This is a genomic window from Pseudomonas sp. WS 5146, assembly GCF_012985495.1.
GTDB classification, from domain to species: Bacteria; Pseudomonadota; Gammaproteobacteria; order Pseudomonadales; family Pseudomonadaceae; genus Aquipseudomonas; species Aquipseudomonas edaphica.
In genome coordinates, this window is record NZ_JAAQWL010000003.1 from 56095 (window position 1) to 171437 (window position 115343).

Sequence of the window (115343 nt, forward strand, 5' to 3'; positions counted from 1 at the left end):
GGCCCAGCGGCTGGCAAGTCGAGGAAGTAGTGCCCGACGACGAAGCGCCGGTAAAACCTCAGGCGGTGTCCCGCCAACGCGCAATCAAGAATGATGAAAACGGCAACACCTTGATGGTCATGGAGTTGACCGGTACACCGATTGAGGCGGGCCATAAAGTTAATCTTCAAGGCGTACTGCTGGAAATGCGCAAATCCATCCAGAAGGATTTTGCCGGCAGCGGTTATCAAAGCGTGTGCACCAAAATGCACACCAGCACATTGAGCCGTCTTGAAGCGCTGGAAACTACTTGCGTGATTACCGAGAACGGTCGGCACATATTGTCACAAACATTGGTCGGCGCAGTTGATAGCGATAAAGCCTATGTCTTTTCCTTCGCCGGTCAGGCCGAGGCCTATGAAGCCAGTAAGGCTGAAGTCAGTTCAGTGCGTGATAGCCTTAAACTTTGAACGGGTTATCTCACTCGTTTTTGAACAAAGTGAACACTTGATTAAGTTCGTTTTCGAAGCAAAAAAAAACCCCGCATCAGCGGGGTTTTTGCAGCGTCTTTTGATCAGCCGCGCAACCAGGAATCTACTGTGGCAGCGCCATACTGTTCTTTCCAGGCTTTCAGGCCGCGGTGGTTGCCGCCTTTGGTTTCGATCAGTTCGCCGGTGTGTGGGTTGTGGTAAACCTTGACCACACGTGCGCGGCGCTGTTTTGGTGCGGCGGCAGCAGCGCTGGCTTTGCCAGGGTTAGGATCAAGGATCGAGATGATGTCGCGCAGGCTTTTGCCGTAGTGCTTCATCAGCCCTTGCAGCTTTTCTTCGAATTCGATTTCTTTTTTCAGGCCGGCGTCGTTCTTCAAGGATTCCAGCTGAGCCAGCTGTTCTTGAAGGGCTTTTTCTGCTGCGCGAAATTCGGCGAGTCTGGACAAAATCTGTACTCCAATAGTGTAGTTGGCTGATATCAACTGCAGATAAAGCGTGTAAGCCAGGAGCTTTAAGGTAACTCAAAGAAAGAGGCCTTTCTGCGAGTTCAGCACAGGCAGGAAAAATTGTAGTAGTTAATGCCGCGCGAGTAAATCACGGCGTTACCTAAATAAGATTATTTCATCCAGCGCACTAGATGGCTATTCAATGGCTGCTCAGCGACTTAATGAATTCCTCACAGGGCAACGGCCGGCCGAACAGGTAGCCCTGCAGGAAATCCACACCTTGGGCCGCCAGGTATTCGCATTGCTCTGCTGTTTCCACGCCCTCGGCGACAATACCCAGGTCCAGCTTGCCGCTGAGTTCTATGATGCTGTCCAGAATATGCCGTGAGAGTGCATCGGCGCCAATCATGGCGACAAAACTTTGATCGATTTTCAAGTAGTCGACGTTGAAGTTGCGTAAGTAACCCAGGCTGGAGTGGCCGGTTCCGAAGTCATCAATCGCGATCATCACCCCCAGTTGATGCAGGGCGTCGAACAGGCGGGCGGTGGTGTCGGTAGGCTGAATCAGTTCACGTTCGGTCAACTCCAGTACCAGCGTCACCTGGCCGGGGGCGAACGCAGCGAGAAACTCCCGGCAGTCCTGCACCAGGTCGAGGTCCTGGCAGTGACTGGCGGTGATGTTCACGCCGATATGGAAGCCCGGGGTGAAGCGCCCGGCATGCGGGGCCAGTTGCGCAGCGGTCTGGCGTAGCAACGAGCGGGTCATCGGCACGATCAGGCCAGAATGTTCGGCCAACGGTATAAACAGGTCAGGGCGAACCAAGCCTTCCTTCGGGTGCCGCCAGCGCATCAATACTTCACAGCCGGCCCATTCGCGGGTGTCGCCACGCACCACTGGCTGGAAATACGGAATGAATTCATTGGCCCCCAATGCCCGCTGCAACTCATGGGTCGGCGCGGACGAGCGCTTTTGCAGCCAGTGCGCCAACACGCCCGCCAGCACACCAAAGAACACCAGCAGACTGAACAGCGCCGGGTAGCGCGCCTCCATGTACCGCCAGACCTCACCGACAGGCATGCCGGCATCGACGCTGTACGGGTAACGCTCGGAGTTCAGGTGCTGATGGGCCACTGCAAACTGCGGCATTGCAGTGGTGTGCACCTTGCCGTCAGCGTCCAGCCAGTTGGCTCCCACTTGCAGGATCAGGTGTGCGTAGCGGCTGATCAGGCGCAAGGCGTTGGTCAGGTGATAGCCGTCAACCGAGGCAAACGCGGCTTTATCGCCATCGACCAGGCGGTAAACCAACAACGCGGTATCGGGCGTTACCGGGTTGCCGTTCATCAACCACAGCGTGCCCGCTACGTAATCGTCCGGGTTGACCGGTGACTGGTAGCTGCCGCCGAACAACGAGCTGCAATAGATGTTTTTTTGCCAGGACAAGGTCGTTGCCCGCACAAAGGGGCGCCGCGTGACCTGTTCGCGCAGTGCCAGTTGCGCGCCGTTGTCGCACGGTTGGCCGGCCAGCGGCAGCAATGCCTGGGCGGCGAGGGCGGTGTTGTCGAGCATTAAATCGAATTGGCGCACAGCCTCCAGCGCGGTTTGGGCGGTGCTTTGCTCAAGGGTGCGTTCGGCTTGCCAATGAAGAATCACAACCCCCAATAAAACGGGTACCAGGCCGCAGACACTGCTGATGAGCGCGCGTGCAGTTCGGCTTCGGGGGCCTTTGGCAGTGAGGGGCATAGAGGCAGCCAATAACAGAATAAAAAGACGGGTGTGTGCCGATGATAGTTGGCATTGCGCAGTGCCGCTCACTTGTTTGGCGCGAATTGACCTAGCCGTTCGGTCAGTTGTTGCGATTGTCTCAACTTGGCAAGATAAACATCGTTGCAAAAAGTAAGAGACTTCGGAGCACCGACCCTTCCAGCCTCTCTCTCAGCCGTTTCAGCCCACTTCTGGCGGGACGGTCGACCCTCGTCTTTCAATTGTTGAAATTCGTTTCGTAACCCGTTAACGCTACTTGATAAGGAATTACCTGCAATGAACAACATCCGATTGGCCGCTGCTTTCCTGGCTGCTACCGGCGTCGCCGCGCTGCCTGCTTTTGCCGCAGACGGTACCATCAGCCTGACCGGTGAAATCACCGGCACCACCTGCAGTATCAGTGGCGGGGCAGGCTCCGCGCCTGGCGCCAGCCCGAACTTCGCCGTTGTGCTCAACAAGGTCCAGGCCAGCGCGCTCAAGGCAAAAGGCCAGACGGCCGGCACCACCCCATTTGTTGTGCGTGTGGGTGCGTGCCCCAAGGATACGACGGTGGCGGTGTTGTTCGAGAGCAGCAGCCCGGCGATCAACCCGGCTACCGGCAACTTGAAGAATCAAGCGCCGGCCAAACCAGTGCCTGCCAGCCTGGTTGAGGTGCAGATTGTCGACGGCACTACCCAAAAGCCTATGGACCTGCGCCTGGCACTCAATTCGAGCAGCGCAAAAGTCCCCGACAACGGTGAGGTGTCGCTGCCGTTCGCCGCGCAGTACTTCGCCACCGGCGCCGCAACCCCAGGCCCGGTAAGTACGCAGGTGCTGTATTCCGTCACGTTTCCCTGATCAAGGCCCGGAGCCTGGCGGTTCGCCAGGCACTGGACAGCGCCTTGGAGGACCGCCCCATGCTTGCCCGACTCATGTTCGCAATTGCCTTGCTGCTCGCCATTTCGATGGTTAGCGGATGGCCATCCGTTGCCCATGCCGGTGTAGTGATCGATGGCACGCGGCACATTTACCCGCAACAGCGTCGCGAAATCACCTTGCGCCTGACCAACGACGACGAACGGGCTCCGCGCCTGGTCCAGGTATGGCTGGATCAGGGTGACCCGGCGTCAGACCCTTCTAACAGCGAGGTGCCTTTCAGCCTTTCGCCGCCGGTGTTTCGCCTGAACCCGCAGAAAAGCCAGGCCGTGCGCCTGGTCTACACCCAAGAGCCACTGCCGGCTGATCGGGAATCGTTGTTTTGGCTGAATGCGCTGGAGATCCCGCCCAAGGTCAACACCGAGGCCGATGCAGAGGTTGGCCCGGCGAATCACCTGCAATTCGCCTTTCGTATCCGTACCAAAGTGTTTTTTCGCCCCGCCGATCTGCCTGGCAGCCCGAACGAAGCGCACACGCAATTACGCTGGTCCTTGCGCCGCAGTACCCAGGGGACGCTGCTGGACGTGCACAACCCATCGGCCTATCACGTGACATTCAACGAGGTGGCGTTGGCCATGGGCCCGCAGCAAGACGCGCCGCTGCTGCCGGCGGAAGAGGGCATGGTGCCGCCAGGCGGCAACCTGACCCTGAGGGTGCACAAGGCCGTGCGGCCCATCCCTGCGGATGCCCGGGTGCATTTCAAATACATCAATGACTACGGCACGTTTTCCGCGCCGCAGCGTGCTCCTCTGAAGTTCTGACTATGCCTGCCTTGTTGCCATTCACGTTTTGCCAAGGCGCTGCCTGGCTGTTTTCCCACCCTCGGCTGGTGCTGTTGTTCGGCCTGCTGAGCACGCTTGTGTTATCGGCCGAGGCTGCCCCGTTGTTGTTTGACCTGGAGGCCTTTACCAGCGGTGTGTCCAGCCCGGCGGATCTCTCACGCTTCAATACCAGCAATGTGTTGACGCCAGGGGTTTATCGCGTTGACGTGATACTCAACGGCCAATCGCTGGGCCGTCGCCCGATCACCTTCGTAAACCTGGACAAACAGGACGCTGCGCAACCCTGTGTGAGCGCGCAACAACTGGCCGAACTCGGAGTAGTACTGCGCAAGTTCGAGGCAGGCGCCGAGGGGGATTGTCGCGATTTCGCCGCATGGATGCCCATGGCCAGCAGCCATGTCGATGTCGAGTCCCTGACCCTGGATGTCAGCATCCCGCAGGTCTACATCAATGGCTCCGCACGCGACTACATTGACCCCGCCCAATGGGACGCGGGCGTTGATGCCGCACTGCTCAATTACACCTACAGCGCCGCTGCGGTGACATCAGGTGCGGGTGAAGACCGCAGTTATCTTGGCCTCGACGGCGGGGTCAACCTGGGTGACTGGCGGTTGCGCCACCAGGGCGGGCAAGCCTGGGCTTCGCGAAGCAGCCACTTGCCTTATCAAGCCACGGCCACCTACTTGCAACGCGCCGTTTCAGCCTGGCAGTCGCAACTGACCGTAGGTGACAGTTTCAGCAGCGGTCAGATCCTTGATGGCGTGCGCGTGCGTGGCGTTACGCTGGCCACGGATAACCGTATGCTTGCGCCGTCGCAACAAGGCTATGCGCCTCAGGTGCGCGGCGTTGCCGACAGCAATGCCACGGTGACGGTGCGCCAGAACGGCTACACCCTTTACGAAACCACTGTGGCGCCTGGGCCTTTTGTGATCGATGATCTCTACCCCACGGGCTACGGAGGCGACCTCGACGTCAGTGTCACCGAGGTAGACGGGCGACGCAGCACCTTTGTCGTGCCTTATTCGGTGGCCCCGCAACTGTTGCGTTACCGCGCCACACACTACAGCGCAACGGTGGGCCGGGTGCAGCAGCATGGTGTGAGTGATGCCAACGCTTCAGTGTTTCAAGGCACGCTGCAACATGGGCTAGTCGATAACCTCACCGTTTATGGCGGCGCCACGCTTTCCCAGGGCTATAGCCAAGGCAAGGCGGGCCTGGCGATGAGTACGCCTGTTGGTGCATTCGCCTTGGACACTACCCACTCGCGCACACAGGTGCAGGGGCAAGCCCTGGCCCACGGACAAAGCCTTGGCCTGGCCTACAACAAGAATGTGCCGTTTTCGGGAACGCATTTTGCACTCGGCGCCTATCGCTTCTCGACCGATGGCTACCTGAACCTGCCGGACGCATTGAATGTGCGCGACCTGGGCCGTCATGGTGGGAACCTGGACAGCTATGCCCGGCAAAAGAGCCGCCTGGACCTGACGATCAGCCAGCAGCTGGGGGAGGGCACCCTGAGTTTGTATGGCAGCTCCACTGACTACTGGGCCGGGCAGCAAGGGCGCCAGACGTCGTTCACCGCCAGTTATGGGGCCAGTTGGAAGTCGCTGAGTTGGAACCTCTCGGCGCAGCGTTCGAGAGTCAGCGAGCTGTATCGGGCGAGCGACCGCGAACGCGGTGAGGATATTTTCTTCGGCCGCTCGACGCGAACCGAACGCGTTGAGAATCACTGGGTGCTGAGCCTCTCCATGCCATTGGGCGAGGGCACGCGCGCACCGACCCTGAGCAGTTCACTGTCGCGGGATGCAGGTGAGTCGCGCGGCAGTCAGCAACAAGTCGGCATCAATGGTTTGTTGGGGGATACGGCGCACACCCATTACGGGTTGGTCGGCAGTCGCGGCACCGGCGATCACGGCGGCTCAAGCTTCAACGCTTACGCGGGCTATCGCAGTAACGCAGCCAACCTGCGCGGCGGTTATGGCCAGCGCCAGGGCAATGCGCAAGTGTCCATGAGCGTCGACGGCGGCCTGATCGCCCACAGCGATGGCGTCACCCTGGCGCAAAACCTCGGTGAAGCTTCGGCGCTGGTGTATGCGCCGGATGCCCAGGGAGCGCAGCTCGGCGGTTCCGGGGTGCGTATCGACAAGCAGGGTTATGGGGTCATGCCTTCTTTGCGGGCGTACCAGCCCAACGCCGTGGACATCGACCCGCAAGGCATGCCCATGGACGTGGAATTAAAGGAGTCGAACCGCTCCGTGGTACCGACCCTGGGCGCAATATCGCTGGTCAAATTCGAGACCGTCAGCGGCCGGGCGGTAGTGATCAAAGCCACCCACCCGAACGGCAGACCCCTGCCGTTCGCAGCCCAGGTATTTGACGAGCAGGGCAACGAAGTCGGGGTGGTTGGCCAGGCGGGCAAGGCTTTTGTACGCGGGGTTGCCGACCACGGCAGGCTGACCGTGCAGTGGGCTGAGGCGGCGGGCGAGCGGTGTTTCATTCGTTACCATCTACCTGCCCGTGAACCCGGTCGCCGCCAGGAAAATACAGATCAATTGGTCAGCCAGTGTCGCTACGAGGAGAACACCTGATGAATCACACGATGAACGGTGTTCAACGCTTCACGGTCAGGTTTTCCGGCGTCGTCGCACTGCTGAGCGGCTGGGCTTTCGCAACGCCTGCCCAAGCGCACTTTGGTAATGCTGGCGATTGTTCGCCCCAGGCAAACCTGAATGTCTCGATTGCGCCCATCACCTTGCAGGGCCACGTACAGATCGGGCAGGCCCTGGGCGCGGTAAACGGCTATGACTTCGACAGCCGCAATGCTTATGTGATGCGCTGTCAATACAAGGATTGGCCTATCGAGCAACCCGTGACAGCGAACATAAGCGTAGTCAATTCGCCGGCTACGGGTATCACGTTCAGTGCGTCCGGGTTCTCGATGCCGGTCTACGCCACCAACCTGCCCGGAGTGGGATTCGCGGTGATGGCCAGGGACCCCGGCCAGCCTTTTCACCCACTCCATCACGGCACCACGGCGTTATTAACCGTCAAACACAACAAGCCCAATGGGTGGGGGCTCCAGGGGCGGATCTACCTGGTGGCTACCGGCCCTGTCTCGGCCGGCACGATCACTGCGCGCACGTTTGCCAACTACACGCTGACCAATGTCACGACCTCAGGCCCGGGCTACGCTTCGGTAAGCCTGAGCAACGCGGTCATAGCGCCGCCGCTGCGGCCTACCTGCCATGTCTCGACACCCTCGGTTGTCATGCCGATGGGGCCTGTGGCCAGCCGTGATTTCAGGGGTGTAGGCAGCTACGCTGCAAGCGTGAGCCATAACATCAGGCTGGACTGTGCCGGGGGAACCGGTGGCAGCCTGGATATCTGGGTCACGGTGACCGACCAGACTAACCCCGCAAATCGCGGCAATCAGTTGTCGCTGACGCGCACTTCGACAGCCAAGGGTGTGGCAATACAGCTGTTGAGTGGCCCCTCAGTGCTCAACTATGGCGCCGACTCTTCGGCCGTCGACAACCTGAACCAATGGCGGGTGACAAGCACGAGCAACGGCACCATCACGATCCCCTTGACTGCTCGTTATGTGCAAACCGAAAAAATGATCCGACCCGGTACGGCCAACGGGTTGGCTTCGTTCACCATGAGTTATCGGTGAGTGCCGGTGTGTTGCAGCCCTTGCGCGAGTGTGAGGAACGCAAGGGCAGCAGGTGAGGCCTGGCGCCGGTCCAACACCGCCAGGCCGATCCGGCGCGGCACCGGCGGTGATAATGGCCGTGCCACATAACGACTGTCGACACGTTCGGGCAACGATGCCTGCGCCACGATGCTCAGCCCGTCGCCACGGCTGACGGCTTCCAGCGTACTGAGCAATTGGGCACAGCGATACCGCACGTTGGGCCGCAAACGCGCGTCGCTGAACAAGCGCATCACCAGCTCCGATGAGCCGGCTTCGGTGAGAATGAACGGATCGTCACACAGCGCTTGCAAAGGTACTGATGTGCTGGCAACCAGCGCATGGGTGGCCGGCAACAACACGACAAGCTGATCCTCGAACAATGCCACGGTGTCGAAACGCTCACTGTCCGTTGGCGTGTCGGCGAGCACCACAAAACCCACGTCGACACGCCGCTCGTCCAGCCACTGGATGACTTGCCGGTCTGGCCCCTCGTCCACATGCACTTCAATGCCCGGGTAGGCCTGCCGAAAATGGCTGAGGATTGTTGGCAACAAGCGCACCGACGCAGTGGGGCCGAAGGAGCCGATGCGCAAGGTGCCGCGCTTCATGCCACGGGCGTCGGCGGCTTCCTGCTGTAAGGTCGCGGCCAGGCCGAGCATGGCACGGGCGCGCCCGAGTAATTGCGCGCCGATATCGCTCAGCTCCACCAACGTCTGGTGGCGCCGAAACAATTCCACACCCAGCTCCTGCTCCAAGGCCTTGACCGCATGGGACACCGCCGACTGGCTGATGCCCAGGCGGTGCGCCGCACTGGTGAAACCTTGCAGCTCGGCCACCAGTGAAAAAATTTCCAGTTGGGTCAAGGTCATGAGTAAAGGCTCATTTTACGATTACTGAACATTAGTCGAAAAATATGCCAACCCTGCCACCTGTCGAGCAACTGCTAATGCATCATTCGTCTGATCGCCTCACCTACCTGAAGCTCGCCGCTGTGACCATGATCTGGGGTGGCACCTTTGTCGCCGGGCGCTACCTGGCCCATCAAGTAGACCCGCTGCTGGCCGCCAGCCTGCGGTTTATCCTGGCCAGCCTGGCGCTGCTGCTGTTTATGCTGTGTGCACGCATCCCGCTGGCGCGGCCACGTCCCCGGCAACTGCTACGTCTGGCAGTGCTGGGTTTTTTCGGGATCTTTTTCTACAACCTGTGTTTTTTCTACGGCCTGCAGTACATCAATGCCTCGCGCGCTTCATTGATCGTGGCGTTGAATCCGGCCGTGATCGGCCTGGCTTCCTGGTGGTTGTTCAAAGAGCGCCTCGGCGCTGCCAAGGTGCTGGGCATGGCGTTGTGCCTGGCTGGCGCTGCGGCGGTGATCGTCAGTCGTAACCCGCAACTGCTGCAAGGTGCATCGAGTACCTGGCAGGGCGACGTGCTGGTGTTTGGCTGTGTGCTGGGGTGGGGGATTTACTCGTTGTTTTCCCGCGCGTTGAATCAAAGCCTGGGGCCATTGCAAACCGTCACGTGGTCAGTATTGCTCGGCACCCTGATGCTGACACTGGCCACCGCGCTCACCAGACGCTTCACCGTACAAGGGGTCGTCAGCCTGCACTGGCCGCAGGTTGTGAGCCTGTTGTATTTGGGTGTGCTCGGCTCCGCGCTGGCGTACATCGGCTATTACGATGGCATCCGGCGTATCGGCGCGACCCGCGCGGGCGTGTTCATCGCGCTTAACCCGCTGACGGCGGTGATCTGCGGCGCGCTGCTGCTCGGCGAACAACTGACGTTACCCATGGCGCTGGGTGGCGCGGTGATCCTGTTGGGCATCTATCTGTGCAACAAACCCCTTGCGCAGCCCAGGGCAATAGGGATTTGATGAGAGTGCGGACAAATACTGTTACGCTGTGTAGAATCGATTTACGCATACAAGAATATGGACTTGCGCTCACGCAAGCCTCGGCCGTCAGAGACTGATGTAATCATGAAGCTACTCGGCTCCCCCCTGATCTTTGGTGACTTCCTCGCCCGCAGCGTGCGGGGTCTCTCGTGCGCGCCACCCTGCAACCTCATCCTTGCCTGTATTTGACTGCTTGCTACTTACAAGAATGATGAGGTGCCGAAATGGCCGACCAATACGAAAACCCGATGGGCCTGATGGGCTTTGAATTTATTGAATTCGCATCGCCGACTCCAGGCACCCTGGAGCCGATCTTCGAGATCATGGGCTTCACCAAAGTCGCGACCCACCGCTCCAAGAATGTGCACCTGTATCGCCAGGGCGAGATCAATCTGATCCTCAACAACCAGCCCGACAGCCTGGCGTCGTACTTTGCCGCCGAACACGGCCCGTCGGTGTGTGGCATGGCGTTCCGCGTCAAAGACTCGCAGCAAGCCTACAACCGCGCGCTGGAACTGGGCGCCCAGCCGATTCATATCGAAACCGGCCCGATGGAACTCAACCTGCCAGCCATTAAAGGCATTGGCGGTGCGCCGCTGTACCTGATCGACCGTTTCGGTGAAGGTAGCTCGATTTATGACATCGACTTCGTGTACCTCGAAGGTGTCGACCGCAATCCGGTAGGAGCAGGCCTCAAGGTCATCGACCACCTGACCCACAACGTGTATCGCGGCCGCATGGTCTACTGGGCCAACTTCTACGAGAAACTGTTCAACTTCCGTGAAGCACGCTACTTCGATATCAAGGGTGAATACACCGGCCTCACGTCCAAGGCCATGAGTGCCCCGGACGGCATGATCCGCATCCCGCTGAACGAGGAATCGTCCAAAGGCGCCGGCCAGATCGAAGAGTTCCTGATGCAGTTCAACGGCGAGGGCATCCAGCACGTGGCGTTCCTCACCGAAGACCTGGTCAAGACCTGGGATGCGCTGAAGAAGATCGGCATGCGCTTCATGACTGCGCCGCCGGACACCTACTACGAAATGCTCGAAGGCCGCCTGCCAAACCACGGCGAGCCGGTGGACCAACTGCAGGCGCGCGGTATTCTGCTGGACGGCTCCTCGATCGAGGGCGACAAACGTCTGCTGCTACAGATTTTCTCGGAAACCCTGATGGGGCCGGTGTTCTTCGAATTCATCCAGCGCAAAGGCGACGATGGGTTTGGCGAGGGCAACTTCAAGGCACTGTTCGAGTCGATCGAGCGTGACCAGGTGCGTCGTGGTGTACTGACCACCGACTAAGCACAAAAAAGCCCGGCCGAGGTTAACCCCCGGCCGGGCTTTTTATTGCCTGCGCATCAGGCTTTGCGCTGACGCAGCAGATGCTTGAAACCTTCATACACCAGCACCATCACCGCCAGCCAGATCGGGATATACGTCAGCCACTGGCCGCCCTTGATGCCTTCGCCCAGCAACAAGGCCACGAACAGTAGCAACACAGGCTCCACATAGCTGAGCAAGCCGAACAGGCTGAAGGCCAATAAGCGGCTGGCGATGATGTAGCTCACCAGCGCCGAGGCACTGATCAAACCCAGCATTGGAATCAACGCATAGAGCTTGGGGTGCAGCTCGAGCACGGCAAAACCTTGTTCGCCATGCTGCACAAACCACCAGGCCACCGGCAGCATCAGCGCCATGTCCAGCCACAAGCCACCCAGGTGATCGGTGCTCAGGTATTTGCGTACCACGAAGTAGATCGGGTACCCAATGATTACCACCAGCGTGGCCCAGGAAAAACCACCGGCCTGGTACAACTCATTAAGCACCCCGAGCGCGGCAAAAAATACCGCGATCTGCTGCAAGCGCGACAAGCGTTCGCCGTAGACCAGGCGCCCGGTCAGCACCATGGTCAGTGGCAGCAGGAAATACCCCACCGACACATCCAGGCTGCGCCCGTTCAACGGTGCCCACATAAACAGCCATAACTGTACGCCCAGCAGGGCGGACGACAGCACCACGCCGCCGATCAGCCGCGGCCTGGCCGCCAGCATTCGCAGCAACTCCCACACGCGCCGCCATTCACCGCTGACGATCATGAACACCGTCATGCACGGCACGGTCAGCAGCATGCGCCAACCAAAAATCTCCAGGCCGCTCAAGGGCGTGAGCAGCGAGGTGAAGTAATACATCACGGCAAACAACACCGAGGCCAAGACCGATAAAACAACACCTTTAGACACACTGTCCTCGCGAAAGCTGATTTTTACAGAAGAAGGGGAACTTAGGTGGGGAATATAGGGTTCGTGACACTCTTTGTCACGCCGATTACAACATTTTAATGGAACACCTTCCTACCCCCGTGCCACACAAGTATGACTTTTCGCGGCTAGCATGACTGCGCTTGGTTTTGCATGGAAAGTTTTGCATGGCTTATTAATGCTCTGCAAAAAACATCAACTAATGGAAATAAGTTAGTAAGTGCGACTTTGGTGGGCGTCATCATTGCGTGATGATAACCATGGCTCTGGCAAGGAGTGGTTCAGAGGGTTGCAGACTAAGACATTAGATAATGAGGTCCACTCTATGCATGGCATTTCCCCCTATTATGGCTCTTCACCTGCTACCTTCAACGGTTTGCCCGGCATTATAGGCAGGTTCGGCGAAAGCGTTGCGTTTCCGAAAGGTGACACACCGTCCTGGAAAAAACTTGAAACCTATAAGACTTTTTTCGAGTCGGTCGCCAGAGATAACAACAGCGGCGTACTCACGGCGGACGGTAAGGAATTACTGGACGCGGTTGCCTCTCCAGATACTTCTAAACAACCTCGCGTCAGTGCTTATTGCTTCAACGTGGGTCCTTATTCGGCCAGGGACAGTTTTATTGTCAAACGCGAACCGATCGTGCAGGGCGCCGTGAATTTTGTATTGTGGATGCCGGAGAAGGACTTTAAATCAAGTTATGAGTTTAACAGTTATCAGGCAATCGACGATTTTCTGAAAAGTTTACCGAAAAAGACTGACGCCTTTAACGCGTTTCTTGCCCATTTTGTCGACAAGACAGCGACTTCCCCTGTCAGAACAGCAGTACAGGCGCGTGCATCCGCAACGCAAGGCAGCGCACCCAATATGCTGATAGGACCAGGCCAGCAGATCGTAGGGAATGTGTTTGAGCACTTGGATCGAACCAGTGAAAACCCTACGACAATCAGGTTTGTCAACGGGCTTGTCAATCAGCAATTGGAATCGGTCGATCACGGCAGGCCGACCTTTAGCGGCGTGCGGCCCAATGGAGAGAAAGTGGTCTATCGGTACGACTTTCACGGCAACTTGCTGGGTTCGGGTGACAAGGGGAATTTTTACTTCCTTAAAAATGGCGCCCATAGTCAATTGCCACTGGTTCCCATCACATTGCCACAACTGCGAGAACTCGTCTTCAGGGGCAATGGTGATCTGAACTCTGTGGTCAACGCCTTCGCCAATTTTCTAGAAAGTCCATTTTCCGGGGTCTCAACGCTCCTGCAAGCGCTTGGAGTCGACAAAGCAACTGCCGATACCGTCGAACGCGGCCTGGATAACCCCGTCAATGCCGTGTTGCTTTTCTTGAATAAGAACAACGATATCGGCAGGGTATTCGGTCTGCCAAAAAGTGAAATGAACGCGATACTTACCAACTTTGCGACTGCCGCTCAGGGGTTTGTGCCTGGCTATGGTACTTACAGATCTGTCGCCGCCGTGCTGGCGAAGATATTAAAACAACAACCTGTGACACAAGAAGAGGCCAGGGAAGCCGCCCATGGGTTAGGTGTAAAAGCGGATATAAAACTATAACTCGGCAACCAACAAACCCGCCCACACTGGCGACGGTGGGCGGGGTATGACTACCGACTAATACGCCCTGACACAAAATGGCTCACGTCATTAAACCCCGGCGTAGACGAATGCCCTGGCGTCACCAGCGAGTCAATAAACGCCTCATCTTCTGCCGTGATCTTCACCGCCAGCGCCCCGGTATACGCATCCCACTGCGCCTCGGTACGCGGCCCGACAATCGCCGAACTGACCGCGGAGTTGTTCAGCACCCAGGCAATTGCAAACTCGACCATTCCCACACTCCGTCCTTGGGTGTATTGCTGAATCTGCTGGGCAATGCGCAATGACTCCACCCGCCATTCGGTTTCCAGGATACGCTTGTCCTGGCGCGCCGCACGGCTGCCGGCTTCGGGCGTCACGTCGGGGGCGTATTTGCCACTGAGTACGCCACGGGCCAGTGGGCTATAAGGCACCACACCCAAGCCATAGGCGGCTGCAGCGGTAAGTTGCTCGACCTCGGCCTGGCGGTTGACGATGTTGTACAGCGGCTGGCTGATGATCGGCTGGTCGACCCCCAGACGCTCGGCCACGCGAATCACTTCGGCGATACGCCAACCACGGTAGTTGGACAGGCCCCAATAGCGGATCTTGCCTTGGCGGATCAGGTCGCCAATCGCCGACACGGTGACTTCCAGCGGCGTGTCGTGGTCCTCGCGGTGCAGGTAATAAATGTCCAGGTAGTCGGTGTCCAGGCGCTTCAGGCTGGCTTCCAGTGCATTGAACATGCGCTTGCGGCTCAAGCCGCTGCGGTTGGGCAGGCCGTCCACCGGGCCAAAGCCGACTTTGGTGGCCAGCACCCAATCCGAACGGTGGCGGGCAATGGCCTCGCCGACGATTTCCTCGGAGCGCCCACCGGTGTAGACGTCGGCCGTGTCAATGAAATTGATGCCCTGGTCCCAGGCCTTGTCGATGATGCGCAGCGAGTCTTCCGTGTTGGTCTGCTCGCCAAACATCATGGTGCCCAGGGTTAGTGCGCTGACCTTCAACCCGGACTGGCCCAATGTGCGGTAAATCATGCAAAGCTCCTCATGGCAGGGAAACGTTACCCATGCAATACCAGACTCGACGGCTCTGGAACAAGCCCTGCGCGCGTTTCTTCATACACTCAGCAAGGTCTGGCAGCGCTGCTGTAAAAAACCATGCAGCACTTTCACCCGTTCCGACACTTGCAGGCGATGTGGGCACATCAGGTTGAACGGCGTGGGCTCGCCTTGCCAGTCGGGCAGCAGCGGCACCAACCGCCCAGCCTTGATATCGCCGGCAATATCCAGGTTGGCCTTATAGGCGATGCCGTGGCCCGCCAGCGCCCAGCGCCGCACGATTTCACCGTCATCGCTCAGGTAGTCACCCGACACCTCGACCTCCTGCAGCAAGGCGCCTTGGCGAAAGTACCAGGTGCTGTTTGCCTGCCCACGGCGCATGTAGCGCAATGTACTGTGCTGCGCCAGGTCGGCCGGCGTGCGCGGTGTGCCATGGCGCGCCAGGTAGTCGGGGCTGGCGCAGGGGATACGATGGTGGCCGGGTACCACGGGCAGCGCCACCAGGCTGGAATCCCTCGGCACACCAAAGCGCAGGGCAATGTCGACGGTGTCGCGGAACAGATCCGCGTTACTGTCGTTGAGCAGTAGCTGCAGGCGGATCGTCGGGTGCGCAAGCTTGAACTCATCCAGCCAGCCGAGCAGTACATTGCGGCCGAAGTCCGAAGGTGCTGCCAGTTGCAATAACCCACTCAAGCTCTGGCCTTGTTGCTTGATCGCCTGCTCGCCTTCGGCCAGCGCTTCGAGGGCTACGCGCACGCTGTCGAGGTAGCGCCGGCCTTCTTCGGTCAGGCGCATGCTACGCGTCGAGCGGGCGAGCAAGCGGATGCCCAGCCGGGTTTCCAGGCGCTTGAGCGCAATACTTGCCGCCGCCGGGGTGAGGTTGAGGCTGCGCGCCGCCGCCGACAGGCTGCCGGTGTCGGCGGTGCGCACGAACACTTCAAGGTCCAGGGTCGAGCTCATTTGTAAAAATCCTTTAAAGATCTTGTCGTTTTACCGGGATTTTTCGCCGATTGCCAAGCTGAGAAGATCAACGCTCACTTTTTTAGCCAGGTAGTAACCCCATGACATCTTCCCTCAGCGGTAAAACCGTTATCGTGATCGGCGGCAGCAGCGGCATCGGTGCCGCCGTGGCCAAGGCCGCCAGCGCCCGTGGCGCACACGTGGTGCTGGCCGGGCGGCGTTTGACGTCGGGTGTCGAAAACGCTGTGCGCAGCGAACCGGTCGACGTCACCGACAGCGCCTCCTTGCAACGTTTGTTCGAGACGGTCGGGCGTTTTGACCACTTGGTGTTTACCTCCGGCCCGTCAGTGCGGGCAAAACCGCTGGTCGAGACCGATCTGGACGAGGCCCAGGACAATTTCAGCGTGAAACTCTGGGGTGCATTGCGTGCGATTCAGCAAGCGCTGCCATTTTTGGCAGAGCACGGCAGCATCAGCCTGACCTCGGGCCAACTGGGCCGTAAGTTGATGGCGGGGCAGTTCATCAAGACGGGTATCAATGCTGCGACTGAAGCGCTGGGCAAGCAGCTCGCAAAAGAGTTGGCACCACGGCGCGTCAACGTGATCAGCCCAGGTGTGATCGACACGCCGGCGTATGCGGGGCTGGCAGACGAGCAACGCCTGGCGATGTTCGCCAAGGCCGGCACCGCGTTGCCAGTGGGGCGAGTCGGGCAGGCGGATGAAGTGGCGGCGGGTTATGTGCTGGCCATGGAAAATGGCTTTGTCACCGGCGCGGTAATTGATATCGACGGCGGAGGCCTGCTGTAAACACTGAGCAAAAGTGTAGGGCTGGTTCGCAAAGGGCGCAGGCAGTGCAAAAAGGTATGGCGGCACAGGCCGCCATGCCAGCCTAGCCGCAAGTCAACGCGTTGAGGCTCGGGTTTCCAGGGAGAACCTGAACGTCGCGCCATGCCCAGGGCGCTCCACCAGTTCGATACTGCGCCCATGCAGTTGCAGAATGCGGTGCACGATGCGCAAGCCCAGGCCGCCATCGCGGCGCGCGCCGCCGATGGTGAAGGCGCGCAGGAACAAGCCTTCGCGCAATTGGGCATCGATTCCGGGGCCGCTGTCGCTGACCATGACTGCTACGGCACCGGCCTCGGGCGCCAGGATCACCTCGACTTCTCCATTCACCGGTGTATGGCGCAACGCGTTGTCCAGCAGGTTGGTGAGCACCCGTTCGATCAGGCCCAGGTCGGCCATCACCGTCGGCACCTGGGGCGGCAGGGTGGCGATGAGGGTGATGGCACGGGCTTCAGCGGTCAGTTCGAATTTCTGAAAGATATCTTGCACCAGGTCCGGCAGCGAGAAGCCTTCTATCACCGGCTGCACAAAACCGTGCTCCAGGCGCACCAGTTCCAGCAGGGACTGGGCCAGGCCGCCGACTTTACGGCTCTGGTCCAGCGCAATGCCCAGGTAGCGCCGGCGTTCTTCGGGGCTCAGGCTCGCATCCTTGAGCGACAGGGTTTCCAGGTAGCCATGCAACGACGCCAATGGCGTGCGCAGGTCGTGGGAAATATTGGCGACCATCTCCCGACGTTCCTGGTCTTGATGGGTGATGGCGCGCCATTGCTCGCCCAAACGGTTTTCCATCTGCACGAAGGCGTGGTCGAGCACGGCGATTTCATCGCCGCTGTTGAGTTCGGGAACAGCCGTTTCGGCGGCTTTCGGCGCGCCGTTAATGTCGAACTGGCCGACCTTGTCGGTCAGTTGGCGCAGTGGCCGGGTGATCCAGGCAAAGGCGATCAGGCCCGCCATCAGGCAGAGCAGGGCGACCAGGCCGATGGACCACAGGGCGATCTTCAAGGCCATGCCGGTGGCGTCCTTGGCGTCGTACACATCATGGGCTTCGCCCAGCAGCACCACATACAGAAAGCCGGTTTGCTGGCCGTTGGCCTTGAGCGGCGCAGCACTGAATACTTTGCGCCCGTCGACGCTGCGCGGGTCATCGCCAAGGATCGGCAGCATGGCCCCGCTGAGAAAGCGCCGAACCGGCGCGAGGTCCACATGGTCACGCAGCAAATGCCCGCTGGGTGCGGCGTTACCCACCACACGGCCGTCAATATCGAGCAGGTACACCTCGACACTCGGGTTAACCAGCATCAGTTGGTTGAACAGGTTGCGCACGGCATCGGGCTTGAGGCCGTCGGCGTCCATCAGTTGGGTATCGCGGGCAATGTGCGCCGCCAAGTCGCGGGACAGGCCTTGCACCACTTCCAGTTCATGCATGTGGTTGGAACGCACCTGCAGCCAGGCCGACGTGCCGCTGCAGATCACCAGCAACACGGCAAACACCACCGACAGGCGTTGGGTCAGGGTCAACTTCATGCGGCGCTCTCGGCGAATTTGTAGCCACGGCCCCACACCGTGAGGATGCGCGCCGGGTTGGCCGGGTCGACCTCGACCTTGGCGCGCAGCCGGTTGATATGGGTGTTCACGGTGTGCTCGTAGCCCTCGTGGCTGTAGCCCCACACGGCGTTGAGCAGGTCCATGCGCGAGAAGACTTTACCCGGCTGACGGGCAAAGAAGTACAGCAGGTCAAATTCGCGCGGCGTGAGGTCCAGGCGCTGGCCTTGCAGGGTGGCGTCACGGGTCAGCGGGTTGATGAACAACGCGCCCAGCTCAAGGCTGCCGGCGTCCATCTTCAGGTTGCGCGCCATCGCGTCCACCCGGCGCAACAGTGCCTTGACCCGCGCCACCAACTCCGGCATCGAGAACGGCTTGGCCAAATAGTCGTCAGCACCCAACTCCAGGCCAAGGATGCGGTGCAGTTCGCTGGAACGCGCGCTGGTGATGATGATCGGTGTGTAGCGCGCCATGGCACGGGCACGGCGGCAGATCTCCAGGCCGTCGACGCCGGGCAGCATCAGGTCGAGGATCAGTGCATCCCAGCCACCTTGTTCGAGCAGGCCCAGGCCCTCGGTGCCATCGGCGCTGTGCACCACCTCGAACTGCTCGTCGCGCAGGTGCAGGCAGATCAAGTCGGCAATATGGGCATCGTCCTCGACCACCAGGACGCGTTTGGGCTGATCCATATAAGAAAACCTTCGCTTGTAGTCCGCGCATTGTGCGGCTTTTGCCACAGTGTAGTTATCACGAATTGTTTAACTCTGCGTGAGGATTTCGCGACCGCCCAAGGCTCAGGATGGCGACATTGTTGCTGCGGATGGGTTTTATGTGGCGAGCGGGCTTGCCCCGCGTTGGGCTGCGTAGCGGCCCCAAAAAAGCGGGAGCGCTGCGCACTCCAACGCGGGGCAAGCCCGCTCGCCACAACAAGCACGCTCGCCATGAATGCCTATGGGTTGAGGAGAATCGTATGTACTCACGTCGACAAATGCTGCTGGCCGGTGGTGGCCTGGGTGTCGCCGTCCTGGCCGGTGGCCTGCTGAAACAGCTCAACATGGTCACCGAAGTCGAAGCGGCCGAGGCCTTTGAGGTCAGCCATACCGAGGCTCAGTGGCGCAGCCTGCTGACGGCTGAGCAATTTGACGTGCTGCGCGAGGAGGGCACCGAACGCCCCTACAGCAGCACACTCAATGATGAACACCGTGCTGGCACCTTTGCCTGTGCCGGTTGCGCATTGCCGCTGTTCTCCTCGACCACCAAGTTTGACAGCCACACCGGCTGGCCAAGCTTCTGGCAGCCGCTGGACAACGCGGTCGCCAGCCACGTCGACACTTCGTATGGCGTGGTACGCAAGGAAATTCATTGTCGCCGTTGCGGTGGCCACCAAGGGCACGTTTTTGACGATGGCCCGGCGCCCACAGGCCTGCGCTACTGCATGAATGGCGTCGCCATGACGTTCACGGCGGCTTAAGCCGATGTCCATTTTTAATTCGTATAAGGGTCGATTCCATGTGGCTGCTGGTTCTCGCGTATCTGGGCGGCGTGCTGACAATTGTCAGCCCGTGCATCCTGCCTGTTCTGCCTTTTGTCTTCGCTCGCACCGGGCAGCCGTTTATGCGCAGTGGCTTGCCGCTGTTAGCGGGGATGGCGGTGACGTTCGCCCTGGTGGCCTCACTGGCTGCGGTGGGCGGCGGCTGGGTGGTGCAAGTCAATCAATACGGGCGTTGGCTCGCGTTGCTGTGCGTTGCCCTGTTCGGGCTCACGCTGTTGCTGCCGAAACTCTCGGAGCGACTGACGCGGCCATTGGTGGCCGCCGGCAGTCGCTTGTCGGAGGCCGCCGGGGCCGATGCCAAACCGCGTCCGGGCGCGTCGTTCCTGATCGGCGTGGCCACCGGTTTGCTCTGGGCGCCTTGCGCCGGGCCAATCCTGGGGCTGGTGCTGACCGGCGCCGCGCTGCAAGGGGCCAGCATCGGCACTACCTTGCTCTTGCTGGCCTACGCCGCCGGGGCTGCCACCTCCCTGGCCTTGGCTCTGCTGGTCGGCGGTAAAGTCTTTGGCTTGATGAAAAAATCCCTGGGCGCCGGCGAATGGCTGCGCCGTGGCCTGGGTGCGCTGATGCTGGCCGGTGTGGCCGCCATCGCCTTGGGCCTGGACACGGGCGTGTTGTCGCGCTTGTCGACCGCCTCAACCGGTGGCCTTGAACAAAGCCTGGTCGACACACTGAGCGCCAAACCTGCACAGAAGAGCGGGGCGATGATGGCCGGTGGCGCCATGATGGCGGCGGCCAACCACAGCGACACACTGCCTATCGAAGGCACGCTGCCGCCGCTGGAGGGCGCGGTGCAATGGCTCAACAGCCCGCCGCTGACCGCCGAAGCACTCAAGGGCAAAGTGGTACTGGTGGATTTCTGGACCTACTCCTGCATCAACTGCCTGCGCACCTTGCCTTACGTCAAAGCCTGGGCCGAGAAATACAAAGACCAGGGTTTGGTGGTGATTGGCGTACACGCCCCGGAATTTGCCTTTGAACGCGACGTGAACAACGTCACCAAGGCCATGAAAGACCTGGGCATCACCTACCCGGTGGCGATCGACAACAACTACAAGATCTGGCGCGCCTTCAACAACCAATACTGGCCGGCGCATTACTTTGCCGATGCCAAGGGCCAGATTCGTTATCACCACTTCGGTGAAGGCGACTACGCCGAGTCGGAGCGGGTGATTCAGCAACTGCTGCGTGAGGCCGGCGCGACCAACGTCGCCGGTGGTTTGATCGAGGCCGATGCCAAGGGTGTGCAGCAAGCGCCGGACATGAACGAGGTGCAATCGCCGGAAACCTACCTGGGCTTCCAGCGTGCGGAAAACTTCGTCACCACCGGCGCGTTGGGCACCGACAAAGTGGTGAATTACCCGGCGGCCGGCCACCTGGCCCTGAACAACTGGACCCTGGAAGGCCAATGGAATGTCGGCGGCCAACAAGCCACCCTCGACCAGGCCGGTGGGCGTGTGGTTTACCGCTTTCATGCCCGTGACCTGCACCTGGTGCTGGGGCCTGGTGCCGACGGCAAGCCGGTGCGCTTCAAGGTGACGATTGATGGCCAGGCGCCAGGCGATGCTCATGGCACCGATGTGGCGCCGGATGGCAGCGGTACGGTGACCGAGCAGCGCCTTTACCAACTGGTGCGTCAGAGCGGCGCCGTGCAGGACCGCACCTTCAGCATCGAATTTCTCGACCCGCATGTGTCGGCGTATGCCTTCACCTTCGGTTGAAGTGAAAACCTGATCCATGTGGGAGCTGGCTTGTCGGGTCGCCGCATCGCTGCGATAGCGGTGTACCTGCCGACGATGATGTTGGATCTGCCGGTGCCATCGCAGGCAAGCCAGCTCCCACACTTGACCGCGTACTGGAGTGAGTTCTATGAAGCTTCTCAAGTTTTTACCCGCACTGGCCTTCGCCGCTTTCGTCGGCCAAAGCTCGGCGTTCTCCTTCGGTGGCGCCGAAGAGGCTGTGATGATCGCGCCGCCGGCCATGGACCTGCCGGCCGAGCCCGGCAACCTGCAAACCGCGGTGTTCGCCGGGGGGTGCTTCTGGGGTGTCCAAGGCGTGTTCCAGCATGTGCAAGGCGTGAAAAACGCCGTTTCCGGCTATGACGGCGGCGCTGCAAACACGGCCCAGTACGAGTCGGTCAGCGACGGTGATACCGGCCACGCCGAATCGGTGTCGGTGACTTACGACCCGAGCAAAGTCAGCTACGGCAAGCTGTTGCAGATCTACTTCTCGGTGGCCCACAACCCCACTGAACTGAACCGCCAGGGTCCGGACAGCGGCACCCAGTACCGTTCGGAAATCTTTGCGCAAAATGCCGAACAGCAAAAAGTCGCACAGGCCTATATCGCCCAGTTGGACGCCGCCAAAGCGTTCGACAAGCCGATCGTGACCAAGGTCGAGATGGGCAAGACGTTCTACCCGGCGGAGTCCTATCACCAGGATTTTCTGACCGAGAACCCGTCTTACCCGTACATCGTGATCAATGATTTGCCCAAGGTGGCGCAGCTCAAGAAACTGTTCCCCGACCAATACCGTGCCGAGCCGGTATTAGTCAAAAACCAATAACCACCCGGACTGATCGTTCCCACGCTCTGCGTGGGAATGCAGCCCAGGACGCTCCGCGTCCCAAGACGTGACGCAGAGCGTCACAAGAGGCATTCCCACGCGGAGCGTGGGAACGATCGTCTTCAGGATTTGGCCTTGGCCAGGTACGGCGCCAGCCGGCGGCCCATTTCCTCACCCAGCGCCTGCAACCCACTCAACGGGCGCACCATCACGTCAAACTCGACGATCTGCCCCTGTTCATTGAAGCGAATCATATCGATACCCTTGAGCTGTTTTTCACCCACGCGCGCGCTGAACTCCAGCACCACGTTAAGCCCATCGGCACTCGCCAGTTCACGGTGATAGGCGAAGTCTTGGAACACCTTGATCACCGTGTTGAGGATCATCGACACCACCGGCGCGCCGGGGTAGGGCGTATGGGCCATGGGCGAGCGGAACACCGCGTCAGGCGCGAGCAGTTCGGGCAGGGCGTTGAGGTCGCGAGTAGCCAGCATGGTGTGCCAGCGTTGCAGGCTGTGGGCGGCGGCGGGGTTCAGGTGGAGTTCGGACATGGGCTGTACCTGTTCTTATGTTGGGAAGGTCGTTCACCTGCCCAACATAAGAGCGGCACTCAAGCAGGGTCAATCACCCGAATTGACAGATAAGTAACCCGAATGCACTCACACCACTTCCAGGTACGAGCTGTGAATCGCCCGCGCCAGTTCGCGCACCGTGTCGATAAAGTCCGTGAGCCGGCTGTGCAAGCCGTCCTCCAGGATTTCATCGATGCCGGTATAACGCAGCCGCGCTTCGAACTCGGCCGCCAGGCGTTGAGCCTCGCGCCCGTAACTGCCGGGCAGGTCGGCGAGGATATGGCTCAACTCCTCGATGCACGCGTGCAGTGAGCGCGGTACATCACTGCGCAACAGCAGCAACTCCGAGACCGAGCGCGCATTCAGCGCATTCGGGTACAGCTCGGTGTAAGCCTCAAATGACGACAACGCACGGAGCAGGGCGCTCCACTGGTAATAGCCGCGTGCCGAAAGGTCGCTGACCTCTTCGGATTCTTCGCCGAACATTTCATAACGCGCGTCCAGCAGACGCAACGTGTTGTCCGCACGCTCGACAAAGGTGCCCAGGCGAATAAACCGGTAGGCGTCATTGCGCATGATGGTGCCGGAGGTGGCCCCGCGAAACAGGTGCGAGCGCTGTTTGACCCAGTCACAAAAGTGGCTGATGCCATGGCGCGCCAGGCCGCCGGCGGCGATGCTGCGCATTTCCAGCCAGGTGGCGTTGAGGTTTTCCCACATGTCGGCGGTAATGCGCCCGCGCACGGCGTGGGCATTGCCACGGGCGGCGCGCAGGCAGTTGTAGATGCTGGCCGGGTTTTCTTCGTCGAGGGCGAAGAAGTGCAGCATGCGTTCGGCGTCCAGTTGTTTATGGCGTTCGAGGTAGCTGTCCAGTGTGCCGCTGCTGAGCAGCGACATGGCCAATTCATCCAGCCCGTCACTGCGCCCGGCCTGGGGCATCAACGACAGCGAATAACTGACTTCCAGCATGCGCGCCAGGTTCTCGGCACGTTCCAGGTAACGGGACATCCAGTACAGATCTGCGGCGGTTCTACTCAACATACTCAGCCCTCCACCACCCAGGTGTCCTTGGTTCCGCCGCCTTGCGACGAGTTGACGATCAACGAGCCTTCCTTCAACGCTACACGGGTCAGCCCGCCAGGCACCAGGCGGGTTTCCTTGCCCGAGAGCACAAACGGGCGCAGGTCGATGTGCCGTGGCGCGATGCCGTTTTCGACGAAGGTGGGGCAGGTGGACAGGCTCAGCGTCGGCTGGGCGATGTAGGCGTGAGGGCGCGCCTTGATGCGTTGGCGGAAGTCTTCGATTTCGGCAGCCGTTGAAGCCGGGCCAACCAGCATGCCGTAGCCGCCGGAGCCTTGGGTTTCCTTGACCACCAGTTCCGACAAATGCGCCAGCACATGGGACAGTTCATCCGGTTTGCGGCACTGGAAGGTCGGTACGTTTTGCAGCACCGGCTCTTCGTCCAGATAGAAGCGGATCATTTCCGGCACGTAAGGGTAGATGGACTTGTCATCGGCTACGCCGGTGCCGATGGCGTTGGCCAGCACCACATTGCCGGCGCAGTAAGCGGCGACCAGGCCGGGCACGCCAAGCATGGAGTCCGGGTTGAAGGCATGGGGGTCAAGGAATGCGTCGTCGATACGCCGGTAGATCACGTCCACTGGTTTAGGGCCGTCGGTGGTGCGCATGAACACTTTCAGGTCGTGCACGAACAGATCGGCGCCTTCCACCAGCTCCACGCCCATTTCCCGGGCCAGGAACGCATGCTCGAAGAACGCGCTGTTAAAACGCCCCGGCGTCAGCACCACCACATTGGGGTTGTCGAGCCGGCTCGAGCTTTTCAGGGTCTTGAGCAGCAGGTTGGGGTAGTGGTCCACCGGCGCGATGCGCTGCTTGGCGAACACTTCCGGGAACAGGCGCATCATCATCTTGCGGTCTTCGAGCATGTAGCTCACGCCGCTGGGGGTGCGCAGGTTGTCTTCAAGCACGTAGTAGGTGCCGTCGCCGTCGCGTACCAGGTCCACGCCGGAAATATGTGAGTAGATGTCACGGTGCAGGTCCAGCCCGACCATCGCCTTTTGATAACCCTCGTTGCCCAGCACCTGGTCCGCCGGGATGATCCCGGCCTTGATGATGCGCTGGTCGTGATAGATATCGGCAAGGAACATGTTCAACGCATTGACGCGTTGGATGCAGCCGCGTTCGATCATGGCCCATTCACTGGCGGGGATGCTGCGCGGGATGATATCGAAGGGGATCAAGCGCTCGGTGTCTTGTTCGTCGCCGTAGAGGGTGAAGGTGATCCCGGCGCGGTGGAAGAGCAAATCGGCTTCGCGACGCCGTTGGGCCAACAGTTCCGGCGGCGTATTGGCCAGCCAGAGGGAGAAGTCCTGATAGTGCGCACGGCAGGCGCCGTTTGCGTCATTCATTTCATCAAAGAAAGATCGAGCCATTCCAGTACCTTGTCAGTGCCCAGGGTTGCCTTGGGTGGCACTGCCGCTTAAAAAAACGCATATTTTTATGAGCCTGTGGCTGAGGGTGCCAACGGGCCTGGTCCTTACTTTCTTATGGGGTCGGCTCTGGGTCGGGGGGTAACGAATGCTCCTGTATCCGGGCAGATGAATGCATTAAGCAATGCTTGTGCCGGAACGGTGTTCAAGGCAGTTATTCCCCTGTGGCGAGCGAGCTTTTGTGGCGAGCGAGCTTGCTCGCGCTGGAGTGCGCAGCGCTCCCGCTTTTATTGGGACCGCTACGCAGCCCAACGCGAGCAAGCTCGCTCGCCACAAAAGCGTGGTGCCACTAAACGCCGCTCACTACAAGGGTGCAGCGAATGCGCCAAATTGGTGCATGAACAAACTTGAACTTCATCCAGCCCCGATTCTTCTAACAAGGCTCGTCACCTTGTGGAGCACCACCGTGCCCAGAATCATCTCTCCCAACACACCGGCAGCCGCCCTGGACGATCACAACGAGCACAATGCCAAGATTTTCGGCTCACCCAAAGACCGCCTCGATTTCTATCGCCGCGAGATCCAGTACGAAACCACCATTCTGGCCAACCGTACCGACGCCTATCTCTCGGCACAGTCGTTCCTGGTGATCGCCTTTGTCTCCGGCATGGGTAACCTGAACCCGGAGTGGGGCAAGTTTTTTACCTTGGTTGTGCCCGCGTTTCTGGCCTTCCTCGGCATTCTGAGCTCATTGAATGCCTGGCCAGGTATTCGCGCCGCCTACGAAATTATCGACCACTGGCACTACAAGCAGAGCGAGCTGCTGCGCAGTGAGCCGGTGATGGGCATGGCCTACGATGATTCGCCGCTGTTCTGCGAGACCGAATCGTCCCACAAGGGCTATCGCAAGTCGCTGCTGTTCTCCATGCGTGCACCGTGGCTGTTTATGGTGTTCTGGGTGCTGCTGGGTGCCTATGCGTTCTATATCCAGGTGGATAACCCGGTCTCTTAAGCAATTTGAACTTCGTGGCGCTGCGCACACCCTTAACTCTACGCAGGCTGCGTTTTACTCAAGAGGTGACCTATGAACACCAGCAACGACCCCCAAACCGGCAACCGTAACGCCCCGGCCATCGATGGCGGCGAGCCGGCGCCCGGCACCGCTGCCGATGCGCCAAAAGACCCGAAACCTGCCAGCGACCCCAAAGCCCGGGAAAACGACTACAGTCCAGACTTCAAGCCCACGCGCGAGCCCAAGCCTGAAACCGATGCCGATATCGACACCCAAGGTGGTTAGAGGAGAAGGTCATGTCCCAGGAACTCGATGACGATGAAGAACTCAATGACCCGGGCAATGAAGACCCAGGTTCATTGATGGATGATGCAGAAGTACCGCTCAACGACCTCGATGATGCAGCGGATGTAGGCAACACCGAAAGTCAGGATTGAGCGTTCGCCTTGGCTCGTCGTTCATACCACGCCAGCTTTGGCTGAGTGCTCAGGTCATGAACGACGGCCCAGCAACTCGGTGCAGGTTGCTTCAATGTGTTTCGATCAGGTACTGATCCAGGAATGGTCAGCCCCAACTTTCACATTGAACGTGTAGCGAAGCGGGAAGTAATGCTCCTTGGTCTTCAGGATCTGGTAGGGCGCTGTGACTGGCGCCACCACGCCGTGACGTGCATAGGCCTCACTCACGCTTTGTTGAATGTTGACAACCGGACCCTGCGCCACGAGTTTGCCATCGACTAATGTTGCTTCTTTAGAGAGGCCATCCAAGCCTAAGTCGTACATGTCGGGTCTTTTCATTTTAAGCGTGTCATTAAACATATTCGGCCCTACGGTATCGAAAATTTTTGCCTCATACTCCTTGAATTCCGGGGTGAATTGCAGCCTGCCCTCGGGGCCTCGAGTGATAGTCGGTCGATTATTCGCAAAGTAGGGTTTGTTAGTCGCAAACCGTTTATTCATTTCCCTGATCATCTCGTCAAGCACCGGGTTGCCGGGTCGAGTAGCAAAGTTACTGGTGTTATAGAACGTTTTGTAATCGGCCACTTGGTGCGTCACTGGTAAACCGAGCAGCACATCGTCGGCGCCTGCTGCTACATCGACGGCACCGACGTTGCTTTGGATAAGATCATCGGTGTCCAGGTAAAAACCACCGTGTTTATTCATTATCGGGTAGCGGGCTACATCCGAAGCTGCCGCCAGATTCTTCCCTTGCCCTTGTCGGAAGTAGTTGTACATTTCGCCGGTCTTCAACTGCTTGAATGCGGCATCTTCATTAAGGTTGAGCACCGTCACGCCGGGAATTTTCTCCTTCAACTTGCTTTCTATTTGTTTGAACACAGCGGGGCTGTCGGCGTCCACGTGCAGGACTGTTTTATAGCCTGAAGCTCGGGTGGCGTTTTTGGTCATGTTGTCGACCAAGTGGGTGGGAATCTCCTGGCCCGCCCAGAAATAGTTCAACGTTTTGGGCACGGGAGCCAGTTGTTTGGGGATTCTGGGAATCGACGAAATATCCACAAAGTTATAGTGATGGGCGCTGGCTTTTTTAGCCTTTCTGGACGCTTCAAGTGTTCCCCGTTGCCAGTGGCCTTTGGTAGTTCGCCAGTAATACTGCTGGCCTTGCTCGTGGGTGCCTCTCCATGCGCCGGCCGTGCTGTCGAACGCAACTTCCTGATCGACGTTTTTGTAAGTAATCCTGAATGGATTGCCTGAGGTTTCCACGCGTTTAATATCGTCCATCGGCACTACGTAGGTTCCATCTCCCAGCCTGAAAGGCGTCGGTGTGCCACCTGCGCCGGCCAGCAAACGTTCGGATCGGGATAAAGGTGCCCACCCTGTAGGGCCAAGATCCTGAACGGGTATATCGGGGCTCGTGCCGTTCGGATGGCGGATGACGCGCCGGCCGTCTTTGACTTGGGACTCAAAGAGCCTGCCATCAACCTTCACATATTCGCGTTTACTGCGGCCCACAAACACGTTGTTCTGCAACCCCGTGGTCGATAACCCGTCTGCGGCGATGTAGCGGGCTTCATAACTGTGCAGATCATCCAGTGAGCGTACTTCTCCATTGGCAGCAACGCGGTTAGGTTTAAAGTCTCTCAAGGGCAGGCCCATGGCGCGTTGCTTCAATGCATCGTATTCATGCCAATTACCCAGAAACATCACAGCCTGGCGCTCGACTGTTTCTTGGCCCACCTGGATTGTCCCGGTTGCTGCCAGGCCGTGTTGCTTGCTGATGTTCTGGATTGCGTCGTCACTGGAGATTGCTCGCAAACTATTCGAGTCGCCCGGTTTTGGCACGTCTGGGACGAAGTTCTCCAGCGGCTTGCCGTAGGCCTGCTTCGTGCGCGGATCCAAGGCGTACCACTTATGGGTTGCCTCATCGAACTTAGCCAGGGCTTTTGTGTTGCGAGCGCTGTTGGCGGCACTGAATGCGCCTTCAGCGATATCGGCCCTTTTGGCCACCTCCAACAGGTTGACATGGCGGTACGAACCGCGCAGGTAATTGACACCTTTATAGGCTTTGCCGGCTACAAACTTTACGCCCCTTATAGCGCTACGCGCGAGGTCATCAATACCGCCCAACGGATTGAGCGCGCCCACTGCTGCCCGCCCGACAATCTTGAACCCCAGGGCAGCTTTTGACAGCACGGAAGCACCGACAAATGAAGCTCTCGCGGCCTTGGCAGCGGAGCCGACGCCGACCACGAAACCAAAAATGTCGAACGCCAGGTCGAGAACACCGTCGGCAGTCTTGCCCTCGTTGAAATTTTTAATGGCCGACCTGAACGGAATAAAGCCCAGCAGCACCTCGCGAATGGCTTCGGTGGTGCTGTGTTCCGTCTGAAAGGTCGTTGTTCCCCTGGAATATGCGCCCAACTCAGGCAGCTTCATATCCTCAATCAATGCGTCGGCCAGGTATTGGGTTCTGGCACTGGCAACGCTATCAGGTATACCCGTGGCGCCTTTGCGTTCGTCTGTTATTCCCGCGGGGTGCTCACCCCTGGGCGTTATCTGGTCTGCTATGTAACGTGGTCCAGTAGAGGCAAGGCTGGCGGGCGGGAGTGATTCATAAAACAGGCTCGGCCGCGGGGTGATAGTGCCCTCCAGCCGGTTGATTGCGTACTGCCTGGTCTGAGGTTTACCGTTGACGGTACGCAGGGTCTCGACCAGTACCACGCCTGTTTCAACACGCTTGTCATAACTGGAGCCTTGAATGCGGTCGTAGCGAATTTCTTTGTGTACGACGATTTCGCCGAACGCCAGATTTTGCCGGTCTTCCAGTTGCAATTTCGAAATCATGACCTTGAACTGCGCCGACGTGGCCTTTTTGACGGCGTCAGAGAACGTGCGAAAGTCCTCATTGAACTGCTTGATGGGATCCGGCAGGGTTTTGAGGATTGGCAGCAGATCGCCGATATTGATTTCGTCTGATGATGAAACCCATACCGCAGGCTTTCTGTTGTCGGAATCTGGTGGTGGGGATCTAAGCGCCCTGCGATCAATGAGCAGGTCCAACATTGAGTAGGGGCCGGGGTATACGTTGGTAGAGGGCTGCGACGTAATGCACTTTTTCTCAAACAGCGCTGGGTCCATCCCGGGGCATGCTTTTTTCAAAAGCTCGACCGCAATGGCTTTGGTGGTCGGCGTCTCGAGGAGCGGCAGTGAGGCGGCTTCGCTCATTTCGCTGATATGCCGGTTGAACGCCTCACGCACCTCGGACAGGGCTGTCTGCGTGGTCGGATAGCCCATGCCGTTGGGTACGCCCCAGGCTTTGATCGCCTCGTTCTGGGCGGCATATTCGATCTGGCGTTCCTCGTTCGAGATAGGTGCAATATTGGCCGCGAGCATGATTTGCGCGTAGTCCATGTTGGCTGTCGCGCCTCGCGCTTTCGCTTCCACGCGCGCTACCGCCGTGGTGAAGCTGACCCAGCTGTGCGAACCCATCGTCACTTCCTGCGGGATACCCTTGACCAAAAACTGCGGTGCGCGACTGGCGAGCATGAGGTGGGCCTGCACGGCTGCTGTTTGCGCGCTGGAAGCAAGGTCGTTGGCAAGCAGATGCTCCTCCAGCTCCTTGACCACCCTCGAAGCCGATTTATGGCTGTTGTGGGCTGAAACCAGGGGGTAGCCCTCAATACGTGTTTCACCGTGGGCTTGGTCGTATTTCCCCACGCCCAAGGCCGCCAGCAGCCAGTCGGTGACACTGCCTTTGACTGAGCGAGCCTCGAATGTGGCTTCAATTGCCTTGCCCAGTGCGGTGCCTCTGTCTGAACTTATCAAGCTGCTGATCAACTGCCGTGGATTCAGCTGTTCCTGCGCGGAGATCGATCTGCCGTTGAGCAGATAATCCAGGACATGCTTGAAGGGTCTTAATGTGACGTCGCCGAATTTTCCTTCGGTAATACCCATCTTTAATTGGGTCTGGTTGTCACGTGCAAGTGGTTCGGGCCATGTCAGCGCGCCGCCCAAGTCGCCATGGGGGGCGGCCTTGGGGGGTGTCGTGAGGAGCGCGCTGGAGAGGTTTTCCAGTTGCTCGGGGTTGGTGGGGACGTCAATGCCATGCTCCGTCAGAAATTGAAGCAGGCTGGTTTCGTTGGCGGCGCCAGTGCCCGTTGGCCGGTAGGTGCTGTCTGCAGACAGTGGCAGCGGCTGTCCCAGTTCGGGTTGGAGTTCCTCGAACTTTTTACTGCCATCCTCCAGGGCCATCGCCAGGCGTTGCAGTGCAGCGCCCGCCCGGTGCCAGTTGTGGATATCACCCAGTGCCGCTTTCTGTTCCTGTAGTGTTTCTTCGCTGCGCGACTGGATCTTGTCCGCAAAGCGGTCTGGATCGAGGGTTTTGAAGTTACCCGTCTGGTGGCTGATTTCGTCCGCTCGCTTGAGCATGCCAGACAGCGTCAGGTTCTGTGGCTCCTGATAAAATCGACCGACGAGCTTCCAGGGTACAGGTGCGTCCGGGCTATTGACGGGAGGCGCAAAAGGAAATTCGCCATCTATGACGCTCGCGGCCCGCAGGATAGGCCCGCTCAGGGCAGCCCACTGGCTGTCGTCCTGGCCCAGCGTGTGTAATGTGCTTAGCGGGTCAAGAAAGCGCTCAAGGTAAAAGGAAATCTGACCTGATTTGGGATCGATTTTTATCGAGGTGGTATCAACCCCCAAGGCCTTGATCCACTGCTGAACATCGGGCGATTGGAAGGCATCATGCAAGTGCCTCCACCATTGGCCAAAGGTGGAGTGGGGAGCAATGTGATCGAAGTCTTCAACATGAGTGCGACGGCCAGCCAGGTTCAGGGCGATCGCGTATTGCATGGCCAGTTCGCTGTCTCCATTGGCCCGTGTGGCAGCCTGCTCTTCCTGCGGGGCCGCGGTGTCACGTTTTGGCCTTGAAAGCGGCGGCAGTAGCGGCAACGTTGGAGCAGATGAAGGGCGTGCGATGATCTGATTGGAAACACTGTTCATAGTGGGCTGCCGTTGTGCGTGTGGGAATAGCGCCTCGACGTGGGAACTAACGAGGCATTTCCCTTACGTAACAGCCGCTTCGGTTTGATTCCCTGCTTCCACCGATTCAGTCGTAACCCTATATTTCGCCCCCTCCAGGCCAACCTGCCTGGCCCAGGTTCAATGTGTTTCCATTAACTGCGAACCGATGGTTTTCATCCGAATCATATCCATCAACTGGCGCAAACCCGGTTGCGACTGGCGGCGGCTCGGGTAGTACATGCACAGCGGTTCGCCCATGCAGGCCCAGTCCGGCATGACTTCCACCAGTCGGCCCTCGGCAAGCTGCTGCTGCACGCGGTCGGACAAACAATAGGCAATCCCCACGCCTTGCAACGCAGCATTGACGATGGTTTCTGTGTCGGCCGCACTGAAGTGCCCGGGCACATCGATGCGTTGTTGGCGCGTACCGTTGCCCAGCTCCCATTTGTAGGTGGTCTTGTCGCCCAGGTACATGCGGATGCACGCGTGCTCCAGCAGGTCCTTGGGTACCTGAGGTGTACCGCGACGGGCGAGGTAGGCGGGGGAGGCGACCATGATCCAGCGCAGTGCGCCGGTCAGCGGCACCGCGACCATGTCCTGTGGCACGGTCGCACCGTAGCGGATACCCGCGTCGTAGCCTTCGGCAATGATGTCGAGCATGTGGTCTTCGACGATCAAGTCCAGGCGCAACTGCGGGTAGGCGTCGGTGAAGTCGCCGAGGATCGGCGCCAACAGCAGCACGGCTGCATCCCGTGGCACATTGATGCGCAAGCGGCCAATCGGCGCTTCGCGGTGCAGCTCCAGGGTATCGAGACCGTCCTGGATGACGGCAAAGCCCTGGGTGAGTTTTTCCGCCAGCAGGGTGCCGGCGTCAGTCGGTTCCACCGCGCGGCTGGTGCGGTACAGCAGCTTGACCCCCAGGCGCGTTTCGAGGTTGCGCATGGTGTGGCTCAGCGCCGAGGTGGTCACGCCCAGCTCATGGGCGGCATGGCGAAAACTGCGGCGCCGGATGATCGCCATGAACACATTCAGATCGGCCAATTCGGAACGATTAAAAGCCGCCATATCAAGCCTCTTTACTAGGAGTTCGGTTGCATGGGGCGTTGAGCCCTATTCAACATCGGATGATCTAGAGTAATTGTTTTCCTACGTATTTTTGCTCTTCGAGGAGTTTTTTATGCGCATCGAGACCCTCCGGATTGCCGGCATCGACAAGGCCGTCTCGCGGATTGCCCTCGGCACCTGGTCCATGGGGGGGCATTTGTGGGGCGGTGCGGACAACGAGCAGTCGATCAAGACCATTCGTCATGCATTGAACTGCGGCATCAACCTGATCGACACCGCGCCGGTGTATGGCCTTGGGCTGTCCGAAGAACTGATCGGCAAGGCCGTGCGCGGCATGCGCCACAGCGCGGTGATTGCCACCAAGGCCGGCCTGCAATGGGACGACGGCACCACCCGGCGCAATGCCACGGCGCGGCGCATCCGCAAAGAAGTCGAAGACTCTTTGGTGCGCCTGGACACCGACTATATCGACCTGTACCAGGTGCACTGGCCCGACCCGCTGGTGGCCCAGGAAGAAACCGCCGAAGAGCTCGAGCGCCTGCGCCGCGAGGGCAAGATCCTTGCCGTTGGCGTGAGCAACTATTCCTGCGCGCAAATGGACGACTTCAGTCGGCACACGGCGCTGGCCACCGTGCAGCCGCCCTACAACCTGTTCGAGCGCGCCATCGACAGCGACATCCTGCCCTATGCCCGCCAGCGCTCGCTGGTGCTGTTGGCCTATGGCCCGCTGTGCCGTGGCTTGCTGACCGGCAGCATGCACTCGGCCACCCGCTTTGCCGGGGATGATGTGCGCAAGCTTGATCCCAAATTCAAGGCGCCGCGTTTCGAGCAATACCTGGCGGCTGTGGCGGCGCTGGACAGCTATGCGCGCGAATGCCATGGCAAGTCGGTGCTGGCCCTGGCCATGCGCTGGGTGTTGGACCAAGGCCCGACCATTGCACTGTGGGGCGCGCGCCGCCCGGAACAATTGAAGGGTTTTGAAGAGGTGTTTGGCTGGCACCTGACCGCCGATGACCTGACACATATCGACCGTATTCTTGCCAGCACGATAAAAGATCCAATCGGGCCGGAATTTATGGCCCCCGCCAAACGTTAGCCTTAACGACAGGGATGTCGGCACACAAACACCATCCCTGTTCGTAGAGGTTTTTGCATGAAGCGCGGTACCGTATTCAAGAACGCTGGTGGTTTGCTTGCTGTGTTGGCTTTGCTGGGGGCCTGGCCAAAGCGATCCCCGACGCTTTCGTATCAGCGGCGGACGCTGGATGCCAATCACTGTGGCGGCTGCGCCCCCAGCTTGTCCCACATCTTCTTGCTGATCTTCTGCCGGTTGGCGTAACCGGCCCAGGGGTCATCCTTGAGCGTGCTCAAACGCTCATGCAGATTAGCCACCGTCCATTGCTGCGCACCGCGTAACCCGTTCAGTTCGTCCTTGCTCACCGGCACCGAGACCGGCAGGCCCGGGCGTGCCCGTACCGAATAGGCCGCCACCGTACTCGCGCCGCGGGCATTGCGCAGGTAGTCGATAAAGATCTTGCCAATGCGGTTTTTCGGGCCGCTGGTAGCGGTAAAGCGTTCAGGCAGTTGCTGTGCCATAAACTGTGCGATGGCCTTGGCAAAGGCCTTTACTGTCTCCCAGCCGTCCCGGCGCGCCAGCGGGATGACCACGTGCAGGCCTTTGCCACCGCTGGTTTTGACGAATGCCTCAAGGCCCAACTCATCCAGTACCGACAGGGTCAATTGCGCGGCCTCCAGCATGCTTTTCCAGGGCAGCGCCGGGTCCGGGTCGAGATCGAGCACAAACCGGTCCGGGGTTTCGATTTTGTCGACAGTCGCGCCCCAGGTGTGCAGCTCAATGGTGCCCATCTGCACGGCGCCGAGCAGGGCTTTGGTGGTGTCGATTTCCATCAGCCGTGCATGGCCAGGGTCGAGGTTCTGGTCCAGTTGTTTGATATGGGGAATGGCCAGGCGCTCTGCATGTTTTTGGAAGAATTGCTCGCCTTCGATGCCATCCGGCGCGCGCAGTAGCGAGACCGGCCGATGGCGCAGAAACGGCAGGAGCCATTCGCTGATGCTGGCGTAAAAGTCTGCCAACTGCTGCTTTTGCGTGCCACTTCGTGGATCGATCACGCGATCGGGGTGCGTGATGTTCACGCCGTTGCCGGCTTTTTTCGGCACTGAGGCCTGCTTGAGAGATTTGGCCGCGCGCGGTTGCTCATGGATGATCTGCGCCACAGGCTTGTCGCTGCGCATCGCCACGAATGAGGCTTGGCGTACCACGCCTTCGCGGGTCCATTCGGCGAAATTGACTTCGCCGACCAGCTCGGGCTCCACCCAGTGCACGCCGCGTGCCTGGCTGCTGGTCAGCGGGTTTTGCAGTGGCGAAGTTTTGCGCGCCAAAGGCGTGAGCTGGGCGTAAATCGCTTTGAGCGCGTGCTGATCAAACCCGGTGCCGACACGCCCGGCATACACCAAGCCGTTGTCGTCATTGACCGCCAGCAGCAACGCGCCGAAGCCGGTGCGCGAACCTTGCGGGCGGGTGTAACCGACAATCACAAACTCCTGACGCAGGCGGCATTTGAGTTTGATCCAGTCGGCACTGCGGCTGGACACATACGGGCTGCCGACGCGCTTGCCGATCACGCCTTCGAGCGCCAGGTCGCAGGCGCTTTCGAAGATGTCGCGTTGGTTGGCGGCGAAGGTTTCGGAAAACCGCAGCAATTTGCTGCGGCTGCCCGACAGCGCGGATTTAAGCGCAGCACGGCGCTGTTCCACGGGCGCTTCACGCAGGTCTTTTCCGTGTAAAAAAGGTGCATCGAACAGGTAGTAAACGATGTCCAGGCTGCGGCCGATATCGAACGCATTTTGCAACGCCTGGAAGTCCGGTAAACCATCGGCGTTAAGGCTGACCACTTCGCCATCCAGCCAGCTGTCCTTGAGCTTGAGGGCTTGGAGGGCCTTGACCTGGCGCGGCAAACGCTCGGTCCAGTCATGACCGTTGCGGGTGAACAGGCGCACATCGCCGTCGCGGATACGCGCCAGCATGCGGTAGCCGTCGAATTTGATCTCGTATTGCCAATCGCCGGGCGGGGCGCGGTCGACCAGGGTGGCCAGTTGTGGCGCGAATTGATCGGGCAGGGCGGTCTTGGCTTTCTGGCGCTTTGCACGCGGTGCAGGCGCGGGCTTGCCCACGGTGGCATCGCTGAGCACGCTTTTGGGCTGGGCCTTTACGATGTCGTAGTCTGCGGCCGGGCGGGCTTGCTGATCCTTTTCCTTGATCAGCAACCACTGCTCCTTGTCGCCGCTGCCCTTGAGGCGGGTGCGTACCAGCGCCCAATCGCCGGAGAGTTTTTCACCGACCAGGGTGAATTTGAGTTTGCCGGCTGCATACGCCTTGTGCGGATCGTCGTGAGGCTGCCAGACCCCGCGATCCCACACGATCACATCGCCGGCGCCATACTGCCCGGCGGCGATATTGCCTTCGAAGTTGCCGTAACTCAGTGGGTGGTCTTCAACGTGGACCGCCAGGCGTTTCTGGCTGGGGTCCAGGCTCGGGCCTTTGGGCACCGCCCAGCTTTTGAGTACGCCATCAAGTTCTAGGCGAAAGTCATAGTGCAGGTTGCGCGCGTCGTGTTTTTGAATCACGAATGACAATGCCGAGGCTTTGGATTTGCTGGCAGGTGCATCGCCTGCGGGCTCTGCGGTGATCTCGAAGTCGCGTTTGCGCGTGTATTCGCTCAGGGGCTTGGCCATGGCGTTCTCCTGCTGATGGCGGGCTCAAGAGGCCTTTTTGCTGGTTTTTTTCGCGGCCGGTTTTTTCGCGGCGGGCTTGCCGGCCAGGCTGCGCTTGAGCAGTTCGGTCAGATCGATTACATCGGCAGATTTGCGTTCTTCGCTGCCAGGCTGGCTTTCGACGTCTTCTATTTTGCCGGCCTTGGCCTTCTTCGCCACCAGCGCCATGATCTTTTCCTGGAAGCTGTCGCGGTATTCGTCCGGCTGCCAGTCGGCGCTCATGTCTTCGACCAGGCGCTTGGCCATGTCCAATTCGCCCTTGGCCAGGCTCGGTTTGGTGACGTCACTGCCCAGTTCCAGTTCGTCGAGGCTGCGCACTTCGGCGGGCCAGCGCAGCATCACCAATACCAGCGCTGATTCCAGCGGCATCAGCGCTGCCAGGTGCTGTTTGGTGTGCAGCACCACATTGGCCAGGGCGACCTTGGCGGTTTTTTTCAGGGTCTCACGCAGCAGCGCATAGACTTTGCCGCCGCGTTTGTCCGGGGCCAGGAAGTAGGGCGTGTCGATGTTTTGCAGCGGGATCTGGTCGGCGGCAACAAAGGCGATGATTTCGATGGTCTGGGTCGACTTGGGGTGGGCCGAGCGAATCTCGTCTTCGCTGAGCACCACATAGCGGCCTTTCTCAAAGGCCACGCCCTTGACGATATTGTCTTTGGTGACTTCCTTGCCAGTCGTCTTGTTGATGCGCTTGTAGCCCACCGGGTCCATGCTGCGTTTGTCCAGCCAATCAAAGTCAACGCCCTGGGAGGACGTGGCCGAGACCAGCGAGACCGGGATATGGACCAAGCCGAAACTGATGGCGCCTTTCCAGATTGCCCTTGGCATGGCTGCGGTTCCTTGAGAAGAGTCGGTGTTCTGGTGACTCGCAGGCTGGCGCAAAAGTTTCGGCGGACGGATGCGCGGACAGATCGTGTTACATCTGATGAGAAACTATTTAATGTCGAAAGCCGAACCCAAGGCGTAGCGTGTTATCGAAAGCACGTACTACTCGCCCCAATGAGGCTTTGTCATGAACAGCTGTGTGCGTTACCTCGCCGTAGTCGCGCTGGGCCTGGCCCTCGCGCCGTTGGCCCAGGCGCAGAACCTGCCCGGCAGCTACAACACCAATAACAGCCCAATCCATCGGGCTAACCCCAACAGCATGCAGGGCACCCAGCCCAATGCGCCGGCCGCCACCCGCGGGGTTCAACCCGCGCCGACCGGCCCTGCACCGACCGTGGAAAACGGCGGTATCGGCAATCGTTACCCGACGCGTAACGCGGCCCCGAGCCGTCCTGCCACTGCACCCAAAGCGCCCACTTACGATGCCAACGGCAATCGCCGGTAAGGACTCTGTCTTATGTTTCTACGCAAAACCCTGTTAGCCGCTATCTGCTCAACTCTGCTGCCCGTGACGGCCGTCATGGCGGCGGATGCCCAGCAGTTCCCCAGTGAGCAAGGCAGCATCACTGCCACCCCCATTGCCAAAGGCCTCGATCACCCGTGGGCCGTGGCGTTTCTGCCGGACAAACAAGGCTTCCTGGTGACCGAGCGCCCCGGCCACCTGCGCTTTGTCAGCCCGGACGGCAAGCTCTCTGCGCCGCTGACCGGCGTGCCGCAGGTGTGGGCCAAAGGGCAGGGCGGTTTGCTCGACGTGGTGCTGTCGCCAGACTTCAAGCAAGACCGCCTGGTCTACCTGTCGTATGCCGAAGGCGGCGGCGAGGGTGGCAAGGCCGGCACTGCCGTGGGGCGTGGGCGTTTGGCCGATGATTTGAGCGGGCTCAAAGACTTCAAAGTGATATTGCGCCAGGAGCCCAAACTGTCGACCGGCAATCACTTCGGCTCGCGACTGGCGTTCGACCGGGACGGCTACCTGTTTGTGACCCTGGGCGAGAACAATGACCGGCCGACGGCCCAGGACCTGGACAAGTTGCAAGGCAAGGTCGTGCGCATTTACCCGGATGGCCGTGTGCCGGAAGACAACCCCTTTGTGGGCCAGCAGGGCGTGCGCCCGGAGATCTGGTCCTATGGCCAGCGCAACCCGCAGGGGTTGGCGTTGAACCCCTGGAGCGGCACGATCTGGGAAAACGAACATGGCCCGCGCGGTGGCGATGAAATCAACATCATCGAGCGCGGCAAAAACTATGGCTGGCCCCTGGCAACCCACGGCATCAATTATTCGCTGACGCCGATTCCGGAAGCCAAGGGCAAGGCTGTGGAGGGCACTGTGGAACCCCACCACGTCTGGGAAAAATCACCCGGCATCAGTGGCATGGCGTTCTATGACGCCGAGCGTTTCAAAGCCTGGGACCACAACCTGTTTATCGGCGCGTTGGCCAGCCAGGAGTTGATTCGCCTGCAGTTCGATGGCGACAAGGTGATCCACGAGGAGCGCCTGCTGGGCGGGTTGAAGGCACGGATTCGCGATGTGCGTCAGGGGCCGGACGGCTTCCTGTACGTGCTGACCGATGAGGACAAGGGCGTACTGTATCGCGTCGGCCTGAATCAGGACTGACAGAGGCTGATGGTCCAATGTGGGAGCTGGATTGAAGGCCGCCAATTTCTCCTGTGGCGAGCAGGACAAGCCTGCTCGCCACAATAACCGGTTGTGTAGATACCTATGCGTGTGGCTTACAGGCCGAGGTCGGATAACCCCGGATGATCATCCGGGCGCCGGCCCAACGGCCAGTGGAACTTGCGCTCGGTTGCTTTGATCGGCAGATCGTTGATGCAGGCAAAACGGTTGGCCATCAGGCCGTTTTCGTCGAATTCCCAGTTTTCGTTGCCATAGGAACGGAACCAGTTGCCGGAGTCGTCATGCCACTCATAGGCATAGCGCACGGCGATACGGTTGCCGGTGAATGCCCACAACTCCTTGATCAGACGATAGTCCAGTTCCTTGGCCCACTTGCGCGTGAGAAAACCCTTGGCCTCTTCGCGGTTATGCGCGAATTCGGCACGGTTTCGCCACTGCGTGTCCAGGGTATACGCCAGCGACACGCGTTGCGGGTCGCGGGAGTTCCAGCCGTCTTCGGCCAGGCGCACTTTTTCAATGGCCGATTCACGCGTGAACGGTGGCAGCGGCGGACGTTGTTCTGCTGTCGATGACATGGGGCAGCTCCTATCAATACCAAGGTGTTGTCGAAAGTTGCTCAGCCTGTGCGTTCAAAGTCCTAATAACGTTCGCGCCATGCATTGCGCATTATCAGCTGCTGTTGAATCGCCCATGACCAGGGCAACGGTAATGGCGCCATCGATCAGAATCAGCAGGTGCGCTGCCTGCCGTTCGGGGTCGGGGGTGCCATGTGCTTTACACAGTTCAAGGGCGTACTCGAACAGTTTTTGTTTATGCGCCTTGGCCAGCAGGCGCACCGGGTCTTGCGCATCGCCGGTTTCGCCACTGGTGTTGATAAAGGCGCAGCCGCGAAAGTCTGCCGAGCCAAACCAGGCCTTGAGTGCGCTGAACAGCGCCAGCAGGCGCTCGCCGCTGCCTTCGCTGCGTTCCACTTCAGTGCGTAGCCACTGCATCCAGCGTGCGTCGCGGCGTTGCAGGGCAGCGATGACCAGCTCGTCTTTATTGGCAAAGTAACGGTAAATACTTTTGCGTGAGACGCCGGCGGTTTTCACCAGTAACTCCATGCCGGTGGCGGCGATGCCGTGGCGATAGATCAACTTCTCGGTGACGTCGAGGATAATGTCGCGGGTTTCGTTGCTGTTAATATCGTTCATGAAACAAACAGTAGAACGATCGTTCTTCATGGTCAATTAAATTTTTTCCATTGGCCGCGACGAGACCTGAGCAGCCCCATGGTGTAAGCTCTGTGCCTCTTCGGATTCGACCCATTGCGAGCCTTATGCCGTCGTTCTTCAAACGCTCCCTGTTGCCCAAACTGCGTGGTTTCCCGCTGTCTCCCGATGCCATCGACGTGCTGTCCGGTGCCGCTGCGTACCGTCTGTGCCTGCTGGAAAAAATCGCCCAGGCCACACAACGCATCTACATCGTCGCGCTGTACTTGCAGCAGGACGAAGCGGGGCAGGAAATCTACGACGCCTTACACGCCGCCAAGGCGGCACGGCCCGAGTTGGATATCGTGGTGGTGGTTGACTGGTTGCGCGCCCAGCGCGGCCTGATCGGCGCCGGCAAGCAGCCGGGCAACAGCGCCTGGTACCAGGCCATGACCCACTCCCACGCCAGCGAAGTACCGGTGTACGGCGTGCCGGTGCAAACCCGCGAACTGTTCGGCGTGTTGCACCTCAAGGGCTTTGTGATCGATGACAGCGTGCTGTACAGCGGCGCCAGCCTGAACAATGTGTACTTGCACAAGTTCGACAAATACCGCTTTGACCGCTATCACCTGATCCACAGCAAGTCCTTGGCTGATTCGATGCAACACCTGGTGGAACACGGCCTGGTCGCGTCCAAAGCCGTGCATCGCCTGGACCTGCCAAACCTGCCGACCACCCGCAGCCTGCGCAATGACATCGGTGACTTGCGCAGCCGCTTGAAGCACGCGACCTACGACACCACCACAGGTTTGCTGCCCAATGGGCACTTGTCGGTCAGCCCGTTGCTGGGTGTGGGCAAGAACAATCCGTTGAACCGGGTGATCCTCGAACTCATTGCCAGTGCCCAGCATCAACTGACCATCTGCACGCCGTATTTCAACCTGCCGCTGCCGGTGACCCGCGAAATAAACCGCGCCCTGGCGCGTGGGGTGAAGGTCGACATTATCGTCGGCGACAAAACCGCCAACGATTTCTACATCCCGCCCAGCGAGCCGTTCAAGGTGATCTCGGCCTTGCCTTACCTGTATGAAATCAGCCTGCGCCGCTTCGCCAAACGCCATCAGCCGATGATCGACAGCGGCCAGTTGAACCTGCACTTATGGCGTGACGGCGACAACACTTATCACCTTAAGGGTATGTGGGTCGACCAGCGTTACACCTTGCTCACGGGCAACAACCTCAACCCACGGGCATTCCGCCTCGATCTGGAAAATGCCTTGCTGATCGATGATCCCAAGGGCGAGTGGCTGGCGCCGCGGCGCACAGAGCTCGCGCAGATCTTCCAGCACACCACGCGCATCGAGCGGTATCAGCAATTGCAGACCCTGGTGGAGTATCCGCCAGCAGTCGGCAAGTTTTTGCGCCGGGTCAGCCGGGTGCGGATTGAGCGGTTGCTTTACCGGATCTTGTAGGAAAGCGGACGCGTTACCGCAAACTCTCAGAAGGTCTTCGCCATCTTGAGAGTTTGCCTACACCCAGGTTCGTACATTTCTCTGTGGAACAGATCTAAGGGACGTGCACGCTGCCACTCGCTTGTGCGCACATACCTGCGCTCATTGAGTGGATCTCCCACCCGCAAGGGCTTGGTCGCCAGATGGTGGCCCACAACGGGCACATCCTTTCGGTGCCGGTTCAAGCGCTCAGGTTTTCACACTATTCCTCAGTCAATCGAGAAATTTCCTACTCTGCATCTCAAGAATTCTTAATATTTTCTTAACCGACTGTTTTTAGGGACGAGAACTCTCATCAACCCAACCGGTAGAGAGAATTTTTGAATGTCGACAAGCCTTGCCAAGGGTAGCGTTACAGTTGTCAGTCATCCCCACCTGTCTCAGATGCAGCTCCCCACGGGGCCTGCTGTAAAGCCTGCAACGCCTGACCCCGCTGTTTTGCCAATGATTGAAAACGGGCCGCCTGCAGGCGCACCCCGCCCGGTACGCGGACAGCTGACGCAATTCAAGTTTGAACCCGCATCGATACGCAAGACGCGCGAGGTTGCGTCTGAAAGTGACGCGCACGCCCCCGACGCTGAGCGCAAAACAGCGGTTTATCCCGCATTGGCGCAAGCAAAAAAAGCCGACAGCAGCCTGCAGAAAACCCTCACTCATCTGCTGACTACCCACAAACTGAACGCCGACCCGTTTCCTCCAGGTGCCTCGATAAGGCCCTTCATTGATGCCTACACTGAGGCGGTGAACGAGCCACAGGTGCAGGCCTGGCTCACATCCAAAGGCCTGGATCTATCAACTGCGCTTGTTTTCAGCGACAGGGTCGAAGGCACAGTGGTGGTTGACGGCAAAACAGTCGCGCGAACCTTCACGACCACCGACGGCTCCGGCTGGTGGGAGGTCAGCGCGAAAGTGAGTGCGGCAGTGAAGCAGTTGAAGCCGAGTGATATGGGTGTATTGCTGCCGGGCCAGCACACGGTCAAATTTCGCGATTTTAATGCGGTGCTTGAATTCTACGGTGTGGAATATCCGGCCCCTCAAATAGATGCAAAGGCGCTTGGGAAACGCCTGAAAAAACACGGCTGGCCGCCGATATCCGACCAGCATCGCGACCAGTGGCGCCGGCAGTATGAGCAGCTCATGCAGCACAACAGTGACATTGATGTGCGAACGCACCTCACCTCTCAGTTGCGAGGGTTGGTCAAGGACCGTGGGGAGGGTGATACGCCCACTCTGAGCGCGCAGTACGCCACCGTTTATCCTGAATCGACGCTGGCACACAAAAGTCATGCGCCCCGTGAACGTTTTGTTGAGTGGCTGGGCAGGCCGGCGTTCAAGGCTTTCATCGAGAGGTCCGGTCTGGGTGGTGCTGAGAGCGTTTACAGGATATCCAATGGAAGCCTTGAGATACGTGACTCGGCCAATCAATGGATCAGTGTTCAAGTCATTCTTGACCAAGAGATCTACAACGTTTCGATAGGTGGCAGCCCGGCCGAAAAAGCCGCTATCCACGCGCTCAATAACGACCTCCATCAACTGGTAGAGATGAGCAAGGCGACCGGGAATGCCCTGTACTCCCAGGCCGTTTATGACGTGCGGCAAGTACTGGCGTTTTCCGGGCTGGGAAGCCCCGAAACGGTTACGCAGATCAATTCGGCCATCAGTTGGCTGACCGCCAAGCTGCCACCCGCGCCAACGCAGGGTGACTATGCCCGTTTGTCACCTTATACATGGGCCCCTGGCGCGCTGTCGCCCGCTGACCTGAACGTGTTGAAGGCAGCGTCCAGCGGGCCTGGCTCGGTGTCCGAACTGTTCGCCAGCCATATGGCCCGGACAAATTTGCCCCGCGACCCTGACCTGCAACTGCAGCAGTTTTTCGACTCGCACGAGGCGATCATCAAGGCTCAGGCATTGGCGCAGCAGTTGAATATGGCTGAGGTTACCGGCGGCAAACAGCTGTCAAAGGCTACCCGCCATCAACTCCTGGCGGCCACCATCAAGGCCAGCGTCAATGCACAGATGCCTGGCAAGCCTGGGATGGTTGCGGGCTACGACATTTATCAGCCCAACAACCTTGGTCGTACCTTGGACGAAGTACGTGCTGACATTGAAGGCTTATTGAGAAAAAAGGGTGCCGACGTCAATACCGCGCCCTTGATCGCCCATATGTTGTTGGCACAGGCGGCCCCCGAGTTTCTGATCAAACCGGATCCTGGGTTATCGCCACAGGCACCTGAGGCGCTCAAGCTGTCTCCTGGCCAAGTCAGCGTGGGCTCGACCGCTTGGATGAGCCTGCGCCTGGGTTGCGCCATGGCGGAAAAACTCAGTGGGGCAGGCAGTTCGCGCGCATTGAACATCTCGGAGGCGCAAGCCCTTACCCGACTCGAACCCATGGGGCCGGAGCACGAGACGCTGATCAAATGCCTGGGGGCTGCGCCTCTGTTGGATTGGGCGGTGATGGCCGGTGTGTTTCCCAAAACTAGCGATGGGACTTATTCCGCAGGGGATTATCGGGCGGCCGCGCAAGCGTTTGCTGACCGCCAGAGCAGTACTGTCGCGGCCTTCCAGAGCCTGACAAGCGAGCCACCTTCGCAGACGAGCCTATTGATTGATCAATTGGTTCTGTTGTTTCCCGAAATGACGCGGGATGAGATCGCCAAGATCAAGTTGACGCTGGTGACCGACAAACCGTATGACGCCAGAAACGAGGGCCACCTGGAAACACGTACCCCGTTGTTGACCGAGTTGATCCTTGCCGGAGAACCTGAGGAGGACCCTTTTTTCGTGGCTCAGCAGTGGGTGAATACGCGACTTTTTGGCGAGAAGAAATACGCATTCACGCACCCCACTATCTCCCAGGAAATCTTTGAAGAAAGAATCAAGAAGCTTCCACGTATCAAGCCGCTGGTAGCGCCGGCAGTGGACCAATACCTGGCCGACAGTCGTCGCGCACAGGAAACGGTGATCAAACTGATGATCGCCAATGCACCGCTGGATGTACGCACAGGGTTGGAGTCCGGCGATGTGGAGATTTTCACGTTGCGTGAGGAAACCGGGGAATCCCTGGCCCAGGATCAGGGGAGCGACTCGAAGGTGGTCGAAAAGAGGGCCAAACAGGGTGTGTTGTTGCGCTACAAAAACAAGGGGCCAGAGGGAGGTTATACCTGTCTCGAAATGTTCCCGGGGCCCATGAAAGTGTGCAAGCGCAACTTGCTGTTCTCTACGCTAAAGTTGGACGGGGTGATTGAAAAGGGGACGGTCCCGTATGGTCCTTTTGCCAATGTACCTGCGGACTATCGCAAGGCAACACAAGTAGATTTTGACCTTCAGGCCTATCAGACAGGCAGCGATCTGCGTCCCGGCGTGCGAACCAAGGCCATTATCGAAAAGTTCGGAGAGACGTTGCCAGGGCGGAATTCGTCGAGGTGGGCCAGCAGCACGCCAGGTGCTGTGCCTAACAGTTGGGCGTCGAAAAAAACCAACGATATAGCCAGGGCCATCGTCAACGCTACGTTCGATGTGAAGCGCGAGACGCTGTTGGAATACGCCAACGCGCCGACAACGCTACAGAGAAGACGCAGTTATCCGTTTGATTCCGGAAAGGTCTTTACCCGTGAAAACCTCAGGATGGTATTAAGCCTGATCCCATTTGTGGGGGCGATTGCCGATATCGCCGACGGCAACATTGGCGCAGGCCTGAAGGGGCTGGTGATCGACTTTGCCTCCTTTGCGTTTACCGGTGGGTTACGTGGCTTTTTCAGTGGGTTCAAAACGGTTGTGCCGTTCGGCAGTCGTGCGTTTACGATGACCGCGCTGAAGGGTGGATCGAAAATGTTGCGCGGTTTGTTCAACCCGCTGGACGGGGTTTTTGATGTGTTCAGGATTGGCCCCAAAGCCCTGGGGGCGGCCAGGCAGGTGCTCAGAGGCGAATTGGTTTGTGTGGGGCCAGGCTTTTTTCTGACGACCACCGCCTTTGAGAAATGCCGTTGGGGGCTTGGGGCGTATGACGCGTTAGCCCCACGGCAGGCGAGCGGCGCTTACCCAGGAAGCCAGCTGGGCGTGAGTCGAAGCTGCCCGACATATGCGGTACAAATAGACACTAAATGGTATGCGATTGATCCGGTAACGCAGACACCCACTGGAGCGCCAATTGAAGACTTCAAGCCCGACGCACCGGTGAACTAAGCACCGATAAGCCCCGAGCCGTGCCTTGCGGTATGAATGCATGGCTCGGGGCTTTTAATCAGTTCAGACCCAACTTGCCGCGCAAGGTCGACAGGTCCTCAGCCAAGGTGTTGACCGGGCCCACCAGGGCCTTGCGGTCGGTTTCCTTGACCTTGTCGTAGGTCTCATAACCGCCGTCCTTGGTTTTGTACTTGGCCAGGATCTTGTCCACGGCGGCAAAGTTCTTGTCGACTTTGGCCAGGAAGACTTTGTCCTGCTTCTCGATCTGGCCACGGAACAGGTCGACGATTTTCTTCGCGCCGTCGATGTTGCCCTGGAAGTCATACAGGTCGGTGTGGCTGTAACGGTCTTCTTCACCGGAGATCTTGGTGGCAGCCACTTCTTCCAACAGTGCTGCTGCGCCGCCGACGACTTTTTCCGGCGGGAAGGTCAGGCCATCCACGCGGGTTTTGAGGTCATTGACGTCGGTGTTGAGTTTGGCGGTCAGCGCTTCCAGACCTTTGGTGGTCTTTTCGGAGAACAGCACGTATTCGATGCGGTGGAAACCGGTGAAGTCTTCAGCGGTCACGCCTTTCTCGTGGTCGTCAACACGCGAGTCGATCGAAGCGTCGAGGTCGCTGAACAGCTCGGCGATCGGCTCGATGGACTCATAGTGCACGCGGGTCGGTGCGTAGAGCTTCTGCGCGGTGGCCAGGTCGCCTTTGTTGATGGCATCGGTGAACGCCTTGGTCTGGGTGACCAATTCGCCGATTTCTTCGGTGACGTAGATCTTGTAGTCCGACACCGGGCCTACCAGGTCCAGAGGCGCGGTGGCGGCGAAGGCTGCCAACGGTGAAAGGGTCATTAGCAACGACAACGCGATAGTCGACTTCTTCATGGGGCTTTTCCGCTCTGGGTTTGTTTTAGGTCTTGGCAGTGGTTTGAGAGTGCGTTGCAGCGAGCAGCGTGCGGCCAAGGAAGTCCTTATGCCCCGTCACCCCAGGCAAGGTGAAGAAGTACCCGCCGCCAACCGGCTTGAGATATTCCTCCAGGGGCTCGCCGTTGAGCCGGGTTTGCACACTGATAAAGCCTTTCTCCAGGTCAGCCTGGTAGCAGATGAACAACAGCCCCATGTCCAGCTGACCGTTTTTGTTGACGCCGTTGGAGTAGTTGAACGGCCGACGCAGGATCAGGTTGGCCTGTGTCTGCGGGGTGCGCGGGTTGGCCAGGCGGATGTGCGCATCGAGCTTGGTCAACTTGCCTTGCGGGTCTTTGCTGTAGTCAGGTACTTGGGTTTCTTTGTCGCCATCCATGGGCGCGCCAGTCGGTTTGATACGGCCGATGATGCTTTCCTGTTCCTGCAGCGGCGTGCGGTCCCAACGCTCGACGAAGTTGCGGATGATGCGCACGGCCTGGTAGCTGCCGTGGGCGGCCCACGCCGGTTCGTCGCTGCCGGGCTGCACCCAGACGATCTGGTCCATCGCCTTGGCATCGTTGGAGTTCGGGTTGGCCGAGCCGTCACGGAAACCGAGGAAGTTGCGTGCGCTCTGCGCCGGTTCACCGGGTTTGGCCGGTGCCTGGGGCGGTACGCTGCCTTCCTGTTTCCAGCGCACCAGCAGCAGGTCGGGCAGGTTCTTCACGATGTCGCGCAGGGCGTGGATGTTGGTGTCCGGGGTGTTCGAGCTGAATTGCAGGCTCAGGTCGCCGTGACACTGCGCGGGTTCCAGCGCATCGTTGGGGAAGCCGACCATGCGGCTCAGGCGCTTGGGTTTGGCTGCCGCCAGGCCGAAGCGCTCATCGAACAGCGATTCGCCGACCGAGACGGTGATGGTCAGGTTATCCGGCGTGACCACCGGGCCGAGGATTCCGGAGTCGGTGGGCGGCAGTTTCGGGTCGACTTGCGGCACGGTGCCGCCGGTCATCAGAAACGCAATGCGCTCATTCAAGGTGCGGAACAGGCGCTCCAGGTCTTCGCGATCGCTGGCCAGCACGTCGAAGGCGACGAGCATGCCGCAGGCCGGGCGCGGGGTGACGATGCCGGTCTGGTGCTGGCCGAAAAACTCGTGGTGGTCCTGGGTCTTGTCACTGCGCGGTGCGGTGGTGACTTGCTCGGCTGCGGCGGCCATGGCCGGGCAGGTCAGGGTGCTGCCGGCAATCGCGGCACCGGTGGCGGCCATGCCCAGCAGGACACGGCGACGTTGCGCGGAAAACTGTTCTGAATCACTCATCTATTAGGTCGTCTTCACTGCAGGCCGGAAAGGCCAAGGGCGGGGTCGATTCCATCGAGTGCAACGGCCAGAGCCTTGGCCTTGTCGGCGATCTGCTTGCGCTGATCGGCCGTGACGCTGTCGTAGCGGCTGTACTGGCCGTCGACTTTAAAACTGTTGAGTTGGGCATCGAAGGCATCGAGCGCGCTGTCGATTTTTGGCAACAGGTCCGCCGCCGATTTGGTCAGCAATGGGCGCATCAGGTCGACCACCTTGCGGGCGGCCACCAGGTTGGCGGCAAAACCGTTCAAGTCGATATGGCTGTAGCGTTCCTCTTCACCGCTGGCGGCACGCACATCCGCCAGGCTGTTGAGGTTGCGCACCACAATGCTGACCAGTTGTTCCGGCGGCAGTGATTGCGCAAGCAGCTGTTGCTTGAGGGTGGTGACGTCAGTGACCAGGCGCTCGGCGACCGGGCCGAGGCCATCGAGGCTGCGCTGCTGGAACAGGCTGTATTCGAGGCGGTGGAAGCCGCTGAACGCGGGGTCTTGCTCGCGTTTTTCGAAGTAATCGGCGCGGGCGTTGATCGCGTTGTCCAGCTCGGCCAGACGTTGCGCGGCGGGAGCCAGGCGCTGATACGCTTCACGTGCCGGCACATACAGCGCTTGCGCCTGGGCCAGGTCACCGGCGGCAATGGCTTGCTGCATCGCGGTCACGGCCTTGACCAGTGCACTGCCTTGGCCGCTCAGGTACACCCGGAACTCCGACAGCGGGCCGATAAAGGCCACCATCGACGGTTTGGCCTTGGCCTGGGCATTGGACTCGGCGGTCGGGGTCACATGCAGCGTGCCGCGCGGGTTGCTCAGCAAGCCGCAGGTGATCGCATAGTCGCCGGGCAACAGGTTGGCGTTGATCACCTGGCTTAGGCCCGGCGCGATATTTTCGCGTTCTTCAATCACCAGCACGCCGTCGAGGATTTCCCATTCCACCGCGCGGTCGGAGCGGTTGATGATGCGAAAACTCGCGCGCCCGGCGGGCACGCTGATTTCATTCGGCTCGCAAGCGTGAGCGTGAATCGTCACGGCGATTTCATTGTGGTTGGTCTGACGCTTGGCGGCAGCCAATTGCGAGGCGTAATAAAACAGCGCACCGGCGGCGATCATCACCACCACCGAGCCGGCCACTGCCCAGCGCAGGGCGCGCGACGGCGGTGCCGGTTGAAGGGTTGGGTTGGACAAGAGACGGTCCTTAATGGCTGGAAACGGAAGAAGGTTTGGCGACAGGCTTGGCAGGGGCCGAGGGCAGGAAGAACATCACCAGCGCCACTACCAGATAAATTAGATAGGCACCCAGGGTGCTCACGGTCGGCGCTTCCTGGTAGCCGAACATCCCGGCGAGCACCGAACCCAACGGGCTGTCCATCGGCAGCACGGCGCTGAAGTCGAACAACACGGTTTGCAGGTGGTTCCACACCCCGGCTTCATGCAGCGCCTGCACCGAGTTGGCAAGAATGCCGGCGGCCACCACCAGGATGAACAGGCCGGTCCAGCGGAAAAACGCGCCGAGGTTCAGGCGCATGCTGCCGGTGTAGATCAGGAAGCCGACGATAATCGCCAGGATCAAGCCGAGCAGGGCGCCAATCGGGGCGCCCGGACCTTCGCTTTGCTGGAACACGGCGAGCAGGAAGAACACGGTTTCCAGACCTTCACGGGCCACGGCAAAGAACACCATGGCGATCAGCGCGATGACTTGGTGCTTGGAGCCGGCCAGTGCATGATCCAGGGATTCGTGCAGGGAATGCTTGATGGAGCGCGCCACTTTGCGCATCCAGAACACCATGGAGCTGAGGATGCCGACGGCTACCAGGCCGACGATACCTTCGAACAATTCCTGTTGTTTCTGCGGGAACTCCGCACTGACCAGTTCCAGGCCGCCACCTACCAGCAGGGCCAACGCAGCGGCCAGGAACACGCCGATCCACACGGCGGGCATCCACTGGCCACGGCCGGTCTGTTGCAGGTAACTGGCAATAATGCCAACGATCAATGCGGCTTCAATGCCTTCGCGCAGCATGATTAGAAAGGGAACGAGCATTCGGCACCGCATCAAGGCTGGATAGGATGCTAATTTGTAACATAATGATACTCATTACTAAACAGCCAATATTGACCTTTGCTGAACTGCGGCTGAACGGTGGTGGCGAATCGCAACCGCCCTTATGATGCATCCCATCTTTTGCAGCATTGAATAGCCCGATTCCCATGGCGGAAAAAGACACCATCTCTATCCATCTTGTGCGCGAAGCCTTGCTGCAGAGCTGCGCGCCCGGCACGGCCACGGTTGAAGCCTTGAGCAAGGTCGGAATAGACCCGGCGCTGCTCGAGCAGCCCGACGCTCGCGTGCCCGCCACGGCCTACGCACGCCTGTGGCGCTTGCTGGCGCGGCGCATGGACGATGAGTTTTTTGGCATGGACCCGCGCCAACTCAAGTCTGGCAGCCTGGCGTTCCTGTGCCGCGCCGCGATGGCGCAACCGAGCCTGGATGCCGGCCTGGAAACCGGCCTGGGTTTTTTGTCGCTGATGTTCGAGCAGATGCCTGCACAGCTGGTGCGCCAACAGAGCCTGGCAGAAATCGTCTTGCTCGAACCCGAACCCAAACGCGCGTTTACCTATTTCACCTATTGGATGATCGTCCACGGCGTGGCCTGTTGGCTGGCGGGTCGGCGTATCCCGATACTCGCCATTGAGCTGCGTTGCCCGCAGCCGCAATTCTGTGATGACTACCGCGTGATGTTCTCCGACAACCTGCGCTTTGATCGGCCACGCACGCGCATGATCTTTTCTGCCGACTGTCTCGACCTGCCGATCAAGCGTAGCCCGGAAGAACTCAAGCGGTTCCTGGCGCATGCGCCGGCCAACATACTGGTCAAGTACCGCGACCCGGCGAGCCTGGCCAATCGCATCAAAAATGATCTGCGCCATATGCCTGCCAATACCTGGCCCGAAACCGAAGGCTTGGCGGCCAACCTGTGTATATCGGCGTCAACCTTGCGTCGCCGCCTGGCAGATGAAGGGCAGACTTATCAGGGGCTCAAGGATAGCGTGCGCAAGGAACTGGCGATTGTCTGGCTTGCCGAGGCCGATATCAGTTTTGTTGAAATTGCCGTGCGCCTTGGTTTTGCTGATGTCAGCTCATTCTACAAAGCCTTCCGCAAATGGTCCGGCTCAAACCCAGGGCACTACCGCAGCCTGATTCTGAGTGACGCGTTGCCGTCTTTGTGACGCAGGCTCATGCGTTGATTAGCAGGAGGTAATGTGTACATACACTTGCTGCACTGCGCTTCAGAATAAGCCGATCCGTTTCGAAGGGGCGGCTCTCAGATTATTAGGCTCCTTTCTCTGGAGTACGTCTAATGAGCTTATCCCGTGTTGATACAGGCAGCAGTGCGCTCTCACACCAATCAAATCCGTCACCCGGTGAGCTGAACCTGGCGACGTCAACCGGCCAAACGGACAAGCTGGCGGTTGCCGTTAAACCAACCGCTGAAGCTGACGCTGAACTGGCCACCCTGCTGAGTAGCGGGCACCAAGACGATTGGCGCTTTCAAGATTTGTCGCCAGAGACGTCGATTGGCAAATGGATGGGCCACTTTGTTGACGCGTGGAACGCGCCGTCCCTGCAGGCTTGGGTAAGGGCGCAAAATTTCGTGATGCCTAGGTTTCACATAGTGGGGTCCACCCTGACGGTACAAGCGCAAGATACCGGTAAAATCACTACATTTACCCCGTCTGATGGCAGCGGTTGGTGGCCGATCGGACGGCAGGTGATTGCCAGTGCTGCCATGCTTGATCCGCAAGCAAATGGCCTGAGCAACCCCGGAACCAGGCTTTTGCCCGCTGAGATTGCGGCGTTCTACGGCGTTCGCTGGCCCATCAACAGTACCGATGCCGACGCTCTCAAAGCCACCGGTTTTCCGGTAAAGCCTGTTGAGGAAGACCCCCTGCGGTCGCCTGAAATGCGCAAGCTGGCAGAGCGTGAGTTCATGGATGTAGAAAATGAAAGCGCATTGATAAATACGCTGCTCAGTAAGCTCAAGGACAAACCAGACAACGAGGACATCGACCTCAGAGCGATTTCCCAGGACATTGCACCGGGGTCGTCACTTGGGATTGCCAATCGCTCGGGGCTCAGAATAGTGAAGCGCTTGATGCGCGATCCTCTGATGGCACCCATCTTGAGCGCAAACCGCACAGGCGTGAATGCCCAGGTTCGGCTGGAGAATGGGCAGTTTATGGTCAGCGCCAACGGCACATCTGGACCGTGGCGCAACGTGACGGAGCAAGTTCTGGCCCATCCCACGCTCGCGCAACTGCTCGACAGTGCCATTCAGCAATCGGAAGCTACTGGAAAAATAATCAGATCACATTCAATCGGCGATGTATGGCAATTGCTGCGCTATGCAACGTCGAGCGAATTACCGGCCGTCATGACTGCCAGCGACTTGCGCAACATTGTGAATTGGAAACTCAACCCGCTACCACCAGAACCACCACTTGGCAGCTATGCCCGTAATTTTCTGGAAGATCAGCAATCACCTGATTCCCTGACCGAGGGGCAACGTATCAGAGTCCGCCGCTCAGCACCCGGCAACAACATACCCCCACAGTTGACACTGCTTGATTGCTCACCCAAACCCTGGGCAGGCCAGAGCCCGGTATCCATCCGCCAGAATGCCGACGAACTCATTAGCCAAGCGTTGACTCAAGGTGCAGGACTGAGGCGCTGTGAGCCCATTCTTGCTGCACTTAAAGACGACGGGGCAGAGGTGCGCGGGAAGGCTTCGCCAAGCTATCGCAAACAGCTGATCCTTACCCGTGATCTGCTGATCATAGATCCAACGCTGGGTACGCAGCGCAATCATATCGGCGGCTACAACCTGTACTCGGCATCAAACGCAGGAAAAACCCTGTTCGAGGTGCGTACTGAGCTTGAACAACACCTGGCCAGAGAAAAACAACTGCCCCTCGAGCAAGCCATACTGGTCACGCATGCATTGTTGTCGACCGTCGCCCCCGAGTTTCTGGTGAAGGGCGCGGATACTGTACGTGTGGGGACGTTGCCACTGGTCAGCCTGCGCGTCCACACGGCACTGGCGGAAATGGCATCTCAAGGCAGTTCGCGGCTGATGAGTGTAGAACAACTTGGCTCTCGTGCCTTACTGAGGCCGGTCTCGCCTGAACACGAACAATTGGAAGCAATGCACTGTGCCGGACCGATATACGATTGGGCCTTGGCCCAGGGGGTCGTGACCGAGGAGGATGATTACTCACCCACAGCGCTGAATGCCGCGGCAATTGCTTACAACAAGCGCGTGGAGGACAGTGGGCTAGTGGCCGCCAGCCTTGATAAGGCCAGCTCATTACTTAAAGCCCGCACGCATGTAGGTGAACAGGAATTGGAGCGTGTTTGCCCTGGCCAGAGTGAGTTCTTTAGTAAAAGGACGGTACTGTTCAAGCCCAGTTCTTCAGTTGTTAACGCTGTACCCTTGAGCAACATTGCGAACTCAGCCATCAACGCGTGGAAACCTGATACCACTGTCCTTGGGCTTGCAGCGGGGCCTTGTTCAATCAAGGATTTATACTTGTCAGGCGAGTTGACGGCTGAAAATATAAACACGAAAGAATGGAACTTTATCAACCCTTCAGATAAAACCGCGTTCGAGGCATTGAAGAATCAACTTGTAAAGTTGAAGCCGATCGAAAGCGTGTTTCTATTGCCCGTCGTGCAGGGCATTACAAGCTTGGCAACCTATCAGGGCATTGCCACGAAAATGCTGATGAGCGAATTGCCTGTTGAAGACAGGCGAAGGTTAGAGTCTGGCGAAGTCACCGTCTATGGCGCTTCGACTCAAGAGGGCGACCTCAATCAAGAAGAGGCTCAGCAAAAAATCGGGCCTGTTCTATTTCTCAGAGATGCGTCGGGCGCCAAGTGTTATGAGTTTCTCCCTGGCTCTAACCGCTACGCAGAACGCGCGGAACTGGTCGACGCCATGACGTTTATGAGTGATTCGGGTACCGATTCCTTCGGGAAAATCATGCGCCGGCGTCTAAGCCCGACACTGCCGGTTGATATTGAGGTCGTCGCGCACTTTCCCGCGCCGCCTAAGCGTCAGGACGCTTCAGCGGGCTTGCCCAATACCTATTCATCGACACGAACGGCTGAAATTCTTAGAGCCCTGCAACTGGAAAATTTGCTCGTCGACCCCTTGCTGCTGATGAAGCAAGCTGCAGGCACGACGTATAACGAAGCCGTTCAGCAGCGTTTGGATGCCATCGATAATTTCGTCATCAATACCCTGATTCCGTTCAAAGGCAATATCGAAGAGCTCGCCTCAGGCGATCGCCGTCGTGTTGCCGTGGGCGCTATTGGGCTGGGCATGGAAATTGTAGGTGCTCTGTTTGTGGCCGCCAGTGCCGTCAGTGCGGTCGCCAAGGCAGGGGCGATAGCTGCCAAGTTAGCCGTTGTGGGTAAAGCAGTGCTGTCGATGTTTAATCTACCGGGGGCAGTGGCCGGCACGGCGAAATCCTTGTTTCGTCTCACCGCAATGGGCGTCAGAAGCGTGGGGGTGAACGTCCCTAAATCATTAGGGAAAGGACTCTCTGATTTCAGAAAACTGGTGTGTGGTAGCAAAAAAACCGCGACATTAATCAGGCTATCGCCACGCGAGCGTACGGGCAAAGAAGTCACTAACTTAGTGGGAAACATCGGATTGCCAAATACGGTTAACGGCACGATAGATTTTGCCCAGCAATCACCGCCCAAGGCGTCTGAAGGCTGAATCGTTTCTAAAACGTAACCACTGTTGTTTCGAGCAGGGATGCTCATCTCTCGCTGGTTTGACCCCGACTCTCCGCGCGCCCCGACAACTGTCGCCCTCCTGCACGACCGAGCTGAAAGCCTCACCTCAAATCATCAGCAAAAAAAAGCCCCGCGACCGAATGAGCCGCAGGGCTAAAAATTGGCTGGATGCGACCAACCAAAGGAGCTCGTTACATCACTTGCTGCTGGCGACGACCGTGTCCGGCTGCCAGCCACCGCCCAGGGCCTTGTAGATCGCGACGATGCCGCGATACAAGTCCACTTCGGCCTGGGCCTGGGAGTCTTCAGCCGCCAAGCGCTCACGCTGCGCATCGAGCAGCACCAGGAAGTCCACGGTGCCTTCGCGATAACGAATCGCGGCGAGGTCTGCGGCAGCGCGGCTGGATTCACTTTGACGAATCAGCGAGACCAGGCGCTGCTGGCGTTTGCCGTAATCACTGAAGGCATTCTCCGATTCTTCCAACGCCAGCAACACTTGCTGCTCGTAGGTCGCCAGGGCGCCATCGGCTTCGGCATTCGCACCGCGCAACCGTGCACGCACGCTGCCCAGGTCAAAGGCGGCCCAGGTGATGCTAGGGCCAAGGGACCAGGCATTGGCGGCAGCCGAACCGATCTGCGAACCACGCCCGGCGGTAAAGCCGAGGAAGCCGCTGAGGCTGACCCGTGGGAACAGGTCGGCCTTGGCCACGCCGATACGCGCGGTGGCGGCGGCCAGTTTGCGTTCGGCGCTGAGAATGTCCGGGCGACGTTGCAGCAACTGGCCGGGGTCGCCGATCGGCAAGGCCTTGGCAATCGCCGGCAGGTCTTTGGGGCTCAGGTCCACGCTCAGCTTATCGGGGCGCTGGCCGAGGAGGGTGGCGATGCGGTTACGCTCGCGCACTTGCTCGGCTTGCAGTTGCGGCACGCTGGCTTCAACGGCGGCCAGGCGTGCGTCGGCGCGTTCCACATCGAGCTGATCGCCCACACCGGCATCACGCAGGCTCACGGTAATGGTGCGCGATTCCTGCTGGTTCTTCAGGTTGTCCAGAGCAATGCGTTCACGCAATTGAGCGCCGCGCAGTTGGCCGTAGGCGTCTACCAGTTCGGCAATCATGGTGACTTGCAGTTGGTACAGGTCGGCTTCGGCGACCTGTTGGTCAGCATCGCTGGCTTCCAGGTTGCGGCGGATGCGGCCGAACAAGTCGACTTCCCAGGCCATGTCCAGGCCCAGGTCGTAGCGCTCACTGTTGACGCGTTTGGTGGTCTGGCCCGGGATCTGGCCTTTGCCCACGTCGCTGCTGGCGCGAGAGGTGACGACCGGCATGATGTCGGTGGCCACGTCATCACGGATGGCGCGTGCCGCCCGCAGACGGGCGAACGCCACACGCAGGTCGCGGTTACCGCTCAACGACTGGGTGACCAGTTGGTTGAGGGTCGGGTCCTCGAACTGCTGCCACCAGATGCCTTCGTACTTGGCGTGGTCATAGCTTTTGGTGTCGGCGGCGGCCGTGATATTGGCCGCCTCCAATTTTTCGGTTTTGTAGTCCGGGCCTACGGCACAGGCGCTCAGCGCCAGTACCAGCAAGCTCGGCAAAAATACTTTCACGCTCATTGCTGTGTCTCCAGCTTCAAGGCCTTGGCCGCTTTGCGTGCTTCGCCGCGCTCCACATAACGACGGATCAGTACGTAGAACACTGGGGTCAGCAACAGACCGAAGAAGGTCACCCCGATCATCCCGGAGAACACCGCCACACCCATGGCATGACGCATCTCGGCACCGGCACCGCTGGACAACACCAGAGGCACCACACCCATGATGAAGGCGAACGAGGTCATCAGGATGGGCCGCAGACGCAAGCGGCAAGCTTCCAGTACCGCGGCCAGCGGATCGAGACCTTCCTGCTGTTTATCCTTGGCAAACTCGACGATCAGAATCGCGTTCTTACACGCCAGGCCCACCAATACGATCAGGCCGATCTGGGTGAAGATGTTGTTGTCGCCACCGGAGATAATCACCCCGGTGATGGCCGACAGCAGGGTCATCGGTACGATCAGGATCACCGCCAGTGGCAGGCTCCAGCTTTCGTATTGGGCGGCGAGCACCAGGAACGCCAGCAGTACGCAGAGCGGGAACACGAACAGCGCGGTATTGCCCGAGAGGATTTGCTGATAGGTCAGGTCGGTCCACTCGTAGGTCATGCCGTTGGGCAGTTCATCTTTGAGCAGTTTCTCAATCGCCGCCTGAGCCTGGCCGGAGCTGTAGCCCGGTGCGGCGTTGCCGTTGATTTCGGCGGTGATAAAGCCGTTGTAGTGCATCACGCGGTCCGGCCCCGAGGTGTCGCTGACCTTGATAAAGGTCGCCAGAGGGATCATCTCGCCCTTGTTGTTACGCACTTTCAGCTGGCCGATCTGGTCTTCATCCAGGCGGAACTGCTGGTCTGCCTGCACGTTGACCTGGTAAGTACGGCCAAAGCGGTTGAAGTCGTTGGCATACAACGAACCCAGGTAGATCTGCAGGGTGTCGAAGATGTCGCTGATCGCCACGCCATGGGTCTTGGCTTTTTCGCGGTCGATGGCAGCATCGACCTGCGGTACGTTGACCGTGTAGCTGGTGAACAGGCCGAACAATTCAGGCGTGGTGCGGCTCTTGGTGATGATGTTCTGCACTTCCTTGTACAGCTCGTCGTAACCCAGGTTGCCACGGTCTTCGATTTGCAGGCGGAACCCGCCGATCGTACCCAGGCCCTGTACCGGCGGCGGTGGGAAGATCGCCATGTAGGCTTCCTCGATGCTGCTGTATTTGCCGTTCAATGCACCGGCAATTGCGCCAGCGGACATGCTCGGGTCTTTACGCTCATCGAAGGGCTTCAAGGTCACGAACACGATGCCGCTGTTCGGGCTGTTGGTGAAGCCGTTGATCGACAGGCCCGGGAAGGCGACGGCGGCTTCCACGCCGGGTTGTTTCAGCGCGATGTCGGACATGCGCTTGATCACGTCTTCGGTACGGTCCAGGCTCGCGGCGTCCGGCAATTGCGCAAAAGCCACCAGGTATTGCTTGTCCTGGGCCGGTACGAAACCGGTTGGCGTGTGGGCAAAGCCCAGCCAGGTCAGGACCATCAGGCCGGCGTACAGGAACAGCGCGATACCACTGCCGCGAATCACCCGGCGTACGGTGCCCACATAACCATGGCTGGCTTTCTCGAAGAAGCGGTTGAATGGGCGGAACAACCAGCCACCCAACAGCTTGTCGAGCACCTTGGAGAAGCGATCCTTCGGCGCGTCATGGCTGCGCAGCAACACGGCGGCCAGGGCAGGGGACAAGGTCAGCGAGTTGAATGCCGAGATCACCGTGGAAATGGCAATGGTCAACGCGAACTGCTTATAGAACTGACCGGTCAAGCCGCTGATAAAGGCCGCTGGAATGAACACCGCACACAGCACCAACGCGGTCGCGATGATCGGGCCGGTTACTTCGCTCATGGCCTTTTCGGTGGCCGGGAACGGTTCGAGTCCCAACTCGATATTTCGCTCGACGTTCTCCACCACCACGATGGCGTCGTCCACCACGATACCGATGGCCAGTACCAGGCCGAACAGCGACAGTGCGTTGAGCGAGAAGCCAAACAAGTGCATCACCGCAAAGGTACCGATCAACGATACCGGCACCGCCACCAATGGAATAATCGAGGCGCGCCAGGTTTGCAGGAACAGGATCACCACCAGCACCACCAGAATCAGTGCTTCGAACAGGGTGTGAACCACCGCCTCAATAGAGCCACGCACGAAGATGGTAGGGTCATAGACGATGCTGAAATCCATGCCTTCCGGGAAGCTCTTTTTCAGCTCCGCCATCTTGGCGCGTACTTCGTTGGAGATCTCGATGGCGTTGGAACCTGGGCGCTGGAAGATCGGGATCGCCACCGCCGGCTGGTTGTTGAGCAACGAGCGCAGCGCATACTGGCTGGAACCCAGCTCTACCCGTGCAATGTCTTTAAGGCGGGTGATTTCACCGTTGGCGCCGGAGCGGATAATGATGTTCTCGAACTCCTCCTCCGTCACCAGGCGGCCCTGAGTGTTCACCGACAACTGGAAGCTGGTGGCATTCGGTGCAGGTTGCGCACCCAGGGCACCGGCGGCCACTTGACGGTTCTGCTCACGAATCGCGTTGACCACATCGGTGGCGGTCAGGTTGCGCGAAGCGGTTTTGTTCGGGTCCAGCCAAACACGCAGGGAGTAGTCGCCCATGCCGAACAACTGCACGTCACCCACACCGCCCAGACGCGCCAACTCATCCTTTACGTTGAGCAAGGCATAGTTGGACAGGTAGAGCATGTCGTAACGCTTGTCCGGCGAGGTCAAGTGCACAACCATGGTCAGGTCAGGGGAAGCCTTGTCGACCGTAATACCGATGCGCGTCACTTCCTCAGGCAGCTTGGGCTGCGTGCGCGTCACACGGTTCTGCACCTGCACCTGCGCGTTATCCAGGTCGGTGCCCAGGGCGAAGGTGATGGTCAGGGTCAGCTTGCCATCGGCAGTCGACTGCGAGGACATGTACAGCATGTTCTCGACGCCGGTAATGGCTTGCTCCAACGGAGCGGCCACGGTTTCACCGATGACTTTGGGGTTGGCGCCCGGGAAGTTGGCACGTACCACCACGGTGGGCGGCACCACTTCCGGGTATTCGCTGATCGGCAGTTGGAACAGCGAGATCGCACCGGCGATCAAAATCAACAGCGACAGCACCGCTGCGAAGATCGGCCGCGAAATGAAGAACTTGGAAAAATTCATCTTGAGTTGTATCCCTTAACCGCGTGGAGTCGCGACGGCTGCGAGCTTGGGCGCGGCTTTATCCGGCGCCACTTGTTCCAGGTTGCTGGCTTCAAGCGCTTGTCGTTGTTGTGCCAAGGCGGCGAGGGTTTCCTTGCTGGCCATCGGGATCGTTTCCGGTGCAACCGGCGAACCCGGACGAATGCGCTGCAAGCCCTTCACGACGATGGTGTCGTCCTTGGTCAAACCGCTGCGCACGATGCGCAGGCCTTCGATCTTCGGCCCCAGTTCCACCGAGCGATAAGCCGGCTTGTCACCGTCCATCACCAGCACGAACTTCTTGCCAAGGTCGGTGCCCACCGCTTCGTCGTTGATCAGCACGGCGGAGTAGGTGCCGCTGCCGACCAACTTCAAGCGGGCATACAGGCCCGGGGTGTATTCGCCCTTGCTGTTATCGAACACGGCGCGACCACGGATGGTGCCAGTGGCCGGGTTGACCTGGTTGTCGACGAAGTTCATCTGGCCCAGGTGCGGGTTGCCGGTTTCGTTGGACAGGCCCAGGTACACAGGGGTGGTCGCGCCACGGCGGCCTTCACGAGCCAGCTCGGTGTATTTGAGGTACACGCGCTCGTCGGCGTCGAAGTAGGCGTAAACCTTGTCGGTAGAGACCACGCTGGTCAGCGGCGTGGTGTCGGCGGTCACCAGGTTGCCGGCGGTGATTTCAGCACGGCTGACGCGGCCACTGATCGGCGAGGTCACGCGGGTGAAACTCAGGTTCAGCTTGGCCAGGTCCAACTGCGCCTGGATCCCGGCGACAGCGGCGCGAGCTTCCTGGGCGGCGGTGGTGCGCGAGTCAGCCAGTTCGGCGGAGATCGCATTGCTCTGACGCAGACGCTCGCCGCGTTGCGCTTCGTTATCGCTACGGCTGGCGGCGGCTTTGGTTTGTGCCAGTTGGGCTTCGAGGCGGCGCACCTCAGACTGGAACGGGCGCGGATCGATCTGGAACAGCAGGTCGCCTTTCTTCACCAGGGCGCCTTCGGTGAAGGCCACCTGGTCGATCTGGCCGGACACGCGCGGACGAATCTGCACGGTTTCCGGGGCTTCCAGGCGACCGGTGAATTCATCCCACTCGTTGACCGGCTGTTCCAGCACCTTGGCCACACTGATTTTCGCGGGGGGCATGGCGGCCGCTTGATCCGGGGTCTTACCGCAGGCGCTCATCACCACCACGGCCAAAATCGCCAAGGGGAAGCGCAAGTGTTTGAGTGACTGTTCCATGAGGTGCATCCGCCAATGTATTTGAGATGGGCGGATCATGCGCGGCGAGGTGCTATGTCACGAATCGAATGAAACAAAGGTAACTATCATTCGGAATGATATAAGCGAGAGGCGAGCCCTCTAGAATGGCGTTTTCGTTAGGGAGCTATCAATGGGCGTGATGACAAAAGACTGTTGCATGCACTGCAATGAGCTCGATGAGTCTTTCTCTATAAAGGTCAGGACGCTTGTGACCCGGGCCTTAGCCACGGCAAAATCCGCCCATGAGTGCCATCGTGCGAAGGCCAGTTCAATCGTTCTTGCTAGTTGACCAGGAAGTCATTAATGACCACGCTCCAATTCAGAAGCCGTCTCACAGTCGCTGCGTTAGGTCGTGACTTATCCGAATTTCTCTCCAAAACGCTCGGCGAATGCTCCGAATCCATGACTCAGACCCGAGCACAGATTGCTCAGATTGATGAGCTGAAACTGCGTGATGGCGTGAAGGAGCGCAGTATTGCATTGTCGCCAACCCAGCAGCGTGAGAGTAAACACCAGCAGCACTACGATGCGTGTAAAAAAGAGGGGTACGGCCTTGGCTGGGTACTGAGTCCTTTCGATACCCATGCGGCATTGAGCCAGCTGAACAATGCCAAAAATGAGCATGAAGACATCGTCCGTGCATACGATGAGCCAGACACCAAGGTGTTACGTGACAGTCAGATACTCGCACATAACCTTCATGTCACCGAGCAGCGCGAAAAACAAACCGAACTGAAAGTAAAAATGCACAAACTCACTCAAGTGCATATTGCGCTGAGTGGTTTTGCCAACGATGCGGCTCATGCCTTGCACGCAGCCTGTGGTCAAGGCTGGCTGGCAGCTGATTTCGGTGAGCACTTGGAACGGGCTAATAAACTGATACGCCAGGGCAATGTGCACTTGGCGAGCAAATACCTGGCGCACTTGATATTTCAAAAACGACCGGATGACACCGTTTACGAGAGGCTGCATCGTCAGGCTCTGGACCTTCGCAAACGTGCCTACTCTGTGCATTACGGTGTGTCCGTCACGGGTAGTTTTCCTGCGATCGTCGAGGCTTGCGCCAAGCTGGCGGCCGCCAATTTAAAGGCCGTTTACGCAGACCAGTTGCTGAGCGGCCTACATACCGCAGATCAATGGCAATTACTTACCAGGCTGGCTGCTTCGCCTGAGGTTTTTTCCAATGACGTGCTTTGGTCGATCTACTGGGCGATGTTTCAGTGCCAACAGCAAATGGCGGATGTACTGGACAGTGTTGTATCAATGGAAGACCCACTGAACGGTCGGTTCAGCCAATGTGTTGAACATTGGCTGACGGATTGGGCTTCCAAATATATCCCTCTCTTTGGTTATCCTATGTCCCAGTCCTATCTGGGCATGCTGCAATTGGCTAACACGCCAGAAGAAACGCACGTGGGCGCCGATCTAGGTGTGATTATCTCTCTAAATATTGGTGGTTTGGTCTGTCGCAAAGCCGTGCTCTTACAAGCTAAGCGCGCAAAGGATTGGGAGGCCAACATAGGCAGTCAAAAGGGGCAGTTGCCCAAGCTTTCCAGATTACCCCGGGGTGGTTATTACCTGTTCTATCATGAATCACCCGAGCTGCGGTTTGACTCGCCCGTGCCGACGGTGAGTTCTGCGAAAGCGCTGCACCAGTTGATCATTGAGAGCAAGCGGGACCCAAGCGCGCCCTCGCTTAACTTGGATGTACGTACCAGTGGTTGGGACTGGGCCAGTTTCATCAGCTTTGGCCTGTGTGATCCGGCCTCCGGCATTGGAGAAACTTTCGATACCGTCGATGATGCCATGCGTGTCCTGGGCAGTGGGGAGATTGGTGGGCTTCCGCTGCGCCTTTATCTGTTGGCTATTGAAGATGAGCCCTTTACGCTTGAGCTCAAGCAACGCTTGCGTCATCAATACCGGCGGCCGGACCTGGATAGGTCAATGGGTAAAACATCAAAAAAGGACTTAGGCCGGGAGGGCTTTGACCTCGAAATGTGAAAAGGTATCGAAGATCTGCTTTTCAACGATAACCAGGCGAGTTAACAGCGCAATTAAATGCCGGGATTAGCAAACGGCCGTTTCGTAAACGAAAGCGTGAAAGCGATAAGTGAAGCCTCATTGTTAAATGGATAATTCGTGAGTGTAGCTTCATGTCTTGATCGGACAGGGTGAACACTCTTATAGGGCACAGACAGATTTGGAATGCAGAGATGAGATCGTACGAGCTGATTAAAGACCTGGAACGGAAGCTATCTCTTTATGAACGCGATCAGCCGCCCAGCCGTCAAGTTTCAAGTGATGGACATCAGCGGATAGCCGAGCTGATCGTAGCGTCTGAAATTTACCCGCCTCTATTGAATCGGGTAACAGTAATAGGGCTGCTCGAGGGTCGACAGCCCTGGCTGACCGAAGACGGTGGCGAATTCTATCTAGCCTACTCTACTGACGTAGAAGTTTTGGAGGCGGCGAGGGCGATCAGTTTTCCGAATGGTTGTCTTCAGGTATTGAGTCCCATGGAAGTCGACTCAGAGATGCCGGCACGATTAAGGTGTCAGCTCAACGGAATACAGTTTCTGAATGATATACAAGGCGGGTGGGATGGAATGCTGACGCCCCGGTTGCGCATTGCTCACAGCACCGTGACCGCCAATGAGTTGATGTTGCTGGAGCAATACTTTAAACGACACGCGGAGCACCTCGTACTGTCGATTGAGACATGTGAAGTTCAGAGCGTTGGGGCTGAGGTCTGGAGGTTGCTGCGAGCGTCAAATACCGTCGAGGGCGCGTTTGCGGAATTTACCAACAAAATGAAGCTGGTCTCAGGTTGGAACTTTATCTTTGAAATAGACGATGATAAACGGCCCCGGATCGACGAACATGAGTTTCTTGAGGCGGGTGTAGCCTACCTGTTGGAAGATACGTCACTCAGTGATGATTGGTCCGTATGCGCCACGGATGTTGTACTGGCCCGACGTGGCGTGCGCGCTATTGCCTGTAGCGATGAGGCAGGCCAGCGCAAGTACCCCGATCAGTTGGAGCTGGGATTAATCAAGGACGCACTGGATCCGGCAAGAAAGATTGACTCATTGTTTGAAAAGGCCCAATGGTGGAGCAGTGTTACGCAATGGGGACATCATAGCGGTGCAGGAATAAGCGGGAGTCTGGTTGGCACAGTTATTCGCAGTGAGAATAACCAGTACGCGGAGGAGACCAGCTTTCCCTTGACCAAAGCCTTGCTTGAGCATGCACCGGACCTGCCAAGATTGACAGGAATGCTGCTGGAGTCTGCAACAGATATTAAATACTTGTGCATGTTGCTCTCTTATTTTCCAGTCAATCATGTAGGTCTGGTCAAGATTTATTGGCATATCAAACGAATTCGCCAGCTGAATTCGACGAAGATTGCCTATGATAAAATATGGCAGGATCTGCTATGGACTCAAACGCTTGAAATATATGTTGATTCCTACGCCCTCTACTTAAGCGAGTCGCTGGTAATAATAGCATTAGAGAACGCTTGCGAGGCGATTGTGAACGTCGTAGAAGGCGAGCTGGGCAGCTCATCCCGCGGCAAATTACTCCAGGATACTTACCTGCCGTCTTTGAATAGAGCGATAATGTCAATTCGATACACCGACGTGTCGGGGGCGTCCGTTCAGTTGCTGCCCAATAATGTTGAGGCGTTATTGAAAGTTGTTAAGTTTAGATTGGGCAACGGTCGTCGAGAACTTGGTGAAGCCCCCTTTGGAGAATGGCTTGTTCTTTTTTGGGTGTTGAATACATCTTTCTTTACACAAGGCAGCAAGTCTGTGTATCCCCGGTTGCTGGCCGAGGTGCTGGTAAAGAGTTATTTTTCAGTTCTTAACATGCGTCTCAAAAAGAAGTGTAATGAGCGCGAGGATCCGGCTGCCTTCGATGAGTTAAGTTGGGACGGGATGTATCAATATTTGCCGAAGGGGCAGCGTTCAAAGCTGGTGCATGTTTTTGAAGACCGGGTGACGGGAGACATGAGCGATGACCCGGATAGACGTCGAAGCTTTATTTCCGGCGTTAGAATGCACCTCAGGCTACTTCTGAATCTACACGCGGCACAAGCGCTGACTGATGATTCCTCTGCTGTCGAAAATGAAATAGTCTCGATGGTCGAAAAGTTTGGTTTTGGCGAGGGGCATCATTCCGCCGCTTTGGATTATTTTATCGATAACTCCGAACATAACTCGGTTCGGTTGTGGCGAGAGATTTGTATTGCAGCGAATAAATTTGAAAAAGTAACCTTCGAGCGTTTAGTGACGCTTATGTCTATGGAGTCTGTGCCGTTAATCGCATTGTTCACCTTCCTCGAAAGCACCGAGTCTGCAGCGCGTATAGCTTCGATCCAAGGCGAACTTTCAAAGAGAAAACGCTCGCTTAAAAGTGCTTATTGGCTGCCACAGATTATGGATATGATAACCAAGGCTGCCAATAATAATGAGCACGGAATAGCCAGTCATTATTTAGAGTATGCAAAAGCACACAGTCATTCGTCACACGCAGAACGTATAAATACACTGACCGAACAAATAGTGTTGAAGCGGGTTTTTGATGACCCTGATCTTTCTGCTGACGAGCGTGTTGAAAAGCTGAAGGCGATCAGGCGTGACAGAGAGTCTCACAATTCAGTCGTGGAGAACTATAATGACTACTTGTTGGCGACAGCTGAGATTGAAGTGGACTTATCAAGCGCAATACGGCGCTTCGAACGCTTATCAGTGAGGTCTCGGGCGGTCAGGGATATGACCGGACTGGTTCGAGCTGTCTTTGAAAGGGCAAGAAAAGAGGGGGTTAAGTTTGATGCTCAACTGTACTGCCATCAATGGGTGCAACATTACGAGCGGTTGAAGCCTTCGTCGCTGGATGATTCGGACATCTATTATATTTTGAAGCTGAGTCTAAGCATACTCGACCGTGAGGTGTTCGATAAGTTTTGGAGCATCGCGTCTACTCAGCAGCAGGATAGAGTTGAAATTTCATTGCTTAGATGGGAATACCTTAAGAATACCGGGCGTGCCGGTGAAGCGCTTGATTGCATGAGGCGGTTGCGCATGCGCCATAGCGATCTGCCTGAAGAAATTAATGCGAAAGTCTCGAGCTTTGAGAGTGAGTTGTTCCGAGCAAGTGTCATTCCTATAGCCGGTACGGGCGTTTTTTTGCAGGGTGTTGAGCCGATTCATGCATGGAATAGTATTTGCAATATGCAGGCGGTAGAGCAAGTCAGGATTTTTAATAATGGCATTGAAAGTGTTGATGAGTATGTGCTGGATGTGATTGATTATGTCGGTAAAGAGTTGTTACTGCGCCGTATGCATCTGAGCCGTCCGAGCGCAGTAGAGTCGCTAGGGACACCACTTCTTATGGTGGAAAATATGATTAACGATTGGCTCGTTTCCTTGGTGAGGCATCGAATGAGTTTCGCAGGCTGGACGGTGTATGATCAGTCTCGAAGCGGTAGCTCTGCCTCGGGCACGGGGGTCGGAGAGGTAGATGGTTGGATAAAAGATAAAGGTGGGAAATATATTGCGCTCATCGAAGCATTCAGATTGATGTCGGTCGAGAAAAAAGTGATTCGTGAACACTTGAATAAAATTCATCGTTATAATTCGGTCGGTTGCAATTCAGTGCTTGTCGTTGTTTATGCGGCAGTTTCAAATTTTAAAATGTTCTCAGATAAGTACTGCGCTTATGTAAAAAAGCTTTCTTATGACGGATTTGAAAGCAATTCGCTTTCACCGCTTGAGGGCATTTCTTCTCGGGATAACCCGAATATTCGCTATTACAAAGAGGTAAGGTCGATGAATCAAGTCCCCGTCACTTTTTATCATCAGCTACTGAATTTGCAGTCCTGACTCTCAGCTGCTCCCCCAAAAAATACATCAACCCACCTCCAACAACAAAAACCACCAACATATAAAACATGCTGTACGCCGGCTGCGTAGCCAACACCCACCCACACAACACCGGCCCCAACGCCGCGCCGACATTGCCCAGGTTCTGCGCGGCGTAGTACATGCCGCGCAGGTGATTGGGCGCGATGTTATCGATGAACATGTATTCGGCCGGGAACACGATAATTTCGCCAAGGGTGAAAATCGCCATCGACAGCACCCACATCAGCAGCGTGGTCGACAGCGCAAACCCGCCCAGCCCGACGATAAACAGGCTCAGGCCAGCGGCAAGCCACCGATTCAGATAGCGCGGGGAAATCCGTTTGCCGAGGCTGTATTGCAAACTGATAACTGTCAGGGCATTGGTGGCCACGATCGTGCTGATGATCCGGTAGGTCTCCTGAGGTGTAGTGGTGACGATCAGGTACTGCGATAGGTAGGCCGTGAACTGGCCGAATACCACGGCACTGAGAAGTCCGCCGAGGGTAAAGCACACCAGGCGGTAATCGCGCAGCAGCAGTGTGGCGACCGCCAGGAACGCTACGGGTGGCTGGTTTGCTTGGGCTGTCTCCAAACGCCTGTCGCCCCACACGAAGTAAATAAACAAGAACCCGGCACCCAGCCCGGCTGACATCAGAAACGGCAGGCTGGCATCCACGGCGGCCAACCCCGCGCCCAGGAACGGCCCGACGGCATAACCGATATTGGTCAGCGTGTATTTGATCGAAAACGCTTCACTGCGCTGATCAACGGGGAGCAGGCTGCCAAACCCGGCTTTTACCGCGATATCAATCACCGCATACGCCAGGTTCACCAACACCAGGCACAGGTAAAACAGCCAGAGCGCAGGCGCGATAGGGGCGCCGAGAAAGCCCAGCGTGAACACACCGCAGAAGAGCAGGATAAGCCGGTAACTGCTCATCCGATCCACCAGAAAGCCGCCATACAGGCTCAGCAGCGAGCCAATGATCAGTGTGCTGCCGATCACCAAGCCGATATCGGCGATGCTCAAGCCAAAGTGGCTCGACAAATAGATGACCAGGTAGGGCAGGGTGATTGCGCGGGCGAGCGTCAGTATCAGCGAGGCGCTCAATAGCAGGTTGAGGGTGGCGGGGTAGTTTTTCAGCGTGGCCAGCATTCGAGCCTCAGAGTCCATTTATCAGAGTACAAGCAGCTTACCTTTGAACCGAGTTCTGATTTAGGATGGTTTTTATCCAGACACAGGAACTCAATTCATGAATAAGGGCTGTGCATGTTTTCTTCAGAGCGCCTGAAGGGCATCGATGTATTCGTCTGTGTCGCGCAGTACGGCAGCTTTACGGCGACCGCCGGGAAAATGAACCTGACCGCTTCGGCCGTGAGTAAAAGCATTGCGCGCCTGGAAGCCCGTCTGGGTGCCCGACTGTTCCACCGCACCACGCGCAGGTTGTCGCTGACCGATGCCGGCGTTGCCTACCTGCGCACCTGCACCGGCGTATTAACCGACCTGGAAGAAGCCGAATGGGCATTGCAGGCTGAAAACACCGAACTGCGCGGGCGTGTGCGCATCGACCTGCCCGGCGCCTTTGGCCAGGTACAGGTACTGCCGATCCTGCTGCCGTGGCTGAACACTCATCCATTGCTGACCCCGCACATCTCCTTCTCTGATGGCTTTGTCGATCCGTTCAAGGAAGGAGTGGATATCGTCGTGCGCATCGGCGACGACCCGGCCTGGCCGGAGACGGTAGGGCACCAGTTACTCACCCGAGAGTGGCATGTGCTCTGCGCATCCCCGGCGTATCTCGCCCGCCACGGCACGCCACAGTCCGAGCGTGACCTCGAGCAGCATCAGTGCATGGCCTATGGCTGGGTCGATGGCCGCGTCAGCCCCTGGCGGCATGCGGGCGAACAAGGCGTGGCGCTGCACATAAACACACAGCCGCAACTGGTGATCGGCCATGGCGCCGGGCTGAAGTTGGCCGCGCTGGCCGGCTGCGGTATCGCGCAACTGCCGTCGTGGCTGGTTGAGCAACACTTGCAGGACGGCTCGCTGGTGCAAGTCTTGCCGCAGTTGGCCAGTGTCGGCATGGGCATCAGTGTGGCCTGGGTCAAAAACCGCTATGCGCTGCCGAAGGTGCGTGCGGTGGTGGAGGTGCTGGTTGCAGGGTTGGGCGCGGTTGAGTGACACTCATTGATTTTCCGAACAAATTTTCCACAGGATGCGCAGATGCCAAACCTCCCGACACCGCCTTCCACGGGCGACGATCCTTACCTTTGGCTGGAAGACGTCGACAGCACGCAGGCGCTGGATTGGGTGCGCGCACAAAACCTCAAGGCCCACGCCCGACTCGCCGAATCCGCGCCTTTCAAGGCGATGCAGGCCGACCTGCTGGCGGTGCTCGATTCGGACAGCAATATCCCGTACGTGGAAAAAATCGGCGCCCACTATTACAACTTCTGGGTCGACGCCGCCCACCCTCGCGGCCTGTGGCGGCGGACCACGCTTGCGCAATATCGCAAGGCGCAACCGGCCTGGGAAACCGTGCTGGACATCGACGCGTTAAATGCCCTGGAAGGTGAGAATTGGGTATGGCACGGCGCCGACTGCCTGCACCCTGGCTATCAACGCGCCTTGGTTGCACTGTCCCGGGGCGGCGCGGACGCGAGTGTCACGCGCGAATTCGACCTGGTCGAAAAAGCCTGGGTCAATGATGGCTTCGAGTTGCCCGAATCCAAGGGTGGGCTGGGCTGGATCGACCACGACAACGTGTATGTGTTTACCGACTTCGGTGCAGACAGCATGACCCGCTCGGGTTACCCGCGCATCGTCAAGCAATGGCAGCGCGGTACGCCCCTGAGTGCCGCGACGATCGTCTACGAAGGCCGGCACGACGATATGTATATCGCGGCGATGCACGACAGCACACCGGGCTACGAGCGTGATTTCGTCAGCCGCACCCTGGCGTTCTACAACAACGAACTGTACCTGCGCGCCCCGGATGGCACGCTGAGCAAAATCGACGCGCCGAACTCGGCCGACAAGTCGGTGCACAAAGACTGGTTGCTCCTGCAATTGCGTGATGATTGGGCGGTGGGTGATGGCTATGTGGCCGGCTCGTTGCTGGCGATCAACTTTGCACGCTTCATGGCCGGCGCGCGGGATTTCGACCTGTTGTTCGTGCCATCGGACAGCACCTCGCTGGCCGGCATGGACTGGACCCGCAACCACTTGGTACTCAACGTGCTGGAGGACGTCAGAAACCGCCTCAGCGTGCTGACGCCAGGCCCACAAGGCTGGGCACACAGCGCATTTATCGGCGCGCCGGCGATGGCGACCGTGGATGTGAGCGCCGTCGACAGCGATGACAGCGATGCCGTGTGGATGGTCACCCGAGGTTTTCTCACGCCGGTCACGCTGTCACTGGCCGAGCTTGGCGCGCAACCTGAAGTGCTCAAAGCCATGCCGGCGTTCTTCGATGCGAGCCGGCATGAGGTTGAACAGCATTTTGCCGTGTCCAAGGACGGCACCCGCGTGCCGTATTTCCTGGTGCACGAACAGGGCTTGCAGTACAACGCCAACGCGCCGACCTTGCTCTACGGTTATGGCGGTTTTGAAGTGTCGCTGTGCCCGGAGTATTCCGGCGGGCTGGGCCGCGCCTGGCTGTCCAAAGGCGGTGTGTATGCCGTGGCGAATATTCGCGGCGGCGGCGAATACGGCCCGCGTTGGCATCAGGCGGCGCTCAAGCACAAGCGTGCGCGCGCCTATGAGGATTTTGCCGCCGTGGCGCAAGACCTGATCAACCGCAACATCACCTCGCCCCGACACCTGGCCGTGCAAGGTGGCAGCAATGGCGGCCTGTTGACCGGCAATATGCTCACCCAATACCCCGAGTTGTTCGCGGCCGTGGTCGTCCAGGTGCCTTTGCTCGACATGCAGCGCTATCACCATTTGCTGGCAGGCGCCTCGTGGATGGAAGAGTACGGCAACCCGGACGTGCCTGAAGAATGGGCCTACATCCAGACGTTTTCACCCTACCACCTGTTCGACCCGGCCAAGACCTACCCGCCGGTGCTGTTCACCACCTCGACCCGCGATGACCGCGTACACCCGGCCCATGCCCGTAAACTTGCGGCCAAAATGATCGATGCCGGCCAGGACGTGACGTACTACGAAAACATCGAAGGCGGCCACGGCGGCGCGGCGGATAATGCCCAGAGTGCGTACATGAAAGCGCTGGTCTACGGCTTTTTGTGGGAGCGCTTGAGCGCCGGCCACGGCTGACTTGCGCTGGCCGGTATGATCGGATGCCCCTTGGATAAGTGAAGAGTCAGATGCGCACACCCTATGTTTTTATCCTGATGTCGATGCTGTTGGCGGGTTGCGGCTCGTCGGGCGCAACCACTGGAAATCATGCGCTCGAACGTCAGCAAAATGCAGCGCTGACGTCCGGTGCGACACTGGATCCTTACACCGTTGAGAAGCTCAATGCGATTCTCCAAGAGCGTCCAAACTACCGGTTGCTTCCCGCGGGCCAACAGATCGGCCTGATCTCGGAGGCCTTTTTAGGCACGCCCTATGTTGCCAACAAGTTACAGGGCTCACTGAGCACGCCCGAACAGTTGGTGGTCGATTTTCGAGGCCTGGATTGCTTTACCTACCTGGATTACGTCGAGGCCCTGCGACAATCGGCAGCACAACCCGACTTTATGAAAAACCTGCTGCGCACGCGTTATGTTGATGGCGATCTCGATTATCTGAGCCGTAAGCACTTCTACACGGATTGGGCCTACAGCGGCACGTATAAACCGGCGCAAGACATCACCGCGCAGATAAGTGCCCATGCCGTTCGCCGCGAAAAACGCCTCAACCAAAAAGCCGACGGCAGCGCCTACCTGCCTGGCCTGCCGGTGGTCCAGCGTACGGTCACCTACATTCCTGCCGGTTTTATCGATAAGAAGGTCATCAATCGCCTGCACGAGGGCGATTTTATTGGCATCTATACGCCCTTGGCCGGGCTGGATGTGACCCATGTGGGGTTCTTTATCATGACGGACAAAGGCCCCGTACTGCGCAATGCGTCCTCGCATTCAGGCAGCCAGAAGGTGGTGGATTCGCCATTTCTTACGTATGTGGCTAACACGCCGGGGATTGTTGTGCTGAGGGCGAAGGAGTAGGTGGGCGAAGTAGGGTTTTAGCGCGCGAGGCCGCAAACGCGGTGGATCGGCAACCTTGAACTTGGGTCTCTATGGGTTTTGTTACAGGCTATCGGGGTTCCAAAAAAATTGACGAAGAGAAGCTTCCCGGCAATGCAATCGAGCAACCAAGCTCAAGCAGGTGCGCAGTTCTTCATATCGCGAAACGGGGTGATTTCCAGTGGGGGCGTCTGCGCACAAAGTGGCGCCCGCCAATAGCCCACGCTGTGCCATTGACCGTGTTTGTACCCAACTTCAGGGTAAGTACCAATATGAGTAAAACCGAGCGCTTCATGGAGGCCTATGCTCCCCGCATTGGGTAATGCGATGCCAGCATAGGCCGCATGGAACCCCTGCTTCTCAAGAAGGGGAAGTAGCTGCTGATAAAGCGCACGAGCTATCCCTCGTCGGTGCACGGCGGGGTCAACGTAGACGGTGACGTCTACCGACCAGCGATAGGCCTCTCGAGTTCGATGCTGGCTTGCGTAAGCGTATCCAACGACCTTGCCGCCCATCTCTGCAACCAGATAGGGGTACGTCCGCAGGGTTACTGCAATTCGCTCCGCCATCTCGTCGATTGTCGGTGGTGCCAGCTCAAACGAGATGACGGTGTCCAACACCATAGGCGCATAGATAGCCTGGATGGCAGAGGCATCAGCGGGTGTTGCAACCCTAACGTTGTAATTCATGTTTTTCCTTGCTGTTTGCCATAATGAACCGTGGCTGGTCCGGGCTGAACCATGCAAGGCATCAACCGGGATCAGAATATCGCGCTGGATTCGTATATCACCCTTTTGAAAAGCTTCATCACATCCGCGAATCGAAGCGAGGCTCGATCACTGTATAGGGAGCTTCTGCTCCTGCAGGCCTGGCTGCGGGATGTCCACGATCACTTCTTTCCCCCCAAGAACCTTCGCCAGGAATAGTGCAGTCAGCCCGCCAAAGAACTGCGAAATAATGAAGGGTGCAGCATCTGAAATACGTATTCCCGAGAATGTATCGGTGAACCCGCGAGCAATGGTCACTGCCGGATTCGCAAAGCTCGTGGAGGACGTGAACCAGTAGGCTGCGACAACATACGCGGCAACTACCTGAGGCACTTTTGCTTTGTGATATTTATCGCACAGCAGAATTGTCAGTACCAATCCCGACGTTGCCAGGTACTCACTGAACCACTGCGAGGGTCCTGTGCGAGCGTGGTGGGAGAACTCGACCAAGGGCAGCTCAAACATCAAGTGCGCGGCGAATACACCGAAAATCGCACCCATCGTTTGAGCTACCACGTAGGGGCCCAGTTGCTTGCTGCTCAGTCCTCCGCGCAAATAGTCGACTACAGAGACTACCGGGTTGAAGTGCGCACCCGAAAAAGTGGAGAAGCACACGATCAGCACATACAAGCTCGCGCCAGTTGCCAGCGCATTGGCAAGAAGCGCTAGCGCGTCGTTACCGTTCGCCAAGCGCTGAGCCATGATTCCAGAACCGACCACGGTGCAAAGCAGCACTGCGGTACCGAGAAACTCAGCGAGGATCTTGCGTGAAGTACTCATTGGACAGGCCCATTAGGAAAGATTTGAGGGGTAGCGGCTACTGAGTAGGCTCGTAGCCGCAGACGCTGTTACGAGCAGCAAGACTTGGGCTTGACGGGCTGACTTCCCTCCACGACATACAATGCATCGTCTACGCTAAGGCAGGCATCCTGTGAAGCCAATTCCGTGGGCGCGCCACGCTTGTAAACTCTGCCGCTATCTCCGGTGAGTTCACGGCCAGGGCCTCGGTAGATCACTGTCGCAGACGCCCCGTTCTGAACTTCGGGTTTGGTGCCGGTAACAGTGACGGAGTAGAACCGGACTGAACCGATTCGCTTGGTTGAGGCGTCGTTCCGGGCCTCAATCTTTATTCCCGTGAGACCGACTTCCTGAAGCTGCTTGTAGAACTCCTGCTCCTGAAGTACGCCTGAGTAGCAGGCCGACCACAGCTTGGTGTCTCGTTTCAATTCGTCAGGAATGGCGATATCTGAGACGTTGTCAGAAATTGCAAAACGGCCACCTGGTTTCAGTACCCGATAAATTTCGGCGAAAACATTCTGCTTTTCGGTCTCACCAACTAGATTGATCACGCAGTTCGAGATCACCAGATCGACAGACTGGCTGTCGATAAGAGGCTTGGACTGGGAGCTATCGCTGATGAACTGCTCGAAGTTTTTCCACGATGCCCAATCAGCACAAGGCTCTGTACGCAGGCGTTCCTCGGCCAGCTCCTGATCGATTTTCAAGTTGCTCGCGGAGGCCTGGTAGAAACGCAAAGGTGCGCTATCCGTTGCCTTCTGAAACGCCTTCGCTTCTTCACGAGCGATCTGCAACATGCTTGGGTTGATGTCGATACCAAAGACAGCACCGTTACTACCGGCGATTTGGGCAGCGACGTAGCAATTCAGACCGGCCCCTGAGCCCAAGTCTAGGACGACATCACCTTCGCGCACATACTTGGTCGGGTTACCGCAACCGAAGTTGGCTTCGATGATTCGCTTTGGAATGTTCTTCAGGTACTGGGCACCATAAGCGTCGCTGCAGCAGCTCTCAGTCAGCTGCGATTCAAGGACAACGTTGCCGTTGCTCAACGCTTCGGTGTAGTCCGCGATGATTGTGTTTTCAATTGCAGAAGTCATTGCTCACATCTCCCGTTCAGCAGCACGAACTACCATCAGCGCAGCACGATTCCTCGGCTGAGCCTGCGATGGGCACAAGCCCTTTGGTGACCTTGGGGTCTCGAACTGAAGGCGTGTTGCAGTCGAAGAAGCCGCTCTTGTCCAAGTCTGGCTCGACATAGCAGCGCACTGGTATGAATTGGCCTTGGTAAGGCGCTGACATCAGCAGATTGAAGGTCTTCTCGCACACCGCTGTACGGACGCCGCGCTGGTAGGTATGGCCGTCGTCGTCGACCGTATGTTTCCAAGGACCTTTGTAGATAACGGCATGCCCTTGGTCGAGGCACACGCCGGCCTTACCCTTGTATGCGCTCACGGTGAACAGGCGGAACTCAATGCCGTCCTGAATGGAGACAGGCACCTCGGATGCCAGCTCATAGGTGATGCCATGGAAGCCCGCCTCGCAGAGCTGCTCGGCAACAGCAGACTCGGTGAGTGCGTTATTACACTCCAACCCCTCAACAGTGAAGGCCCGGAGCGCTACGGCTTCCTCATCAGACAGAATCGCCGGAAATACCAGTCGACCATGACGTTGCAGTCGCTCATAGAGCGATTGCGCGATTCGGCCAAACTCGGGCTCGGCATTGAACCCTTCCCAGTAAATGTTCGCGAACACGGCCGCAGTGGAGTTGGCTTCGTCCGAACTCGGACTGAACACTACGCCCTGAGCTTGCCCATACTGGGCTGTGAGTTCGTCATTGCGGCTCGCGGAGCAGATGAAAAGAGTGTCTTTGCCGTCCTTGAGCGACCTGCTCAACGACTCGTTATGAGCGCGCCAAGCAATATGGCCCGGCACCTGAAGACCATCGGTTTGGTTGGCCAGCCTGAGAGCCGCCTGCAACAAAGTAAGTGACGACATCTATTATCTCCTTAGCATTTCAGGCAGCAACGTTTGAACACACCTGCTTCTGGCGGTGTGACCGAGTCCATGAAGAGCTTGTCCAGGCGGGAATCCGAATGCTGCCAGTCGAAGTGAAACTCGTGCTCCTCCAACTGCAGTTCCTTCACCGTGTCGTTGTTGAGCAGCGGTGAGCCCTTGTAGAGATGCAGCCGAGTTTCAAACTGAATGGGGTCGACGATGTTCTCCAGCTCGTTGCGAGCAATGAAATCGTGCAGCTCGGCCATGTCCTCAAGGCTCACCCAAGGGTTGAACGTGATGAAGGTCGGGTTAACCTTGACGCCGGCCTCTTTCAGAAACGCCAACGCCTCCTCGATCATGGGCACGTTCATTTCCTTGAAGACCTGGTCGAGAACTTCCTGCTTGGGGAACTCCAGCGCGGTGGTGATGAAGGCAAGCCCGAGCTGCCCCATTTCTGTGATGGCGTCCTTGTTCTCCAGAATATGATCCACGCGAGTGGTGAAGTCATAAGTGAGATCAGGGAACTGCGAATGCAGAGTCCGGATGATTTTCAAACCATGCTTCTTGGCATTGAAAAAATCGGCATCCGTGAACGTGAGGTGAGTCATGCCCTGTGCAACGAGGTTCGCCACGTCGCGCTCAACGAGATCGTCGGAGACCAAAAGCACCTTGCCGTCATAGGCCGCATACACCGAACAGTAGGAACACTTATGGTGACATCCGCGCGACCCTTCGACCCCACCCACAACTTTCTTTTCGCCGAGCAACTTCTCCAGCTGAGGTTGCGGATATTTGTGTAGAGGCGGTGCCAGGTCCCTGCGCGGCAGGCGGAATCCGTCACGGATCAACTGAGGCACAACGATCTCACTGGAAAGGCCGCGAGTCCGATCGATCACTCCGCGCAGATCTTGGTCCTGTTCGCCACTCAGATGTTTGGCCAAGCTGACAATAGGTTTTTCCCACTCGCCTGCGATTGCATAGTCACCGTATTTGGAGGCCAGGCTTTTTGCATTGATGGTCGCGTATTGACCGAAGAAGCAAACTTTTTGGGAGGGCTTCGCTTCTTTAAGCTGCTTGGCCAACTGCGTTCCCGCAGTCAGAGAGTCAAAAAGCGGTACGCAGATGAAGACCACATCTGCGTCGCTGAATCTCTCCAGGGAAAGTCCCTCGACGTAGATATCGATGAGCTGCGCGTCGATATCTGCATCGAGTAGGGCTGTGGTTGCAGATATCGCGTTGAGCGGTTGATACCCCCCTTCGAATGTACTGGCGACCAGATAATTCATTCTCTTTCTCCTTGAGTTCAGGCACGACAATTCGGTGACTGGAGTCACTGTTGGTTTTGTAGGAATTCGAAGTTAAGGCGATATCAGCAGAAGAACTGCCAGCCCTATGAATGCTTGTAGAACTGAGCCTGCTGTCACCAAGCGCATGTATCTGCCGGTGCTGTATTCGGGAAAAGCGTCCGATTTGACCAGCCAGTAATAGCTGTCGTTAGGGAGAATGGCGACAAAGGATCCGAGACACACGGCGAATGTGACGCTCATCAAGTCCACCCCGCTGGACGCCAGGATCGGCGAGAGAACAGGAGGGATGGCAGCGAAGGTCGCAAGCGAAGAACCATTCAGTGTTTTGAATACCGCTGCCAACAGGAACACCGCAACCAGAATATGCGTGGTGCTGCCCGACGCGCTGAATGCCTGCTGAATCAGATCCTTGGGAAGCACCCTACCAAGGGCCTGCCCCAACGCAGATGCACAGCCGATGGTGAACAGTAGCGAGCTGGTTCTACGCATCGCTTTGGAGAGCAGATCTTGAACCTCACCAGGTTTGCAGCTAATCGCGATCAATAACGATGTGGCGATCAGCGCACCGGCGGGCGTAGTAAAGAACTCGATTACAGAGTGCTGGTTCTTTGTGAGGGTGTACCCGGCGACCAGGAGCGCGAAAAATACTGCCAGAGGCAGAATTACTTTGAAAACCGAGCCCTGAGGCACGGTCGGGGCCGTCGAATTCTGGGGGAATGAAAAGTCTGTGCGAGTCGTCCAGTACGTCCAGATCGTTCCAGTTATCCACGTGACGACGGTGAGCAGCAACCCTAGATACAGAAACTTTGGGTCATGAGTGTTGGCTCCCAGCCCAATCCCGATGATCAGCGGGCCTGCGGGCATCAGCAGCTTGAACCCTGAGTAGCATCCTATGGCGATGTATTTCCTGTGTTGCCCCGCAATGGGAGCAAGAGAGGCGTAGGCCGTATCGGGACAAACCATCCCAGCACCCAAAAGGGGTGATAGAGAGATACCGAATTTTCCAAAAGACACACTGCCTTGCGTCGAGATCCATCCGGCAATGAAAAACGCGCTCAGGATGACGATGGCGAAATAGCCGAGGTTGTTTGCGAAGCCTTCGCTCAGCGATTGAAATACGTCACCGCTGCTAGTGCCGGCAAGAAGAGGGATTAGAATCGCGCCCAGTAGCATTGCGACAGGGAGAGGCATGGAAACGCTGCTCCATAGGTTCCGTAAACGGGAACCTGTTTTCGTCCTAAGCGCTTCTACCAACATCCTTGTGTCTCCGAAAGTTACCGGAATTGCCGTTTGATAGGGCCGCAGGCCTTGCCTTCAGTCCACAATCGCAAAATACGTTGCGAGTCGCAACTAATATATTGGAACAATTTTGCTAGGGCTTATACCCAAAAAAATGTGTCGCTTCGGGTGCTAAGGTGTTATTAGCGTTTCCCCGGAATTGCGAGCCGAGTGCTATGACAAAGATTGATCAGATCGACCAGGATGCCGAACAGCTTTACGAAGCGCTTAGTCACTTGGTTCGCGTCTACCAGTTTCGTGACAGAGACCGCAGCTGCTGCGAAGGGTTATCCGTAACTCAATGCTACGCGCTGGAGCACGTGATAAAGGCTGGGCCTGTTCGCGTTCAATCGCTGGCGAGTGAGCTTTATCTAGACAAGAGCAATGCCAGCCGGCTGGTGGACTCACTTGCCAAACAAGGGCTGGTGCGCCGCGTACCCGACGAAACGGACGGCCGAGCGTTAGCCATTACAGTTACACCAGAAGGCACGGCCATCTATGAAAGTATTCGGTCGGATTTGGTGGGAGAAGCTCGCGATCTTGCCTGTGATTTGTCGAAAGAAGCACGTGACGGGGCGATACAAATGCTTCGCCGTTTCGCCAACGCCACAGAACAACGCTGCGGCTTGAAAGACTTCAGTCGTGACGAGTACCTGCCAAGCAAATGCTGCTGATTTACAGGTTCAGTAATGCAACCGGTTGTAGGTAGGTCTAGCCAGGCAGTAACTATCAAAGGGTAGTGGTTCTATCCCTGTACATGATCCAAAGCTTGTATTTGGCATCAGTGAAAACATCCGCCCACACATCGCCCAGGCGAAAACCGATCAATACGTTGCGTGCAGCGGCCTCGGCTTCAGCGCAACGATGAACCAGATCCCCAGCCAAGCCACCCAGTCCCGTTGGGGTTGTGGATCGTGAGATCCAGATAGGAGAGGGCATTCACCCTCTAAGAGCGATGAGCGTTCTTGAATTCTGCGAACTATAGTCATCCTGCTATGCGGTGATTAACCACACTCACGGCATAAGGGCATTTACATAGTTCAACGATTGCAGACCACTTACGAGCCTGGGGAATACTATGCAAAAACTTGAATGGGTGTGTGTTCTGACGGGGTGCATCGGACTTTTTGCGTGTTCAGACCAGCGATCAGTTATGGAACCGTACGAAACGAGCCTGAAGGTTGGTAGTTCCAATGCCAAGAACTTCCATTCTGTTTTGCATTTTCCGTCCGGAACCGCCTTGCATTACCCAGGTTACGTGGTTGCGCTCGAAAAAAGCCCACAATCGATAGTGGGTGGTCCCAAGCCCTACCCACAGGTAAGTTTTGTAAGAAGTGGTCAGTACATAAACAGCGAGCAAACGAGTGCGGGTGATACGTCCAATATTATCAGCAGATTTCAGCGCAACGATCCGAAGGCAATGTTCATCTCACATATCGTTCAGAATCGCTATACCCAGAACGTTGCGGTGTTGTCCAAGCCCTACGTTTCCACCTCACATTGTTTTGTTTACAACGCTTATGCCGCTAAACCATTGGCACTCATAAAAGAGGATTATGACCTCGCTAAAATCAGCGATTGGCACGCCTGCAGAATCTCCACGAACCTGGATAAGGTGGACGCGAAAGCCTACCAATTGTATGACTATGGAAAGTACGCGTTGGCCTCGTTGGAAACCAACCTTACGCAAGACCTGCTCGACGGTAGTTATACGCACATTCTGGTTATTGTTATGGGCTGGAATACCTCTCAGCAAGAGGCAATCCGAAACTTTAATGACCTCACCGGCAACGTAATTGCGGCCTCGCTTGAGGACAAACGAGGCCTCCAGGAAAACGAGATCAATCGCAAGGAGGCACTGGATACACAGAAAGCTATCAATGGACCATTCAGGCCACTAGTGATTGGCGTCACCTGGCCTTCCTATTGGTCGAACTCTGCCGGTAACGTATTGAGCTACTCAAATAAGGCAGGCGACGCAGATGAAGTCGGATTGTCTTGGCTCAATAAAATTCTGAACGAGACAATTCCCAAGAGCCTGGCCGCTTCAGGTAGCCCCGCACGTGTGGTTGCACTAGGGCATAGCTTTGGGGCTCGGGCAATGACGAGGGCTGTTTTCAGTTCGCCTGCGCTGGTACCTATAGATAACCATTTCCCTGATCAGAAGATGGTGACTAGCTCCGTTGATCTCGCCGTCGCTTTACAAGGTGCAATGAGCATCAATCGGTTTGTAGCTGGCTTGAGCAGTGAGGGCGCTCCTTACCGTGATTATGCGAAGTTAAAAAACACTCAGTTGGTACTTACTGCCGCGGCTAATGACAGTGCGGTGGGCTCTCCATTTATCATTTGGACGTCACCAGCAGGGTCGATCAGTTCTTATCATAAAGCTTGCGACTCGCCCGATTCGCCTTATAAGGATATATTTAATTGTATGACCGCGTCTGATACTTCGGCAGCGTCGGCAGGCAGCTTCAGTATCTGCAAGCATGGGGGGCAAGCTTGTAATGATCCATTCGATGGCAATCGGCAAGTCCGGAAGGTCTCTTATATAAACGTGTCGGACGGCATCACCCAATTTAATTCTCCGGGATCAGGAGGTGGTGCGCATAGCGATATTTATCGCGTGCCCATGGGGCGTCTACTGTGGAAGTTGATAGAGGAATATGCCGTAAATAAATGATGGTTCTTATGAGCGAGGTTGGTATCGTCGATTTTTTTGAGAGCTGTAAGGCAGGCTTTGCCTGCCTGGTCTTTTTAACGTTTGCTAGAAGTTATACGGTTGCGATCTTGAATCGCTAAGGTGATTGAGTCAGTAGCGCTAGAGCAGTAATAAAATTGCTTGGCTCGATAAGAGGAGGGCTGTTTGTTTTCCATATGGCGGGCCTTAGTATGCTTTGGGTGGCACAGGCAAATGCGAGAAGGAAAGTTAAAACCGAAAATGCTTTTTGAGTATTCAGTTTGAATTGAGCCACGGTACTGTCACGGAGGCGACGTTTACAGTGAACTTCGCCGCTGCATGAGCTAACGTTCATACACGTGCTTTTGCGAAAACTCGCTGGATACCGCCCCTATGAGAGATCTGCCGCCCACCGCGACCTTGCGCGCTTTTGAAGTTGCGACCCGCCACCCGACGTTTACAGCCGCCGCACAGGAGTTGCATGTGACTCAAAGCGCGGTCAGTCACCAGCTCAAGCACCTGGAGGCGCTTTGGGGTGTGCCGTTGTTTGAGCGTGGCAAGGCGTTACGCCTCACGGCAGCGGGGGCTACGCTGGCGCCCATCGTGCGGGAGTTTTTCATCAGCCTGGAGGCGACGTTGGGTGACTTGCGCGAGCAAAAGGGCAGGGTGCGACTCAGCGTCAGCACCACCTATTCCTTCGCGCTCAAATGGTTGCTGCCACGCTTGCCACGTCTGGCTCGTCAGCACCCCGAGCTGTTGGTCTCGCTGGACACCACGGATAAAATCATCCACTTCTCGCACGGCCAGGCGGATGTTGCGATCAGGCTGGGCAAGGGCAATTACCCAGGTCTGCATTCGGAGTTCCTGTTTGGGGAGGAGGTATTCCCTGTGGCCAGCCCCGAACTGCTGCGACGCGTGGGGACGCCGCAGAGCCCCGCAGACTTGTTGCACTTCCCGCTGCTGACGCGCGATGGCGCCGAGTTGGTGCCAAAGTGGGAGGTGTGGTTTCAAACCGTCGGCCTGGCCTATTTGCCGCTCAAGGAGAGCGTCAGGTTTGGCGATACCAACATGACGGTCGAGGCGGCCTTGCTCGGCCAGGGCGTTGCATTGGTGCGCAGCGGGCATGTCGAGAAGGAAATCAGCGATGGCCGTTTGGTGCGGCTGTTCGACATACCGCTGCCATCGCCGCTGGCTTACTACTTCGTCTGCCCCAAGGGCATCGAATCGCAGCCGCACATCGCCAGCTTTCGCCAATGGCTGGTCAGTGAGGCGCTGAAAGTACAGGCGTAGACAAGCGAGTTATGAGCATCTGCTCATGGCCCAATGAGGAGACTTCGCTTTAGCTCCGGCGCCGCATTGCCTACAGTGGCGCATGCCTATTCATCTCGTGTTCCTCGTGCTGTTCGCCGCGCTCCTGCATGCCAGTTGGAACGCGCTGCTGCGTAGCGGCGCCGATCGGCTGTGGTCGATGACGGTGATGTGCGTCGCCATCGCCATCACCAGTGTGGTTGCTGCGACATTCATGGCGTCCCCGGCGATTGAAAGTTGGGGCTACGCGGTGGTGTCGGGGTTGCTGCATGTGGGCTACAACCTGTTTCTGGTGCGCAGTTACCGGGTTGGCGACCTGGGGCAGGTCTATCCGGTTTCACGTGGATCGTCGCCGGTGCTGATCACTTTTGGTGCCGCCGTGTTTGCCGGAGAAAGCATCACCCCCGGCGAGCTCGTCGGTATTGCGCTGGTGTCGGGCGGGATTATTTCGCTGGCCTTCAGAGGCCGCAGTCTGTCGGTTCCCAGCTTGCCCTATGCGCTGGGAACGGGCGGCTTTATCGCGGCCTACAGTGTGGTCGACGGCATCGGTGCGAGGCTCTCCGGTGCGCCGCTTGCCTACACGGTGTGGATGTGCGCCCTGTGGGGCGTGCTGATGCCGGTGGTCTACATCGGCCTGCGCGACAGCCGCAGCTTGTTCTGCGTCCGGCCCGGAACAGTGACCGCGTTGGTCGGCGGCCTGGTCTCATTGCTCGCGTATGGAATGATCATCTACGCCATGAACGAAGCGCCCCTGGGCGCGGTATCGGCACTGCGCGAAACCAGCGTGCTGTTCGCGGCGTTGATCGGCTATGCGTTTCTTGGCGAGACGCTCACTGCACGCCGGATACTGGCGTGCGTGGTGATAGCCGGCGGTACGCTCATCATCGGCTGATACAGCCAACAGCTCAGGAGCTATGTTCAATGGTCAATGTCTCGCAGGCACCGCTGATTCTAATCACGGGTGGCAGTCGTGGAGTGGGGGCCGCCACCGCCCGGCTGGCCGCCGAAAGGGGTTATGACGTGGCTATCAGCTACGTTGCCAACGAATCCGCAGCGCTGGCCGTGGCTGCGGATGTAGAAGCACTGGGGCGCCGGGCGTTGGCGATGCGGGCCGACAGTGCCGACCCGCAACAGGTGGCCGACTTGTTCGCGGCCATCGACCGCAGGTTCGGACGTATCGACGTGCTGGTCAATAACGCCGGGATGCTGGGGCCTCAGTCTCGCCTGGAAGACCTTGGCATGGAGCGGATGCAGCGCATCTTTGCGGTCAATGCCATTGGGCCAATACTCTGTGCCCAACAGGCGGTGAAGCGCATGGCTTACCGCCACAACGGCCCGGGCGGTGTGGTGATCAATGTCTCTTCGGCGTCGGCGCGCCTCGGCAGCCCCAATGAGTATGTCGACTATGCGGCGTCAAAGGGCGCGTTGGAGACGTTCACCATTGGGTTTGCAAAGGAGGTGGCGCGCGAAGGCATACGCGTCAACTGTATCCGCCCCGGGCATATCTATACCGACATGCACGCCAGTGGCGGTGAGCCGGGGCGGGTCGATCGGGTCAAGGATTCGATCCCCATGGGGCGCGGTGGTCAGCCCGAGGAGGTGGCTCGCGCGATTCTATGGCTGGCGAGCGCGGAGGCATCCTTCGTTACCGGTACATTCCTCGACGTGACGGGCGGTAAATGAGCCGGCGCCACGGCTCATCGGCTGCTTGCGCCCGGTTCAAGTCAGCGCGGGCTGCCTGACCTTGCGACTCAATCCCGGTGTCTGCCCCGTAATGCGCTTGAATGCACGACTGAAGGCGGCCTGGGAGGTATAGCCCAAGCGCTGCGCCACCTCTTCAATCGGCAGCCTTTCGAGGGTCAGCCACTGGCTTGCAAGCCGCATTCGCAGTTCGGTGACGTAGCGCAGCGGGGTCATGCCGATAGTCACTTGAAAGCGGTCCGCGAACACCGAGCGCGAGGTATTGCAGTGCTCGGCCAGCTGCGCAACGGTCCATTCGCGACCCGGTTGTTGGTGGAGCGCAAGCAGCGCACCGGCCAGGCGTGGATCGCGCAAGGCGGCGACCAGCCCAGAGGCATTGCCGCAGGCGCACTCCACCCAGCCGCGAACGACCATGGCCGCCACCACGTCGGCCAGCCGCGCGAGGATACCGGCGAAGCCGACACGTGCGGCGCTGACCTCGCGTTCCATGGTGGTCAGGATCGGCACCAGTCCGGGGTAACGCTGGCCACCGGCATCAATCAGCATCAGGCCCGGCATCAGCCGACCAAGCCCATGGATGCTGCCCAGTTCAAATTCCATGCAGCCACTGAACACGATAGTGCTCGGCGTGGGGCTGCCGTCGGTCCCGGTATCCACCGCGCTGACGGTGTCGCCCAGAGGGGCGCCGTCTAAACGGTCGATGTCTTGAACCGGCACGTCCGTATGGGAAAACAGTTGATGGGCCGCGCCATGGGAAATAAACACGGCGTTGCCGGCAGACAGCGCGTAGGTGGTTCCGTCCTCCATCTTTAACACCGCAGTGCCGACGGCCATGAAGTGGAACCAGGCGTGCCCGGGTTTTTCCGCGAAGCCCAAACCAAAGGTCGGCCCCGTTTGGATACGCCGGTATTCGACCCCACGCAGGCGCATGCCGCGTAACAGCTCGTTGATGAGATCCGAGGAAAGCGCAAACTGATCTGTAGGCATCGTTCAGGTGTTTTGATCAAAAAGTAGAGACTTTAGATCATAGATCATCCGGATTCCCGCGCCTAGACTGCGGCTCGCAATGAAGATTGGGAGATCCGTGCAATGACTGACTGTGTGTGTAATACCGTTTCCGACCGCCATGTTGGCGTCGACGCGGACGTAGAACCTGCAACCCCCGCGTGGATGGCAGTATTTTCCTTGGCCATGGGTGTGTTCGGATTACTGACCGCTGAGTACCTTCCGGCCAGTTTGTTGACGCTGATGGCGACTGACCTGGGCGTGTCCGAGGCGTTGGCTGGCCAGGCAGTCACCGTGACGGCGGTGGTGGCGCTGTTTGCCGGCTTGTTGGTGCCAGGCCTGACCCGTGGCATCGACCGACGTTGGGTGTTGCTGGGTTTTTCCACGTTGATGGTCGCCTCCAATCTGTTGGTCGCCGTTTCCTCCAGCTTCGTGGTGCTGTTGTTGATGCGTATCTTGCTGGGCATTGCCCTTGGCGGGTTCTGGAGCATGGCGGCGGCAGTAGCGATGCGCCTGGTGCCGAGTGCCTTGTTGCCCCGGGCGTTGTCGATCATCTTCAGCGGCATCGCCATCGGCACGGTCGTTGCGGTACCGCTGGGCAGCTACTTGGGTGGGCTGTATGGCTGGCGCAGCGCGTTCTTTGCGGCGGCGGCGGTAGGCATGGTCACGCTGGCTTTCCAGGCGTTCACTCTGCCGCGCCTTGCGCCGCGCCGACCGGCACGCCTGCGCACCGTTCTTGAGGTGTTGCTGCGCCCGGGCATCGCCATGGGGATGTTCGGTTGTGTGCTGGTGCACAGCGGGCACTTCGCGATGTTCACCTATGTTCGGCCCTTCCTCGAGGGGACTACGGGTATCGGCGCCCAAGGGCTGTCACTGATGCTGCTGGGGTTCGGTGTCGCAAACTTCGTCGGCACGCTGTTGGCCGGGAGGCTGCTGGAGCGCCACCCGCTGGCCACGCTGGTGTTGATGCCCGCACTGGTCGGCGTCGCCGCACTGGCGTTGGTGCTGTTGCCGGCCTCGGTGCCGGGGCAGGCGGTCCTGCTGGCGATCTGGGGCCTGGCCTTTGGTGGCGTGCCGGTGGCGTGGTCGAACTGGGTCGCCAGCTCGGTCCCTGACCAGGCGGAAAGCGCCGGGGGCATGGTGGTGGCCTCGGTGCAGTCCGCCATTGCCACGGGCGCCGCCGCTGGCGGTGCGGTGTTCAGCCTCGGTGGAAGCGCAGGCGTATTTGTAGCCGCGGCCGTGTTGATGCTGCTGGCCGCGTTGCTGATCGCGCTGCGTGTTCGCGTCCCCTCCGCCCATGGCATCCGCCAGTCCAAGCCCGCGTTGCATCTTTGATCCGGTTAGCCAAACCGTTTCGAGCCCGTTCGTAACGTGCTTGAGCATTTCTTGCGCAATACGCGCATGGGATAGATGATCTGGGACTTCATTCCCGTTGATTAACCCACCGCGCTCCAGGTCTGAATGGCTCTAAAGCGTAAATGGCGTTAGCATTCCTATCACTCGGCTTAAACAGCCTGTTTTTCAGATCAGGGTCGCATTGTGGAAAAGCTAAAACGCCTCCAAAGTGGAATCGAAGGGCTCGACGCTCTGCTCAAGGGAGGGCTGGTCGCGGGCGCCTCCTACATAATCCAGGGGCGACCAGGGTCTGGCAAAACGATCCTGGCCAACCAACTTGGGTTCCATCATGCGAACAATGGAGGCCGGGTTCTGGTCGCCACACTGCTGGCCGAGTCACACGACCGTCTTTTTCAGTTTCTTTCTACTCTGAGCTTTTTCGACGCGTCCAAAGTGGGCGCCGACATTCAGTTTGTCAGCGCGTTTGATACGTTGGAAAACGAAGGGCTGGACGAGGTGGTAAAACTGCTTCGGCGCGAGATAAGTCGACAAAAAGCTACAGTGATGGTGGTAGACGGCTTGCTTAATGCTCGCTCAAAAGCCGACTCGCACATCGACACCAAGAAATTCATTTCCGAGTTGCAAGGGCACGCTGCTTTCGCGGGTTGCACGGTGCTGTTTCTGACCAGCTCCCGTCTCGACGACGGCAGCCCTGAACACACCATGGTTGATGGCGTCATTGAAATGGGCGAAGAGCTATTTGGCACTCGCTCGGTACGTCGTATTCAACTGCGTAAAACTCGCGGCAGTGGAGCACTGACAGGCCTTCATGAGTGTGAGATTACCGACAATGGCTTGGTGGTTTACCCTCGTCTCGAAAGCCTTTATAGCCACCCGTCCGCCCCCGACAGCGCCGACATGACGCGTATTCCCAGTGGCATTGGTTCGCTGGACGGCATATTGGGTGGCGGCCTTTACAGTTCCAGCGTGTCTCTGGTCATGGGCCCCTCCGGCATTGGTAAAACGACGCTGGGCCTGAAGTTTCTGGCCGAGTCGACGGTGGAAGCTCCAGGACTGCATTTTGGCTTTTATGAAAGCCCGCAACGGTTGCGACTCAAAGGCCAATCATTGGGTATCGATATCCAAGGCATGGAGAACAGCGGCGCCCTGAGCATTGCCTGGCAGCCTACCACTGAGGGGTTGCTGGATGGGTTGGGCGCACGCTTGTTGAGTCTTGTAGAAGAGAAGGGCATCAAGCGCCTGTTCATCGATAGCCTTAGCGGTATGACACGAGTTTCTACAAATCCGGCGCGAATTACTGACTTCTTGAGTGCGCTGATGAATGAACTGCGCTCCAGGGGCGTAACCGTATTCGCGTCCTGGGAAATGCGTGATCTATTTGGCTCCGAGGTCAGCGCGCCAAACTCTGACCTGTCCAGCATCGTCGATAACTTGATGCTGATGCGTTTCTCTGAGAATCACTCTGAACTAAGCAGGACGCTTTCCATTCTTAAGGTACGAGATAGCTCTTATGACCCCTCCAGATTTGAGGTTGTCATCCAAGATCGCGATGTTTTCCTGAAAAAGGCTTCGAGACATGAACCTTCAGCCCCCACTGGGACATCGCCCGGTTCACTTTCTTAAGCTTTTGAGTGGGTTGAATTAACATGACCACCATCCTGGTCGTCGATGACGAGTATTTGATCGCTGACATTCTCAGCTTCGCACTGGAGGATGAGGGGTTCATGGTGGTGACTGCCAGCAATGGTCGAAAAGGACTGGAAGTGCTGGATAGAGAAAGGCCTGCCTTGATCATCACCGACTTTATGATGCCTGTTATGGACGGCCTGGAATTTGCCACAGCCGTTCGAGCCCTCCCTTGCGCTAATCAATTGCCGATCATCTTGATGAGCGGTGCTCAGGCACACATCGGTATGCAGAGATCGGATCTGTTTGATGCGGTATTGGCGAAGCCATTCAACATCGACTTGATCATTGCCGAAGTTAAAAGGCTACTCGCCTCTGATCAGTGAGTACTGCCTCTACCTGCCCGGAGCCACGCAGGATCCGGCTCCGCTAGCCCGGCTGCAGCTCAGCCCTGGATCGGTAGTCATCAGGTTTTCCTTGAGTCCAATTTTCTTCTGTTTTAATCAACCTTTGACACGCGCACGTGTGGGGTTTTCTGCCGTGGTCGTTGCCGGTTGAAATACGCCTTTTGACTCAACCGAATTGCCCTGCCGATTCAACGGCGGTTTTTGGTTTCCTGCTACGTGTCAGCTGATAGGCAATTGCCAGCCATATGAACCACCCCGGCATGACCATCAACGCCACGCGTGTGTCAGGTCTCAATGCCAGCAGGCAGAGCACGAAGCCCATAAAAGCCAGTGACAACCAGGCCATTGGCACGCCGCCTGGCATCTTGTAAGCAGATTTGGCGTGAAGCTCAGGACGTTTTTTGCGATAGGCAATGTAAGACGCGAGGATGGTCGACCACGTGAAGATCACCAGAATCGCCGACACGGTGGACACGATGGTGAAAGCTGTCATGACTTGCGGAACGATGAACAGCACGAGCACACCTGACAGCATCAACAGTGTCGTGAAGGCCAGGCTCAACAGAGGCACGCTGTTGCCCGATAGACGCCGAAAAATACCCGGAGCGTTGTCTTGATTCGCCAGCCCGAACAGCATGCGGCTGGAGGAGAATACGCCGCTGTTGGCCGATGACGCGGCGGATGTCAGGACCACGAAGTTAACGATGCCGGCTGCTGCGGGAAAGCCTGCGACGAGGAAAAGCTCGACAAAAGGGCTTTTTACCGGTGAAACCTGTTGCCAGGACGTCACGGCAATAATGCAGGCCAATGCCAACACGTAGAACAGGATGATTCGCAGTGGAATCGAGTTGATTGCCTTGGGTAACGTCCTCTGCGGAGCGCGGGTTTCTGCTGCAGCGGTGCCGATCAACTCGGTGCCGGCAAATGAGAATATCGCCATCTGAAAGCCGGCAAAAAAACCAAGCAAGCCATTAGGGAATGCAGCCTGCTTATCCACCAGATGGCTCAGCGACGCGGTGACGCCATTGGGCGAAACGAACGAGCTGGCAATCATCACGATGCTGACGCCAATAAGTGTCACCACGGCGATGATCTTAATGATCGCGAACCAGAATTCGACTTCACCGAAAAGCCTGACCGTCAGCACGTTCAAGGCAAACAGTGTCGCCAGCATCCCGATAGCCGGTATCCAGGCAGGCAGATGGGGAAACCAGTACTGGAAAAAACCGCCGACCACGACGGCATCGCCGATCACCGCAACGCTCCAGCTAAGCCAATAGGACCAGCCGAGAAAAAATGCAGCGCGAGGCCCCAGGTAGGCGCCGGCAAAATCCGCAAAGGTCTTGAAATTCAAATTGGAAAGCAGCATTTCGCCCATGGCACGCATGATGAAGTAAACGAACAGGCCAATGATCATGTAGATAAGGATGATCGAGGTGCCGGAGAGGGCGATGATCTTTCCGGAGCCCATGAACAAACCTGTACCAATGGCTCCGCCCATTGCCATTAACTGGATGTGACGATTGCTGAGCGTGCGCTGCAGCGCAGGCTGCTCAACCTGCTCTGATACATTCGATTTCATTTCAAAACCTCTTGATCTTATGTTTTTGAGTTTTGGCAGAAAAGTGCATAGCCAGCGCCATTGTCAGGATGCAATGGCGGGTGACGGTGTTGGTTTATGGTGGACAGCGCCGGCCCCTTGCACATGCCTGGGGGCGGCTTTGGTCGGCTGCTGATCAAGCCTCTGAAACAGGTTTTTTATATTTTCAGGTCGATCACACCGTCTTCGGGCGGATGCTCAAGCGCGCTTGCTCTCGAAGCCATGCAGTACGTTCACCGCGTTGATTCCGATTTCATCGACCATATAGCCGCCTTCCATCACAAACAGGGTGGGGCAACCCACACTCGCTATCAGCTCGCCGATCCCGATGAAATCCTCGCTTTCCAGCAGGAAGTGACTGATCGGGTCGTCCTTGAAGGTGTCGACCCCCAGTGAGATCACCAATACCTGCGGCGAGAATTGCTGGAGTTTCCTGCAGGCATGCAGCAGGGCGTCGCGGTAGGTATCCCAGGCGGTGTTTTTCGGCAGCGGGTAGTTGAGGTTGAACCCTTCGCCAACACCTGCGCCGACTTCATCGCTGAACCCCGAATAGTAGGGATAGGACACGGCCGGCTCGCCGTGCAGCGATATGAACATCACGTCATTGCGCGGGTAAAAAATGTTCTGGGTGCCGTTACCGTGATGAAAATCGACGTCGAGCACCGCGACGCGTTTGGCGCCCTGGGTGATTGCCTGCTGTGCAGCAATGGCCGCGTTGTTGAGATAGCAGTAACCCCCCATGTATTCACGCGCCGCGTGATGGCCCGGCGGACGACAAAGGGCAAAGGCACTGTCATGGCCTTCATCGATAAGCGCCAGGCCCGTCAGGGCGATATCGGCACTGGTCTTGACCGCCTGCCAGGTGCTGGCAGTGATCGGCGAGCCGGCATCCATCGCATAGAAGCCGAGTTTGCCGTCAATGAACGTCGGCACCTGATCGTTGGCCAAGTCACGTACAGGCCACACCAGTGGCAGCGCATCATGGGTGCGCCCTGTGGCGCACCATTGCGACCAGGCGCTCTCCAGGAAGCTCACGTAGCGCTCGCTGTGCGCGTTGACGTAACACGAGCGGTCGAACGCGCGCGGTTCGACAATCCGGCCAAGGCCTACTTGCTTGACGCGGTTGTGAACCGTGTCGGCCCGACTGGGCTGCTCGAACGACGGCTTGAGCACGCCATCCTTCAACTCGGTGCCATGGTGCAGACGATGGGAATCACTGAAAACTGTAAACATTCTGCGCATCCGTTAATGTGAGCCAGTGCAAATATTCTGTTCTGGTCAGGAGGCGATTTCTTTGCTTTGTTTTTGTGATTTTGTATATTTATCGGGCGATTTAACTCAGGAATGACGTAATGAAGAAAAATATATCCAGGCGCATCAGCCTCGATGAGACCGATCTGGCCATTCTTGAGTTATTGCAGGAGGACGCGAGCATTTCCAATGCCGAACTCAGTGAGCGGCTTTCATTGAGCCTTACGCCTTGCTGGCGACGGCGCAAGAGAATGGAGGAGGCGGGGGTGATAAAGGGCTATCAGGCAACGCTTGATCGAAGAATGCTGGGGCTGGATATCATGGCATTCGTGCACATCCGCTTTTCCACGCATGCCGATCACGCTCCGGACGCCTTTGAGGCAGTGATTGTGCAACTGCCAGAGGTACTGGCCTGCCACAAGATCACCGGAGATGCCGACTACGTGCTCCAAGTGTTGGCGGAGGACCTTGATAGCTACAGCGACTTTATCGAGCAAGTGCTGCGGCGCCAGGTTGGTATTGCGTCTATTCAGTCGAGTTTGGCGTTGCGTGAAATCAAAGCGGGCAGCCGTATGGCCATACCCAAATTGAGCAAGGATTGAATGTCGCAGGTTCTGGGCTGCGCATGGGTGATTGCGGGGTGGTCATGCTGCGGCGCGCCGAGAATCTGCCGCGGTGCCCCTTGCTCCACCACTTGCCCCCGTTGCCTCGCTGTTGGATGTGCGCAACGCCATCGCCTGCCATAATCCACCCGTCTCACCCCAGCCCCCCACACGGAGTCCATGCCATTCATGGTGCTGTTGAATCGATTGAGCGCGTTTTCCATCCAGGCGCGCCGGGCACTGAAGCTGGTGTGGGGCACGTCGCGGCCCTTATTCATAGGCCTGCTGCTGGCCACCATCGTTGCCGGTCTGTTACCTGCGCTGGCTGCCTGGATCGGCCAGCGCATTGTCGATGGCGTGGTGCACGCGATGCAGATTCATGCAGCCGGCAGCCAGGCGCCCGTGTGGCCGGTGATGCAGTACGTGCTGGCCGAGGCGGGCGTGTTGGCGCTGCTGGCCGCCGCCCAGCGTGCGTTGTCCATGCAGCAATCGTTGCTGCGGGTGCAGTTGGGGGTGAAGGTCAACCTGATGATTCTGGAGAAAGCCCAGACCCTCTCACTCCTGCAATTTGAAGACGCCGAGTTCCACGACAAGCTGGTGCGCGTGCGCCAGGGCGCGTCGACACGGCCGCTGAGCCTGGTCACCAAGGGCCTGGGGCTGGTGCAGAACCTGATCTCGCTGATCAGCTTTGCCGTGCTGTTGGTGCACTTTTCGCCGTGGGCGCTGGTGATTCTGGTGGTCGGCGCGTTACCGGTGTTCTTCGCCGAGACGCACTTTTCTGGCAATGCGTTTCGCCTGTTCCACCGGCGCGCGCCCGAGACCCGTCAGCAGAATTACCTGGAATCGCTGCTGTCCCACGAAACCCACGCCAAAGAGGTCAAACTGTTCGGCCTGGCGCCGCTGTTCCTCAAGCGCTACCGCGACAACGCCCGGCGCTTGTACACCGAAGACCGCCAGTTGACGGTGCGCCGGGATGCCTGGGGCTTTGCCCTGGGCCTGCTGGGCACCGCGGCGTTTTATGTGGCTTACGCCTGGGTGGTGCTGGACACCGTGCGCGGCCAGACCAGCCTGGGACAAATGACCATGTACATCGTGCTGTTCAAGCAGGGGCAAAGCGCGATCACCGCCAGCCTCAGCGCGATTGCCGGCCTGTATGACGACAGTCTGTTTCTGTCGGACCTTTATGAGTACCTGCTAACCCCCGTGGTCGTGCCGCGTGGCCGGCTTACCCAGGGCGCGCGTCCCGGCGACGGTCTGCGCTGCGAGCACGTGGGGTTCAGTTACCCCGGCGCTGAGCGGCCGGCATTGACTGACATCAACCTGCACTTGGCGCCGGGGCAAAGCCTGGCCCTGGTGGGCGAGAACGGCTCGGGCAAAACCAGCCTGATCAAACTGCTCACGCGCCTGTATACACCGCACGCGGGGCGCATTCTGCTGGATGGCAGCGACTTGCAAGACTGGGATGAACAGACACTGCGCCAGCGCATCGGAGTGATTTTCCAGGATTACATCCGCTACCAGATGACCGTCGGCGAGAACCTTGGCGTGGGTGACGTCGATGCGCTGAACGACGAGGCGCGCTGGCGCACGGCCGCCACACAAGGGGTGGCCGCCGAATTCATCGAGCGTCTGAGCAAGGCCTACGGCACACCGTTAGGGCGCTGGCTTGGCGGCCAGGAGTTGTCGGGTGGGCAATGGCAGAAAGTCGCCTTGTCACGCGCGTATATGCGCCAGGAGGCGGACCTGCTGATTCTTGACGAGCCGACGGCCGCGCTGGACGCCGGCGCCGAGGCGGCGGTGTTCGAGCATTTTCGCGAACACGCCAAGGGCCGCATGACGCTGTTGATTTCCCATCGCTTCTCCAGCGTGCGCAATGCCGACCACATCATCGTGCTGGACGGCGGGCGAATCCTTGAGGAGGGCAGCCATCACCAACTGATGGCGGCGGGTGGGCGCTATGCCGAGTTGTTCGATGTTCAGGCGCGGGGGTATCGCTAGGTACCCGAGCGGCCGTCCAATCCGGCCAAGCGTATTGTTTCAAAGTTTTAGCACGCCATGCTCACCGCAAGCCCTGCGCGTCCCGGCGCACCGCTGAAACCCTGGCGCAGAACGCCCGACAATACCTCCAGGGTATCCCTTCAGACTTTTTCCATATTGGACGCCCCCGTACCCACGCGTCAGCCTGAGCCCAATAACTATAAAAGAGTCGCAACCATGACCGTGCTATTGAGTGAGCGCAGCCAGATTTTTCGGGGCGCCGATGCCTACGCGGTGTCGGACTACGTCAACCAGCACGTGGGCAGCCACTGCATTCGCCTGCCTCCCAAGGGCCGGCCCCGGGCGAGTATCAGCCATCGCACCTTCGCCAGCCTGGACCTGTGCCGCATCAGCTACGGCGCTCCGGTACGGGTCACATCGGTGGCGCTGGAGACCATCTATCACCTGCAGATCCTGTTGAGCGGGCATTGCCGCTCCAGCTCCCGTGGTGAGGATGACGTGTTCGGGCCGGGGGAAATCCTGCTGATCAACCCGGACGACCCGGTAGACCTGACCTATTCCGCCGACTGCGAGAAATTCATCATCAAACTGCCGGTGCGCCTGCTGGAAAACGCCTGCCTGGAGCAGCACTGGAGCCTGCCGCAGGTGGGTATCCGCTTCGCGACGGCCCGCCACGCGCTCAGTGAAATGAGCGGCTTCCTGCCGTTGCTCGGGCTGATCTGCCATGAGGCGGAAAACGCTGCCGAGCCCCACATGCAGGGCCTGTACGAACGCATCGTGGCCAACAAGCTGCTGGCATTGCTGGGCAGCAATGTGTTGCGGGTGATCCCCCAGGCGGCCCACGGCGGTGGGTTTGAAGCGGTGCGCGAATTTATCCAGCAGCACCTGGGCGATGACATCAGCGTCGAGCAGTTGATGGCGGTGGCCAACGTCAGCGAACGTTCGCTGTACAGCCTGTTTGCGCGCCAGGTGGGGCTGTCGCCGCGCGACTATGTACGCCGCTGCAAGCTCGAACGCGTGCACGCACGCTTGCAACTGCGCAGCACGCGCAGCGTGACCGAGGTGGCTTTGGACCATGGCTTCATGCACCTGGGGCGGTTTGCCGAGGCCTATCGCAAATGCTTCGGCGAACTGCCGTCGCAGACCTTCAAACGCCATCGTTAAGCGACGTGCGCCTGGCGGATAACGATGTGCAGGCAGCGGATATTGACGCGCAGGGCGAACACGTACGGTGAGGGCGCCTGATACAAGAACAACGGAGGGCCCGCCCCATGATCAGTACACTCGACCGACTCGCCGGCCAATTGCGCGAGTCCGTACAGGAAGACCCCGCCACCGGAGTGTTCCGCTGCCGCCGCGACATCTTTACCGACCCCGACCTGTTTGCCCTGGAGATGAAACACATCTTCGAAGGCGGCTGGATCTACCTGGCCCATGAAAGCCAGGTGCCCGAGATCAACGATTACTTCACCACCTGGATCGGCCGCCAGCCGGTGGTCATTACCCGTGACAAACACGCCGCGCTGCATGGCCTGGTCAACGCCTGCGCGCATCGCGGCGCCATGCTGTGCCGGCGCAAACAAGGCAACAAGGGCTCATTCACTTGCCCCTTCCATGGCTGGACGTTCAGCAACGCCGGCAAGCTGCTCAAGGTCAAGGACGCCAAGACCGGCGCCTACCCGGACAGCTTCGACTGCGACGGCTCCCATGACCTCAAGCGCCTGGCGCGCTTTGAAAGCTATCGCGGTTTCCTGTTCGGCAGCCTCAGCGATGCGGTGCCGGAACTGCGCGATTACCTGGGCGAAACCCGCGTGATCATCGACCAGATGGTCGACCAGGCGCCTTTGGGCCTGGAGGTGCTGCGCGGCAGCTCATCCTATGTCTATGACGGCAACTGGAAGCTGCAAATCGAAAACGGCGCCGACGGTTACCACGTCAGCTCGGTGCACTGGAACTACTCGGCGACCATGGGCCGGCGCAACTACGAGGCCGAAGGCACGCGCACCGTCGACGCCAATGGCTGGTCGAAAAGCCTGGGCGGCGTCTACGCCTTCGACCACGGGCATATCCTGCTGTGGACGCGCCTGCTCAACCCCGAAGTGCGCCCGGTGCACGCTCACCGCGAGGCCTTGGCCGAACGCCTGGGCCAGGCGCGCGCCGACTTTATCGTCGACCAGACCCGCAACCTCTGCCTCTACCCCAATGTGTACCTGATGGACCAGTTCTCGACCCAGATCCGCGTGGTGCGGCCCCTCGCCGTGGATAAAACCGAAGTGACCATCTACTGCATGGCGCCCATCGGCGAAAGCGCCCAGGAGCGCGCCACGCGGATTCGCCAGTACGAAGACTTCTTCAACGTCAGCGGCATGGGCACCCCGGATGACCTCGAGGAGTTCCGCGCCTGCCAGACCGGTTACCAGGGCGCGAGCACCCTGTGGAATGACCTCAGCCGTGGCGCCAAACAGTGGGTGGAAGGGGCCGATGAGAATGCCTTGGCCATGGGTATGCAACCGCAGCTCAGCGGGGTCAAGACCGAGGACGAGGGCTTGTTTGTGCGCCAGCATGCGCACTGGGCCCAAAGCCTGCAGCGTGCGATCGAGCGCGAACAGCAAGGGCTGATTGCCAGCGACCGCGAGGTGCAGCCATGAGCCTTGCCCGTGAGCACCTGCTGGATTTTCTCTACCGTGAAGCGCGCCTGCTCGACGACCGCCAATGGGATGACTGGCTGGCCTGCTATTCGCCCAAGGCCGAGTTCTGGATGCCCGCCTGGGACGATCACGACACCCTCACCGAAGACCCGCAGCGCGAAATCTCGCTGATCTACTACCCCAGCCGTGACGGCCTGGAAGACCGCATCTTCCGCATCAAGACCGAGCGCTCCAGCGCCAGCACCCCCGAGCCACGCACCGTGCACATGCTGTGCAACCTCGAAGTGCTGGCCGACGATGGCTCGCAGGTGGACCTGCGTTTCAACTGGCACACCCTCAGCCACCGCTACAAAACCACCGACAGTTATTTCGGTACCTCCTTCTATCGCCTCGACATCCGTGCCGAGCAGCCGCTGATCACGCGCAAGAAGGTGGTGCTGAAAAACGACTACATCCACCAGGTCATCGACATCTACCATATCTGAGGACACCGCCATGACGTATGCCATTGCTCTGAACTTCGAAGATGGGGTGACCCGCTTCATCGACTGCAAGGCGGGGGAAAAGGTGCTCGATGCCGCCTTCCGCCAACGCATCAACCTGCCCATGGACTGCTCGGACGGTGTGTGCGGCACCTGCAAATGCCGCTGTGAAACCGGCGCCTACGACTTGGGCGACGACTATATCGACGACGCGCTGAGCGCCGACGAAGCGCAGGCGCGCCAGGTACTGACCTGCCAGATGGTGCCGCAGTCCGACTGCGTGATCGCCGTGCCGGTGCCGTCCAGCGCCTGCAAGACCGGCACCACGCAGTTTGCCGCGACGCTGGCCGGCATCACCCGACATGCCGATGCCGCGCTGCAGGTGAGTTTCGAGCTGGACCAGGCGCCGGTATTCCTGCCCGGCCAGTACGTGAATATCAGCGTGCCCGACAGTGGGCAGACACGCGCTTACTCCTTCAGCAGTCGCCCGGGCGACACGCACGCCAGCTTCCTGATCAAGCACGTGCCCGGCGGGTTGATGAGCAGCTGGCTGGAGCACGCCCAGCCCGGCGACCGCGTGGCGATTACCGGCCCGCTGGGGAGTTTCTACCTGCGTGAGGTGGCGCGGCCGCTGCTGTTACTGGCCGGTGGTACCGGCCTGGCGCCGTTCCTGTCGATGCTTGAAGTGCTCGCACAGCGCCAGGAAACCCGCCCGGTCCGGTTGATCTACGGCGTAACGCGCGATCAGGACCTGGTGATGGTCGAGGCGTTGCAGGCTTTTACCGCGCGTTTGCCCGACTTCAACCTGGTGACCTGCGTGGCTGATCCGCACACCACTCACCCGCGCCAGGGCTATGTGACGCAGCACATGGCCGACGAAGCCCTCAATGGCGGCGATGTCGACGTGTACCTGTGCGGCCCGCCGCCGATGGTCGATGCGGTGCGCGAGCACTTCAAGCAGCAGGGCGTGACCCCGGCCAGCTTCCATTACGAGAAATTCACCGCTAACGCCGTCGCCACGTGCGATGCCGCCTGAGGACTGCCGCATGACTCAACGGTTTAACAACAAGGTCGCGCTGGTCACCGGCGCTGCCCAAGGGATCGGCCGGCGTGTCGCCGAGCGCTTGCTGGAGGAGGGCGCCTGGCTGGTCGCAGTGGATCGCTCCGAGCTGGTGCATGAATTGCAGCATGAGCGAGCGCTGCTGCTGACCGCCGACCTGGAACACTACAGCGAGTGCGCGCGGGTGATGGCCGCCGCCACGGCGCGTTTCGGGCGCATCGACGTGCTGGTCAACAACGTCGGCGGGACTATCTGGGCCAAGCCTTTCGAGCATTACGCCGAGGCTGAAATCGAGGCCGAAGTGCGCCGCTCGCTGTTCCCTACGTTGTGGTGCTGCCATTGCGTGCTGCCCTACATGCTGGAGCAGGGCGCGGGCGCCATCGTCAACGTGTCTTCCGTGGCGACGCGTGGGGTCAATCGCGTGCCGTATGGCGCGGCCAAGGGCGGCGTGAATGCCTTGACGGCCTGCCTGGCCCTGGAGACTGCCGGCAGCGGGATCCGGGTCAACGCCACCGCGCCCGGCGGCACCGAGGCACCGCCACGGCGGATCCCGCGCAACAGCCAGCCGCAAAGCGAGCAAGAGCGTGTGTGGTACCAGCAGATCGTCGACCAGACCCTCGACAGCAGCCCGATGAAACGCTACGGCAGCATCGACGAACAAGCTGGCGCGATTCTGTTCCTGGCCTGCGACGAGGCCTCCTACATCACCGGCGTGACCTTGCCGGTGGGCGGCGGCGACCTCGGCTAAGGCTTTTTCCATCAGCTGACACTGACTCACAACAACAATAAAGAGAGCACTGCCATGCGTAGCCATGATGTCCATTCGATTATCGATAATGCCCCGTTCAACCGCTTCCACTGGTTGATCGTGAGCCTGTGTGCCTTGCTATTGATCTTTGACGGCTATGACTTGTTTATCTACGGCGTGGTCCTGCCGTCAATCATGCGCGAGTGGGGGCTGACGCCGTTGCAGGCTGGCGCCCTGGGCAGCTATGCGCTGTTCGGCATGATGTTCGGCGCGTTGATTTTCGGCACCCTGGCGGACCGTTTCGGGCGCAAGAAAGGCATCGTGTTCTGTTTCACCCTGTTCAGTCTGGCCACCGTGATCAATGGCTTTGCCAGCAGCCCAACCGAGTTCGGTATCTGCCGTTTTATCGCCGGGCTCGGCTGCGGCGGGTTGATGCCCAACGCGGCGGCGCTGATCAACGAATACGCGCCGAAGAAATTGCGCAGCACCTTGATGGCCTTCATGTTCAGCGGCTATTCCCTGGGCGGCATGCTCGCCGCCAGCGTGGGGATTTTCATGCTACCGGCCTACGGTTGGCAGTCGATGTTTTTTGTGGCGGTGATTCCGCTGCTGCTGTTGCCACTGATTGTGTACTGGCTGCCAGAATCCATCGGCTTCCTGATCCGCCAGGGCCAACAAGACAAGGCTCGCGCGCTGCTTAATCGGTTGTCGCCAGGCACCAGGATCGAGGTCGACGATGCGCTGGTGATCGTCGACAGCAAAAGTAAGGGCGCCTCGGTGGTAGAGCTGTTCCGCCATGGCCTGGCGGTACGTACGGCGATGATCTGGGTCGCGTTTTTCTGCTGCCTGCTGATGGTCTATGCATTGAGTTCGTGGCTGCCCAAGCTGATGGCCGGCGCCGGTTACAGCCTGGGGTCGAGCCTGTCGTTCCTGATCGCGCTGAACCTGGGCGGCATGGCCGGGGCGCTGCTCGGCGGCCGTTTGGGCGACCGCCTGAACCTGGTGAAAGTCGTGATCTGCTTCTTCGCCGCCGCCATGGTCTCGATCAGCCTGCTGGGCATCAACAGCCCGATGCCGGTCCTGTACCTGCTGATCTTCGTCGCGGGTGCCACAACCATTGGTACGCAGATCCTGCTGTACGCGGGGGCTGCGCAGCTTTACGGCTTGTCGATTCGCGCCACGGGCCTGGGCTGGGCGTCCGGCATCGGTCGCAATGGCGCGATAGTCGGCCCGCTGTTGGGCGGCGCGCTGATGGCGATCGAACTGCCTCTGCAACTGAATTTCATGGTCTTTGCCATCCCCGGCGCGATTGCGGCGCTGGCGATGACGGTATTTGCCCTGAATGAGCGGCGCACCCGTATTGCCATGCCCGCTGCCCCGGCGCTGTGACTGCCAAACCGTCGGCGTTGCTCTGGCAGTTGCATTCGAGCCCTCCAGAAGACGCCTAGAGACTCTCAGGGTCGCCAAAGAACATTTTGACTGGGCTCTAGGGCGGTAGTTACAGCCTGAAAAAACGAATTATGCCCCCAGTTATGCCCCCATTCACACCGGGCGTACGAGCGATCGCGAACGGCGATTGCCGACACGGACCTGGGTGGCCGTGGCTGGTATTCAGTGCGCCTCCATATACTGGATGAGCAACCCGAATGGGGCAAATCCGTGGTCGCTCGGAAGAGGGTTATGGGTTGTGAGTTGATATCCCTAAGCGGACTTTTCGGGTCTGTCTCTCTGCATCTATCCAGAAATTGGCTCGCGAGATGCTCATGCTCTGCGCGATGTGCAATGCGCGGTTGCCAGGGGGATCGACCCGCGTGTCCATCGACTCCAGTCGCCTAGACACGGAATCAGCATTGAGACGGGGCCGCTGATCTCGGATAGTTCGGAGGCGCTTTTACAGGCTGCTGTGGAGAGCGCAGGGATCATTCTGACGCCTGATTGGCTGGCCGGTGCGGCGGTGCGTGATGGCACGCGTATACAAATATTGAGGCAATGGGAAGGCGCGGCAACGGGTGGTATCTATGCCGTGATTCCCCCGGGGAGGTGGGTTCCGACGAAGACAAGGGTGTTTGTCGATAAAATTACCCATGCGATTCAGGCGGGTTGGGAGCAGTAAAAAGAGATTACCGATTAACAAAATAAAATTGTGCTGTTGAAAAATTTATATTGATTTTTTTTAAGTTGGTTCGGCTTTAGCATAAATCCACCTTCAAAAAGCCGTCGGGCAGCGACCACGGTGTCCGGCACCACAAACCAATAAAAAGTTGTTATCGGAGTCCTGATGAGTCTTTCTCCTTTCCACCTCGCAATCCCTGTGTATGACTTGGCCGCCACACGTCACTTCTACGGTGACGTGTTCGGTCTTTCCGAAGGTCGCTCGAGCGACCAGTGGGTAGACTTCGATTTCTACGGCCATCAACTGGTCATCCATGAGCACCCTAAGACTGCTTCGCAGGAAAGCGTGCACAGCAACCCGGTAGACGGCCACGACGTGCCGGTTCCGCACTTCGGCATCATCCTGGAGTGGGCACAATGGGAAGCCCTGGCCGAGCGCTTGAAAGCGCGCGCAACCAAGTTTGTGATCGAACCCTACATTCGCTTTAAAGGCCAGGTCGGTGAGCAAGCCACCATGTTCCTGTTCGACCCGTGCGGCAACGCGCTGGAGTTCAAGGCGTTCAAGGATATGAGCCAGCTGTTCGCTAAATAATAAAAAACTGGCGCACGCCAAAGAGTGCGTCAGGAAAATATAAATGAGCTGGAAGCTCATGAATCTAGCTACTGCCGTCACGCAGTCCTTTCATTCCAACAAAAAGGCTAGACATGAAACGTATCCCCTTAGTTTGGCAAATCGTTGCCGGGCTGTTGCTTGGCGTGCTCGTGGGTTGGTATTTCAATACCCACCCGGAAAATCAAGTTTGGGTCAGTACCGAAATCCTTAAACCGCTCGGTGATATCTTCATCAAGATGATGAAAATGGTCGTCGTGCCGATTGTTTTCTGCTGCATGATCCTCGGCATTGCTGGGGGCGGTGATAACAAATCGTTCGGTCGTATGGGCGCAAAGTCGTTGATCTACTTCTTTGCAATCACCAGCCTCGCCATCGTGCTTGGCTTGTGCTTCGCCAACATGTTCGAGCCGGGTAAAGGCACCGAAATCGTGGGCATCGCGCACAACGCAGCAGCCGTGCATATGGAGCCGTCGAAAGGCGCGCTGATCATCCTGCAGAACATCGTGCCCGATAACGTGATTGTCGCGATGTCGGAAGGGAAGTTGCTGTCGGTGCTGTTCTTTGCGGTGCTGCTGGGCATGGCGTTGAACACGTTGCCCAAAGCCAAAAGTGCGCCGGTTGTAGCGGTTGTGCAGGGCTTCTCCGACGCCATGTTCAAGGTGGTGTCGTTTGTCATGGCCTACGCACCGATCGGTGTATTCGGCATGATCGGCGCCACTGTAGCGACCTTCGGATTTGCCTCGTTGCTGCCGTTGCTCAAGTTGATCGGTGTGGTGTACCTGGCGCTGATTACCTTCGCCCTGGTGATGCTCGGCGGTATCTGCTACCTGATCGGCGAAAACGTCTTCAAGTTGATCAAGTACTTCCGCGATGAGCTGATCCTGGCCTTCTCCAGTGCAGCTTCTGCGGCTGTCATGCCGCAGTTGATGACCAAGCTGGAAGCCTACGGCGTGCCTCGGCGCATCGTCAGCTTCGTGGTGCCGGTGGGTTATGCGTTTAACCTGGACGGTGCTTCGATCTTCCTCGGTGTGGCGACGATCTTCATTGCCCAGCTCTATGGCATCGACCTGTCACTGACTCAGCAGATTTTGCTGGTGGTCACGATGGTGCTGACGTCAAAGGGCGCTGCGGGTGTACCTGGGTTCGCCATCATCATTCTGTCGGCTACTTTGGCGTCTGCCGGGCTGCCGCTGGAAGGGGTCGCGTTGATTGCCGGGATCTTCCGGATCATCGACAGCGGCACTACCACCTTGAACGTGCTGGGTAATGCAATCGCACCCCTGGTTATCGCCAAGTGGGAGAAAGCCCCCCTGGAGCGAAAAAGCTCAGTAGGGGTCGAGCAGAACGCTTAATCAGCGACACACAAGAGCCTTCCACGTTAACCGCGTCGAGGGCTCTTTTTTTTGGCTGACAAACCAATAAGAAGTTGTTGCGTGTTGATTCTTTTCAGGCGCCCGGGTGCTCGGTTCAGATAAATAATCGTGCCCTGTTAGTTGCCACTGTGCTGCCATTATTTATAAAAAAAACAGGTGGTCTATGTGCAAGAAATCAGTGTTCTATCGGACGCGTCGCTGCGTCGCACTATGGATGGTGTTGCTATTTATGGGAACTTATCAACTGGCGGTCGCCAGCCCACGCACGGCGTTGACGCACTCTGCGGTGGCCGTACCTGACCAATTTGCTGCGGACACCGCCAACGCAATCTTTGCCAAAGGCGGGAATGCCGTAGATGCGGCTGTCGCCGTTGCCTTTTCCCTGGCCGTGACCTACCCCGAAGCCGGGAACATCGGCGGAGGCGGTTTCATGACCGTCTACTTCAAGGGCAAACCCTACTTTCTCGATTACCGCGAGCGTGCGCCGCTGAAAGCGACGCGAGACATGTTCGTCGACAGCTCGGGTAAAAAAGTGATTGCTGCCGACCAACCGCAAGGCAGTGTGATCGGCCACCGGTCGGTGGGCGTGCCGGGGACGGTCGCCGGTCTGTGGGAAGCGCACAAACGTTTTGGCAAGCTCAAATGGACGCAGCTGATCGAACCGGCCATTCACTATGCGCGCCATGGTTTCGTCGTCGATGAAGCACTGGCCAGTATCGCTACGAGCGAAAACGAAAAACGCTTCGCCGGTAAAACCAACTTCGCTGAACATTTCGGCAAGCTGCAGGCCGGTACCACCTTTAAGCAGCCCGAACTTGAGGCGGTACTCCGACGCATCGCCGCGCAAGGTCCTAAAGGATTCTACGCCGGTAAAACCGCTGCGTTGATCGTGACCGATATGAGTGCCAATGGCGGGCTGATCAGCACGCAGGACCTGGCCGACTACAAAGCCGTGTGGCGAGATCCCATACAAGCCAACTGGAATGGCTTTCAGATTGTCACCGCTCCACCGCCCAGCTCCGGCGGGGTCGCGCTGGTGCAACTGTTGAAGATGAAAGAGATGCGCCGCGAGGATTTCCAGGGCGTGCCGCTCAATTCCGCGCGCTATATGCACCTGGTGGCGGAGATCGAGAAGCGGGTGTTTGCCGATCGGGCGCAGTACCTGGGCGATCCGGATTTTTACACGGTGCCGGTGCATGAGTTGATCGACGAGCACTACCTGGCGGGCCGGGCGTCGCAGGTCAATTTGTCGGTCCCTTCGGACACCAATAAGGTTGTCGCCGGTCTGAATATTGAATCGCCGGAAAAACCCCAGACCACGCACTTCTCAATCGTCGATAAATGGGGCAATGCCGTTTCCAACACCTACACGCTCAATGGCTTTTTCGGCTCCGGTGTGGTCGCAGAAAAAACCGGTATTTTGCTCAATGACGAGATGGATGACTTTTCGGCACTGGCTGGGGTGCCCAATCAGATGGGTGTCGTGGGTACTGATACCAATGCTATCGAACCCGGAAAGCGGCCATTGTCTTCGATGACTCCGACGATTTTCCTGAAGGACGGCAAGGTCGCCCTGGTCATTGGTACACCGGGTGGCTCGCGGATTTTTACGTCTATCTTTCAGGTTGTCAGTAACGTGTATGACTTCCACCTAGGGCTAAAAGACGCGGTGGGTGCGATGCGCTTTCACCACCAGTTGCTGCCTGCCAACACGATCTTCTGGGAGCCCTACGCGCCGATTTCCGGGCAACTGGCGGCGGACCTTGACGTCGCTGGCTACTACCTGGCTAACCAGGGCTTCAACGGTGATATTCAGGCAATCCGCGTTGAGCACGGCGTGCCTGAACCCGTATCTGATCCCAGGGGGAGGGGCGTCACGTCCATCGCCAAGTAGCGGGTCAATCCGCTCGTCTGGCTTACGAGCATTTGGCCAGAAGCACTCGGTAAGGGGGTGGTCATCCAGGTGGATCGAGATCCACCAGAGCCCACGCCCCAGTGCTAGTTCTTTATCCTGCGCTGAGGCGTTCGCCTGCCTGACAAGAATCTAAAGTTAGGCGAGCGATTCAAATGAATTTGCATCAATCTCAGCGCGCCTGAATGCCAGGATTGCATGCTCATGCACCGCTCCCCACTCCCGCATCGCGCTGATCAGTGGGGCAAGCGTGTTGCCTAATGCTGTTAGGGAATACTCGACCTTGGGCGGGACCTCTCGATAGATTTCGCGATGGATAACCTTATCTGTCTCCAGCTCTCTGAGTTGTAGTGTGAGCATTCTCTGGGTCACATCTGGCATCAGCCGACGCAATTCGTTGAACCGCTTCGTTCCTGACATCAGATGGAACAGTATGAGCGATTTCCATTTGCCGCCGATGACATCCACCGTAAAGGCGACAGGACAGGCAAACGCTTCAACTTCACTCTGTGGGGTGCATTTCTTCAAAGGGATCTCCTAGGTATAAAAAATGTACCTACAGCACAAAAATGTGCGTACTTACGCGAATCGGATGCGCACGTTAACATTATTCCATATCGATCACTATGGAATTAGTTAGATGAGTTTGCTGCTGTCCCCTCATGAAATCAAAGGCCTTAAACTGAAAAACCGCGTCGTTATGTCGCCGATGTGCATGCACATGGCTGCCGATGACGGCTTTGTCACTGAGTGGCACCGAGTGCATTACGGTGCTCGCGCCTTGGGCCAGGCGGGGCTGATTTTTCCGGAAACGCTGGCAGTCCACGCCGACGGTCGTATCGGGGCCGGTGACCTCGGTATCTGGAGTGACGCACACATCGTCGGCTTGAAAGCGCTGACCGAACTGCTTCACAGCTTTGGTGCAAAAGCCGGTGCTCAGATCGGCCATGCGGGGCGCAACGCTGACCTGCCCAATCTCATTCACATCGCGCCATCGGCTATCCCGTTCACGGAAACCAGCCCCGTGCCTCGCGCACTCGCGGCTGACGAAATTCCGGGGTTGGTAAAGCTCTATGGCGATGCCGCACGACGCGCCAGTGACGCGGGCTTTGATGTGCTTGAGATTCATGCCGCTCATGGCTATTTGCTGAATGAGTTCCTCTCCCCACTCGCCAATACCCGCGACGACGAATATGGCGGTGATGCCAAGCGTCGCTATCGCTTCCTGCGCGAAGTGCTGGAGGAAGTCAAAACCCATTGGGGCGATCGTCCTCTGTTTGTCCGTATCTCCAGCTCTGATTACGCCGAAGGCGGAAATACCCCCGAGTCGTTCCTTGAATACGGTCGCTGGATGAAAGAGCAAGGCGTCGATCTGATCGACTGCAGCTCCGGCGGGATCAAGATGATCAAGGTTCAGACCTATCCTGGTTACCAAGTCCCGGCCGCTGAGTTGCTGCGCAAAGAATTGCATATTGCGACGGGTGCCGTGGGTGTCATCCAGAGTGGTCGTCAGGCCGAAGACATCCTGCAAAACGGCCGAGCTGACTTGGTGTTTGTCGGCCGGCAAATGCTGCGTGATCCGTTCTGGGTGCGCACTGCAGCAGATGATTTGAAAGAAATCATTGAGATTCCTGCTGCCTACACGCGTTACGGCTCTGTATGGCTTGATACCCAAGCCTGAACTTGTCCACGTCGAACGCGCCGCTGCGGTGCGCTAATCCTCAATCCAATGAAGCAGGAGTTAACCATGAGCAAACCTACTTACGTACACGAATACCACGCCATCACCGAGGTGCTGAACCAGTACATCGAGGGCTGCAAGCAAGCAAAAAGCAGCCTCATGAAGCCTGCTTTCAATGAGCAAGCGACCATGTTTAGCGTCGATGGCGACGGTAAGCTGGCCGGTGGCGCAATTCCAATCCTGTTCAAGGGGATTGATGAGGGTTTTCGCCCCTCTCCAGATGCACCGGCAGCTATCGTCCGCATTGAGATTGTCGGTACGGCGGCTAGCGCGCGCATCGACGCCAACGACATGTCAGGCATTTCTTTCACCGACTTTTTCCATCTGCTGAAAGTCGATGGCAAGTGGACGGTCGTCAGCAAGATCTTTCACACCCACGTCGCGCCTTGAACCTCTGTCGTCCTTGAGTCTGCTGTAGCTGATTGCTTCCCGGCACTCAGCCATACAAATGGAACCGTCATGAAAACCCTTACCTCCGCTCTCGCTTTTACGGTCGTTACTCTTGCGCCGGGTAGTGCCTCCGCCACCACATACCCGGGAGTTGAGCACAACACGGCGAAACTCTTGCAATCGCTTGAAGGTGTGCCGACGCTCGACTCCATGAAGCCGGTCGATGCCCGTGCCGCGCTGGCGGGCGCCCAGGCTGCCCCTCAAGTGGCCTTGCCGGCAGCTGATGTCAGTGAGAAGACGATCCGCGTCAACGGCAGCAATCTGAAGTTGACCATCGTGCGCCCGGTCGGTAGCCAACAGAAGACGCTGCCCGCGTTCATGTATTTCCATGGCGGCGGCTGGGTGTTGGGCGACTTCCCGACCCACGAACGACTGGTGCGTGACCTGGTGGTAGGCTCGGGTGCGGTGGCGGTCTTCGTCAACTACAGCCTCTCGCCAGAGGCGGCATATGGCGTCGCCACCGAGCAAGCCTATGCCGCGACAAAATGGGTCGCCGAACATGGCGAAGATATCAAGGTAGACGGCACTCGCCTCGCCGTAGCCGGCAATAGTGCTGGCGGGAACATTGCCGCCGTAGTTGCTCTGATGGCGAACGAGAAGGGTGGACCTGAACTGCGCTCGCAAGTGTTGCTGTGCCCAGTGACAGATTCCAATTTTGACACGCCGTCGTACAAGGAGTTTGCCAACGGCTATTTCCTGACGAAGGACATGATGGCGTGGTTCTGGGACAATTACGCACCCGACGCCGAGACACGCAAACAGATTTACGCTTCTCCACTGCAGGCCACGACCGAACAGTTGAAGGGCTTGCCGCCGACGCTGATCCAGACAGCCGAATTCGATGTCCTGCGCGATGAAGCTGAAGCTTACGGCCGCAAGCTCGACGCTGCGGGTGTGCCTGTGAAGACGGTTCGCTACAACGGCATGATTCACGATTTCGGTCTGTCGAATGGCTTCAGCCATCTGCCGACGCCGCGCAGCGCGATTGCGCAGGCTTCTCAGGAACTCAAGATCAACCTGAGCAAGTAATTTTAAAAACAAAGAACCCGCAGGTCACGGTGAAACTGCGGGCTTCGTCATTGAAAACACCTCGTCATCTCATTGCGAAGCTGCTTGCGCACAGTCGAATCCCGGAGTTTCTGCTGCGTTTGTGCGGTTGAGCATTTTTCAATAATTGCACTCATTATGAAGAGCGACTAAATGAAAGTTATATCTATTAAGCAGTTGTTTTTTTTGGCCTTGATTTCGACCTTAGGCGCGATGGCTCAAGCGGAAAACGCACCAGGTGGCCCACAAGTTCTCAGCAGTAAAACAGTCAGCAAAGCTACGTATGTAGAAGACTATCAAGCTATTACAGAGGTGCTTAACAAGTATATTGAGGGTTGCAAGCAGGCCAAGAGCAGTATTATGAAACCCGCCTTCAATGAACATGCGACGATGTACAGCGTCGGTGCCGATGGCAAGTTGGACGGCGGCGCGATTCCAATCCTGTTCGAGGGAATTGACAAGAATTTCCGTCCATCTCCCGACGCGCAGGCCGCGATTACTCGTATTGAAATCGTCGGTAATGCCGCGAGTGCTCGTATCGACGCCAACGGCATGTCAGGCCTCTCTTTCACCGACTTCTTCCAGTTGCTGAAAGTAGAAGGCAAGTGGACGGTCGTTAGCAAAATTTTCCAAACCCATGAAGCGCCTTAACTAGTTAGGGCCGCGCTGAAAATTGAGTTCGAAATCGAAGATGAGTTTCACGAAGTACTCGTCAGCACTTATCTAATGCTTCTTCACTGCATGCTCGGTAATCAGTTGAGCCAGTAGTTTTACTGGCTCAGTTAGACTGCGACGTGCACGGTGCACCAAACCAATATCGCGATGGAATGTACGTTGTTTCAGGTCGATTGCACGTACCTCGGCAGGCCATTCTTCACGGGTGGCCGTTTCAGGCACCAAGGCGACTCCAACGCCGTTTGCAACCAGTTTGACGATTGCATCCAGTTCATCGAGCTCGCAGACTTCGTGCAATGAAAAATGGGTTTGTCGCAGAAACCTATCCACTTGGCGTCCGCCGAAGGATGATCGGTCATAGCGTATAAAGGGTTGGCTCGATACCAATTCAGCCCAATCGTCTCCCGGCATATCGGCGGGGACGATCAGCCGGTAAGGTTCTCGCGCCAAGGTTGTCCAGCGCAGATCACTGTGAAGCGAGAAGGGCGGGCGGATTATCGCGGCCATATCGATTTCGCCTGAATCGACTTGGTTCACCAACTCCATCGACAAGCCGGGGAGCACTCGCGTCCTGCATTGCGCAGATCGTTGATGAAATTCAGCCAGGGCGTCTGGCAAGAAGGAGCGCTGAACCGAGGCAATCGCTCCAATGGTGACCAAAACGTTCGCAGGAAGACCCACCGATGTCGAGCCCAGATCTTTAAATTGGCGTACCAGTTCCTGACCCTGCGCCAAAACCTGGTGACCCATTCGATTTAACTGAGCCGAGCGTCCCTTACGGTCGAATAGCTGTACCCCTAGCTCCGCCTCAAGGCGTTGCATCTGGGCGCTGACGGCGGCTTGGGTGAGGCCGATTTTGCTGCCGGCAGCCGCAAATGTGCCTTCTCTCGCCACAGCGATAAGTGTTTTCAGTTCTTTGATCATGCTCAAATAATAATTATGTTTTGCTTCGAAATATATTTATATTTTTGTCGCTGAAGCGCTACGTAAAATTGCTTCCGATACAGGTGAACAAACGTCAGGCGCTCTAACGGGCGCCTGACGCTAGATCATTTTTTTGCTAGCATGCGCGGCATTATGAAGAAACCCGCCCATGACATGCGCCAGCACATCATCGATGTCGCCAGGTCGCTGATGACCCAGAAAGGTTACACCGCCGTCGGCCTTACCGAGCTGCTCGCGGCAGCGGGTGTACCTAAAGGGTCGTTCTATCACTACTTTCGATCAAAGGACGAGTTCGGCCAAGCGCTGCTCGAAGAGTACTTTGACGAGTACCTCACGCGTGTCGATGTGCAGTTGGCCAGTGAGGGCTCCGGCGCCGAACGTCTGCTGAGCTATCTACGCTATTGGGCCGAGACACAGGCGTTTGATCACACCGATCAAAAATGCCTGGTGGTCAAATTGGGGGCGGAAGTGTGTGACCTGTCCGAAAACATGCGCGGTGTGCTTGAGAAGGGTACTGCCCTGATTATTGAGCGGATGGTTCGTTGTGTTGAGCAGGGTAAAGCGGATGGCTCCATAAGTGCGTCGATTGACTCAGCAATATTGGCTGAAGCGCTCTACCAGATGTGGCTGGGCGCCTCGTTGTTGGTCAAGGTCAACAGAACACGCGAGCCTTTTGATGCTGCGCTTGATATGAGCCGACGCTTGTTGGCTTAGTTTCGATCGGCAGGCTTGGTCATGCTGCTCGATGGCACCACATGAATGCCAGGCTCCTGACTGATCGCGGCTTCAAGCAATGCCCGCGCAATCAGCGCCGGGGGATTGAGACGCCAGCGTTCAGGTAACAGCGGCGATGCAAGTTTGAGCATCCGGATCAGTGCACGCTCGGCATGGCGCACCTCCTCACGCTTGCCTCCGATGACACCCGGCCGCACGTACGTCAGCGATTCAAACCCCACCCTCGCCAGATCCTGTTCCAGGCGGCCTTTGACCTGGTTATAGAAAAACGAAGATCCCGCATCTGCGCCGATAGCCGAATTGAGCACGTAGGTCGGCGTTCCATGCGCGCGTGCGAGCCTGGCCACTGCCAATGGATAGGTGTGGTCGACTCGCTCGAAGGCTGCTCTGGAGCCAGCTGTTTTAAGCGTGGTACCCAGCGTGCAGATCACAGCATCTGCTTGCCAGCGATCAGCCTGTTCGTCCAAGTGATCAAAATCGATGGGCGTGGCGATGAGTTTAGGGTGCGCCGCCAAAGTCTTGCGTGTTGGTGCGTAGACCTTGCCGACGCGCGGATCCGACAGGGCCAGATCCAGTACATGGCTGCCAACCAGCCCGCTTGCGCCGACCAGTAGCAGCTTGAATGTTGTGGGTTCGTTCATGCTTGAGTGCTATCCGGCACAAAACTCTGGATAGCCTCGTTGACCGGTGTGCTGCCTTGGGTCAGTTCGATAATGACGCGACTGACGCCGGGCTGTTCGATGATCTGCAACAAGGCTGCGGCGACATCGTCGCGCGGCACGTCGCCATAGGGGATAGCCAGGCCAGCGTGGACCTTGCCACTGCCGGGTGAGTCCAGCAAGGTGCCGGGGCGCAGAATGACCCAATCTAGATCGCTTGCGGCCAAGTGCACATCGGCGCGCTTTTTCACGGCCATGTAGTTTTCGAAGGTCTCGGAAACTGATTTTCCACGCGATGCCTCTGGAAACGCCGACACAAGAATAAAGCGCTGAATGCCCGCCAACTCAGCCGCGGCTACGGACAGCTCAAGGCCGTGACCGTCGATGGCATCCGTCATCTGCTCGCCGCCTTTGCCGCCGGCACCCGCCGCGAATACCACGGTATCACTGCCCGCCATCAGCTTGGCCAGAGCCTCTGTGTCGAGGTCAAGCAAGTTACCCGCCACGGGGATGGCGCCGAGTGCTTCGAGTCCCTCGGCCTGTTCCGCATGACGGTATAACGAATGTGGTTGATGGCCTCGGTCTGCCAGTTTTCGAGCAAGGCTTCGGGCCACTTTACCCGAACCACCGACGATAAAAACTGAGTGCATAGTTCCTCCAGATCAGGCGATGTTTCAAAAATGTCCCCCTCAAGCGAACCTGCAAACGCGCTCGGCGAATGCACGCCGAGGGTTATTCTATATTGGTCACTACAGAAACTGTCAAGCGCCTGGGAGATTTGGCCCAGGGCACGTGCCTTGTCTTCAATCGGCGCAAGAGGCCAAAAAAATCAGCCCGGAATAAACAAATAAAATTGATTTTTTGCATCCATATATATTGTTTTAATTGTCTGCTGGAGGCCGCTAGCATTGATGCACTATCAACAAAAGCTCAAAGAGTGGCCCCATGCAATTGCTCGGAAATTTGCTGAAAGCGGTTAAGCCCTCGCCAACGCTGGTAATCACGCGCAAGGCGGCAGAGTTACGCCGCAATGGGGCCGATATCATCAGCCTGTCAACCGGCGAGCCGGACTTTCCAACCCCCGATCACATCAACGCGGCTGCCAAGGCGGCGATTGATGCAGGCCAGACCCGCTACACCGATGTAGACGGCACTCCAGAACTCAAAGCGGCGATCGTTCGAAAATTTCAGCGTGAAAACGGCATCACCTACGCGACAGACGAAATCAGCGTCGGCACCGGCGGTAAGCAAGTGCTGATCAATGCGCTGCAGGCCACCCTTAACCCCGGGGATGAAGTCATCATTCCTGCGCCTTACTGGGTGTCCTATCCGGACATGGTGCGCCTGGCGGGGGGCACGCCCGTGGAAATCCGCTGCGCGGCCCATCAGCATTTCAAGATCACCGCTGAGCAACTCCAGCAAGCCATCACGCCGCGTACCAAGTGGCTGATTTTGAATTCGCCAAGCAACCCGACGGGGGCGGGTTATAGCGCGGCAGAGCTTGATCGGTTGGGCGCCGTATTGTTGGAGCATCCGCAGGTCTACGTGCTGACGGATGATATGTACGAGCACCTGAGTTACGACGGTTGGGTGTTTTCCACGCTGGCTTCGCAGGTGCCGGCGTTACATGGTCGCGTGCTGACCGTGAATGGCGTTTCAAAGGCGTATTCAATGACGGGCTGGCGCATTGGTTATGCGGGCGGTCCTAAACCGTTGATCGCCGCCATGGCCACCATTCAATCGCAGACCACGAGCAACCCCTGCGCAATATCCCAGGCGGCTGCCGTGGCAGCGCTGGACGGGCCTATCGATTTTCTGGCTGAGCGCAATGAAGTGTTTCGTCAGCGCAGGGATCTTTGCCTGGACGCTTTTAACACCACTCCCGGCCTGGGATGTCGCCGTCCGGAGGGCGCTTTTTATCTCTTCCCTTCATGCTCGGGGCTGTACGGGCGCAAAACGCCTGCAGGAGCGGTGCTGACTAATGACGTGGATGTCTGCCAGTACCTGCTCGAAGCCGCACAGGTGGCGGTGGTACCGGGGAGTGCGTTTGGGTTGGAGGGTTATTTCCGCATCTCCTTTGCGACCTCCACGGTGCTGCTGGAGCAGGCATGCGCGCGCATCAAGGCTGCGTGTGAACAGCTTGCTTGAATGCAGCGCGTGGTTTGGCGGAGTTGGTTCCAGTCAAGCTGACAGGGAAGGGCTCAGCATCGCTACGGCTGTTGCGCCGATGCCTTGCAGATCTTCCCTGCTGGCAGCGTCATGTGCCTGCAGGGACATGCCCTCGAGCAATGTATTCAAGGCAGCGGCGAGCAGGCGAGTGTTGGTTTCCGGTTTGAGCTGACCTTGTTCCACTGCGCGATCCAAGCGCTGCTGTAAGTAGTCACGGCCTTCCTGGCGCAAGGCCTTTAGGGTCGCGGTGACTTCACCGGCATCGTCGGAGACATTGACTGCCGCGAGGACGACCATGCAGCCGCAGGGCGCCTCGGGTTCGGTCAAGATCGACGCGGAGGTGTGGAAGAACTCGCTGATGGCAAGCACGATGTCGGGCTCGGTGTCCATGCGCTCCCACGTGGCATCCCAGAACGTCGCTTCGTAGTAGGCAACCGCTTCGAGAAACAACTTGGCTTTGTTGCCGAACGCCGCATACAGGCTGGGAGGGCTGACGCCCATGGCTGAACACAATTCCGCCACAGAGGCCGGCTCGTAGCCACGCCTCCAAAACACTGCCAGCGCCTGCAGCAGAGCCTGGTCTCGATCAAACGCGCGCGGGCGTCCTTTTGCGCGTGGAACAGAGATTGGGGTGGAGTTGGTCATTGAGTGCAGCACCTTGGGGGCGTATCGCCAGACGAGCATGCCTGGAAGAAAGTTCTGCCCAATGATACACAAAATGAAATTTTCGGTTGCGTAGCGTAATTCTGAGCTTTCAGTTCGGCCGTGACGGGTGCCCAAGGGCCGGTACGTTGTATCGCTCAAGCACGTGGCCAATACCGCTCAATAGCGGTATCACATGCTTCGCAATATCATCGGCGACTGCGGTGGGCACCATCTCTGCGTTTCGGCGAAAAAACAGTGGGTCCTGAAAAACCAGCCTGAGTTTGGACAGGCTGTTGCTGACCGCAGGTTGCCCAATGTTCAACCGCTCGGACGCCCTGGTGACACTTTTTTCCTGATACAGCGCAGCGAAGATCACCAGGCAATTGAGGTTGAATTGCGCAAGGCACTCGGTGTTGAACGTTGACGTGGGGGGAGGGGTGTTCATGAGCTTTACCCTGTCATTTGTCTTCGTTCGCCGTTGGTCGTAGAACGTGAGCCTATTCTAAAATTTACTAGACGACCGGTCTAGTTTTAATTAGGGTGGCTGCATTATGAAAAAGCATCATTCTGAAACACGCCAACACATCCTGGATGTCGCCAGGACGTTGATGACTCACAAAGGCTACACCAGCGTAGGGTTAGCTGAGGTGGTAGCGGCTGCGAGCGTGCCTAAAGGTTCGTTCTACCACTACTTCAAATCCAAGGAAGAATTTGGTCAGGCATTGCTTGAGCAGTATTTTTCCGACTACCTCGCAACAGTCGACACGCTGTTGATGGGTTCTGCACCCGCCGCGCAAAGGCTGCTGAGTTACTTCCAGTATTGGGCGCAAACCCAGTGCTCTGATTTGCCTACCGACAAGTGCCTGGTGGTCAAGTTGGGCGCCGAGGTCTGTGACCTCTCGGAGGGCATGCGCCTGGTGCTCGACCGAGGCACGCAGGCTATCCACGCAAAGCTTGAGCGCTGTATTGAGCAGGGGCTTGTCGATGGCTCGATCACGTCCACAGCGCCAAGCGCGACGCTTGCGCAATCGCTCTATCAGGTTTGGCTCGGCGCTTCGTTGATGATGAAGATCGGCAAGCGCGACGACGCCTTTGAAACATCCCTGACTCTGGCAAAGCGACTTTTGTCGTAGTTATTTTTTACCAACTTACTAGACGACCGGTCTATTTAATTGAGGTCTATCATGACAGACAACGCCACTCGTACCGACTTATTCACCCCCATCAACCTGGGCGCGATGAAACTCGCCAACCGTATTTTGATGGCGCCTGTAACCCGTAGCCGCTATGCCGAAGATGGCATCCCCAACGAGCTGCACGCTGAGTATTACGCTCAACGCGCCACCGCGGGCTT

The 115343-nt window shown here is 58.1% G+C and carries 96 protein-coding genes (2 of these 96 only partly in view); 55 read left to right on the forward strand and 41 right to left on the reverse strand.

The genetic code is table 11. The annotated features are described in order from the left end of the window. A protein-coding gene (locus HBO41_RS09150) for a DUF4946 domain-containing protein (protein WP_017135499.1) crosses the window boundary here: on the forward strand, window positions 1–449 show its 3' portion. The gene continues 88 nt to the left of window position 1, outside the view; the window shows 449 of its 537 coding nt (coding positions 89–537); the start codon falls outside the window, past its left edge; its stop codon occupies window positions 447–449. A 104-nt stretch (window positions 450–553) separates the two neighbouring features. On the opposite strand, the gene HBO41_RS09155 is transcribed toward HBO41_RS09150, so the two are convergent. Both HBO41_RS09155 and HBO41_RS09160 read right to left on the reverse strand, forming a co-directional pair. After that, window positions 554–916, reverse strand: a complete 363-nt coding sequence (locus tag HBO41_RS09155) for a histone-like nucleoid-structuring protein, MvaT/MvaU family (RefSeq protein ID WP_017135500.1) — start codon at window positions 914–916, stop codon at window positions 554–556. 199 nt (window positions 917–1115) lie between these two features. Then, window positions 1116–2657 (reverse strand): EAL domain-containing protein, encoded by a 1542-nt coding sequence (locus tag HBO41_RS09160; RefSeq protein WP_017135501.1) that lies wholly within the window; start codon window positions 2655–2657, stop codon window positions 1116–1118. A 297-nt stretch (window positions 2658–2954) separates the two neighbouring features. On the opposite strand from HBO41_RS09160, the gene HBO41_RS09165 reads away from it, so the two are divergent. From HBO41_RS09165 to HBO41_RS09180, 4 genes are read left to right on the forward strand one after another with little or no spacing between them, the layout of a single operon-like run. After that, window positions 2955–3515 carry a fimbrial protein gene (locus HBO41_RS09165; RefSeq protein WP_099549862.1) on the forward strand — a complete coding sequence of 187 codons (561 nt, stop codon included), beginning with the start codon at window positions 2955–2957 and terminating at the stop codon, window positions 3513–3515. A 59-nt stretch (window positions 3516–3574) separates the two neighbouring features. Beyond that, entirely contained in the window at window positions 3575–4354 is a 780-nt protein-coding gene (locus HBO41_RS09170; RefSeq protein ID WP_017135503.1) for a molecular chaperone, read from the forward strand. Window positions 4355–4356: 2 nt separating this feature from the next. Further along, entirely contained in the window at window positions 4357–6963 is a 2607-nt protein-coding gene (locus tag HBO41_RS09175; protein ID WP_169985905.1) for a fimbria/pilus outer membrane usher protein, read from the forward strand. Beyond that, window positions 6963–8048 carry a fimbrial protein gene (locus HBO41_RS09180; protein ID WP_138452457.1) on the forward strand — a complete coding sequence of 362 codons (1086 nt, stop codon included), beginning with the start codon at window positions 6963–6965 and terminating at the stop codon, window positions 8046–8048. The genes HBO41_RS09175 and HBO41_RS09180 overlap by 1 nt, the downstream gene beginning before the upstream one ends. Here HBO41_RS09180 and HBO41_RS09185 read toward each other — a convergent pair. Continuing rightward, window positions 8039–8938, reverse strand: a complete 900-nt coding sequence (locus tag HBO41_RS09185) for a LysR family transcriptional regulator (RefSeq protein WP_017135506.1) — start codon at window positions 8936–8938, stop codon at window positions 8039–8041. The genes HBO41_RS09180 and HBO41_RS09185 overlap by 10 nt on opposite strands. Window positions 8939–9015: 77 nt before the next feature. Between HBO41_RS09185 and HBO41_RS09190 the strand changes: the two genes are divergently transcribed. Both HBO41_RS09190 and hppD read left to right on the forward strand, forming a co-directional pair. Further along, window positions 9016–9939, forward strand: coding sequence for a DMT family transporter (locus HBO41_RS09190; RefSeq protein WP_169985907.1), 924 nt, complete (start codon window positions 9016–9018; stop codon window positions 9937–9939). A 245-nt stretch (window positions 9940–10184) separates the two neighbouring features. Beyond that, window positions 10185–11261 (forward strand): 4-hydroxyphenylpyruvate dioxygenase, encoded by a 1077-nt coding sequence (gene hppD / locus HBO41_RS09195; RefSeq protein WP_017135508.1) that lies wholly within the window; start codon window positions 10185–10187, stop codon window positions 11259–11261. Between the two features lie 56 nt (window positions 11262–11317). Here hppD and rarD read toward each other — a convergent pair whose 3' ends face one another. Beyond that, window positions 11318–12199, reverse strand: coding sequence for an EamA family transporter RarD (gene rarD / locus HBO41_RS09200; protein WP_017135509.1), 882 nt, complete (start codon window positions 12197–12199; stop codon window positions 11318–11320). Between the two features lie 343 nt (window positions 12200–12542). Between rarD and HBO41_RS09205 the strand changes: the two genes are divergently transcribed. After that, window positions 12543–13787 (forward strand): hypothetical protein, encoded by a 1245-nt coding sequence (locus HBO41_RS09205; RefSeq protein WP_169985909.1) that lies wholly within the window; start codon window positions 12543–12545, stop codon window positions 13785–13787. Between the two features lie 50 nt (window positions 13788–13837). On the opposite strand, the gene HBO41_RS09210 is transcribed toward HBO41_RS09205, so the two are convergent. Next, complete coding sequence (locus HBO41_RS09210) at window positions 13838–14845, reverse strand: aldo/keto reductase (protein ID WP_017135511.1); 1008 nt, start codon at window positions 14843–14845, stop codon at window positions 13838–13840. Window positions 14846–14926: 81 nt separating this feature from the next. Beyond that, the gene (locus tag HBO41_RS09215; RefSeq protein WP_138451283.1) at window positions 14927–15829 is read right to left on the reverse strand and encodes a LysR family transcriptional regulator; all 903 of its coding nucleotides are present in this window, start codon (window positions 15827–15829) and stop codon (window positions 14927–14929) included. A 101-nt stretch (window positions 15830–15930) separates the two neighbouring features. On the opposite strand from HBO41_RS09215, the gene HBO41_RS09220 reads away from it, so the two are divergent. After that, window positions 15931–16635 carry an SDR family oxidoreductase gene (locus HBO41_RS09220; RefSeq protein ID WP_099549855.1) on the forward strand — a complete coding sequence of 235 codons (705 nt, stop codon included), beginning with the start codon at window positions 15931–15933 and terminating at the stop codon, window positions 16633–16635. Window positions 16636–16728: 93 nt separating this feature from the next. Here HBO41_RS09220 and HBO41_RS09225 read toward each other — a convergent pair whose 3' ends face one another. After that, window positions 16729–18195 carry a HAMP domain-containing sensor histidine kinase gene (locus tag HBO41_RS09225; RefSeq protein WP_017135514.1) on the reverse strand — a complete coding sequence of 489 codons (1467 nt, stop codon included), beginning with the start codon at window positions 18193–18195 and terminating at the stop codon, window positions 16729–16731. After that, window positions 18192–18902: a response regulator transcription factor gene (locus HBO41_RS09230; protein ID WP_017135515.1), complete on the reverse strand. Its 711-nt coding sequence runs from the start codon at window positions 18900–18902 to the stop codon at window positions 18192–18194. The genes HBO41_RS09225 and HBO41_RS09230 overlap by 4 nt, the downstream gene beginning before the upstream one ends. A gap of 281 nt (window positions 18903–19183) precedes the next feature. Between HBO41_RS09230 and msrB the strand changes: the two genes are divergently transcribed. From msrB to msrA, 3 genes are all read left to right on the forward strand, one after another. After that, a complete protein-coding gene (gene msrB / locus HBO41_RS09235; RefSeq protein ID WP_169985910.1) occupies window positions 19184–19684 on the forward strand; it encodes a peptide-methionine (R)-S-oxide reductase MsrB in 501 nt (166 codons plus the stop codon). Between the two features lie 38 nt (window positions 19685–19722). Then, the gene (locus HBO41_RS09240) at window positions 19723–21483 is read left to right on the forward strand and encodes a cytochrome c biogenesis protein DipZ (RefSeq protein WP_099549852.1); all 1761 of its coding nucleotides are present in this window, start codon (window positions 19723–19725) and stop codon (window positions 21481–21483) included. 148 nt (window positions 21484–21631) lie between these two features. Continuing rightward, a complete protein-coding gene (msrA, locus tag HBO41_RS09245) occupies window positions 21632–22327 on the forward strand; it encodes a peptide-methionine (S)-S-oxide reductase MsrA (RefSeq protein ID WP_017135517.1) in 696 nt (231 codons plus the stop codon). Window positions 22328–22449: 122 nt separating this feature from the next. Here the strand turns inward: msrA and HBO41_RS09250 are convergent, their stop codons facing one another. The 3 genes from HBO41_RS09250 to HBO41_RS09260 form a co-directional block, all read right to left on the reverse strand. Further along, on the reverse strand, window positions 22450–22878 hold the full coding sequence (locus HBO41_RS09250) for a nuclear transport factor 2 family protein (protein ID WP_169985912.1): 429 nt from the start codon (window positions 22876–22878) through the stop codon (window positions 22450–22452). Window positions 22879–22986: 108 nt separating this feature from the next. Continuing rightward, a complete protein-coding gene (locus tag HBO41_RS09255) occupies window positions 22987–23937 on the reverse strand; it encodes an alpha-E domain-containing protein (protein WP_017135519.1) in 951 nt (316 codons plus the stop codon). 2 nt (window positions 23938–23939) lie between these two features. Continuing rightward, on the reverse strand, window positions 23940–25349 hold the full coding sequence (locus HBO41_RS09260; protein WP_169985914.1) for a circularly permuted type 2 ATP-grasp protein: 1410 nt from the start codon (window positions 25347–25349) through the stop codon (window positions 23940–23942). Between the two features lie 463 nt (window positions 25350–25812). Between HBO41_RS09260 and HBO41_RS09265 the strand changes: the two genes are divergently transcribed. The 3 genes from HBO41_RS09265 to HBO41_RS09275 all read left to right on the forward strand — a co-directional run bounded on the left by HBO41_RS09265 (window position 25813) and on the right by HBO41_RS09275 (window position 26795). Continuing rightward, on the forward strand, window positions 25813–26358 hold the full coding sequence (locus HBO41_RS09265) for a hypothetical protein (protein ID WP_026013566.1): 546 nt from the start codon (window positions 25813–25815) through the stop codon (window positions 26356–26358). 72 nt (window positions 26359–26430) lie between these two features. Then, window positions 26431–26643, forward strand: coding sequence for a hypothetical protein (locus HBO41_RS09270; RefSeq protein WP_169985916.1), 213 nt, complete (start codon window positions 26431–26433; stop codon window positions 26641–26643). Window positions 26644–26654: 11 nt separating this feature from the next. Then, window positions 26655–26795 carry a hypothetical protein gene (locus tag HBO41_RS09275; protein ID WP_017135523.1) on the forward strand — a complete coding sequence of 47 codons (141 nt, stop codon included), beginning with the start codon at window positions 26655–26657 and terminating at the stop codon, window positions 26793–26795. 105 nt (window positions 26796–26900) lie between these two features. Here the strand turns inward: HBO41_RS09275 and HBO41_RS09280 are convergent, their stop codons facing one another. Next, the gene (locus HBO41_RS09280; RefSeq protein ID WP_262380242.1) at window positions 26901–31814 is read right to left on the reverse strand and encodes a glycosyltransferase; all 4914 of its coding nucleotides are present in this window, start codon (window positions 31812–31814) and stop codon (window positions 26901–26903) included. A gap of 159 nt (window positions 31815–31973) precedes the next feature. Further along, window positions 31974–32900, reverse strand: coding sequence for a LysR family transcriptional regulator (locus HBO41_RS09285; protein ID WP_169985918.1), 927 nt, complete (start codon window positions 32898–32900; stop codon window positions 31974–31976). Between the two features lie 112 nt (window positions 32901–33012). Here HBO41_RS09285 and HBO41_RS09290 point away from each other — a divergent pair, with 112 nt between their 5' ends. Then, window positions 33013–33996 carry an aldo/keto reductase gene (locus HBO41_RS09290; RefSeq protein WP_099549847.1) on the forward strand — a complete coding sequence of 328 codons (984 nt, stop codon included), beginning with the start codon at window positions 33013–33015 and terminating at the stop codon, window positions 33994–33996. A 176-nt stretch (window positions 33997–34172) separates the two neighbouring features. Here the strand turns inward: HBO41_RS09290 and ligD are convergent, their stop codons facing one another. Beyond that, the gene (gene ligD / locus HBO41_RS09295) at window positions 34173–36653 is read right to left on the reverse strand and encodes a DNA ligase D (protein ID WP_169985920.1); all 2481 of its coding nucleotides are present in this window, start codon (window positions 36651–36653) and stop codon (window positions 34173–34175) included. Between the two features lie 24 nt (window positions 36654–36677). After that, window positions 36678–37517: a Ku protein gene (locus HBO41_RS09300; RefSeq protein WP_169985922.1), complete on the reverse strand. Its 840-nt coding sequence runs from the start codon at window positions 37515–37517 to the stop codon at window positions 36678–36680. 184 nt (window positions 37518–37701) lie between these two features. Between HBO41_RS09300 and HBO41_RS09305 the strand changes: the two genes are divergently transcribed. Both HBO41_RS09305 and HBO41_RS09310 read left to right on the forward strand, forming a co-directional pair. Then, complete coding sequence (locus tag HBO41_RS09305; RefSeq protein ID WP_099549844.1) at window positions 37702–38019, forward strand: hypothetical protein; 318 nt, start codon at window positions 37702–37704, stop codon at window positions 38017–38019. 12 nt (window positions 38020–38031) lie between these two features. Continuing rightward, window positions 38032–39186: a PQQ-dependent sugar dehydrogenase gene (locus HBO41_RS09310; RefSeq protein ID WP_169985924.1), complete on the forward strand. Its 1155-nt coding sequence runs from the start codon at window positions 38032–38034 to the stop codon at window positions 39184–39186. Window positions 39187–39302: 116 nt separating this feature from the next. Here HBO41_RS09310 and HBO41_RS09315 read toward each other — a convergent pair whose 3' ends face one another. Then, a complete protein-coding gene (locus HBO41_RS09315) occupies window positions 39303–39782 on the reverse strand; it encodes a nuclear transport factor 2 family protein (protein ID WP_099549842.1) in 480 nt (159 codons plus the stop codon). A 54-nt stretch (window positions 39783–39836) separates the two neighbouring features. Then, a complete protein-coding gene (locus HBO41_RS09320; protein WP_138453363.1) occupies window positions 39837–40400 on the reverse strand; it encodes a TetR/AcrR family transcriptional regulator in 564 nt (187 codons plus the stop codon). Window positions 40401–40525: 125 nt separating this feature from the next. On the opposite strand from HBO41_RS09320, the gene pssA reads away from it, so the two are divergent. Together pssA and HBO41_RS09330 are read left to right on the forward strand one after the other, a co-directional pair. Then, window positions 40526–41869 carry a CDP-diacylglycerol--serine O-phosphatidyltransferase gene (gene pssA, locus HBO41_RS09325; RefSeq protein WP_017135533.1) on the forward strand — a complete coding sequence of 448 codons (1344 nt, stop codon included), beginning with the start codon at window positions 40526–40528 and terminating at the stop codon, window positions 41867–41869. A gap of 363 nt (window positions 41870–42232) precedes the next feature. Continuing rightward, window positions 42233–46090, forward strand: coding sequence for a hypothetical protein (locus tag HBO41_RS09330; RefSeq protein WP_169985926.1), 3858 nt, complete (start codon window positions 42233–42235; stop codon window positions 46088–46090). A 58-nt stretch (window positions 46091–46148) separates the two neighbouring features. On the opposite strand, the gene efeO (HBO41_RS09335) is transcribed toward HBO41_RS09330, so the two are convergent. Genes efeO (HBO41_RS09335) through efeU form a run of 4 tightly spaced genes read right to left on the reverse strand, consistent with a single transcriptional unit; the run spans window position 46149 to window position 50370 of the window. Next, window positions 46149–46967: an iron uptake system protein EfeO gene (gene efeO / locus HBO41_RS09335; RefSeq protein WP_017135535.1), complete on the reverse strand. Its 819-nt coding sequence runs from the start codon at window positions 46965–46967 to the stop codon at window positions 46149–46151. 25 nt (window positions 46968–46992) lie between these two features. Further along, window positions 46993–48297: an iron uptake transporter deferrochelatase/peroxidase subunit gene (efeB, locus tag HBO41_RS09340; protein ID WP_169985928.1), complete on the reverse strand. Its 1305-nt coding sequence runs from the start codon at window positions 48295–48297 to the stop codon at window positions 46993–46995. 14 nt (window positions 48298–48311) lie between these two features. Beyond that, window positions 48312–49514 carry an iron uptake system protein EfeO gene (gene efeO / locus HBO41_RS09345; protein ID WP_169985930.1) on the reverse strand — a complete coding sequence of 401 codons (1203 nt, stop codon included), beginning with the start codon at window positions 49512–49514 and terminating at the stop codon, window positions 48312–48314. Window positions 49515–49524: 10 nt separating this feature from the next. After that, a complete protein-coding gene (efeU, locus tag HBO41_RS09350; protein WP_099549836.1) occupies window positions 49525–50370 on the reverse strand; it encodes an iron uptake transporter permease EfeU in 846 nt (281 codons plus the stop codon). 167 nt (window positions 50371–50537) lie between these two features. Here efeU and HBO41_RS09355 point away from each other — a divergent pair, with 167 nt between their 5' ends. Beyond that, on the forward strand, window positions 50538–51557 hold the full coding sequence (locus HBO41_RS09355; protein ID WP_017135539.1) for an AraC family transcriptional regulator: 1020 nt from the start codon (window positions 50538–50540) through the stop codon (window positions 51555–51557). Window positions 51558–51688: 131 nt separating this feature from the next. Next, the gene (locus tag HBO41_RS09360; protein ID WP_169985932.1) at window positions 51689–55114 is read left to right on the forward strand and encodes a hypothetical protein; all 3426 of its coding nucleotides are present in this window, start codon (window positions 51689–51691) and stop codon (window positions 55112–55114) included. A gap of 216 nt (window positions 55115–55330) precedes the next feature. On the opposite strand, the gene HBO41_RS09365 is transcribed toward HBO41_RS09360, so the two are convergent. Genes HBO41_RS09365 through mexE form a run of 3 tightly spaced genes read right to left on the reverse strand, consistent with a single transcriptional unit; the run spans window position 55331 to window position 61179 of the window. After that, on the reverse strand, window positions 55331–56746 hold the full coding sequence (locus HBO41_RS09365; RefSeq protein ID WP_099549834.1) for an efflux transporter outer membrane subunit: 1416 nt from the start codon (window positions 56744–56746) through the stop codon (window positions 55331–55333). After that, window positions 56743–59922, reverse strand: a complete 3180-nt coding sequence (locus tag HBO41_RS09370; protein WP_017135542.1) for an efflux RND transporter permease subunit — start codon at window positions 59920–59922, stop codon at window positions 56743–56745. The genes HBO41_RS09365 and HBO41_RS09370 overlap by 4 nt, the downstream gene beginning before the upstream one ends. Window positions 59923–59937: 15 nt before the next feature. Next, the gene (gene mexE, locus HBO41_RS09375; protein WP_026013568.1) at window positions 59938–61179 is read right to left on the reverse strand and encodes a multidrug efflux RND transporter periplasmic adaptor subunit MexE; all 1242 of its coding nucleotides are present in this window, start codon (window positions 61177–61179) and stop codon (window positions 59938–59940) included. Between the two features lie 324 nt (window positions 61180–61503). Between mexE and HBO41_RS09380 the strand changes: the two genes are divergently transcribed. Next, entirely contained in the window at window positions 61504–63201 is a 1698-nt protein-coding gene (locus tag HBO41_RS09380; RefSeq protein WP_169985934.1) for a hypothetical protein, read from the forward strand. A gap of 212 nt (window positions 63202–63413) precedes the next feature. Then, the gene (locus HBO41_RS09385) at window positions 63414–67085 is read left to right on the forward strand and encodes a hypothetical protein (protein WP_169985936.1); all 3672 of its coding nucleotides are present in this window, start codon (window positions 63414–63416) and stop codon (window positions 67083–67085) included. On the opposite strand, the gene HBO41_RS09390 is transcribed toward HBO41_RS09385, so the two are convergent. Then, the gene (locus HBO41_RS09390) at window positions 67048–68262 is read right to left on the reverse strand and encodes an MFS transporter (RefSeq protein ID WP_169985938.1); all 1215 of its coding nucleotides are present in this window, start codon (window positions 68260–68262) and stop codon (window positions 67048–67050) included. The two genes, HBO41_RS09385 and HBO41_RS09390, sit on opposite strands and share 38 nt — an antisense overlap. Window positions 68263–68376: 114 nt before the next feature. On the opposite strand from HBO41_RS09390, the gene HBO41_RS09395 reads away from it, so the two are divergent. Genes HBO41_RS09395 through HBO41_RS09405 form a run of 3 tightly spaced genes read left to right on the forward strand, consistent with a single transcriptional unit; the run spans window position 68377 to window position 72278 of the window. Continuing rightward, entirely contained in the window at window positions 68377–69288 is a 912-nt protein-coding gene (locus HBO41_RS09395) for a LysR family transcriptional regulator (RefSeq protein WP_169985940.1), read from the forward strand. Window positions 69289–69330: 42 nt separating this feature from the next. Beyond that, window positions 69331–71385, forward strand: coding sequence for a prolyl oligopeptidase family protein (locus HBO41_RS09400; RefSeq protein WP_017135545.1), 2055 nt, complete (start codon window positions 69331–69333; stop codon window positions 71383–71385). 50 nt (window positions 71386–71435) lie between these two features. Then, window positions 71436–72278, forward strand: coding sequence for a DUF1460 domain-containing protein (locus tag HBO41_RS09405; protein WP_017135546.1), 843 nt, complete (start codon window positions 71436–71438; stop codon window positions 72276–72278). Between the two features lie 152 nt (window positions 72279–72430). Here the strand turns inward: HBO41_RS09405 and HBO41_RS09410 are convergent, their stop codons facing one another. The 6 genes from HBO41_RS09410 to arsQ all read right to left on the reverse strand — a co-directional run bounded on the left by HBO41_RS09410 (window position 72431) and on the right by arsQ (window position 78423). Next, entirely contained in the window at window positions 72431–72985 is a 555-nt protein-coding gene (locus HBO41_RS09410) for an arsinothricin resistance N-acetyltransferase ArsN1 family B (RefSeq protein WP_017135547.1), read from the reverse strand. Window positions 72986–73132: 147 nt separating this feature from the next. Continuing rightward, window positions 73133–73843: an MIP/aquaporin family protein gene (locus HBO41_RS09415; RefSeq protein ID WP_099549829.1), complete on the reverse strand. Its 711-nt coding sequence runs from the start codon at window positions 73841–73843 to the stop codon at window positions 73133–73135. A gap of 68 nt (window positions 73844–73911) precedes the next feature. Then, on the reverse strand, window positions 73912–74961 hold the full coding sequence (arsM, locus tag HBO41_RS09420) for an arsinothricin biosynthesis methyltransferase ArsM (RefSeq protein ID WP_099549828.1): 1050 nt from the start codon (window positions 74959–74961) through the stop codon (window positions 73912–73914). A 16-nt stretch (window positions 74962–74977) separates the two neighbouring features. After that, window positions 74978–75859 carry a methyltransferase type 11 gene (locus tag HBO41_RS09425; RefSeq protein WP_099549827.1) on the reverse strand — a complete coding sequence of 294 codons (882 nt, stop codon included), beginning with the start codon at window positions 75857–75859 and terminating at the stop codon, window positions 74978–74980. An 11-nt stretch (window positions 75860–75870) separates the two neighbouring features. Continuing rightward, window positions 75871–77145, reverse strand: a complete 1275-nt coding sequence (gene arsL, locus HBO41_RS09430; protein WP_169985941.1) for an arsinothricin biosynthesis radical SAM protein ArsL — start codon at window positions 77143–77145, stop codon at window positions 75871–75873. A 72-nt stretch (window positions 77146–77217) separates the two neighbouring features. Next, complete coding sequence (gene arsQ / locus HBO41_RS09435; RefSeq protein WP_099549825.1) at window positions 77218–78423, reverse strand: arsinothricin export permease ArsQ; 1206 nt, start codon at window positions 78421–78423, stop codon at window positions 77218–77220. A 197-nt stretch (window positions 78424–78620) separates the two neighbouring features. Between arsQ and HBO41_RS09440 the strand changes: the two genes are divergently transcribed. Next, the gene (locus tag HBO41_RS09440; RefSeq protein ID WP_017135553.1) at window positions 78621–79118 is read left to right on the forward strand and encodes a MarR family winged helix-turn-helix transcriptional regulator; all 498 of its coding nucleotides are present in this window, start codon (window positions 78621–78623) and stop codon (window positions 79116–79118) included. A 55-nt stretch (window positions 79119–79173) separates the two neighbouring features. On the opposite strand, the gene HBO41_RS09445 is transcribed toward HBO41_RS09440, so the two are convergent. After that, a complete protein-coding gene (locus HBO41_RS09445; RefSeq protein ID WP_100219272.1) occupies window positions 79174–79383 on the reverse strand; it encodes a DUF3577 domain-containing protein in 210 nt (69 codons plus the stop codon). A 214-nt stretch (window positions 79384–79597) separates the two neighbouring features. Between HBO41_RS09445 and HBO41_RS09450 the strand changes: the two genes are divergently transcribed. The 4 genes from HBO41_RS09450 (at window position 79598) to HBO41_RS09465 (ending at window position 84112) form a co-directional block, all read left to right on the forward strand. Beyond that, window positions 79598–81124 carry an alpha/beta hydrolase gene (locus HBO41_RS09450; protein ID WP_232626295.1) on the forward strand — a complete coding sequence of 509 codons (1527 nt, stop codon included), beginning with the start codon at window positions 79598–79600 and terminating at the stop codon, window positions 81122–81124. 390 nt (window positions 81125–81514) lie between these two features. Further along, entirely contained in the window at window positions 81515–82411 is an 897-nt protein-coding gene (gcvA, locus tag HBO41_RS09455; RefSeq protein WP_099549823.1) for a transcriptional regulator GcvA, read from the forward strand. A gap of 82 nt (window positions 82412–82493) precedes the next feature. Beyond that, on the forward strand, window positions 82494–83321 hold the full coding sequence (locus HBO41_RS09460) for a DMT family transporter (protein WP_169985944.1): 828 nt from the start codon (window positions 82494–82496) through the stop codon (window positions 83319–83321). Between the two features lie 29 nt (window positions 83322–83350). Further along, window positions 83351–84112, forward strand: a complete 762-nt coding sequence (locus HBO41_RS09465) for an SDR family oxidoreductase (protein WP_017135558.1) — start codon at window positions 83351–83353, stop codon at window positions 84110–84112. 36 nt (window positions 84113–84148) lie between these two features. Here HBO41_RS09465 and HBO41_RS09470 read toward each other — a convergent pair whose 3' ends face one another. Beyond that, window positions 84149–85117: an AraC family transcriptional regulator gene (locus tag HBO41_RS09470; RefSeq protein ID WP_056859921.1), complete on the reverse strand. Its 969-nt coding sequence runs from the start codon at window positions 85115–85117 to the stop codon at window positions 84149–84151. 102 nt (window positions 85118–85219) lie between these two features. Here HBO41_RS09470 and HBO41_RS09475 point away from each other — a divergent pair, with 102 nt between their 5' ends. The 3 genes from HBO41_RS09475 (at window position 85220) to HBO41_RS09485 (ending at window position 88503) form a co-directional block, all read left to right on the forward strand. Then, entirely contained in the window at window positions 85220–86470 is a 1251-nt protein-coding gene (locus tag HBO41_RS09475; RefSeq protein WP_169985946.1) for an MFS transporter, read from the forward strand. Between the two features lie 204 nt (window positions 86471–86674). Then, window positions 86675–88114: an ATPase domain-containing protein gene (locus HBO41_RS09480; RefSeq protein WP_169985948.1), complete on the forward strand. Its 1440-nt coding sequence runs from the start codon at window positions 86675–86677 to the stop codon at window positions 88112–88114. Between the two features lie 23 nt (window positions 88115–88137). Then, on the forward strand, window positions 88138–88503 hold the full coding sequence (locus HBO41_RS09485; RefSeq protein ID WP_017135562.1) for a response regulator: 366 nt from the start codon (window positions 88138–88140) through the stop codon (window positions 88501–88503). 187 nt (window positions 88504–88690) lie between these two features. On the opposite strand, the gene HBO41_RS09490 is transcribed toward HBO41_RS09485, so the two are convergent. Both HBO41_RS09490 and HBO41_RS09495 read right to left on the reverse strand, forming a co-directional pair. Next, entirely contained in the window at window positions 88691–90106 is a 1416-nt protein-coding gene (locus tag HBO41_RS09490; protein ID WP_169985950.1) for an amino acid permease, read from the reverse strand. 216 nt (window positions 90107–90322) lie between these two features. Further along, window positions 90323–91357 (reverse strand): histone deacetylase family protein, encoded by a 1035-nt coding sequence (locus HBO41_RS09495; protein ID WP_169985952.1) that lies wholly within the window; start codon window positions 91355–91357, stop codon window positions 90323–90325. Window positions 91358–91476: 119 nt separating this feature from the next. Here HBO41_RS09495 and HBO41_RS09500 point away from each other — a divergent pair, with 119 nt between their 5' ends. From HBO41_RS09500 to ggt, 12 genes are all read left to right on the forward strand, one after another. Further along, the gene (locus HBO41_RS09500; RefSeq protein WP_017135565.1) at window positions 91477–91977 is read left to right on the forward strand and encodes an Lrp/AsnC family transcriptional regulator; all 501 of its coding nucleotides are present in this window, start codon (window positions 91477–91479) and stop codon (window positions 91975–91977) included. A gap of 189 nt (window positions 91978–92166) precedes the next feature. Then, on the forward strand, window positions 92167–93975 hold the full coding sequence (locus HBO41_RS09505) for an ABC transporter ATP-binding protein (protein WP_099549901.1): 1809 nt from the start codon (window positions 92167–92169) through the stop codon (window positions 93973–93975). A gap of 216 nt (window positions 93976–94191) precedes the next feature. Continuing rightward, on the forward strand, window positions 94192–95139 hold the full coding sequence (locus HBO41_RS09510; RefSeq protein ID WP_099549816.1) for an AraC family transcriptional regulator: 948 nt from the start codon (window positions 94192–94194) through the stop codon (window positions 95137–95139). A 107-nt stretch (window positions 95140–95246) separates the two neighbouring features. After that, a complete protein-coding gene (locus HBO41_RS09515; RefSeq protein WP_099549815.1) occupies window positions 95247–96623 on the forward strand; it encodes a Rieske 2Fe-2S domain-containing protein in 1377 nt (458 codons plus the stop codon). Continuing rightward, complete coding sequence (gene benB, locus HBO41_RS09520; protein WP_099549814.1) at window positions 96620–97108, forward strand: benzoate 1,2-dioxygenase small subunit; 489 nt, start codon at window positions 96620–96622, stop codon at window positions 97106–97108. The genes HBO41_RS09515 and benB overlap by 4 nt, the downstream gene beginning before the upstream one ends. A gap of 10 nt (window positions 97109–97118) precedes the next feature. After that, window positions 97119–98141: a benzoate 1,2-dioxygenase electron transfer component BenC gene (gene benC / locus HBO41_RS09525; protein ID WP_099549813.1), complete on the forward strand. Its 1023-nt coding sequence runs from the start codon at window positions 97119–97121 to the stop codon at window positions 98139–98141. Window positions 98142–98151: 10 nt separating this feature from the next. Then, on the forward strand, window positions 98152–98913 hold the full coding sequence (locus HBO41_RS09530; RefSeq protein ID WP_099549812.1) for a 1,6-dihydroxycyclohexa-2,4-diene-1-carboxylate dehydrogenase: 762 nt from the start codon (window positions 98152–98154) through the stop codon (window positions 98911–98913). Between the two features lie 54 nt (window positions 98914–98967). Continuing rightward, window positions 98968–100302, forward strand: coding sequence for an aromatic acid/H+ symport family MFS transporter (locus HBO41_RS09535; protein ID WP_099549811.1), 1335 nt, complete (start codon window positions 98968–98970; stop codon window positions 100300–100302). A 388-nt stretch (window positions 100303–100690) separates the two neighbouring features. Beyond that, on the forward strand, window positions 100691–101026 hold the full coding sequence (locus HBO41_RS09540) for a LysR substrate-binding domain-containing protein (protein ID WP_256591550.1): 336 nt from the start codon (window positions 100691–100693) through the stop codon (window positions 101024–101026). A gap of 165 nt (window positions 101027–101191) precedes the next feature. Then, window positions 101192–101617: a VOC family protein gene (locus HBO41_RS09545; protein ID WP_099491989.1), complete on the forward strand. Its 426-nt coding sequence runs from the start codon at window positions 101192–101194 to the stop codon at window positions 101615–101617. Between the two features lie 113 nt (window positions 101618–101730). Continuing rightward, window positions 101731–102990: a cation:dicarboxylate symporter family transporter gene (locus tag HBO41_RS09550; RefSeq protein WP_099549810.1), complete on the forward strand. Its 1260-nt coding sequence runs from the start codon at window positions 101731–101733 to the stop codon at window positions 102988–102990. A gap of 235 nt (window positions 102991–103225) precedes the next feature. Continuing rightward, entirely contained in the window at window positions 103226–104905 is a 1680-nt protein-coding gene (gene ggt, locus HBO41_RS09555) for a gamma-glutamyltransferase (RefSeq protein WP_407073961.1), read from the forward strand. A gap of 156 nt (window positions 104906–105061) precedes the next feature. Here ggt and HBO41_RS09560 read toward each other — a convergent pair whose 3' ends face one another. Continuing rightward, window positions 105062–105451, reverse strand: coding sequence for a helix-turn-helix domain-containing protein (locus HBO41_RS09560; protein ID WP_012724350.1), 390 nt, complete (start codon window positions 105449–105451; stop codon window positions 105062–105064). A gap of 112 nt (window positions 105452–105563) precedes the next feature. Between HBO41_RS09560 and namA the strand changes: the two genes are divergently transcribed. The 4 genes from namA (at window position 105564) to HBO41_RS09580 (ending at window position 108812) form a co-directional block, all read left to right on the forward strand. Next, complete coding sequence (gene namA, locus HBO41_RS09565) at window positions 105564–106604, forward strand: NADPH dehydrogenase NamA (protein WP_099491992.1); 1041 nt, start codon at window positions 105564–105566, stop codon at window positions 106602–106604. Window positions 106605–106670: 66 nt separating this feature from the next. Further along, window positions 106671–107054, forward strand: coding sequence for a nuclear transport factor 2 family protein (locus tag HBO41_RS09570; protein WP_099549809.1), 384 nt, complete (start codon window positions 106671–106673; stop codon window positions 107052–107054). Window positions 107055–107123: 69 nt separating this feature from the next. Next, window positions 107124–108143: an alpha/beta hydrolase gene (locus HBO41_RS09575; protein ID WP_099549808.1), complete on the forward strand. Its 1020-nt coding sequence runs from the start codon at window positions 107124–107126 to the stop codon at window positions 108141–108143. 231 nt (window positions 108144–108374) lie between these two features. Then, complete coding sequence (locus tag HBO41_RS09580) at window positions 108375–108812, forward strand: nuclear transport factor 2 family protein (protein WP_046036384.1); 438 nt, start codon at window positions 108375–108377, stop codon at window positions 108810–108812. 72 nt (window positions 108813–108884) lie between these two features. On the opposite strand, the gene HBO41_RS09585 is transcribed toward HBO41_RS09580, so the two are convergent. Continuing rightward, on the reverse strand, window positions 108885–109760 hold the full coding sequence (locus HBO41_RS09585; protein WP_046036268.1) for a LysR family transcriptional regulator: 876 nt from the start codon (window positions 109758–109760) through the stop codon (window positions 108885–108887). A gap of 153 nt (window positions 109761–109913) precedes the next feature. Between HBO41_RS09585 and HBO41_RS09590 the strand changes: the two genes are divergently transcribed. Next, a complete protein-coding gene (locus HBO41_RS09590; protein WP_169985955.1) occupies window positions 109914–110495 on the forward strand; it encodes a TetR/AcrR family transcriptional regulator in 582 nt (193 codons plus the stop codon). On the opposite strand, the gene HBO41_RS09595 is transcribed toward HBO41_RS09590, so the two are convergent. Together HBO41_RS09595 and HBO41_RS09600 are read right to left on the reverse strand one after the other, a co-directional pair. Further along, window positions 110492–111157, reverse strand: coding sequence for an NAD-dependent epimerase/dehydratase family protein (locus HBO41_RS09595; RefSeq protein WP_099549806.1), 666 nt, complete (start codon window positions 111155–111157; stop codon window positions 110492–110494). The two genes, HBO41_RS09590 and HBO41_RS09595, sit on opposite strands and share 4 nt — an antisense overlap. Next, window positions 111154–111825: an NAD(P)-binding oxidoreductase gene (locus tag HBO41_RS09600; protein ID WP_099549805.1), complete on the reverse strand. Its 672-nt coding sequence runs from the start codon at window positions 111823–111825 to the stop codon at window positions 111154–111156. The genes HBO41_RS09595 and HBO41_RS09600 overlap by 4 nt, the downstream gene beginning before the upstream one ends. A 295-nt stretch (window positions 111826–112120) precedes the next feature. Here HBO41_RS09600 and HBO41_RS09605 point away from each other — a divergent pair, with 295 nt between their 5' ends. Then, window positions 112121–113323, forward strand: coding sequence for a pyridoxal phosphate-dependent aminotransferase (locus tag HBO41_RS09605; RefSeq protein ID WP_099549804.1), 1203 nt, complete (start codon window positions 112121–112123; stop codon window positions 113321–113323). Between the two features lie 33 nt (window positions 113324–113356). Here HBO41_RS09605 and HBO41_RS09610 read toward each other — a convergent pair whose 3' ends face one another. Beyond that, window positions 113357–113989 (reverse strand): TetR/AcrR family transcriptional regulator, encoded by a 633-nt coding sequence (locus HBO41_RS09610; RefSeq protein ID WP_010656563.1) that lies wholly within the window; start codon window positions 113987–113989, stop codon window positions 113357–113359. Window positions 113990–114098: 109 nt separating this feature from the next. Further along, window positions 114099–114434: a LysR family transcriptional regulator gene (locus HBO41_RS09615; RefSeq protein ID WP_099491999.1), complete on the reverse strand. Its 336-nt coding sequence runs from the start codon at window positions 114432–114434 to the stop codon at window positions 114099–114101. A gap of 106 nt (window positions 114435–114540) precedes the next feature. On the opposite strand from HBO41_RS09615, the gene HBO41_RS09620 reads away from it, so the two are divergent. Together HBO41_RS09620 and HBO41_RS09625 are read left to right on the forward strand one after the other, a co-directional pair. Continuing rightward, the gene (locus tag HBO41_RS09620; RefSeq protein WP_010656561.1) at window positions 114541–115122 is read left to right on the forward strand and encodes a TetR/AcrR family transcriptional regulator; all 582 of its coding nucleotides are present in this window, start codon (window positions 114541–114543) and stop codon (window positions 115120–115122) included. A gap of 51 nt (window positions 115123–115173) precedes the next feature. Next, window positions 115174–115343, forward strand: partial view of an alkene reductase gene (locus HBO41_RS09625; protein ID WP_099549803.1) — the beginning only. 934 nt of this gene lie beyond the right edge of the window; the window shows 170 of its 1104 coding nt (coding positions 1–170); its start codon is at window positions 115174–115176; the stop codon falls past the right edge of the window.

Coding starts and splice junctions, on each gene's coding strand:
- HBO41_RS09160 (WP_017135501.1), bottom strand. CDS start 2,657: ATGCCCCTCACTGCCAAAGGCCCCCGAAGCCGAACTGCACGCGCGCTC.
- HBO41_RS09165 (WP_099549862.1), top strand. CDS start 2,955: ATGAACAACATCCGATTGGCCGCTGCTTTCCTGGCTGCTACCGGCGTC.
- HBO41_RS09170 (WP_017135503.1), top strand. CDS start 3,575: ATGCTTGCCCGACTCATGTTCGCAATTGCCTTGCTGCTCGCCATTTCG.
- HBO41_RS09175 (WP_169985905.1), top strand. CDS start 4,357: ATGCCTGCCTTGTTGCCATTCACGTTTTGCCAAGGCGCTGCCTGGCTG.
- HBO41_RS09180 (WP_138452457.1), top strand. CDS start 6,963: ATGAATCACACGATGAACGGTGTTCAACGCTTCACGGTCAGGTTTTCC.
- HBO41_RS09185 (WP_017135506.1), bottom strand. CDS start 8,938: ATGACCTTGACCCAACTGGAAATTTTTTCACTGGTGGCCGAGCTGCAA.
- HBO41_RS09190 (WP_169985907.1), top strand. CDS start 9,016: ATGCATCATTCGTCTGATCGCCTCACCTACCTGAAGCTCGCCGCTGTG.
- hppD (WP_017135508.1), top strand. CDS start 10,185: ATGGCCGACCAATACGAAAACCCGATGGGCCTGATGGGCTTTGAATTT.
- HBO41_RS09205 (WP_169985909.1), top strand. CDS start 12,543: ATGCATGGCATTTCCCCCTATTATGGCTCTTCACCTGCTACCTTCAAC.
- HBO41_RS09210 (WP_017135511.1), bottom strand. CDS start 14,845: ATGATTTACCGCACATTGGGCCAGTCCGGGTTGAAGGTCAGCGCACTA.
- HBO41_RS09215 (WP_138451283.1), bottom strand. CDS start 15,829: ATGAGCTCGACCCTGGACCTTGAAGTGTTCGTGCGCACCGCCGACACC.
- HBO41_RS09220 (WP_099549855.1), top strand. CDS start 15,931: ATGACATCTTCCCTCAGCGGTAAAACCGTTATCGTGATCGGCGGCAGC.
- HBO41_RS09225 (WP_017135514.1), bottom strand. CDS start 18,195: ATGAAGTTGACCCTGACCCAACGCCTGTCGGTGGTGTTTGCCGTGTTG.
- HBO41_RS09230 (WP_017135515.1), bottom strand. CDS start 18,902: ATGGATCAGCCCAAACGCGTCCTGGTGGTCGAGGACGATGCCCATATT.
- msrB (WP_169985910.1), top strand. CDS start 19,184: ATGTACTCACGTCGACAAATGCTGCTGGCCGGTGGTGGCCTGGGTGTC.
- HBO41_RS09240 (WP_099549852.1), top strand. CDS start 19,723: ATGTGGCTGCTGGTTCTCGCGTATCTGGGCGGCGTGCTGACAATTGTC.
- msrA (WP_017135517.1), top strand. CDS start 21,632: ATGAAGCTTCTCAAGTTTTTACCCGCACTGGCCTTCGCCGCTTTCGTC.
- HBO41_RS09250 (WP_169985912.1), bottom strand. CDS start 22,878: ATGTCCGAACTCCACCTGAACCCCGCCGCCGCCCACAGCCTGCAACGC.
- HBO41_RS09255 (WP_017135519.1), bottom strand. CDS start 23,937: ATGTTGAGTAGAACCGCCGCAGATCTGTACTGGATGTCCCGTTACCTG.
- HBO41_RS09260 (WP_169985914.1), bottom strand. CDS start 25,349: ATGGCTCGATCTTTCTTTGATGAAATGAATGACGCAAACGGCGCCTGC.
- HBO41_RS09270 (WP_169985916.1), top strand. CDS start 26,431: ATGAACACCAGCAACGACCCCCAAACCGGCAACCGTAACGCCCCGGCC.
- HBO41_RS09275 (WP_017135523.1), top strand. CDS start 26,655: ATGTCCCAGGAACTCGATGACGATGAAGAACTCAATGACCCGGGCAAT.
- HBO41_RS09280 (WP_262380242.1), bottom strand. CDS start 31,814: ATGAACAGTGTTTCCAATCAGATCATCGCACGCCCTTCATCTGCTCCA.
- HBO41_RS09285 (WP_169985918.1), bottom strand. CDS start 32,900: ATGGCGGCTTTTAATCGTTCCGAATTGGCCGATCTGAATGTGTTCATG.
- HBO41_RS09290 (WP_099549847.1), top strand. CDS start 33,013: ATGCGCATCGAGACCCTCCGGATTGCCGGCATCGACAAGGCCGTCTCG.
- ligD (WP_169985920.1), bottom strand. CDS start 36,653: ATGGCCAAGCCCCTGAGCGAATACACGCGCAAACGCGACTTCGAGATC.
- HBO41_RS09300 (WP_169985922.1), bottom strand. CDS start 37,517: ATGCCAAGGGCAATCTGGAAAGGCGCCATCAGTTTCGGCTTGGTCCAT.
- HBO41_RS09305 (WP_099549844.1), top strand. CDS start 37,702: ATGAACAGCTGTGTGCGTTACCTCGCCGTAGTCGCGCTGGGCCTGGCC.
- HBO41_RS09310 (WP_169985924.1), top strand. CDS start 38,032: ATGTTTCTACGCAAAACCCTGTTAGCCGCTATCTGCTCAACTCTGCTG.
- HBO41_RS09315 (WP_099549842.1), bottom strand. CDS start 39,782: ATGTCATCGACAGCAGAACAACGTCCGCCGCTGCCACCGTTCACGCGT.
- HBO41_RS09320 (WP_138453363.1), bottom strand. CDS start 40,400: ATGAACGATATTAACAGCAACGAAACCCGCGACATTATCCTCGACGTC.
- pssA (WP_017135533.1), top strand. CDS start 40,526: ATGCCGTCGTTCTTCAAACGCTCCCTGTTGCCCAAACTGCGTGGTTTC.
- HBO41_RS09330 (WP_169985926.1), top strand. CDS start 42,233: ATGTCGACAAGCCTTGCCAAGGGTAGCGTTACAGTTGTCAGTCATCCC.
- efeO (WP_017135535.1), bottom strand. CDS start 46,967: ATGAAGAAGTCGACTATCGCGTTGTCGTTGCTAATGACCCTTTCACCG.
- efeB (WP_169985928.1), bottom strand. CDS start 48,297: ATGAGTGATTCAGAACAGTTTTCCGCGCAACGTCGCCGTGTCCTGCTG.
- efeU (WP_099549836.1), bottom strand. CDS start 50,370: ATGCTCGTTCCCTTTCTAATCATGCTGCGCGAAGGCATTGAAGCCGCA.
- HBO41_RS09355 (WP_017135539.1), top strand. CDS start 50,538: ATGGCGGAAAAAGACACCATCTCTATCCATCTTGTGCGCGAAGCCTTG.
- HBO41_RS09360 (WP_169985932.1), top strand. CDS start 51,689: ATGAGCTTATCCCGTGTTGATACAGGCAGCAGTGCGCTCTCACACCAA.
- HBO41_RS09365 (WP_099549834.1), bottom strand. CDS start 56,746: ATGAGCGTGAAAGTATTTTTGCCGAGCTTGCTGGTACTGGCGCTGAGC.
- HBO41_RS09370 (WP_017135542.1), bottom strand. CDS start 59,922: ATGAATTTTTCCAAGTTCTTCATTTCGCGGCCGATCTTCGCAGCGGTG.
- mexE (WP_026013568.1), bottom strand. CDS start 61,179: ATGGAACAGTCACTCAAACACTTGCGCTTCCCCTTGGCGATTTTGGCC.
- HBO41_RS09380 (WP_169985934.1), top strand. CDS start 61,504: ATGACCACGCTCCAATTCAGAAGCCGTCTCACAGTCGCTGCGTTAGGT.
- HBO41_RS09385 (WP_169985936.1), top strand. CDS start 63,414: ATGAGATCGTACGAGCTGATTAAAGACCTGGAACGGAAGCTATCTCTT.
- HBO41_RS09390 (WP_169985938.1), bottom strand. CDS start 68,262: ATGCTGGCCACGCTGAAAAACTACCCCGCCACCCTCAACCTGCTATTG.
- HBO41_RS09395 (WP_169985940.1), top strand. CDS start 68,377: ATGTTTTCTTCAGAGCGCCTGAAGGGCATCGATGTATTCGTCTGTGTC.
- HBO41_RS09400 (WP_017135545.1), top strand. CDS start 69,331: ATGCCAAACCTCCCGACACCGCCTTCCACGGGCGACGATCCTTACCTT.
- HBO41_RS09405 (WP_017135546.1), top strand. CDS start 71,436: ATGCGCACACCCTATGTTTTTATCCTGATGTCGATGCTGTTGGCGGGT.
- HBO41_RS09410 (WP_017135547.1), bottom strand. CDS start 72,985: ATGAATTACAACGTTAGGGTTGCAACACCCGCTGATGCCTCTGCCATC.
- HBO41_RS09415 (WP_099549829.1), bottom strand. CDS start 73,843: ATGAGTACTTCACGCAAGATCCTCGCTGAGTTTCTCGGTACCGCAGTG.
- arsM (WP_099549828.1), bottom strand. CDS start 74,961: ATGACTTCTGCAATTGAAAACACAATCATCGCGGACTACACCGAAGCG.
- HBO41_RS09425 (WP_099549827.1), bottom strand. CDS start 75,859: ATGTCGTCACTTACTTTGTTGCAGGCGGCTCTCAGGCTGGCCAACCAA.
- arsL (WP_169985941.1), bottom strand. CDS start 77,145: ATGAATTATCTGGTCGCCAGTACATTCGAAGGGGGGTATCAACCGCTC.
- arsQ (WP_099549825.1), bottom strand. CDS start 78,423: ATGTTGGTAGAAGCGCTTAGGACGAAAACAGGTTCCCGTTTACGGAAC.
- HBO41_RS09440 (WP_017135553.1), top strand. CDS start 78,621: ATGACAAAGATTGATCAGATCGACCAGGATGCCGAACAGCTTTACGAA.
- HBO41_RS09445 (WP_100219272.1), bottom strand. CDS start 79,383: ATGCCCTCTCCTATCTGGATCTCACGATCCACAACCCCAACGGGACTG.
- HBO41_RS09450 (WP_232626295.1), top strand. CDS start 79,598: ATGGAACCGTACGAAACGAGCCTGAAGGTTGGTAGTTCCAATGCCAAG.
- gcvA (WP_099549823.1), top strand. CDS start 81,515: ATGAGAGATCTGCCGCCCACCGCGACCTTGCGCGCTTTTGAAGTTGCG.
- HBO41_RS09460 (WP_169985944.1), top strand. CDS start 82,494: ATGCCTATTCATCTCGTGTTCCTCGTGCTGTTCGCCGCGCTCCTGCAT.
- HBO41_RS09465 (WP_017135558.1), top strand. CDS start 83,351: ATGGTCAATGTCTCGCAGGCACCGCTGATTCTAATCACGGGTGGCAGT.
- HBO41_RS09470 (WP_056859921.1), bottom strand. CDS start 85,117: ATGCCTACAGATCAGTTTGCGCTTTCCTCGGATCTCATCAACGAGCTG.
- HBO41_RS09475 (WP_169985946.1), top strand. CDS start 85,220: ATGACTGACTGTGTGTGTAATACCGTTTCCGACCGCCATGTTGGCGTC.
- HBO41_RS09485 (WP_017135562.1), top strand. CDS start 88,138: ATGACCACCATCCTGGTCGTCGATGACGAGTATTTGATCGCTGACATT.
- HBO41_RS09490 (WP_169985950.1), bottom strand. CDS start 90,106: ATGAAATCGAATGTATCAGAGCAGGTTGAGCAGCCTGCGCTGCAGCGC.
- HBO41_RS09495 (WP_169985952.1), bottom strand. CDS start 91,357: ATGTTTACAGTTTTCAGTGATTCCCATCGTCTGCACCATGGCACCGAG.
- HBO41_RS09500 (WP_017135565.1), top strand. CDS start 91,477: ATGAAGAAAAATATATCCAGGCGCATCAGCCTCGATGAGACCGATCTG.
- HBO41_RS09505 (WP_099549901.1), top strand. CDS start 92,167: ATGGTGCTGTTGAATCGATTGAGCGCGTTTTCCATCCAGGCGCGCCGG.
- HBO41_RS09510 (WP_099549816.1), top strand. CDS start 94,192: ATGACCGTGCTATTGAGTGAGCGCAGCCAGATTTTTCGGGGCGCCGAT.
- HBO41_RS09515 (WP_099549815.1), top strand. CDS start 95,247: ATGATCAGTACACTCGACCGACTCGCCGGCCAATTGCGCGAGTCCGTA.
- benB (WP_099549814.1), top strand. CDS start 96,620: ATGAGCCTTGCCCGTGAGCACCTGCTGGATTTTCTCTACCGTGAAGCG.
- benC (WP_099549813.1), top strand. CDS start 97,119: ATGACGTATGCCATTGCTCTGAACTTCGAAGATGGGGTGACCCGCTTC.
- HBO41_RS09530 (WP_099549812.1), top strand. CDS start 98,152: ATGACTCAACGGTTTAACAACAAGGTCGCGCTGGTCACCGGCGCTGCC.
- HBO41_RS09535 (WP_099549811.1), top strand. CDS start 98,968: ATGCGTAGCCATGATGTCCATTCGATTATCGATAATGCCCCGTTCAAC.
- HBO41_RS09545 (WP_099491989.1), top strand. CDS start 101,192: ATGAGTCTTTCTCCTTTCCACCTCGCAATCCCTGTGTATGACTTGGCC.
- HBO41_RS09550 (WP_099549810.1), top strand. CDS start 101,731: ATGAAACGTATCCCCTTAGTTTGGCAAATCGTTGCCGGGCTGTTGCTT.
- ggt (WP_407073961.1), top strand. CDS start 103,226: ATGGTGTTGCTATTTATGGGAACTTATCAACTGGCGGTCGCCAGCCCA.
- namA (WP_099491992.1), top strand. CDS start 105,564: ATGAGTTTGCTGCTGTCCCCTCATGAAATCAAAGGCCTTAAACTGAAA.
- HBO41_RS09570 (WP_099549809.1), top strand. CDS start 106,671: ATGAGCAAACCTACTTACGTACACGAATACCACGCCATCACCGAGGTG.
- HBO41_RS09575 (WP_099549808.1), top strand. CDS start 107,124: ATGAAAACCCTTACCTCCGCTCTCGCTTTTACGGTCGTTACTCTTGCG.
- HBO41_RS09580 (WP_046036384.1), top strand. CDS start 108,375: ATGGCTCAAGCGGAAAACGCACCAGGTGGCCCACAAGTTCTCAGCAGT.
- HBO41_RS09585 (WP_046036268.1), bottom strand. CDS start 109,760: ATGATCAAAGAACTGAAAACACTTATCGCTGTGGCGAGAGAAGGCACA.
- HBO41_RS09590 (WP_169985955.1), top strand. CDS start 109,914: ATGAAGAAACCCGCCCATGACATGCGCCAGCACATCATCGATGTCGCC.
- HBO41_RS09595 (WP_099549806.1), bottom strand. CDS start 111,157: ATGAACGAACCCACAACATTCAAGCTGCTACTGGTCGGCGCAAGCGGG.
- HBO41_RS09600 (WP_099549805.1), bottom strand. CDS start 111,825: ATGCACTCAGTTTTTATCGTCGGTGGTTCGGGTAAAGTGGCCCGAAGC.
- HBO41_RS09605 (WP_099549804.1), top strand. CDS start 112,121: ATGCAATTGCTCGGAAATTTGCTGAAAGCGGTTAAGCCCTCGCCAACG.
- HBO41_RS09610 (WP_010656563.1), bottom strand. CDS start 113,989: ATGACCAACTCCACCCCAATCTCTGTTCCACGCGCAAAAGGACGCCCG.
- HBO41_RS09615 (WP_099491999.1), bottom strand. CDS start 114,434: ATGAACACCCCTCCCCCCACGTCAACGTTCAACACCGAGTGCCTTGCG.
- HBO41_RS09620 (WP_010656561.1), top strand. CDS start 114,541: ATGAAAAAGCATCATTCTGAAACACGCCAACACATCCTGGATGTCGCC.